Origin of the sequence: Bradyrhizobium sp. LTSP849, assembly GCF_000938255.1 — a bacterium.
In the GTDB taxonomy this organism is placed as follows: domain Bacteria; phylum Pseudomonadota; class Alphaproteobacteria; order Rhizobiales; family Xanthobacteraceae; genus Bradyrhizobium.
The window spans coordinates 1-110,193 of sequence record NZ_JYMR01000052.1; the positions used below are offsets into that span (position 1 = coordinate 1).

115 protein-coding genes and 1 riboswitch (1 of these 116 only partly in view) are annotated in these 110,193 nt (G+C 63.9%); of the genes, 56 read left to right on the top strand and 59 right to left on the bottom strand.

The features are described 5' to 3' along the window. The 3 genes from UB31_RS30755 to asd form a co-directional block, all read right to left on the bottom strand. On the bottom strand, nt 1-560 hold a 560-nt coding region (locus UB31_RS30755), incomplete at its 3' end, for an IS5/IS1182 family transposase (protein WP_045009489.1). Between the two features lie 234 nt (nt 561-794). Continuing rightward, the gene (locus UB31_RS30760) at nt 795-1,364 is read right to left on the bottom strand and encodes an NUDIX hydrolase (RefSeq protein WP_045013904.1); all 570 of its coding nucleotides are present in this window, start codon (nt 1,362-1,364) and stop codon (nt 795-797) included. Between the two features lie 67 nt (nt 1,365-1,431). Further along, nucleotides 1,432-2,295 carry an archaetidylserine decarboxylase gene (gene asd, locus UB31_RS30765; RefSeq protein ID WP_045013536.1) on the bottom strand — a complete coding sequence of 288 codons (864 nt, stop codon included), beginning with the start codon at nt 2,293-2,295 and terminating at the stop codon, nt 1,432-1,434. A 35-nt stretch (nt 2,296-2,330) separates the two neighbouring features. Between asd and UB31_RS30770 the strand changes: the two genes are divergently transcribed. Beyond that, on the top strand, nt 2,331-3,995 hold the full coding sequence (locus tag UB31_RS30770) for an aminotransferase class III-fold pyridoxal phosphate-dependent enzyme (RefSeq protein ID WP_045013537.1): 1,665 nt from the start codon (nt 2,331-2,333) through the stop codon (nt 3,993-3,995). A 332-nt stretch (nt 3,996-4,327) separates the two neighbouring features. On the opposite strand, the gene UB31_RS30775 is transcribed toward UB31_RS30770, so the two are convergent. The 3 genes from UB31_RS30775 to UB31_RS30785 all read right to left on the bottom strand — a co-directional run bounded on the left by UB31_RS30775 (nt 4,328) and on the right by UB31_RS30785 (nt 6,905). Beyond that, nucleotides 4,328-4,987, bottom strand: coding sequence for a hypothetical protein (locus tag UB31_RS30775; protein ID WP_045013538.1), 660 nt, complete (start codon nt 4,985-4,987; stop codon nt 4,328-4,330). A 139-nt stretch (nt 4,988-5,126) separates the two neighbouring features. Then, the gene (locus UB31_RS30780) at nt 5,127-5,816 is read right to left on the bottom strand and encodes a class I SAM-dependent methyltransferase (RefSeq protein ID WP_045002224.1); all 690 of its coding nucleotides are present in this window, start codon (nt 5,814-5,816) and stop codon (nt 5,127-5,129) included. A 36-nt stretch (nt 5,817-5,852) separates the two neighbouring features. Further along, nucleotides 5,853-6,905 (bottom strand): glycosyltransferase family 4 protein, encoded by a 1,053-nt coding sequence (locus UB31_RS30785; RefSeq protein ID WP_045013539.1) that lies wholly within the window; start codon nt 6,903-6,905, stop codon nt 5,853-5,855. Between the two features lie 274 nt (nt 6,906-7,179). On the opposite strand from UB31_RS30785, the gene UB31_RS30790 reads away from it, so the two are divergent. The 3 genes from UB31_RS30790 to UB31_RS30800 all read left to right on the top strand — a co-directional run bounded on the left by UB31_RS30790 (nt 7,180) and on the right by UB31_RS30800 (nt 9,061). Continuing rightward, complete coding sequence (locus UB31_RS30790) at nt 7,180-7,881, top strand: L,D-transpeptidase (protein WP_045013540.1); 702 nt, start codon at nt 7,180-7,182, stop codon at nt 7,879-7,881. A 113-nt stretch (nt 7,882-7,994) separates the two neighbouring features. Continuing rightward, nucleotides 7,995-8,414 (top strand): c-type cytochrome, encoded by a 420-nt coding sequence (locus tag UB31_RS30795; RefSeq protein WP_045013905.1) that lies wholly within the window; start codon nt 7,995-7,997, stop codon nt 8,412-8,414. 110 nt (nt 8,415-8,524) lie between these two features. Then, complete coding sequence (locus UB31_RS30800) at nt 8,525-9,061, top strand: GNAT family N-acetyltransferase (protein WP_045013541.1); 537 nt, start codon at nt 8,525-8,527, stop codon at nt 9,059-9,061. A gap of 36 nt (nt 9,062-9,097) precedes the next feature. Here the strand turns inward: UB31_RS30800 and UB31_RS30805 are convergent, their stop codons facing one another. Continuing rightward, on the bottom strand, nt 9,098-9,388 hold the full coding sequence (locus tag UB31_RS30805; RefSeq protein ID WP_045013542.1) for a hypothetical protein: 291 nt from the start codon (nt 9,386-9,388) through the stop codon (nt 9,098-9,100). Next, a complete protein-coding gene (locus UB31_RS30810) occupies nt 9,385-10,164 on the bottom strand; it encodes a DUF899 domain-containing protein (protein ID WP_045013543.1) in 780 nt (259 codons plus the stop codon). The genes UB31_RS30805 and UB31_RS30810 overlap by 4 nt, the downstream gene beginning before the upstream one ends. 99 nt (nt 10,165-10,263) lie before the next feature. On the opposite strand from UB31_RS30810, the gene UB31_RS30815 reads away from it, so the two are divergent. From UB31_RS30815 to UB31_RS30850, 8 genes are all read left to right on the top strand, one after another. Continuing rightward, on the top strand, nt 10,264-11,484 hold the full coding sequence (locus UB31_RS30815; RefSeq protein WP_045013544.1) for a winged helix-turn-helix domain-containing protein: 1,221 nt from the start codon (nt 10,264-10,266) through the stop codon (nt 11,482-11,484). Between the two features lie 29 nt (nt 11,485-11,513). After that, nucleotides 11,514-12,161, top strand: a complete 648-nt coding sequence (locus UB31_RS30820; protein ID WP_045002216.1) for a Vgb family protein — start codon at nt 11,514-11,516, stop codon at nt 12,159-12,161. A 124-nt stretch (nt 12,162-12,285) separates the two neighbouring features. Beyond that, entirely contained in the window at nt 12,286-13,854 is a 1,569-nt protein-coding gene (locus tag UB31_RS30825) for a DUF4403 family protein (RefSeq protein ID WP_045013545.1), read from the top strand. Nucleotides 13,855-13,991: 137 nt separating this feature from the next. Continuing rightward, nucleotides 13,992-15,116 carry an ABC transporter ATP-binding protein gene (locus UB31_RS30830; RefSeq protein WP_045013546.1) on the top strand — a complete coding sequence of 375 codons (1,125 nt, stop codon included), beginning with the start codon at nt 13,992-13,994 and terminating at the stop codon, nt 15,114-15,116. A 67-nt stretch (nt 15,117-15,183) separates the two neighbouring features. Beyond that, nucleotides 15,184-16,242, top strand: coding sequence for an ABC transporter substrate-binding protein (locus UB31_RS30835; RefSeq protein ID WP_045002213.1), 1,059 nt, complete (start codon nt 15,184-15,186; stop codon nt 16,240-16,242). 22 nt (nt 16,243-16,264) lie between these two features. Beyond that, nucleotides 16,265-17,527 (top strand): ABC transporter permease, encoded by a 1,263-nt coding sequence (locus UB31_RS30840; RefSeq protein ID WP_045002212.1) that lies wholly within the window; start codon nt 16,265-16,267, stop codon nt 17,525-17,527. After that, entirely contained in the window at nt 17,524-18,354 is an 831-nt protein-coding gene (locus UB31_RS30845; RefSeq protein ID WP_045013547.1) for an ABC transporter permease, read from the top strand. The genes UB31_RS30840 and UB31_RS30845 overlap by 4 nt, the downstream gene beginning before the upstream one ends. A 290-nt stretch (nt 18,355-18,644) precedes the next feature. Continuing rightward, nucleotides 18,645-19,859, top strand: a complete 1,215-nt coding sequence (locus tag UB31_RS30850; protein WP_045013548.1) for an ABC transporter substrate-binding protein — start codon at nt 18,645-18,647, stop codon at nt 19,857-19,859. A 170-nt stretch (nt 19,860-20,029) separates the two neighbouring features. On the opposite strand, the gene UB31_RS30855 is transcribed toward UB31_RS30850, so the two are convergent. After that, a complete protein-coding gene (locus tag UB31_RS30855) occupies nt 20,030-20,563 on the bottom strand; it encodes a PRC-barrel domain-containing protein (RefSeq protein ID WP_045013549.1) in 534 nt (177 codons plus the stop codon). Between the two features lie 220 nt (nt 20,564-20,783). Beyond that, nucleotides 20,784-21,374, bottom strand: a complete 591-nt coding sequence (locus UB31_RS30860; protein WP_045013550.1) for a hypothetical protein — start codon at nt 21,372-21,374, stop codon at nt 20,784-20,786. A gap of 179 nt (nt 21,375-21,553) precedes the next feature. On the opposite strand from UB31_RS30860, the gene UB31_RS30865 reads away from it, so the two are divergent. Both UB31_RS30865 and UB31_RS30870 read left to right on the top strand, forming a co-directional pair. After that, complete coding sequence (locus tag UB31_RS30865; RefSeq protein WP_045002207.1) at nt 21,554-22,309, top strand: response regulator; 756 nt, start codon at nt 21,554-21,556, stop codon at nt 22,307-22,309. 13 nt (nt 22,310-22,322) lie between these two features. Next, nucleotides 22,323-23,651, top strand: a complete 1,329-nt coding sequence (locus UB31_RS30870; RefSeq protein ID WP_045013551.1) for an ATP-binding protein — start codon at nt 22,323-22,325, stop codon at nt 23,649-23,651. 8 nt (nt 23,652-23,659) lie between these two features. On the opposite strand, the gene UB31_RS30875 is transcribed toward UB31_RS30870, so the two are convergent. Beyond that, the gene (locus UB31_RS30875; protein ID WP_502691304.1) at nt 23,660-23,860 is read right to left on the bottom strand and encodes a hypothetical protein; all 201 of its coding nucleotides are present in this window, start codon (nt 23,858-23,860) and stop codon (nt 23,660-23,662) included. Nucleotides 23,861-24,103: 243 nt separating this feature from the next. Here UB31_RS30875 and UB31_RS30880 point away from each other — a divergent pair, with 243 nt between their 5' ends. The 8 genes from UB31_RS30880 (at nt 24,104) to UB31_RS30915 (ending at nt 30,895) form a co-directional block, all read left to right on the top strand. Continuing rightward, complete coding sequence (locus UB31_RS30880; RefSeq protein ID WP_045013552.1) at nt 24,104-24,655, top strand: transglycosylase SLT domain-containing protein; 552 nt, start codon at nt 24,104-24,106, stop codon at nt 24,653-24,655. 26 nt (nt 24,656-24,681) lie between these two features. Then, a riboswitch (TPP riboswitch) is annotated at nt 24,682-24,810 on the top strand. Further along, nucleotides 24,798-25,823, top strand: coding sequence for an FAD-dependent oxidoreductase (locus tag UB31_RS30885; protein WP_045013553.1), 1,026 nt, complete (start codon nt 24,798-24,800; stop codon nt 25,821-25,823). (Overlaps the previous riboswitch by 13 nt.) Further along, nucleotides 25,814-26,011 (top strand): sulfur carrier protein ThiS, encoded by a 198-nt coding sequence (gene thiS / locus UB31_RS30890; RefSeq protein WP_045013554.1) that lies wholly within the window; start codon nt 25,814-25,816, stop codon nt 26,009-26,011. The genes UB31_RS30885 and thiS overlap by 10 nt, the downstream gene beginning before the upstream one ends. A gap of 151 nt (nt 26,012-26,162) precedes the next feature. Next, entirely contained in the window at nt 26,163-26,945 is a 783-nt protein-coding gene (locus tag UB31_RS30895) for a thiazole synthase (protein WP_045013555.1), read from the top strand. Next, a complete protein-coding gene (locus tag UB31_RS30900) occupies nt 26,932-27,558 on the top strand; it encodes a thiamine phosphate synthase (RefSeq protein ID WP_045013556.1) in 627 nt (208 codons plus the stop codon). The genes UB31_RS30895 and UB31_RS30900 overlap by 14 nt, the downstream gene beginning before the upstream one ends. 204 nt (nt 27,559-27,762) lie before the next feature. Beyond that, on the top strand, nt 27,763-29,661 hold the full coding sequence (gene thiC / locus UB31_RS30905; protein ID WP_045013557.1) for a phosphomethylpyrimidine synthase ThiC: 1,899 nt from the start codon (nt 27,763-27,765) through the stop codon (nt 29,659-29,661). A gap of 64 nt (nt 29,662-29,725) precedes the next feature. After that, the gene (locus UB31_RS30910) at nt 29,726-30,289 is read left to right on the top strand and encodes a hypothetical protein (protein WP_156175629.1); all 564 of its coding nucleotides are present in this window, start codon (nt 29,726-29,728) and stop codon (nt 30,287-30,289) included. Nucleotides 30,290-30,382: 93 nt separating this feature from the next. After that, nucleotides 30,383-30,895, top strand: coding sequence for a mismatch-specific DNA-glycosylase (locus UB31_RS30915; protein ID WP_045013559.1), 513 nt, complete (start codon nt 30,383-30,385; stop codon nt 30,893-30,895). Nucleotides 30,896-31,249: 354 nt separating this feature from the next. Here UB31_RS30915 and UB31_RS30920 read toward each other — a convergent pair whose 3' ends face one another. Then, nucleotides 31,250-31,687, bottom strand: a complete 438-nt coding sequence (locus UB31_RS30920; RefSeq protein ID WP_045013560.1) for a VOC family protein — start codon at nt 31,685-31,687, stop codon at nt 31,250-31,252. A gap of 124 nt (nt 31,688-31,811) precedes the next feature. After that, the gene (locus UB31_RS40820) at nt 31,812-32,546 is read right to left on the bottom strand and encodes a DUF4262 domain-containing protein (RefSeq protein ID WP_197090875.1); all 735 of its coding nucleotides are present in this window, start codon (nt 32,544-32,546) and stop codon (nt 31,812-31,814) included. Between UB31_RS40820 and UB31_RS30930 the strand changes: the two genes are divergently transcribed. Beyond that, the gene (locus UB31_RS30930; RefSeq protein WP_045013907.1) at nt 32,533-33,186 is read left to right on the top strand and encodes a glutathione S-transferase family protein; all 654 of its coding nucleotides are present in this window, start codon (nt 32,533-32,535) and stop codon (nt 33,184-33,186) included. The genes UB31_RS40820 and UB31_RS30930 overlap by 14 nt on opposite strands. 13 nt (nt 33,187-33,199) lie before the next feature. Here UB31_RS30930 and UB31_RS30935 read toward each other — a convergent pair whose 3' ends face one another. Beyond that, nucleotides 33,200-34,741 carry an outer membrane protein gene (locus UB31_RS30935; RefSeq protein WP_045013561.1) on the bottom strand — a complete coding sequence of 514 codons (1,542 nt, stop codon included), beginning with the start codon at nt 34,739-34,741 and terminating at the stop codon, nt 33,200-33,202. A gap of 214 nt (nt 34,742-34,955) precedes the next feature. Between UB31_RS30935 and UB31_RS30940 the strand changes: the two genes are divergently transcribed. Both UB31_RS30940 and UB31_RS30945 read left to right on the top strand, forming a co-directional pair. Further along, nucleotides 34,956-35,348 (top strand): hypothetical protein, encoded by a 393-nt coding sequence (locus UB31_RS30940; RefSeq protein ID WP_045013562.1) that lies wholly within the window; start codon nt 34,956-34,958, stop codon nt 35,346-35,348. A gap of 114 nt (nt 35,349-35,462) precedes the next feature. After that, nucleotides 35,463-36,158 carry a glutathione S-transferase family protein gene (locus UB31_RS30945; protein ID WP_045013563.1) on the top strand — a complete coding sequence of 232 codons (696 nt, stop codon included), beginning with the start codon at nt 35,463-35,465 and terminating at the stop codon, nt 36,156-36,158. Between the two features lie 101 nt (nt 36,159-36,259). Here UB31_RS30945 and UB31_RS30950 read toward each other — a convergent pair whose 3' ends face one another. After that, nucleotides 36,260-36,694 (bottom strand): hypothetical protein, encoded by a 435-nt coding sequence (locus UB31_RS30950; protein ID WP_045013564.1) that lies wholly within the window; start codon nt 36,692-36,694, stop codon nt 36,260-36,262. A gap of 431 nt (nt 36,695-37,125) precedes the next feature. Here UB31_RS30950 and UB31_RS30955 point away from each other — a divergent pair, with 431 nt between their 5' ends. From UB31_RS30955 to UB31_RS30970, 4 genes are all read left to right on the top strand, one after another. Then, the gene (locus UB31_RS30955; RefSeq protein ID WP_045002190.1) at nt 37,126-37,509 is read left to right on the top strand and encodes a RidA family protein; all 384 of its coding nucleotides are present in this window, start codon (nt 37,126-37,128) and stop codon (nt 37,507-37,509) included. A gap of 154 nt (nt 37,510-37,663) precedes the next feature. Then, a complete protein-coding gene (locus tag UB31_RS42295; protein ID WP_045002189.1) occupies nt 37,664-37,924 on the top strand; it encodes a hypothetical protein in 261 nt (86 codons plus the stop codon). Nucleotides 37,925-38,178: 254 nt separating this feature from the next. Beyond that, nucleotides 38,179-38,430 (top strand): hypothetical protein, encoded by a 252-nt coding sequence (locus UB31_RS30965; RefSeq protein WP_045013565.1) that lies wholly within the window; start codon nt 38,179-38,181, stop codon nt 38,428-38,430. 94 nt (nt 38,431-38,524) lie between these two features. Next, the gene (locus UB31_RS30970) at nt 38,525-39,163 is read left to right on the top strand and encodes a hypothetical protein (RefSeq protein ID WP_045013566.1); all 639 of its coding nucleotides are present in this window, start codon (nt 38,525-38,527) and stop codon (nt 39,161-39,163) included. A 6-nt stretch (nt 39,164-39,169) separates the two neighbouring features. On the opposite strand, the gene UB31_RS30975 is transcribed toward UB31_RS30970, so the two are convergent. Further along, on the bottom strand, nt 39,170-39,655 hold the full coding sequence (locus UB31_RS30975) for a J domain-containing protein (protein WP_045002186.1): 486 nt from the start codon (nt 39,653-39,655) through the stop codon (nt 39,170-39,172). Nucleotides 39,656-39,766: 111 nt separating this feature from the next. Here UB31_RS30975 and UB31_RS30980 point away from each other — a divergent pair, with 111 nt between their 5' ends. The 3 genes from UB31_RS30980 (at nt 39,767) to UB31_RS30990 (ending at nt 41,642) form a co-directional block, all read left to right on the top strand. Next, nucleotides 39,767-40,534, top strand: coding sequence for an SDR family NAD(P)-dependent oxidoreductase (locus UB31_RS30980; protein ID WP_045013567.1), 768 nt, complete (start codon nt 39,767-39,769; stop codon nt 40,532-40,534). A 205-nt stretch (nt 40,535-40,739) separates the two neighbouring features. Further along, nucleotides 40,740-40,988 carry a helix-turn-helix domain-containing protein gene (locus tag UB31_RS30985; RefSeq protein WP_045013908.1) on the top strand — a complete coding sequence of 83 codons (249 nt, stop codon included), beginning with the start codon at nt 40,740-40,742 and terminating at the stop codon, nt 40,986-40,988. A gap of 135 nt (nt 40,989-41,123) precedes the next feature. After that, nucleotides 41,124-41,642 (top strand): collagen-like domain-containing protein, encoded by a 519-nt coding sequence (locus UB31_RS30990; RefSeq protein WP_045013568.1) that lies wholly within the window; start codon nt 41,124-41,126, stop codon nt 41,640-41,642. Nucleotides 41,643-41,645: 3 nt separating this feature from the next. On the opposite strand, the gene UB31_RS30995 is transcribed toward UB31_RS30990, so the two are convergent. Together UB31_RS30995 and UB31_RS31000 are read right to left on the bottom strand one after the other, a co-directional pair. Then, nucleotides 41,646-41,861, bottom strand: a complete 216-nt coding sequence (locus UB31_RS30995) for a hypothetical protein (protein WP_045013569.1) — start codon at nt 41,859-41,861, stop codon at nt 41,646-41,648. Nucleotides 41,862-41,950: 89 nt separating this feature from the next. Next, on the bottom strand, nt 41,951-42,217 hold the full coding sequence (locus UB31_RS31000; protein ID WP_045002182.1) for a DUF2277 domain-containing protein: 267 nt from the start codon (nt 42,215-42,217) through the stop codon (nt 41,951-41,953). 124 nt (nt 42,218-42,341) lie between these two features. Here UB31_RS31000 and UB31_RS31005 point away from each other — a divergent pair, with 124 nt between their 5' ends. Together UB31_RS31005 and UB31_RS31010 are read left to right on the top strand one after the other, a co-directional pair. Beyond that, nucleotides 42,342-43,403 (top strand): alpha/beta fold hydrolase, encoded by a 1,062-nt coding sequence (locus UB31_RS31005; protein ID WP_045013570.1) that lies wholly within the window; start codon nt 42,342-42,344, stop codon nt 43,401-43,403. A 171-nt stretch (nt 43,404-43,574) separates the two neighbouring features. Next, the gene (locus tag UB31_RS31010) at nt 43,575-43,925 is read left to right on the top strand and encodes a hypothetical protein (protein WP_045013909.1); all 351 of its coding nucleotides are present in this window, start codon (nt 43,575-43,577) and stop codon (nt 43,923-43,925) included. Between the two features lie 5 nt (nt 43,926-43,930). Here UB31_RS31010 and UB31_RS31015 read toward each other — a convergent pair whose 3' ends face one another. Together UB31_RS31015 and UB31_RS39975 are read right to left on the bottom strand one after the other, a co-directional pair. Continuing rightward, nucleotides 43,931-44,173, bottom strand: coding sequence for a hypothetical protein (locus UB31_RS31015; RefSeq protein WP_045013571.1), 243 nt, complete (start codon nt 44,171-44,173; stop codon nt 43,931-43,933). 45 nt (nt 44,174-44,218) lie between these two features. Further along, the gene (locus UB31_RS39975; protein WP_082078692.1) at nt 44,219-45,661 is read right to left on the bottom strand and encodes a S8 family peptidase; all 1,443 of its coding nucleotides are present in this window, start codon (nt 45,659-45,661) and stop codon (nt 44,219-44,221) included. Between the two features lie 151 nt (nt 45,662-45,812). Here UB31_RS39975 and UB31_RS31025 point away from each other — a divergent pair, with 151 nt between their 5' ends. Both UB31_RS31025 and UB31_RS31030 read left to right on the top strand, forming a co-directional pair. Continuing rightward, nucleotides 45,813-46,253, top strand: coding sequence for a DoxX family protein (locus tag UB31_RS31025; RefSeq protein WP_045013572.1), 441 nt, complete (start codon nt 45,813-45,815; stop codon nt 46,251-46,253). A gap of 31 nt (nt 46,254-46,284) precedes the next feature. Then, nucleotides 46,285-46,887 (top strand): MSMEG_1061 family FMN-dependent PPOX-type flavoprotein, encoded by a 603-nt coding sequence (locus UB31_RS31030; RefSeq protein ID WP_045013573.1) that lies wholly within the window; start codon nt 46,285-46,287, stop codon nt 46,885-46,887. 160 nt (nt 46,888-47,047) lie between these two features. Here the strand turns inward: UB31_RS31030 and bfr are convergent, their stop codons facing one another. The 3 genes from bfr to UB31_RS31045 form a co-directional block, all read right to left on the bottom strand. Beyond that, complete coding sequence (gene bfr, locus UB31_RS31035; RefSeq protein ID WP_045002178.1) at nt 47,048-47,536, bottom strand: bacterioferritin; 489 nt, start codon at nt 47,534-47,536, stop codon at nt 47,048-47,050. Nucleotides 47,537-47,667: 131 nt separating this feature from the next. Further along, a complete protein-coding gene (locus UB31_RS31040; RefSeq protein WP_045013574.1) occupies nt 47,668-47,940 on the bottom strand; it encodes a (2Fe-2S)-binding protein in 273 nt (90 codons plus the stop codon). A 166-nt stretch (nt 47,941-48,106) separates the two neighbouring features. Next, on the bottom strand, nt 48,107-48,406 hold the full coding sequence (locus UB31_RS31045) for a hypothetical protein (protein ID WP_045013575.1): 300 nt from the start codon (nt 48,404-48,406) through the stop codon (nt 48,107-48,109). Nucleotides 48,407-48,543: 137 nt separating this feature from the next. Here UB31_RS31045 and UB31_RS31050 point away from each other — a divergent pair, with 137 nt between their 5' ends. Together UB31_RS31050 and UB31_RS31055 are read left to right on the top strand one after the other, a co-directional pair. Beyond that, the gene (locus UB31_RS31050; protein WP_045013576.1) at nt 48,544-48,882 is read left to right on the top strand and encodes a hypothetical protein; all 339 of its coding nucleotides are present in this window, start codon (nt 48,544-48,546) and stop codon (nt 48,880-48,882) included. Nucleotides 48,883-49,149: 267 nt separating this feature from the next. Beyond that, nucleotides 49,150-49,434 (top strand): hypothetical protein, encoded by a 285-nt coding sequence (locus UB31_RS31055; RefSeq protein WP_045002174.1) that lies wholly within the window; start codon nt 49,150-49,152, stop codon nt 49,432-49,434. Between the two features lie 81 nt (nt 49,435-49,515). Here UB31_RS31055 and UB31_RS31060 read toward each other — a convergent pair whose 3' ends face one another. Next, nucleotides 49,516-50,742: a lytic murein transglycosylase gene (locus UB31_RS31060; RefSeq protein ID WP_045013577.1), complete on the bottom strand. Its 1,227-nt coding sequence runs from the start codon at nt 50,740-50,742 to the stop codon at nt 49,516-49,518. 7 nt (nt 50,743-50,749) lie between these two features. Continuing rightward, nucleotides 50,750-52,399, bottom strand: coding sequence for an energy-dependent translational throttle protein EttA (gene ettA / locus UB31_RS31065; RefSeq protein WP_045002172.1), 1,650 nt, complete (start codon nt 52,397-52,399; stop codon nt 50,750-50,752). Between the two features lie 232 nt (nt 52,400-52,631). On the opposite strand from ettA, the gene UB31_RS31070 reads away from it, so the two are divergent. Continuing rightward, nucleotides 52,632-52,847: a hypothetical protein gene (locus UB31_RS31070; protein ID WP_045013578.1), complete on the top strand. Its 216-nt coding sequence runs from the start codon at nt 52,632-52,634 to the stop codon at nt 52,845-52,847. 131 nt (nt 52,848-52,978) lie between these two features. Beyond that, nucleotides 52,979-53,941 (top strand): D-2-hydroxyacid dehydrogenase family protein, encoded by a 963-nt coding sequence (locus UB31_RS31075; RefSeq protein ID WP_045013579.1) that lies wholly within the window; start codon nt 52,979-52,981, stop codon nt 53,939-53,941. Nucleotides 53,942-53,998: 57 nt separating this feature from the next. Here UB31_RS31075 and UB31_RS31080 read toward each other — a convergent pair whose 3' ends face one another. Then, a complete protein-coding gene (locus tag UB31_RS31080) occupies nt 53,999-55,186 on the bottom strand; it encodes a L,D-transpeptidase (protein WP_045013911.1) in 1,188 nt (395 codons plus the stop codon). Between the two features lie 368 nt (nt 55,187-55,554). On the opposite strand from UB31_RS31080, the gene UB31_RS31085 reads away from it, so the two are divergent. Then, nucleotides 55,555-56,316, top strand: coding sequence for a hypothetical protein (locus tag UB31_RS31085; protein WP_156175633.1), 762 nt, complete (start codon nt 55,555-55,557; stop codon nt 56,314-56,316). A gap of 9 nt (nt 56,317-56,325) precedes the next feature. On the opposite strand, the gene sseA is transcribed toward UB31_RS31085, so the two are convergent. The 3 genes from sseA to UB31_RS31100 all read right to left on the bottom strand — a co-directional run bounded on the left by sseA (nt 56,326) and on the right by UB31_RS31100 (nt 59,027). Further along, complete coding sequence (sseA, locus tag UB31_RS31090) at nt 56,326-57,174, bottom strand: 3-mercaptopyruvate sulfurtransferase (protein ID WP_045013580.1); 849 nt, start codon at nt 57,172-57,174, stop codon at nt 56,326-56,328. A gap of 206 nt (nt 57,175-57,380) precedes the next feature. Then, a complete protein-coding gene (locus tag UB31_RS31095) occupies nt 57,381-57,794 on the bottom strand; it encodes a rhodanese-like domain-containing protein (protein ID WP_045002167.1) in 414 nt (137 codons plus the stop codon). Between the two features lie 57 nt (nt 57,795-57,851). Then, on the bottom strand, nt 57,852-59,027 hold the full coding sequence (locus tag UB31_RS31100) for a vWA domain-containing protein (protein WP_045002166.1): 1,176 nt from the start codon (nt 59,025-59,027) through the stop codon (nt 57,852-57,854). Between the two features lie 123 nt (nt 59,028-59,150). Between UB31_RS31100 and UB31_RS31105 the strand changes: the two genes are divergently transcribed. Together UB31_RS31105 and UB31_RS31110 are read left to right on the top strand one after the other, a co-directional pair. Next, nucleotides 59,151-59,396 (top strand): GlsB/YeaQ/YmgE family stress response membrane protein, encoded by a 246-nt coding sequence (locus UB31_RS31105; protein ID WP_045002165.1) that lies wholly within the window; start codon nt 59,151-59,153, stop codon nt 59,394-59,396. A gap of 93 nt (nt 59,397-59,489) precedes the next feature. Continuing rightward, entirely contained in the window at nt 59,490-60,332 is an 843-nt protein-coding gene (locus UB31_RS31110) for an AAA family ATPase (RefSeq protein WP_045002260.1), read from the top strand. A 946-nt stretch (nt 60,333-61,278) separates the two neighbouring features. On the opposite strand, the gene UB31_RS31115 is transcribed toward UB31_RS31110, so the two are convergent. From UB31_RS31115 to UB31_RS31145, 7 genes are all read right to left on the bottom strand, one after another. Beyond that, complete coding sequence (locus UB31_RS31115; RefSeq protein ID WP_045013581.1) at nt 61,279-61,575, bottom strand: BrnA antitoxin family protein; 297 nt, start codon at nt 61,573-61,575, stop codon at nt 61,279-61,281. Then, nucleotides 61,562-61,801: a BrnT family toxin gene (locus tag UB31_RS31120; protein ID WP_045013582.1), complete on the bottom strand. Its 240-nt coding sequence runs from the start codon at nt 61,799-61,801 to the stop codon at nt 61,562-61,564. Before UB31_RS31120 ends, UB31_RS31115 begins: the two co-directional genes overlap by 14 nt. Before the next feature lie 191 nt (nt 61,802-61,992). Then, entirely contained in the window at nt 61,993-63,639 is a 1,647-nt protein-coding gene (locus tag UB31_RS31125; protein WP_045013583.1) for a GMC family oxidoreductase, read from the bottom strand. Nucleotides 63,640-63,655: 16 nt separating this feature from the next. Continuing rightward, nucleotides 63,656-64,249: a GNAT family N-acetyltransferase gene (locus UB31_RS31130; RefSeq protein ID WP_045013584.1), complete on the bottom strand. Its 594-nt coding sequence runs from the start codon at nt 64,247-64,249 to the stop codon at nt 63,656-63,658. A gap of 148 nt (nt 64,250-64,397) precedes the next feature. Further along, nucleotides 64,398-65,324, bottom strand: a complete 927-nt coding sequence (locus tag UB31_RS31135; RefSeq protein WP_045013585.1) for an SMP-30/gluconolactonase/LRE family protein — start codon at nt 65,322-65,324, stop codon at nt 64,398-64,400. 137 nt (nt 65,325-65,461) lie between these two features. Further along, entirely contained in the window at nt 65,462-66,295 is an 834-nt protein-coding gene (locus tag UB31_RS31140) for an AraC family transcriptional regulator (RefSeq protein ID WP_045002159.1), read from the bottom strand. 74 nt (nt 66,296-66,369) lie between these two features. Next, a complete protein-coding gene (locus UB31_RS31145; protein ID WP_045013586.1) occupies nt 66,370-66,723 on the bottom strand; it encodes a hypothetical protein in 354 nt (117 codons plus the stop codon). 184 nt (nt 66,724-66,907) lie between these two features. On the opposite strand from UB31_RS31145, the gene UB31_RS31150 reads away from it, so the two are divergent. Further along, complete coding sequence (locus UB31_RS31150; protein ID WP_045002157.1) at nt 66,908-67,132, top strand: hypothetical protein; 225 nt, start codon at nt 66,908-66,910, stop codon at nt 67,130-67,132. Nucleotides 67,133-67,400: 268 nt separating this feature from the next. Here the strand turns inward: UB31_RS31150 and UB31_RS31155 are convergent, their stop codons facing one another. Next, nucleotides 67,401-68,057 carry a glutathione S-transferase family protein gene (locus UB31_RS31155; RefSeq protein WP_045013587.1) on the bottom strand — a complete coding sequence of 219 codons (657 nt, stop codon included), beginning with the start codon at nt 68,055-68,057 and terminating at the stop codon, nt 67,401-67,403. Between the two features lie 182 nt (nt 68,058-68,239). On the opposite strand from UB31_RS31155, the gene UB31_RS31160 reads away from it, so the two are divergent. Further along, nucleotides 68,240-69,463 carry a polyhydroxyalkanoate depolymerase gene (locus UB31_RS31160; RefSeq protein ID WP_082078694.1) on the top strand — a complete coding sequence of 408 codons (1,224 nt, stop codon included), beginning with the start codon at nt 68,240-68,242 and terminating at the stop codon, nt 69,461-69,463. Between the two features lie 9 nt (nt 69,464-69,472). Here the strand turns inward: UB31_RS31160 and UB31_RS31165 are convergent, their stop codons facing one another. The 7 genes from UB31_RS31165 to UB31_RS31195 all read right to left on the bottom strand — a co-directional run bounded on the left by UB31_RS31165 (nt 69,473) and on the right by UB31_RS31195 (nt 75,206). Next, nucleotides 69,473-70,084, bottom strand: coding sequence for a DUF1989 domain-containing protein (locus UB31_RS31165; protein WP_045013588.1), 612 nt, complete (start codon nt 70,082-70,084; stop codon nt 69,473-69,475). An 11-nt stretch (nt 70,085-70,095) separates the two neighbouring features. Next, nucleotides 70,096-71,064, bottom strand: coding sequence for an arginase family protein (locus UB31_RS31170; RefSeq protein WP_045013589.1), 969 nt, complete (start codon nt 71,062-71,064; stop codon nt 70,096-70,098). A 5-nt stretch (nt 71,065-71,069) separates the two neighbouring features. Further along, nucleotides 71,070-71,888, bottom strand: coding sequence for an amino acid ABC transporter ATP-binding protein (locus UB31_RS31175; protein WP_045002153.1), 819 nt, complete (start codon nt 71,886-71,888; stop codon nt 71,070-71,072). Further along, complete coding sequence (locus UB31_RS31180) at nt 71,888-72,607, bottom strand: amino acid ABC transporter permease (RefSeq protein WP_045013590.1); 720 nt, start codon at nt 72,605-72,607, stop codon at nt 71,888-71,890. Before UB31_RS31180 ends, UB31_RS31175 begins: the two co-directional genes overlap by 1 nt. Before the next feature lie 4 nt (nt 72,608-72,611). Then, the gene (locus UB31_RS31185; RefSeq protein WP_045013591.1) at nt 72,612-73,271 is read right to left on the bottom strand and encodes an amino acid ABC transporter permease; all 660 of its coding nucleotides are present in this window, start codon (nt 73,269-73,271) and stop codon (nt 72,612-72,614) included. A gap of 67 nt (nt 73,272-73,338) precedes the next feature. Beyond that, complete coding sequence (locus tag UB31_RS31190; RefSeq protein ID WP_050044890.1) at nt 73,339-74,196, bottom strand: transporter substrate-binding domain-containing protein; 858 nt, start codon at nt 74,194-74,196, stop codon at nt 73,339-73,341. A 44-nt stretch (nt 74,197-74,240) separates the two neighbouring features. Beyond that, nucleotides 74,241-75,206, bottom strand: coding sequence for an agmatinase (locus tag UB31_RS31195; RefSeq protein ID WP_045013592.1), 966 nt, complete (start codon nt 75,204-75,206; stop codon nt 74,241-74,243). 159 nt (nt 75,207-75,365) lie between these two features. On the opposite strand from UB31_RS31195, the gene UB31_RS31200 reads away from it, so the two are divergent. Together UB31_RS31200 and UB31_RS31205 are read left to right on the top strand one after the other, a co-directional pair. Continuing rightward, nucleotides 75,366-76,280: a LysR family transcriptional regulator gene (locus UB31_RS31200; protein ID WP_045013593.1), complete on the top strand. Its 915-nt coding sequence runs from the start codon at nt 75,366-75,368 to the stop codon at nt 76,278-76,280. A 135-nt stretch (nt 76,281-76,415) separates the two neighbouring features. After that, nucleotides 76,416-77,342 (top strand): catalase family peroxidase, encoded by a 927-nt coding sequence (locus UB31_RS31205; protein ID WP_045013594.1) that lies wholly within the window; start codon nt 76,416-76,418, stop codon nt 77,340-77,342. A gap of 7 nt (nt 77,343-77,349) precedes the next feature. Here UB31_RS31205 and UB31_RS31210 read toward each other — a convergent pair whose 3' ends face one another. The 7 genes from UB31_RS31210 to UB31_RS31240 all read right to left on the bottom strand — a co-directional run bounded on the left by UB31_RS31210 (nt 77,350) and on the right by UB31_RS31240 (nt 86,309). Next, nucleotides 77,350-78,273: a helix-turn-helix domain-containing protein gene (locus tag UB31_RS31210; protein ID WP_045013914.1), complete on the bottom strand. Its 924-nt coding sequence runs from the start codon at nt 78,271-78,273 to the stop codon at nt 77,350-77,352. Between the two features lie 293 nt (nt 78,274-78,566). Continuing rightward, entirely contained in the window at nt 78,567-80,435 is a 1,869-nt protein-coding gene (locus UB31_RS31215) for an ABC transporter ATP-binding protein (RefSeq protein ID WP_156175635.1), read from the bottom strand. A gap of 9 nt (nt 80,436-80,444) precedes the next feature. Then, nucleotides 80,445-81,371, bottom strand: coding sequence for a 2-hydroxyacid dehydrogenase (locus UB31_RS31220; protein WP_045013595.1), 927 nt, complete (start codon nt 81,369-81,371; stop codon nt 80,445-80,447). A 17-nt stretch (nt 81,372-81,388) separates the two neighbouring features. Further along, entirely contained in the window at nt 81,389-82,717 is a 1,329-nt protein-coding gene (locus tag UB31_RS31225; protein ID WP_045013596.1) for an NAD(P)/FAD-dependent oxidoreductase, read from the bottom strand. A 43-nt stretch (nt 82,718-82,760) separates the two neighbouring features. After that, entirely contained in the window at nt 82,761-83,636 is an 876-nt protein-coding gene (locus UB31_RS31230; RefSeq protein WP_045013597.1) for an ABC transporter permease, read from the bottom strand. A gap of 3 nt (nt 83,637-83,639) precedes the next feature. Beyond that, nucleotides 83,640-84,590: an ABC transporter permease gene (locus UB31_RS31235; RefSeq protein WP_045002143.1), complete on the bottom strand. Its 951-nt coding sequence runs from the start codon at nt 84,588-84,590 to the stop codon at nt 83,640-83,642. A 27-nt stretch (nt 84,591-84,617) separates the two neighbouring features. Next, complete coding sequence (locus tag UB31_RS31240; protein WP_045002142.1) at nt 84,618-86,309, bottom strand: peptide ABC transporter substrate-binding protein; 1,692 nt, start codon at nt 86,307-86,309, stop codon at nt 84,618-84,620. A gap of 215 nt (nt 86,310-86,524) precedes the next feature. Between UB31_RS31240 and UB31_RS31245 the strand changes: the two genes are divergently transcribed. After that, nucleotides 86,525-87,160: a helix-turn-helix domain-containing protein gene (locus tag UB31_RS31245; RefSeq protein ID WP_045002141.1), complete on the top strand. Its 636-nt coding sequence runs from the start codon at nt 86,525-86,527 to the stop codon at nt 87,158-87,160. A 135-nt stretch (nt 87,161-87,295) separates the two neighbouring features. Next, nucleotides 87,296-89,158: an ATP-binding protein gene (locus UB31_RS31250; protein WP_045013598.1), complete on the top strand. Its 1,863-nt coding sequence runs from the start codon at nt 87,296-87,298 to the stop codon at nt 89,156-89,158. Between the two features lie 16 nt (nt 89,159-89,174). On the opposite strand, the gene UB31_RS31255 is transcribed toward UB31_RS31250, so the two are convergent. Continuing rightward, nucleotides 89,175-90,200 carry an AraC family transcriptional regulator gene (locus UB31_RS31255; RefSeq protein ID WP_045002139.1) on the bottom strand — a complete coding sequence of 342 codons (1,026 nt, stop codon included), beginning with the start codon at nt 90,198-90,200 and terminating at the stop codon, nt 89,175-89,177. A 185-nt stretch (nt 90,201-90,385) separates the two neighbouring features. Here UB31_RS31255 and UB31_RS31260 point away from each other — a divergent pair, with 185 nt between their 5' ends. Next, complete coding sequence (locus UB31_RS31260) at nt 90,386-90,835, top strand: cupin domain-containing protein (RefSeq protein WP_045013599.1); 450 nt, start codon at nt 90,386-90,388, stop codon at nt 90,833-90,835. 99 nt (nt 90,836-90,934) lie between these two features. Further along, complete coding sequence (locus UB31_RS31265; protein WP_045013600.1) at nt 90,935-92,425, top strand: flavin-containing monooxygenase; 1,491 nt, start codon at nt 90,935-90,937, stop codon at nt 92,423-92,425. 7 nt (nt 92,426-92,432) lie between these two features. Here UB31_RS31265 and UB31_RS31270 read toward each other — a convergent pair whose 3' ends face one another. Beyond that, nucleotides 92,433-93,956 carry a TadE/TadG family type IV pilus assembly protein gene (locus tag UB31_RS31270; protein ID WP_045013916.1) on the bottom strand — a complete coding sequence of 508 codons (1,524 nt, stop codon included), beginning with the start codon at nt 93,954-93,956 and terminating at the stop codon, nt 92,433-92,435. Between the two features lie 359 nt (nt 93,957-94,315). On the opposite strand from UB31_RS31270, the gene UB31_RS31275 reads away from it, so the two are divergent. Continuing rightward, nucleotides 94,316-95,386, top strand: coding sequence for a hypothetical protein (locus UB31_RS31275; protein WP_045002135.1), 1,071 nt, complete (start codon nt 94,316-94,318; stop codon nt 95,384-95,386). A 43-nt stretch (nt 95,387-95,429) separates the two neighbouring features. On the opposite strand, the gene UB31_RS31280 is transcribed toward UB31_RS31275, so the two are convergent. Next, nucleotides 95,430-96,773 carry a cytochrome-c peroxidase gene (locus UB31_RS31280; protein WP_045013601.1) on the bottom strand — a complete coding sequence of 448 codons (1,344 nt, stop codon included), beginning with the start codon at nt 96,771-96,773 and terminating at the stop codon, nt 95,430-95,432. A 16-nt stretch (nt 96,774-96,789) separates the two neighbouring features. Next, nucleotides 96,790-98,502, bottom strand: coding sequence for an alkaline phosphatase family protein (locus tag UB31_RS31285; RefSeq protein WP_045013602.1), 1,713 nt, complete (start codon nt 98,500-98,502; stop codon nt 96,790-96,792). Between the two features lie 271 nt (nt 98,503-98,773). Here UB31_RS31285 and UB31_RS31290 point away from each other — a divergent pair, with 271 nt between their 5' ends. Then, nucleotides 98,774-99,949: a YncE family protein gene (locus UB31_RS31290; protein WP_045013603.1), complete on the top strand. Its 1,176-nt coding sequence runs from the start codon at nt 98,774-98,776 to the stop codon at nt 99,947-99,949. Between the two features lie 37 nt (nt 99,950-99,986). On the opposite strand, the gene UB31_RS31295 is transcribed toward UB31_RS31290, so the two are convergent. Next, entirely contained in the window at nt 99,987-100,793 is an 807-nt protein-coding gene (locus UB31_RS31295) for a transporter substrate-binding domain-containing protein (protein ID WP_045013604.1), read from the bottom strand. Between the two features lie 223 nt (nt 100,794-101,016). On the opposite strand from UB31_RS31295, the gene UB31_RS31300 reads away from it, so the two are divergent. Both UB31_RS31300 and UB31_RS31305 read left to right on the top strand, forming a co-directional pair. Continuing rightward, nucleotides 101,017-102,210, top strand: a complete 1,194-nt coding sequence (locus UB31_RS31300; RefSeq protein WP_045013605.1) for an efflux RND transporter periplasmic adaptor subunit — start codon at nt 101,017-101,019, stop codon at nt 102,208-102,210. Nucleotides 102,211-102,235: 25 nt separating this feature from the next. Beyond that, nucleotides 102,236-105,394, top strand: coding sequence for an efflux RND transporter permease subunit (locus UB31_RS31305; RefSeq protein WP_045013606.1), 3,159 nt, complete (start codon nt 102,236-102,238; stop codon nt 105,392-105,394). Here the strand turns inward: UB31_RS31305 and UB31_RS31310 are convergent. Together UB31_RS31310 and UB31_RS31315 are read right to left on the bottom strand one after the other, a co-directional pair. Beyond that, entirely contained in the window at nt 105,391-107,364 is a 1,974-nt protein-coding gene (locus UB31_RS31310) for a potassium transporter Kup (protein ID WP_082078695.1), read from the bottom strand. The two genes, UB31_RS31305 and UB31_RS31310, sit on opposite strands and share 4 nt — an antisense overlap. Before the next feature lie 303 nt (nt 107,365-107,667). Then, complete coding sequence (locus UB31_RS31315; protein ID WP_045013607.1) at nt 107,668-108,840, bottom strand: MFS transporter; 1,173 nt, start codon at nt 108,838-108,840, stop codon at nt 107,668-107,670. A 59-nt stretch (nt 108,841-108,899) separates the two neighbouring features. Between UB31_RS31315 and UB31_RS31320 the strand changes: the two genes are divergently transcribed. Beyond that, the gene (locus UB31_RS31320) at nt 108,900-109,700 is read left to right on the top strand and encodes an AraC family transcriptional regulator (RefSeq protein WP_045013608.1); all 801 of its coding nucleotides are present in this window, start codon (nt 108,900-108,902) and stop codon (nt 109,698-109,700) included. Nucleotides 109,701-109,718: 18 nt separating this feature from the next. On the opposite strand, the gene UB31_RS31325 is transcribed toward UB31_RS31320, so the two are convergent. Further along, a protein-coding gene (locus UB31_RS31325) for a winged helix-turn-helix domain-containing protein (RefSeq protein ID WP_045013918.1) crosses the window boundary here: on the bottom strand, nt 109,719-110,193 show its 3' end. Its footprint extends 1,091 nt past the window's final position; only the last 475 of its 1,566 coding nucleotides appear in the window; its start codon lies beyond the right edge, outside the window — the gene reads right to left on this strand; its stop codon occupies nt 109,719-109,721.

Genomic DNA, 110,193 nt, shown 5'->3' on the forward strand with positions numbered 1-110,193 from the left:
ATTTTATAGCCGAACACGCTCTTTTTGCCTTTCCGGCCCCAGCGAGCATCGCGATCCGCAGATGGTTTGGGTGGCGTATCCTCGCCATCCTTGCGTGCCTTGCGGGGCGGAGTGGCTCGTGCCGCGATTAACGAGGCGTCGACCAGCGTTCCCTGCTTGAGGATCAGCTTCTTGGCCTCCAACTGCCGATTGATCTCAGTGAAGATCTTCTCGATCAGACCGTCCTTGGCGAGTTCCTGCCGAAACCGCCACAATGTCGTGTGATCCGGGGTCTGATCGTGCAGGCTCAGACCAACAAAGCGGCGGAACGACAACCGGTCTGCAATGGCCGCTTCCAGCGCGGGATCAGACAGATTGTGCCAGATCCCGGCGAGCAAGCAGCGAAGCAAGACTTCCGCCGGATAGCTGCTGTTGCCGGCACCATCGCCGCCCCGCTTGCCAAGCAGCGAGCGCAGCGGCGCCCAATCCACAACAGCCTCCACCTCATCCAGGATGCTGCTTCGCGGTGCCCGAACCAGGCCATCCGCCAAGCTCATCTGACCGACATTGCGCTCAACCATGGCTCCCCTCGCTAGAATCAGCCATGATTCAAAAAATCACGTGCAGCCGATTGTGCAAAGCCCTCGCTGTGGGAGAAGGTGGCGCGAAGCGCCGGATGAGGGGTCTCTATCCATGACCACAACTGGCAGAGACGCGCGCGGAGAGAGACCCCTCACCCGGCTTTGCTTCGCAAAGCCACCCTCTCCCACAAGGGGCGAGGGTGCACCGTCAACGCGGGGCGAGGCGAGGAGACCTCACGCCTCGCCGCGCAGCCACGCCCTCACCTTTTGCAACAGGCCGTGGCGCAGTTCGTCGACGGAAGCCGCTTCGGCCGGTGTCAGGGTCTGCAAGGCGGCATCGATGTCGTCGGTTGCCAGCGATGGCGTCGACTCGGACGCAGGAGAAGACACCAGCCCCGCGGCCGCGAGCGCGATCGGGCCGATCTGCACCAGGAAGGCGCGCTCATATTCGCGCGACAGGCGCGCGATCGCGTCCTCCAGTGGCAGCCAGTCGACCGCCTTGATGTCGTTCATCAGCTTGCGGACCTGGCCGCCCTCGGCCTCCATCCGCCAGAAATGCACGACCTTGGATCGCCCGCCCGACTGATAGACCAGCGTGCCCAAAAATTCGTGGATCGCGACCTCGTGGCCGGTCTCCTCCAGCACCTCGCGATGCGCGGCCTGTTTCGGCGTTTCGCCGTCGTCGAGCTTGCCCTTGGGCAAAACCCATTCATTGCGCTTGCGCTGGCGCACGATCGCGATCAGCGGCACAGCTCCTCGCCGCAGCACAATACCACCCGCCGCCATCACCGGCGCCCGCGCCATCACAACATCCGTGTCGATCGATTCGTCCCCGCGGACGATATAGGCGGCCGACACGGCAGATTGAAGGCTAGTTTTTCCTCAGCAGCGCTTGACCGGCGCGGATGCGCGTACCTTCGGCGATGCCGTCGCAGAAGGTAAAATCGCCGGGCGCAAGGATGATGATGGTCGAGCCGTGCTCGAACCAGCCGAGCTCCTCGCCTTTGGTCACGTTGACGTCGCAGGGAAAATTGACCGGTCCCTTGGTCTGCGCGTTCAGCACCATATCGAGGAAATGCAGGCGGATGCTCGCGACCAGGATCGCGGCCACCGGCACCAGCGTTACCGCCTCGCCCGTCGACAGATGCGTGCGGATCACAGCGCGCTCGTTCTTGCAGAACAGCCGCTCGACCCGCTTCAGCGCGATCGGATTGACGTTCCAGACGTCGCCATGGATCAGGGTGACGCGCTCGATGTGCGCATCGTAGGGCGCGTGGAAGCGGTGATACATGCTGGACGTCAGCCGCAGTGTGACGAACGAGCCGTTGCGGTGCTGGTCGACCAGGGCCTGGTCGCCGAGCAGGTCGAGCAGTGAATAGGGCGCGCCCTTGACCTGGAATAGCTCGGTGTCGGCGATCCGCCCGTGAGCGCCAACGATGCCGTCCGAGGGGCTGGCGACGACCGCCGGATCGGGATCAAAGGGCCGCAGGCCCGGCTTGAGCTCCCGGGTGAAGCAGTCGTGCAGACTCCTAAAGTGGGGCTTGCGCGCCTCCGACAGATCGAGGTCGGAGAACAGCTTCCACAGGGCGATGGAGCCGTCCCGCACAAACGGATTCTCGATCTTGGAGAACCAGCCCATGAAGCGGGTTAGGGCCGCGCGGGGGATGCGGTTGGTCAACAGGAAGTTGAGGTCTTCCTGCTGGGTGAAAGAGGCGATGAGGGCTTTGACTGTCATGAATCTGTCAGCTCGCAGTATTAGCGCTTGTTGTCATGGAAACGACACTCCCGATTCTCTCATTTTCCGTGGCCGCCGCAGCGTCCGCTGCCGCCGCCTTCCCGAAGCTCAAGGCGCGCATCGCGCTGTCCCGCGCCAAGCATCGCTCGCTCGCCGGGCACTCCAAGATGTCGCGCCGGGTGGCAAAGCTGCTTCCGTTTTACGAGTTCGAAGGCGACAAGTATTTCGGTTGCGACGGCGCGCCGGCGAACGTGGTCACGCAGCGCAAGGAGGCCTTCTTCCGCCTCGCCGCCCTCTACGCCGAGCGCTACCCCAAGGGCCGCGCGATGACGCAGGAGGCCGCGGAAAAGATCTCCGACCTGAACTTCACCGAGACTTACCGCGTGCCGTTCCAGTTCTCGCGTCTCGTCCGCGAGAATTTGGGCACCTCGACCTTCATGGAGTCCTCGAGCGGCGTCACCGTCACGGATGTCGACGGCAACACCTTCTACGACCTCACCGGCTCCTACGGCGTCAATATTTTCGGCAACGACTTCTACAAGGAGTGCATAGAGGGATCCGAGAAACGCGCGCATGCGCTCGGACCTGTGCTCGGCCCCTACCATCCCGTCATCCTCGAGAACGTGCAGCGGCTCTGCCAGATCTCGGGCCTCGACGAAGTTTCGTTCCACATGTCCGGCACCGAGGCCGTGATGCAGGCGGTGCGGCTCGCGCGCTACCACACCAAGCGCACCCATCTCGTCCGCTTCGCCGGCGCCTATCACGGCTGGTGGGGCGACGTGCAGCCCGGCGTCGGCAATCCGATTCCCGCGCACGAGACCTACACCCTCGCCGAGATGTCGGAGAAGACGCTGCACGTGCTGCGCACGCGCAAGGACATTGCCTGCGTGCTGGTCAATCCGCTCCAGGGGCTGCATCCGAACGGCAACGCCCCCGGCGATTCCTCGCTGGTCGATTCCTCCCGCGGCGGCAATTTCGACCGCGCGGCCTATACCCAATGGCTGAAGAAGCTGCGCGAGGTCTGCACCGGGCGCGGCATCGTGCTGATCTTCGACGAAGTCTTCGTCGGCTTCCGTCTCGCCCCCGGCGGCGCCCAGGAATATTTCGGCGTCAAGGCCGACATGGTGACCTACGGCAAGAGCCTCGCAGGCGGCCTGCCGGTTGGCGTGGTCTGCGGCAAGAAGGAGCTGATGCGCCGCTTCCGCGACGATCGCCCCGCCGACGTCTGCTTCGCCCGCGGCACCTTCAACTCGCACCCCTACGTCATGACGGCGATGGACGAGTTCTTGAGCCGGCTCGCCAGCCCGAACTTCCGCGCCATCTATGACGGGCTGGAGCAGACCTGGAACGGCCGCGCGGAAAAGCTCAACCAGATGATGGAGGGCGCCGAGCTGCCGGTTCGGTTCGCCAACTTCTCGTCGATCTGGACAGTGAAATACACCACGCCGTCCCGCTACAACTGGATGCTGCAATACTATCTGCGCGCCGAGGGCCTGTCGCTGAGCTGGGTCGGCACCGGACGGCTGATCTTCAGCCTGAACTACACCGATGCCGATTTCGCCGAGGTCTCCGAGCGCTTCGTACGCGCCGCCGAGAAGATGAAGGCCGACGGCTTCTGGTGGCACGATGGCGTGCTGACCAACAAGAACATCAAGCGGCAGATCCTGAAAGAGATGCTGGCCAAGCGCTTCGGGCGCTGAGGTCTTTCCTTCCACCACCACTGTCATTCCGGGGCGAGGTCTCTCCTCCCCCTCTCCCCGCCTGCGGGGAGAGGGTTGGGGTGAGGGGGACTCTCCGCGAGGGCGATGAAAGTTGGCGGACGATTCGCTGGCCGCGGCCCCTCGGAGAGCCCCCCTCACCCGAATTCGCACTACGCGCAAATTCGACCTCTCCCGGCAAGCGGGGCGAGGTGAAGAGAGCGCGCGGCTCCACTGAGTCACTTTAAAAGTATCCCCCAAGACGTGGATGCCCGGCACAAGGCCGGGCATGACGCAACCATCAGACATCGGAGTGTTTGGTGAGAACAGCGCGCTCAGGCGTGCTGCTCTTCGAGCGTGGGCTCGGAGATGAGGCCCAGCGTGTGCTCGGGGTTGAGATGCAGGCCGGGATCCATCAGCTCGCCGCGCATCAGCGCCATCGGCGCGTTGCGATAGAGCATCAGATCGTGGAACGGGTCGGTCAGGATCTTGGTCATCCAGACGAGGCCAGTCTCGACGTCGCGGATGAAGAACAGGTGCACGGTGCGGAACAGGAGACCACCGCCGCCGATCACGAGCCAGATCTTGGCGACCTGGCGCATGAAGTCGGCCGCGCCCGCCCACGGCGTGAACAAGCCGAACAGGGTCGGATCGACGAACAGCACCAGCGGCGACAGCGCCCAGATCGCCATCAGCACCACCTTGCGCTGAAGGTTGTAGCCGACCTTGATGTCTTCCTTGTATTCGTGGGTCGCCTGGTTGATGTGGTCGAAATCATGCGGCTCGAAGAAGAAGTGACCGGCCTGGCGCGAGGTCATCGAGACCAGCCAGCCGACCAGCGCCGAGATCATCGGATCGACGAACAGCCAGAGATAGGCAAAGAGGAAGCTCAGCGCGCTGACGAAGTGCAGGCTCTGATTGATGCGGCTGTGGTGATAGTAGCGATGGTCGTCCCAGCGCTGGATCCGCAGCTGCTCGAGATAATTCTTGATCATGCTCTCCCCCAAAATGCTTTCGGGTACGGGATTTACAGAGATTCGATGTACGCCGTGTGACATCATCATTTTGTCATGTGACGACGTGCAGCGACGCGATGACGCACGCGAACGCAAGTGGCGGCTCACGCCGCCTTGCTCAAGCCGCCTTGGCGACGTCGACCTTGCGGAAGCGCACCAGCGAGAAGTGGCCGAGCGGCGGAATCAGGCGGCGCTCGGCGAGCTCGATGCCGTTGGCGCCGGCCAGCCATTTGGCATAGCGCGACCAAGCAAACTCGGCGGTGCGGAAACCGAGCGGGCGCACCACCGGCTGGAGCTTCTGCTCGATGAAGCGACGCACGCCGGCATCGGCGCTGACGCGGGTGAGGATGATCAGCTCGCCGCCCGGACGCAGCACGCGCGCGAATTCATCAAGCGCGACTTCCGGATTCGGCACCGCGGTGACGACATATTGCGCCATCACGACGTCGAAGGAGTTGTCGGGAAATTCGAGCTTCTCGGCGTCCATCACCGCGAGACCCTCGACGTTCTTCAGCTTGCCCTCGGTGACGCGCTGCCGTGCCTTGTCCAGCATCGCCTCCGAAATGTCGGTGCCGAAGATGCGCAGATGAGGCGCGTAGAGCGGCAGCGAGATGCCGGTGCCGACGCCGACCTCGAGCACGCGGCCGCCGATCTTGTTGGTGGCCGCGATCGCCGCCTGCCGGCCCTTGGCGAATACGCCGCCGAACACGAGGTCATAGACCGGCGCCCAGCGATCATAGGCCTGCTCGACCGTACCACGGGTGAGGTCGAGCTGCTGGGTGCCGTCAAGGTTCATGATCTTAGCCATCGATGAGGTTCTCGCTGTGGTTCAAAAAATAAAGGATCAACCGCGCACCGGCCGCCGCGCCATGACCGGCGAGGCGCGCAAGGCACGGCTGGGCTGGAGTGAGGTGAGATTGCCGACGAACTGGCGCGCGCTGTTCTCCCAGGAGCGCTCCAGCGCGAAGTTGCGGCAGGTCTCGCGCGACATGGTGAGCGCGCGCAGACAGGCGGCGCGCAGATCGTTGTCGATCGCGCCGATCGGATGATCGGCGATGACGTCCTTCGGTCCCGTCACCGGAAACGCCGCAACCGGCGCGCCGCAGGCGAGCGCCTCCAGCTGCACCACGCCGAAAGTGTCGGTCAGGCTCGGGAAAACGAACACGTCGGCCGCAGCAAGATGCGAGGTCAGGTCCGCGCCCTTCTTCTCGCCGAGGAAGATGGCGTCCGGATATTTCTTTTCGAGCGCCGCCCTCTGCGGGCCGTCACCGACGACGACCTTGGTGCCGGGCAGATCAAGCGAAAGGAACGACTCGAGATTCTTCTCCACCGCAACACGGCCCATGGTCATGAAGATCGGACCCGGCAGATCGAGCTTGGCCGGAGAATCAGGATGGAACAGCTCGGTGTTGACGCCGCGCCCCCAGAAGCCGAGCCGCTTGAAGCCGCGCCCGGAGAGCTCCTGCCGCAGCGACGGCGTCGCCACCATGGTCATGGCGGCAGCATCATGGAAGTGGCGCAGCACGGCATAGCCGACGGCGGCGGGGATGCCCGTCCGCACCGAGACATATTCCGGAAAGCGCGTGGTGTAGGACGTGGTGAAGGCGAGCCCGTTGCGACGGCAATAGGCCCGCGCGGCCCAGCCGATCGGACCCTCGGTCGCGATGTGCAGCGCTTCCGGCGCCGCCTTCTCGATCCGCCGCGCGATCTCTTTTCCGCTTGGCAGCGCAACGCGCAGGCCCGGATAGGTCGGCAGCGGCCATGACCGAAAACCGTCCGGCGTCAGGAAGTCGACATCGACGTCGAGGGCCTTGGCGGCCGCCGCCAGCGAAGTCAGCGTCCGGACCACACCGTTGACCTGCGGATGCCAGGCGTCAGTCGCGATTAATACCCGCATGGGAAAATCCCGAGAGTTTGATGATTCTCGGCTTAGGACCATCAACCACGGATATTTCAGGCGTGTGACGTCACAGAAGTGTCGGCCGGCCGTTTTGATCGTTAACGGGCTGGCGAGGCCACGAAACTGTCATGAAACAATCCTTGCCGCGACGAAACCGTTTTCGGTTTTCCGCGCAAACGTCCCGAAACTTTTTGTCGTTAGTGATTTAGGCAACGGAGCACCGAAACGGTGCCGGGGTGACCAAGAAACACCGCGCAAACAGGGGCGACCAATGTTCAATCTGGACACGTTCAAGACGTATTCGCGCGCCGTTGCTGTCAGTGCAGTGGCGCTCTCCGCAATCGCGTTTGCCGGCCCGGCCAAGGCCGCGCCCGTGCAGCTCTTCCCCTTCTTCCAGCCGCTGCCGCAGATGACCGCGCCGGTTCAGCCCTATCAGGCGCCGACCTATCAGACCGCGCCGTCCGAGGATCAGGACGCCGTCGAGACGCCGGCCCGCTTCCGCCGCCAGACCGTTGCTTACGCGACGCGCGAAGCTCCGGGCACCATCATCATCGATACGCCCAACACCTATCTCTATTACGTGCTCGGTAACGGCCAGGCCGTCCGCTACGGCATCGGCGTCGGCCGCGACGGCTTCACCTGGTCCGGCACCCAGTCGGTGACGAAGAAGGCCGAGTGGCCGGATTGGACCCCGCCGCCGGAGATGATCCAGCGCCAGCCCTATCTGCCGCGCCACATGGCCGGCGGCCCCGGCAACCCGCTCGGCGCCCGCGCGATGTATCTCGGCGGCACCGTCTACCGCATCCACGGCACCAACGCCCCCGACACCATCGGCAAGCACGTCTCCTCCGGCTGCATCCGGCTGACCAATGACGACGTTTCCGACCTCTACTCCCGCGTCAACGTCGGCACCAAAGTGATCGTGCTGCCGATGACCGAACGCAGAGCCGATCTCGGCGCCGCGACGCGGTAAGCGACAGGACATTGTGACGCAAACGGCCCCGGAACCCAACGGGGCCGTTTTCGTTTGCATGATGCTCTCAGAGCGACCTCGCTTGCGTGGGAGCGATTCTGATGGAGGCGCAGATGCAATCACGCCTGCAAACATCGCGAAGCAGATGGCTCTCCTTGATCGCGTCCAGTGGAGGATTGATTTGGCTTGCATCTGCGCCCGCTTCGCTCGCGCAGCAGCCGGCGAGCAACGACGCGGCGCAGCAGGCGTTCAACAATTCCTGTCGCACCTGCCACTCGGTGAAGGAGGGCGACAATCGCCTAGGTCCCAATCTCAGCAAGATTGTCGGACGGAAGGCAGGCTCGCTGCCGGGCTACAATTACTCTTCCGCAATGAAAGATGCGGACTTTGTCTGGGATCAGGACAAGCTCGCGCGCTTCATCGTCAAGCCGGAGGAAGTCGTATCAGGCAACAAGATGCAGCCCTATGGCGGCGTCTCGTCGGACGACGCGGCCAAGGTTGTCGCGTATCTGCAATCGGCAGGCGGGCGATAGCAGGCGGATCGGCGATCAGCCGCTCCAGGGCGGCAACGGACAATTGCGTCGCTGTGGCCCTCGTGGTCTCCTCCTGAGCCACGCCGCGCCCTGATGGACATCGACCCGATATGACGACTTCTGCCGCCGCCAGCCTTGCAATCACACTGCTCACGCCCGCCGACGCCGTTCGCTACCGTGCGATCAGGCTGGAAGCGCTTGCGAACTATCCCGAAGCTTTTACCAGCACGCTCGAACGCGAGCAGAACAAGCCGCTCGCATGGTTCGAGGAGCGTCTCACGACATCGGACGTGTTCGGCGCGTTCATCGGGGGCGACCTCGTGGGGACCGCAGGCTTCCGCCGGGAGGACGGCGCGAAGACCGAGCACAAGGCGGTTCTGTGGGGCATGTATGTGCGGCCGCAGGCGCGGAAATCCGGCGCGGGGCGGCTGCTCGTCGACGCGGTCGCAGCACATGCTGCAAAGCGGGTCGAGCAGCTCCAACTCGTCGTCGTCAGCGAGAATCAGGCCGCCTTGCGACTCTACGCGGCAGCCGGGTTCGTCGAATACGGTCGCGGGGTGAAGGCGCTGAAACACGACGGCCGATATCTCGATGAGATCCTGATGACCTTGTTCTTCGACAAAAGCGGCGCGACGCAGCCCCGATAATGCCGGGGCCGTTCCCGCTTGTGCTGGCCGTCGTCCTCACTGGCCGACGGTGCCTCGCCACTGCGAAACCAGCCTCAGCCACGCCGCTGCGTGAAACGCACTCATCAGCAGATACATCGGCACCATCCCGCCGAGCATCGACCCATGCCCGGCGGAGCAGAGCATGTCCGCCGAACCGCCGACGGGAATGGCGGTCAGCAGGGCCATGACCGCGAAGGTCGGCGTGGCCGCAAGACCCAGCCATCTGGCGAGGTGAGATGCGGCCACGACCTCTCCGCCATCACGGCCGGCGTCGGTGGCCGCGCTGGCGGAATGGGTCTCGGTCACTGCGCGCTCTTCTCGCGGAGCGCCTTCTCTCCGGCGTCCGACACCTCGACCCATTTCTTGTCGGGCGCAGCACCCTCCGCGTAGCTATCGTTCCAGTTCCACCATTTGTAGGTCGGGGACTGCGGATAGCCTGCCGGGGAATCCTCCCAGGGCTCCTGGCGGCCAAGCGGGGTGATATCGAGATAGTTCCAGGTGCCGCCCATCTGCTCGTCGCCGCGGCTCTTGATCAGATAAGTGCGGAAGATGCGCTCACCGTCGCAGTAGAACACGTTGGTCCCGTGCCATTCGCCGACGCCGAAATCGGCATCGAAACTGTCGGTGATGGTGACCCATGGGATGTTCCAGCCCATCCGCGTCTTCAGCCGCGCGATATCCGCTTGCGGCGCCCGAGAGGCGAAGACGAGCGTGGTGTCACGGGCGTTCAGATGGGCGACATGGGCGACCTGGTCGGCCACCATGGAACAGCCCCGGCAGGCGTGATCGGGCCAGCCGAACACGCCTGGCTCGAAGAAGGCCCGGTACAGGATGAGCTGCTTTCGGCCCTGGAACAGATCGAGCAGACTGGCCTTGCCCGAAGGCGCCTCGAATGCGTAGGTTTTGCCCACTTCCATCCACGGCATGCGCCGGCGTTCGGCGGCAAGTGCGTCGCGGGCGCGGGTATGCGCCTTTTCCTTCACGAGCAGTTGCTGACGGGCTGCCTCCCAGTCTTGCGGCGACACCACCGGCGGTGTTTGCATGGTGGCGTTAGTTCCTGCTTTTTCAACTGATGTCATCATGGCTCTCCAAACCTCTTGCTCACCGCACATTGTCGGCCGTCAACGATTTCTGGCACCAAGCGGTTGCGCAGTGGGAGTAACAAGTGTGGCGGGATTTGCATGGAGTCGCTGATCACGGCCGCCGCGCGTGCACTCGAAGCCGGCGATCCGCTCGGTGCGCTGAACCGTGTTGCATTGCGCAACGATGCACCGTCGCTGGCGCTGCGCGGCATCGCGATGGCGCAGCTCGGCGACCTCGCGAAAGCGAAAACGCTGCTGCGCAGCGCTGCACGCGCCTTCGGTCCGAGAGAAGCGGTCGCGCGCGCAAGATGCGTGGTGGCCGAGGCCGAGATCGCGCTGGTCTCGCGAGACCTGAGCTGGCCGGTGAAAACGCTCGCGACGGCGCGCGCGACGCTCGAAAAGCACGGCGATCTCGCCAATGCTGCGCATGCGGGTCACATCGAGGCGCGCCGTCTTCTCCTTGTCGGGCGTCCCGACGAAGCCGAGCGCACGCTGGCCGAGCTCAGCCCCTCTCCGCTCCCGCCTGCATCGCAAGTCGTCCGCGAGCTCGTCGTCGCGGGCATCGCAATCAGGCGGCTCCGAACGAAAGATGCGCGCGCGGCGCTCGACCGCGCGGCTCACGCAGCTCGGCAGGCGAAAATCCCGGCACTCATGGCCGAGGTCGACGCTGCAAACCTCATCCTCAACACGCCCGCGGCGCGCCTGATCACACGCGGCAGCGAACACCCGTTGTTGCTCGGGGAGGTCGAAAGACTGGCGACCTCGACGGCACTCGTCGTGGATACCTTTCATCATGCCCTGCGCAGGCAAGGCCGCATCGTATCGCTCGGAACACGGCCCGTGCTGTTCGCGCTCGCCCGCCTCCTGGCGCAGGCATGGCCCGCGGACGTCTCGCGCGAGACCCTGATCGCCGGCGCGTTCCGGGCGAAGCACGCCGATGAATCGCATCGCGCGAGGTTGCGCGTCGAGATCGGGCGGCTCCGCGCCGAGCTCAAGCCGCTGGCCGATGTCAGCGCGACGAAGCGGGGTTTTGTGCTGGCGCCGCGGAAGACGCGCGACGTCCTCGTGCTGGCCCGGCCGGTCGAGGAGAAGCATGCCGCCGTGCTCGCCTTTCTCGCCGACGGCGAGCCCTGGTCGAGCTCGGCGCTCGCGCTGGCGCTTGGGATGAGCCCACGCACCGTGCAGCGGGCGCTGGAGCAGCTCGCGGAATCGAACAAGGTGCAGTCGTTCGGACGCGGCCGGGCGCGGCGCTGGATGACCCCGCCTGTCCCCGGTTTCCCGACAGGCTTGTTACTCCCGGGACCGCTCCTCAGGACGTAAGATGAGACCGTCTCACAGGGATCGAGCACATGAAGCGTTCAGCCGCCGAAATCATCCGGGAGTACGGGCCCTTCGCGGGCGTCGAGAACGTGCATGGCGTCACCTATGACGGCACGCATGTCTGGTTCGCATCCGGCGACAAATTGAATGGCCTCGATCCGGCCAACGGTAAGATCGCGCGCTCAATCGATGTCGCCGCGCATGCGGGCACGGCGTTCGACGGCCGCCACCTGTTCCAGATCGCGGAGGATCGCATCCAGAAGATCGACGCTGCGACCGGCAAAGTGCTCACCACGATCCCGGCGCCCGGCGGCGGTGGTGACTCCGGATTGGCCTGGGCCGAAGGTTCGCTCTGGGTCGGACAATACCGCGAGCGCAAGATCCACCAGATCGATCCGGAAACGGGAGCTGTGCTTCGCACCATCGAAAGCAAGCGCTTCGTCACAGGGGTCACCTGGGTCGACGGCGAGCTCTGGCACGGCACCTGGGAAGGCGACGACAGCGACGTGCGGCGGATCGATCCCGACACCGGAAAGGTGCTGGAGCAGCTCGACCTGCCCGCGGGGACAATGGTCTCGGGACTGGAGTCCGACGGCGGCGATCGCTTGTTCTGCGGCGGCGGAAGCGCCGGCAAGGTGAGAGCGGTCCGCCGTCCCAGGCGAGCTGATCCTCAATGAGGAATAGACGGTAACGGCAAGGTGCTAGCCGTTAACCCATTCGCCCCAATTCCACCCCATCGGTGCGCTCTAGCGCCCCCCTCGCCTGCCCTATAAACTCTGGTCCGGGCGGCCTGGGGGATTGATGCGTCTGACGTTGAACTTGAAGACTGTCCTGATTGCCGTTGCGGTGCTCGCAGCGTCGTTTTTCGTCAGCCTGAAGGCAATGGACTGGCTGTCGCCACGCGCGACCAATTCGGCGCCGGCGGTAGTGCAACTGCCGCCGCTGCCGCCCACCTCGCGCAACTCGATCGTGGTGGCGCCGGTGGCGATCGCGCTCTCGGCGATCCGGGACCAGGCCGAGAAAGCCTCACCGCGCAATTTCGCCGGCAAGGCCGACAATCCGATCTCGCAGATCCTGCAGAACGCCGATATCGGCTGGACTGCCGTCCGGGGACCGATGTCGGCTGTCGGCGACAAGGACGTGCTGACGCTGTCGACGCCGCTCACCGGCAAGCTGAACGTGACGGGCTCGTTGTCGGCGAAAGCCACCGGCGCGCTCGGCGATGCGCTGGGCAGCGTGCTCGGCGGTGACGCGGCAAAACGGATCGGCGCGGTCAATATCAAGAACCTGAACGCCAGCGCCGAGATCAAGGGCAATGTGGTCGTCACCTCGCGCCCGAAACTCGCCGCCAATTGGCATCTCGAACCCAATCTCGGCGCGCAGGTCAATCTCGGCAATACCGATCTGTCGGTCGCGGGCGCCAAGGTCAACGTGCCGGCGCAGGTGAAGCCGCTGATCGACAAGACGGTCGGCGAGCAGCTCAACGTCGTCTCCGAGCGCATCCGCAATGACCCGAGCCTGCGCGACAACGCGAAAGCGCAATGGGCCAAGGCGTGCCGCTCGATCCCGCTGCAAGGCACCGGCTCCTCGGCCGCGCTGCCGCCGCTCTGGCTCGAGATGAAGCCGGTGCGGGCGATCGCGGCGCAACCGCGCGTCGATGCGCAGGCCGTGACGCTGCTGCTCGGCCTCGAGGCCGAGACGCGTGTCACCACGACGCCGACCACGCCGGACTGCCCGTTCCCCGACAAGATCTCGATCGTGCCGCCGACCGGCACCGGCGTGAACATCGGCGTGCCGATCGACGTGCCCTTCACCGAGATCAACAAGCTGATCGCAGCCCAAATGGTCGGCCACACCTATCCCGAGGATGGCTCCGGCCCGGTCGACGTCACCGTGAAGAGCGTCAACGTGGTCCCGTCGGGCGAGCGGCTTTTGATCTCGCTGCTGGTGCGCGCCAAGGAGAAGAAGAGCTGGCTCGGCCTCGGCGCCGAGGCGACCGTGCACATCTGGGGCCGCCCGATGCTCGACCAGGCGCAGCAGACGCTGCGGCTCGCCGACATCCAGCTCGCGGTGGAGTCCGAGGCCGCCTTCGGCTTGCTCGGGGCTGCGGCGCGCGCGGTGGTGCCGCAGATGCAGCAGGCGCTGGTGCAGAAGGCGTCGCTCGACCTGAAGCCGATCGCCGCCAACGCCCGCGAGAAGATCGCGGCCGTGATCGCCGACTACCAGAAGAGCGAGGACGGACTGAAGGTCGAAGCCAATATCAGCAGCCTGACACTCGCCGACATCGCCTTCGACTCGAAGACGCTGCGCATCGTCGCGGAAGCCGGCGGCACGCTGAACGTGTATGTGACCAAGCTGTCAGGGATGTGAGAGCGCCTTCACCCCTTCACTCACCGGGCCCCCGCGCGCCCTTGCGCCGCTGGCATTCTCACCGGAGGATGCTAAGCTGTTCCTCGCAACCTCGGACGAGGTGCTGACAGCACTGTAGGGGATCGCGCGAGGACAACATGGAAGCCGGCATGGTTACACCCGCGCCGGCACTGGTACGCTTTTCCGGCATTCAGAAGACCTACGATGGCGAGAACCTCGTGGTGAAGAACCTCGATCTCGAAATCAGGAAGGGCGAGTTCATCACCCTGCTCGGCCCGTCAGGCTCGGGCAAGACGACCACGCTGATGATGCTGGCTGGCTTCGAGGTTCCGACCCAGGGCGAGATCTACCTCGCGGAACGGCCGATCAAGAACGTGCCGCCGCACAAGCGCGACATCGGCATGGTGTTCCAGAACTATGCGTTGTTTCCGCACCTGACGATCGCGGAGAATATCGCCTTCCCGCTATCTGTTCGCAAGACGAACAAGGCGGAAGCGCAGGAGCGCGTAAGTGCGGCGTTGCGCATGATCAAGATGGAAACCCTGGCGCAGCGGCGGCCCGGGCAGCTGTCCGGCGGCCAGCAGCAGCGCGTGGCGCTGGCCCGCGCACTGGTCTTCAATCCGCAACTCGTGCTGATGGACGAGCCGCTGGGCGCCCTGGACAAGCGCCTGCGGGAGCAGATGCAACTGGAAATCAAGCAACTGCACGAGACGATGGGCATCACCGTCGTTTACGTCACCCACGATCAGAGCGAAGCGCTCACCATGTCGGACCGCATCGCCGTGTTCAACGACGGCATCGTGCAGCAGATCGACAGGCCCGATGCGCTGTATGAGCATCCGGTGAACAGCTTCGTCGCCCACTTCATCGGAGAGAACAATGTGCTGGCCGGCACCGTCGAGACGATCGACAAGGACTATTGCCGCGTCGCGCTGGCCGGTGGCGGTGCCGTAACCGCACGGGCGGTCAATGTATCCGGCGCGGGCGCATCGACCTCCCTGTCGGTGCGGCCGGAGCGGATCGCCATTGTCCCGGATGGCACGTCCAGCGACGGACCGAACCGCCTGCCGGCCAAGGTGCAGAACACCATCTATCTCGGCGACCACGCGCTGGCCGTGCTCGATGTCGCCGGCAACGGGGAGTTCATGGTCAAGCTTCCGCCGGGGACGCATGACAATTTGAGGCATGGCAGCTTAGGACCTGGCGAAAGCGTGTTCGTCACCTTCCGCCCGGAGGACTGCCTGGCCCTCGATCCCGTCTGATCCAACGCTGCAGGATTTCGGAACCGATCAACCTCAACGCTACTCACATGAAGAAGGAACAAAGGCCATGCTGAAGCGCAAGATTGGCAAGATTGCTCTGGGTTTCGCCGCGGCGTTCAGCGCCAGCGCTGCGCTGGTCACGGTCGCGCAGGCGCGCGACCTTACCGTGGTGTCGTGGGGCGGCGCCTATCAGGATGCGCAGAAGAAGGTCTATTTCGAGCCGTTCAAGAAGGCAGCTGGTGCTCCGATGAACGACGAGTCCTGGGACGGCGGCGTCGGCGTGCTGCGCGCCAAGGTGCAGGGCGGCGCCGCCACTTGGGACGTCGTCCAGGTCGAGAGCGACGAACTCGCGGTCGGCTGCGAGGAAGGCCTGTTCGAGAAGCTGGATTACTCCAAGATCGGCGGTGAGGCCGCCTATATACCGCCCTCCGTCAACCCCTGCGGCGTCGGCGCCATCCTCTACGATTTCGTTCTCGGCTACGACAAGGACAAGCTGAAGGACGCGCCCGCCGGCTGGGCTGACTTCTTCGACACCAAGAAGATTCCGGGCAAGCGCGCCTTGCGTCAGGGCCCGAAGACCACGCTGGAGATTGCGCTGATGGCCGATGGCGTCGCGCCGAAGGATGTCTACAAGGTGCTGGCGACCGACGAGGGTGTCGATCGCGCCTTCAAGAAGCTGGACACCATCAAGGGCGACATCGTCTGGTGGAAGGCCGGCGCCCAGCCGCCGCAATTGCTCGCCTCCGGTGAGGTGGCGATGACCTCGGTCTACAATGGCCGCATCGACACCGCGAACAAGAACGACAAGAAGAATTTCGGCATGGTGTGGGACGGAGCGCTCTTCACCCTCGACAGCTGGGTCATCCTGAAGGGTAGCCCGAACAAGGACGCAGCCTACAAGTTCCTGGACTTCGCCGGCAAGGCGGAGAACCAGTCGAAGCTGTCGGAGAACATTGCCTATGGCACCTCGAACAAGGATGCAGCCGCTCTGATCCAGCCCGCCGTCCTGAAGAACCTGCCGACAGCGCCTGACAACATCAAGAACGCGGTCGAGATCAACGTTGGCTTCTGGCTCGAGAACATCGACCGCCTGACCGAGCGCTTCAACAAATGGGCCGCGAAATAGCGCGGCCCGCAAGGCTCGTCTCATGACGGATGCGCTTCTGACCGGCGCCGATGCGTCGACCGAGGTGCCGCTCAAGCGCCGATTGAGGCGCGCGGAGCGGACACGCCAGGTCAAGGCATTGGCGCTGGTGCTGCCGCTTCTCGTCTTCCTGCTCTTTACCTTTGCAGGTCCGATCGCCGGCATGCTGTGGCGCGCGGTCGACGACCGGGAGGTGCGTCAGGTTCTGCCGCAAACGATCGCGGCTCTCGCCAGTTGGGACGGCAAGGACCTGCCGGACGAAAAGGCCTATGCAGCGCTTGCCAACGACATCATTGCGGCGCGCGCCGCCGGCACCATCGCCGTCGCGGCCAAGCGGCTCAACTACGCGCTGAACGGTTTTCGCACGATCCTCACAAGCACCGCACGCAATCTGAAGGCGGCGCCGGAGCCCGGCACGGCCAGGGAGACGCTGGGCAAGATCAACCCGGCCTGGCGCGAACGCACCACCTGGACGACGATCAAGGACGCCAGTGGCCCGGTGACCGGCTTCTACCTTCTGTCCGCGCTCGACCTGACGCGGAGCGCGGACGGCGCGATCATCGCGGCCCCGCCGGATCAGGCCATCTACCGCGAAATTTTCGTCCGCACCTTCCTCATCAGCCTCAGCGTCACGGTGCTCTGCCTGATCCTCGGCTTCCCGGTCGCCTACCTCTTGGCGACGCTGCCGCCGGGCCGGTCGAACCTGCTGATGATCTTCGTCCTGCTGCCGTTCTGGACGTCGCTTCTGGTCCGCACCTGCGCCTGGATCGTGCTGTTGCAGAGCAAGGGCGTCGTGAACGACAGCCTGCACTGGCTCGGCATCATCGACGAGCCATTGCGGCTGATCTACAACCGCTTCGGCGTCTGCGTGGCGATGACCCACGTTCTGCTGCCGTTCATGATCCTGCCGCTGTACAGCACCATGAAGGCGATCTCGCCCGCTTACATGCGTGCCGCCGCCTCGCTCGGTGCGCCACCCCTCACCGCCTTCCTGCGGATCTATCTGCCTCAGACGCTGCCCGGTGTCGGCGCGGGCAGCCTGCTCGTGTTCATCCTGGCGCTCGGCTACTACATCACACCGGCGCTCGTCGGGGGCGCCGCCGATCAGATGATCAGCTACTTCATCGCGCTCTACACAACCGAGACGGCCAATTGGGGCCTTGCTTCGGCGTTGGGTGCGGTGCTGCTGCTCGCCACTCTTCTGCTCGCTCTCGTCTACGGCAAGCTGGTGCAGGGACAGCAGGTCACGGGAGGACTGAAGAATTGAGCGACAATTCTTCCCTCCGCACACCGAGCCAGCGCATCGCGTGGACCGCGACCATCGTCATCTCGACACTGGTGTTCATCTTCCTGATCGCGCCAATTCTGGCGATCATGCCGCTGTCCTTCAGCTCGGGCTCCTACCTCACCTATCCGCTGCCGGGCCTCTCCTTGCGCTGGTATGACGACTTCATCAATTCACCGCGCTGGATGAATTCGCTGAAGAACAGCATGATCATCGGAACCGCCTCGACCGCGCTGTCGATGGTTCTGGGCACGCTGGCCGCACTGGGGCTGGCGCAGTGGAAGAGCCGGTTCAAGCCGCTCGTGCTGGCTTTCGTGCTGTCGCCGGTCGTCGTGCCCGGTGTCATCACAGCGGTCGGTCTGTATTTCTTCTTCGCGCCGATCGGACTGACCGGCAGCTATCTCGGCTTGATCCTGGCCCACACCGCGCTGGCGACACCCTTTGTGGTGATCACGGTCGGCGCGACGCTGCAAAGCTTCGACACCAATTTGGCGCGCGCCGCCGCCTCACTCGGCGCCTCGCCGCTTGAGGCGTTCCGTCGCGTGATCCTGCCGCTGATCCTGCCTGGCCTCGCATCGGGCGCACTGTTCGCCTTCGCGACCAGCTTCGATGAGGTGGTGATCGTGCTGTTCATGGCGGGGCCGGAGCAGCGCACCCTGCCGCGCGAGATGTTCAGCGGCATCCGCGAGAACATCAGCCCGACCATCACGGCCGCGGCGGTGATTCTGACCACGGTATCAGTCATCCTCCTCGCCACCCTGGAAGGCTTGCGCCGACGCAACGAACGGCTGAAGGGCGGCAGCGCCTGACCGGCTCTTCTTCCTTCTCCCCTTGTGGGAGAAGGTGGCGCGAAGCGCCGGATGAGGGGTATCCATCCGCCTATTCAATGACAGTGAGGCTCGCGGAGAGAACCCCTCACCCGTCTCGCCGCTGCGCGGCGAGCCACCCTCTTCCCACAAGGGGAGAGGGTAAAAACACCGTCCACCCCTACTTATTCTCAATCCTCTTCATGCGTCCTTGGCTTTGCGGCCGCGACCGTTTGTCGCTAGAACAGTCCTCGCAACAAGACCCAAAACAATAACTCTGAGGGAACAATAACATGCAAAAACTCATTGCTGCCGTCGCGGCCAGCTTCGCCATCGCCGCATCCTGCGGCACGGCGCAGGCGCAGATTTCCGACGATGTCGTCAAGATCGGCGTGCTCACGGACATGTCGAGCCTCTATGCGGATGCGACCGGCAAGGGCTCGCTCGCCGCAGTCGAAATGGCGGTCGCCGATTACGGCGCCAAGGTCGCCGGCAAGCCGGTGCAGGTGGTCGCCGCCGATCACCAGAACAAGCCGGACGTCGGCATCAACATCGCCCGCAACTGGTACGACAACGAGAAGGTCGACGCGATCTTCGACGTGCCCACCTCGTCAGTGGCGCTGCCGATCTCGGCGCTGACGCGCGAGAAGAACAAGATCAACATCAATTCCGGCGGCGGCTCCTCCGACATCACCGGCGTTGCCTGCTCGCCGAACACGGTGCACTGGACCTACGACACCTACGCGCTGTCGAACGTCGCCGGCAAGGCGATGGTGAAGCGCGGCGAGGACACCTGGTTCTTCGTCACCGCCGACTACGCCTTCGGCATGGCGCTTGAGCGCGACGCCGCCAACGTGGTCAAGGAAAGCGGCGGCAAGGTGCTCGGCGACGTCCGGCACCCGCTCAACTCGTCGGACTTCTCCTCCTACTTGCTCCAGGCCCAGGCCTCGAAGGCCAAGGTGGTCGCGTTGGCCAATGCCGGCGGTGACACCACCAACGCCTTGAAGCAGGCAGCCGAATTCGGCTTGGTGCAGGGCGGCCAGAAGATGATCGCGCTGTTGCAGGAGATCACCGACACGCATTCGCTCGGCATCAAGGCGACGCAAGGCCTGATCGTCACCGACGCGTTCTACTGGGACATGAACGACGAGACGCGCGCCTTCTCGAAGCGCTTCAACGAAAAGGTCGGCCACATGCCGACCATGATCCAGGCCGGCCTCTACTCGGCCACCATGCACTATCTGAAGGCGATCGAAGCCATCAAGACCGACGAAGCACCGAAGGTGATGGAAAAGATGCGCGCCACGCCGGTCAACGATTTCTTCGCCAAGAACGGCAAGATCCGCATCGACGGCCGTATGGTCCACGACATGTATCTGTTCGAGGTGAAGAAGCCGGAAGAGTCCAAAGGCGAATGGGATCTCTACAAGCTGATCGCCACCGTTCCCGGCGACGAAGCCTTCCGCCCGCTCGACAAGGGCGGTTGCCCGCTGGTGAAGGGGAATTGAGACTTCCTTCGTCATTGCGAGCGGAGCGAAGCAATCCAGAAATGCATCCGCGGAGATAAACTGGATTGCTTCGTCGCTTCGCTCCTCGCAATGACGAATGACGAATGACGAAAGACACGACAGCGCGCCCGGTGAAAACCGGACGCGCTTCGTTTATCGGCTAAGCCGCATTACTCCGCGTATTTGAACTCGGGCATGTTCTTCAACTCGTCCTTGGTCGCGTTGAACACGGCGTGGTCCGGATACCACTTGGACGACGAAGTGGTCGTGGTCGTTGTGGTCTTCTCGGTGCCGGTCGCGGCGCCCGTCGTGGTGCTCGCCGCGGGCTTGGCACCCGGGTTCGCGCCGGTGCCGGTATAGGCCACGGCCTCGTTGACGAATTTCAGCTTGTCATAGGGCACGGCGACGAGATGCTCGCCCATGCCGAGGAAGCCGCCGACGCCGATCACGGCTATCTTGACGTCACCGTTCTTGTCCATCAGCAGGTCGTTGATCGAGCCGACGTTCTCGTTGGCGTCGTTGTAGATCTTCAGGCCCGCCATCTTCGACGCACGCCACTCGCCCGAGGCGGTCGTGGTTGTCGTCGTCGCGGTCGTGGCCGCAGTCGGCGCCTTGTCGGTGGTGGCGGTCGGGTTTTGTGCAAACGCAACGGTCGCAAACAGCGCGGTGCCGGCGAGGCCGGCGGCGATCGATTTCATCAACATGTTATCCTCTCCTTCAGAAAGCTCGTGCGGAGAGAACAGACACGATCAATTGCAGTTCCTAAGATGCGGCAATTTCGTCGCGCGATGATGGTGCTGCATCGCGACGAAAGTTCCTAAATTCGCGCAGGAACGTTCGAGATGCACAGTTCCCCGCCGACGATCATGCGCCCTGGGTGAAGCACAATCGCGGCGAGGAATGCGCCAACCGGCGTCGCGACGGTCAGCTCTGGTAGTCGATCAGAAGCGCGGAGAAATCCGAGCTGCTCGACGAGCTCGTCGTGCCATTGGCGCCGTAAGACGAGCTCGACGACGATGACTGCGACTGCTGGAGTGCTTCGAGGAACTGCTCGAGGATCTTGGCCGTGCTGGAGTCGGTCGAGCTGCTGCTCGTCGAATCCGTGGACGACGACGAATCCGAAGACGAGCTGTCGTCCGACGGCGGCGGGCCGGGCGGCGGTCCGCCTGCTCCACCGGGACCGCCGGCGCCGCCGGGACCGTTGGCGAAGGCTGACTGAAACACGCCCTTCAGCTCGGTGGCCTGGTCGGAGGTCAGCGTGCCGTTCGAGACCTCATTGGAGATGAGGTCATCGATCTTCGACTTCAGGCCGTCCTTGGACGGCTTGGTGCCGCTCGACTGTTCGCTCGACCGGCTCTGCTGGAGCGCCGAATCGATGTCGGTCAGGGCCGTCGAGAGCGCGGACTGGTCCGAGGAGGAAACCGTCCCGTCGGACACTTCGGATTGCAGCTCCTGCTGCAGCTTTTGCAGCGGGGACTGATAATTACCGGCGGAGGCCGCCGAAATCGAAGTCATGATGGCTCCGTGGATTTGCGGGGTTTCTTGCTTGACCCGCCCACGATATGGTTAACGGTCTTAACGGGACCTTGCCGTTCCACTGCCCGATCGTTGCGGGGCATTGCAGAAACACAATCAGAAACAATCTGAAACAAAAATCTTCGCCTTTTGGCCCGAATCTTGGACAAACAAAGCTCATGGCCAACTCCTCTCCCAACATCCTGGTCGTCGAAGACGACCGCGAAACCCGGACGTTGATTGCGAAGTACCTGCGCAACAACGCCTGCAACGTCACCGCCGTGAGCGATGGCCGCGAAATGTCGCGCGCCATGGCCGATCACCGCGTTGATCTCATCATCCTCGACGTCATGCTGCCGGGCGAGGACGGCCTCAGCCTGTGCCGCAAGGTGCGCTCGGAGGCCCAGACGCCGATCATCATGCTGACCGCGCGTGGCGAGGATGTCGACCGCATCGTCGGCCTCGAGATGGGCGCGGACGACTATCTGCCGAAGCCGTTCAACCCGCGCGAGCTGCTCGCCCGCATCAACGCGGTGCTGCGGCGCCAGGCGTCGGCACAGGCCGCAAGCTCGATCGAGGGCGCCTCGACGCTCGCCTTCGAGGGCTGGCGCATCGACCTGCGCCTGCGCGAGCTGCGCAATCCGGAAGGCGCCCGCGTCGCGGTGACCAGCGCCGAGTTCGACCTGCTGCGGACATTCTGCGAGCGGCCCGGCCGCGTGCTGTCGCGCGACAGCCTGCTCGACCTCACGCAAGGCCGCAACACCGGCTCGTTCGAGCGCTCCATCGATGTGTTGGTCAGCCGCATCCGCCGCAAGATCGAGCCCAATCCGCAGGATCCGACCATCATCAAGACGGTGCGCTCCGGCGGCTATTTGTTCACGCCAAGAACCGAAGCGGTCAGCACGGGAGCGGTCACGGCGCCCCTGAGCAACTGACGGGCCGGCCATCATGACGCCGTTCCGTTTCTTCCACCTCAAGAGCATCGGCGGACAGATCGCCGCGCTGGTGGTGGCCTCGCTCGTCGCGCTGCATCTGATCCTCACCGTAAGTTTCCTGATCACCCGGCCGGACCGCGCTGACCCGCCGCCCGACAGCGCGCATCAGCTTGCGGACGCCGCGCTGCTGCTCAACGGCGCCGACGCGGGCGAGCGGCCCCGCATCCTGGCCGACATAGCCCGCGCGTTTCCCAAGGCCGGCATCGAGCTTCTCGCGCCGGGGACGGCCTCCGTCGCCGACGACAGTGACGGCCAGCCTGCGCACTATGTGCGCCGGCATCTCGGTCATCGGTACAAGGTTCTCGCGCTGGCGCCGCAAGGCGTCGCGCACCGGATCGCGGTCGAATTGCCCGACGGGACCATGGTCGCGGGCCGCGTCGAGCAGCCGCCCTATCCGCCACGGTTCTGGGGCGGCCCCTGGATCATGACGTTGCTGTTCGCGCTGATCAGTGTCGCGATGCTGGGCCTTTGGGCGGCCTACGCGCTGGCCGCGCCGCTGTCATCCTTCGCCAAGGCGGCCGAGAATTTCAGCCTCGACGGCGCGGGCGATCCGCTGCCCGAGCGCGGCCCGGAGGAGATCCGCTCGGTCGCGCGCGCGCTCAACCGCATGCATGAGCGGATCGCGCGGCTGATGTCGGACCGCACCCGGATGCTGGCGGCGATCAGCCACGACCTGCGCACCCCGATCACCCGGCTGCGCCTGCGCGCCGAGTTCATCGAGGACGAGGGCAACCGCAAGCGCATGCTGATCGATCTAGACCAGATGCGCTCGATGCTGGAATCCGTGCTGTCGCTGCTGCGCAACGACCGCAAGATCGAAGCGGTGACGCTGGTCGATATCGCCAGCACGCTCCAGGTCATCGCCGACCAGTTCGGCGACATGGGCCACGTCGTGCACTACGATGGCCCCGCTTCGGCGACCGCAGCCGCGCGCCCCGACGATCTGCATCGCGGCATCACCAACCTGGTCGAGAACGCGGTCCGGTTCGGCGCCGAGGTGACGATCCGGCTCGATGTCGCCGGCACCAAGCTCGTCATCGACGTCGAGGACGACGGCCCGGGCATTTCGGATGCGCGCAAGCAGGAGATGCTGGAGCCGTTCGTGCGCGGTGACGACGCGCGCACCATGGACGATTCCACCGGCTTCGGCCTCGGCCTGTCGATCGCGCGCGCGATCGCGCTTGCCCATGGCGGCGAGCTGTCGCTGCACGACCGCGAGCCGCACGGGCTGATCGTGCGGATGCAATTGCCGGTGTGGCAACAACCTCGGCTGGCGGCGTAGATAATCGCTTAAGCCGCGAGCGGCGGGTGCGCGACGGCCACCTCATCGAAGATCGCCACCGCCTCGAAGCGATAGTCGCAGGCGCGACATGTCCAGAGATAGGAGATGCGCCCCTCGCCCGCCTCGATCCAGTCAGGCTTTGCGATCGGCGTGCCGCATTGGGCACAAGGATTCTGTCTGGGGATGTCGCCGGTGTGTGCTTTTGCCATGTTTGTCATAGCACCTCTCCCGATTTGCGGCCTCTTCATACTCGCTTTCGCGAGCCAGCGCGAATAGACAGGCGTGCTGTCGCGAGCGGGGCTCGTCCACCTGAGGAACCTGTACGCCAGCATTGAGTCGTAACAACGGCTCGGCGCCGCGAAATCGTTAACGGCGGCGTTTGGTCACATCATCGCCGCGTTCGGGAGTCCTAAGGACCTGAGCGCAGGTCACTCAGGGACCCGGGATTTCTCATGAAAATTTTACGCGTTGCCGCGCTGCTCGTGGTTGGACTGACATTGCCGCAGGCCGCCTTCGCGGGCGAAGCCGAATACGCCGAGATGGTCTCGGCTCATGCGCGCGCCAACGGCGTACCGGAAGCGCTGGTGCATCGCGTCATCATGCGCGAGAGCCGCTATCAGCCGCAGCTGATCGGCCATGGCGGCACCATCGGCCTGATGCAGATCAAGCTCGCGACCGCCCGCGGGCTCGGCTACACCGGCGACGCTGCGGGCCTGCGCGATCCCGACACCAATCTCACCTATGCGGTCAAATACCTCGCCGGCGCCTACCACGCCGCCAATGGCGACCACGCCCGAGCCATTCATTATTATGCAGGCGGCTATTACTACGCCGCAAAGCGGCAGCGGCAAGAAACGACACAACAGACGGTGCAGCAGGCGAGCACTGAGGCCTGGCTGGAGCCCAACGGCAATCCGCAGCCGATGTTCGGCGCCCCGCCGCACCGCAAGTTCGCCCAGCACGTCCGCAACGCGCGGGCACAGGTTCCCGGGAACATGCGTTGACACAGGCCGTCACAGGCCTACATTAGAGCCGTTCCGAGGGGTGCTCCGAGGAGGAGCTGAGATACCGCTAAATGGGCAAACCCGCCCAGGACCGCGGTGACCCTTTGAACCTGATCCGGGTCATGCCGGCGAAGGGACAGGGATGTTGCAGACGACCAAGCGACCGGATTCCCCGGTATCCATCATCGGTGCAGGCATTGCCGGAGCCTGGCAGGCGCTGTTGTTCGCGCAGGCCGGCCATTCCGTGACGCTTCACGAGCGCGGCGACGCCGCTCTTGCCCAGGCCACCAGCCACTGGGCCGGCGGCATGCTCGCGCCCTATTGCGAGGCGGAAGTTTCCGAACCCATCATCAGCCGCCTTGGCCTGCGCTCGCTCGACATCTGGCGGCGCGAATTGCCGGACACGCCGTTCAACGGCTCGCTCGTCGTCGCCCATCCGCGCGAGCGCAACGATTTTGAGCGCTTTGCTCGCATGACGGAGGGCCACCGCCGGCTCGATGCCGCAGCCCTCGCGCAGCTCGAGCCGTCGCTTGAGGGCCGCTTCCGCGACGCGCTGTTCTTCCCGACCGAAGGCCATGTCGAGCCGCGCCGCGTGCTGCCAAAACTGCACGAGCGCATCGTTGCTGCCGGCGGGACCATCAAATTCGACAGCGACGTGACGGCTGCCGATCTCGCAAACCTTAATCCTAAAGGCCTGGTGATCGACTGCCGCGGCCTGTCTGCGCGCGACGAGCAAAGCGAGCTTCGCGGCGTCAAGGGCGAGATGATCCTGATCGAGACCGACGAGGTGCAGCTTGCGCGCCCGGTGCGGCTGATCCATCCGCGCTGGCCACTCTACGTGATCCCGCGCGAAGACAATCTGTTCATGCTGGGTGCGACCTCGATCGAGGCCGAGGACACTGGCGTCAGCGTCCGCTCAGCGCTGGAGCTGCTGGGCGCGGCCTATGCCGTGCATCCCGCCTTCGGCGAGGCCCGCATTGTCGAGTTCGGCTCGGGCCTGCGCCCCGCCTACCCTGATAATCTGCCGCGCATCGCGGTGCACGACCGCAACATCGCGGTCAACGGGCTCTACCGCCACGGCTTCCTGATCGCGCCGGCGCTCGCCGAGCTGACGCTCGCTTTTGTCGAGCGCGGACAGATCGACAATGAGGTGATGCAATGCGCGTAGTTGTCAACGGCGAGCAACGCGAGGTGAATTCGGCAAGCGTCGATGCGCTGCTCGCCGAGCTCGACTACGAGGGCACGCATTTCGCGATCGCGCTCAACTACGACGTGGTGCCGAAAAGCCGCTGGGCCGAGACGCATCTCAAGGCCGGCGACGAAATCGAGATCATCACGCCGCGGCAGGGAGGGTGAGGATGATACTCTCACCAAACACTCCGCTGTCATCGCCCGGCTTGACCGGGCGATCCAGTACACTGCGGCTTCTCGGTTCCAGCCGCGCGGCCGCGGCGTACTGGATCCCCGCCTTCGCGGGGATGACAGGGTCAATTGAGGAGACACCAACATGGTGACCTTCTACGGCAAGGAATTCCCCTCCCGCCTCCTCATCGGCAGCGCGCTCTACCCTTCGCCTGCGATCATGCAGTCGGCGATCCGAGCCTCAGGCTCGAACATCGTCACGGTATCGCTCCGCCGCGAATCCGCCGGCGGCAAGACTGGCGATGCGTTCTGGAATCTGATCCGCGAGCTCGACGTCACCGTGCTGCCGAACACCGCCGGCTGCCGCAGCGTGCGCGAAGCCGTGACCACCGCAAAACTCGCGCGCGAATTGTTCGGCACAAGCTGGATCAAGCTCGAAGTCATCGCCGACAACGACACGCTCCAGCCCGATGTCGTTGGCCTGGTCGAAGCCGCCGCCGTCCTGATCAAGGACGGCTTTGAGGTGTTCCCCTATTGCACCGAGGATCTCTCGGTCGCGAACCGCCTGGTTGACGCCGGCTGCAAGGTGGTGATGCCATGGGCCGCCCCCATCGGCAGCGCGAAAGGCATCACCAACCGCGATGCGCTGAAACTCATGCGCGAGCGCCTCCCCGACATCACGCTGGTGGTCGACGCCGGCATCGGCGCGCCCTCCCACGCGGCTGAAGCCCTCGAGCTCGGCTATGACGCCGTGCTGCTCAACACCGCCATCGCCAAAGCCGCCGATCCCGTCGCGATGGCCAATGCCTTCCGCCTCGGCTGTGATGCCGGCCGCACCGCTTACGAAGCCGGGCTGATGAACGCCCGCGACTTCGCCTCCCCTTCAACCCCTGTCGTTGGGACCCCGTTCTGGCATGCCGTATCCTGATCGCAACGCGTATCCTGATCGCTTTTATCCCGTCGTCGACAGCCTCAAATGGGTCGAACGCCTGACGAAACTCGGCGTCGGCACCATCCAGCTGCGCGCAAAAGACCTCAACGATGCCGACGCGCTTCAGATCGTCACCGACGCGCTGGCGATCACCAAAGGCACACAGGCCAAGCTGGTGGTGAACGACTATTGGCGCGCCGCGGTCGTCGCCGGCGCAAAGTATTTGCATCTCGGCCAGGAGGATCTGGCCGATGCAGACCTCAAGTCCATTCGCGAAGCCGGCCTGTCGCTTGGCGTCTCCACCCATGACGACGCAGAGCTTGAGACCGCGCTCGCGGCCGAGCCGGATTACGTCGCGCTGGGCCCGATCTTCTTCACCACGCTGAAGTCGATGCGCTTCGCCCCGCAGGGCATTCCAAAAATCACGGAGTGGAAGAAGCGCATGGGCAATATTCCGCTGGTCGCAATCGGCGGCATCAAGTTCGAGCACGCCGCAGAGATCTTTGCGGCGGGTGCAGATTCCATCGCCGTCGTCAGCGACGTGACCCAGAATGCCGACCCCGATGCGCGGGTGCGGCAATGGCTCGGCTTACCTGCGGAGGCGGCGTGATGCGCCTCGCGCTCTCACCACACTCCGCCGTCATCGCCCGGCCTTATGCGCAATTGCGCATCAGGACCGGGCGATCCAGTACGCCGCGGCCTTTCCGTATCCCACCAAGGCCTCTGGAATACTGGATCCCCGCCTTCGCGGGGATGACAGCTGTAATCGACGTTCGCGCAGCGACACCAACGAATTGAACTAAGGAGGATCCCCATGAACATCCGCTCCAACCCCGACAAGACCGTCCCCGCCGTCACCACCGGCCCGCTGCCGTCCTCGCGAAAGATCTTCGCATCGCCGCACGCAGCACCCGACCTGCGCGTGCCCTTGCGCGAGATCATCCTCTCCGAAGGCGCCGGCGAGCCGAACCTGCCGGTGTACGACACCTCCGGCCCCTACACCGATCCGTCCGTGACCATCGACGTCAACGCCGGCCTCGCGCGCGGCCGCAAATCATGGGTGCTGGAGCGCGGCGGCGTCGAGGAATATGAGGGCCGCCAGATCAAGCCGGAGGACAATGGCAGCGTCTCCACCGACAAGGCCGCGCGCGCCTTCTCGGCCTATCACCAGCCGCTCCGTGGCCTCGACGGCCACAAGATCACGCAGCTCGAATTCGCCCGCGCCGGCATCATCACCAAGGAGATGATCTACGTCGCCGCGCGCGAAAATCTCGGCCGCAAGCAGCAGCTCGACCGCGCGGAAGCAGCGCTTGCCGACGGCGAGAGCTTTGGCGCCGAAGTCCCCGCCTTCATCACCCCGGAGTTCGTTCGCTCCGAGATCGCGCGCGGCCGCGCCATCATCCCCTGCAACATCAATCACAGCGAACTCGAGCCGATGATCATCGGCCGCAACTTCCTGACCAAGATCAATGCCAATATCGGCAACTCGGCGGTGACCTCGTCGGTCGAGGAAGAGGTCGAGAAGATGGTGTGGGCGATCCGCTGGGGCGCCGACACCGTGATGGACCTTTCGACGGGCCGCAACATCCACACCACGCGCGAATGGATTTTGCGCAACGCGCCGGTGCCGATCGGCACCGTCCCCATTTATCAGGCGCTGGAAAAGTGCAACGGCGATCCGGTGCAGCTGACCTGGGAGCTCTACAAGGACACGCTGATCGAACAGTGCGAGCAGGGCGTCGACTATTTCACCATCCACGCCGGCGTGCGCCTGCCCTACATCCACCTCACCGCCAACCGCGTCACCGGCATCGTGTCGCGCGGCGGCTCGATCATGGCGAAGTGGTGCCTGGCGCATCACAAGGAGAGCTTCCTCTATACGCATTTCGACGAGATCTGCGACCTCATGCGCAAGTATGATGTCTCGTTCTCGCTCGGCGACGGCCTGCGCCCGGGCTCGATCGCGGACGCTAACGACCGCGCGCAGTTCGCCGAACTCGAAACGCTCGGCGAGCTGACCAAGGTCGCGTGGGACAAGGGCTGCCAGGTCATGATCGAAGGCCCCGGCCACGTGCCGATGCACAAGATCAAGATCAACATGGACAAGCAGCTCAAGGAATGCGGCGAGGCGCCGTTCTACACCCTCGGGCCCCTGACCACCGACATCGCGCCGGGCTACGACCACATCACCTCAGGGATAGGTGCGGCCATGATCGGCTGGTTCGGCTGCGCCATGCTCTGCTACGTCACGCCGAAGGAGCATCTCGGTCTGCCCGACCGCAACGACGTCAAGGTCGGCGTCATCACCTACAAGATCGCGGCTCATGCGTCCGATCTCGCCAAGGGTCACCCGGCAGCCCAGCTGCGCGACGACGCGCTCTCCCGCGCCCGTTTCGACTTCCGCTGGACCGACCAGTTCAACCTCGGCCTCGACCCCGAGACCGCAAAGAACTTCCACGACGAGACCCTGCCGAAGGAAGCCCACAAGGTCGCGCATTTCTGCTCGATGTGCGGACCAAAGTTCTGCTCGATGAAGATCACGCAGGACGTGCGGGACTACGCCGCGACGCTGAACGACCCGAACTCGATCGGCATGTCTATGAGCGGCACCGCCGAGGACGGCATGAAGCAGATGAGCGCGAAGTTCAAGGAGATGGGCTCAAGCGTGTATCTGGATGCGGAGAAGGTGAAGGAGAGTAATCGGGTGTTGTGAGCTTTGCGTGACGAGAGGCGGACTCCCTGTGGAGCCGCCTCTCGTCCGCCGCGGATGATACGTCATGCGATTTGAAATCCTGCCCGGACTGCCACCTTATGGTCCCATGGCGATCAGCTTCACGCAGTATGGGGAGCGCGAGCATCGCGAGGGGCTGGTCGTTCGTTTCTATCCGAGGATGTCGGAGCCTTGGGTTGGCAATTTTCTTGGTAGCATGACGGCCTGCACTGGCGTTTTTGAGCATCCTAACAAGAGCGATTTCATCGTTGTCGTGCAGGGCGCCGGCTGTATCGTCGATCCAGAGCATCGCGTCGTTCGCGATCACTTCGCCTCGGATATCAAGGAAATCTTCCCTCTGCCTTCGATCGGGTCTATCGCGTTTCGCCGATTGACTAATTTCATCGCCTTGAAGGCGGACAATTCCAAGTGGGACAGTCCACGCATCTCATGGGATGACTTCCGGAACATTGAAGTTCATGATTGCTCGCTCGTGGGAGAGGCATATACGCCGATTGGAGACGCCTGGGTGCCATTCCAGCTTGATCTCCTGACAGGAGATTGCCACAACGGAATATACGCACAGGATATGGCCCGCGCCGTCCCGGTGCAGCGTCGATGGCGAATGTAGCAAGCGTAGCCCGGATGAGCGCCGCAACATCCGGGGTCTTTGTCCTCCTGCATATCGCTCCGCTCATGCGGGTTACAGCCGCGGACAATTGACGTGCCCGAACCCTCCCTCCACCGCCTCCCCGACCAGCTCCGCCCCAACCTCCGCCTCGTCTTCGTCGGCACCGCCGCCAGCACGCGCTCGGCCGAACTTGGGCACTACTACGCCCATCCGGGCAACCGCTTCTGGCGCGCGCTCCATGAGGCCGGCATCACGCCGCGGCGCTATCAGCCGAGTGAGTTTGCGGCGCTGATCGAGCTTGGGATCGGCTTCACTGATCTGTCCAAGTCGGGCGCCGGGATGGATCATCAGATCGAGGCCGCGTCGATCGACGTGCCCGGCTTCAGGGCCAAGATCGAGAAGTATCGGCCGAAGACGATTGCGTTCACGAGCAAGAAGGCTGCGAGTTTGTTTTATGGCAGGCCGTCGAGCGGGATCGCGTTGGGGCGGCAGCAGCGCGACGAGAGCTTGCCGGAGATATTCGTGCTCCCCTCGCCGTCCGGCGCTGCGTCCGGGCATTGGACATTGGAGCCGTGGCACGAGCTGGCGAAGTGGATCGCTGCGTAGGGTGAGTTAGCTGCAGCGGCCCAAACTCAGCCGTCGTCCTGGCGAAAGCCAGGACCCATTACCCCAGGGCAAAGTTTGGCGAAGACTCGTGGTCCGGTACTGCGACCGTCCGCGACCGATAGATTCCGCGGTATGGGTCCTGGCTTTCGCCAGGACGACGCCGTGGGTTTGTCTGACAGCTCACAGCGACAAGCTGTAGCCCGGATGAGCGAAGCGATATCCGGGAATCGAAAGAGTTGCCCCGCATGTCGCTGCGCTCACGCGGGCTACTAGGCCGTCCTTGGCGGCGCGGTGGGTTACGCTTCGCTAACCCACCCTACGGCAGCACGCCATGCAGCACGATTGTCCCGCGCCTTACCCCGCATACGCCTTGTCCAGATCCGCAATCACGATCTTCCTCATCCCCATCATCGCCTGCATGACGCGGTTGGCCTTGGTGCGGTCCGTGTCGCCGAGATAGCGGCCGAGCGCGGTCGGGATCACCTGCCAGGACAGGCCGAACTTGTCCTTGAGCCAGCCGCATTTGGACTCCGCGCCGCCGTCGGCGGTGAGCTTGCTCCAGAAATAGTCGACCTCACCTTGCGTCTCCACACTGATGAAGAACGACACCGCCTCGTTGAAACGGTACATCGGTCCGCCATTGAGCGCGTTGAAGCGCTGCCCTTCGAGCTCGAACACCGCCATGAAGTCGCTGACGGTCTCGACTTTTGCGTTGGGGAACACCGATTTGTAGAAGGCGACGGCTTCGGGAACGTTGTTGTCGAACCAGAGAAACGGCGTGATGGACGTCATGAACAGATATCCTCTTGTAGGCACCAGGGCTCGCAAATGCGCGGGTCGGTCCAAGGACGAACCAGGCGACGGCCATCCGACAGGCGCCAGCGAACTTTTTCCGATCCATCGAGGGATCAGCGCCTCACGAAAGCGGCCTCAACACCGGCTGATACGCCTTGAGGCTCGCATCGTACCCTGTCTCCCACGGAAATCGCCCCTCCTCATCTGGCCACACCATCTGAAGGCAGGGAAACGGCCGCGGCAATTTGGCATAGAACCAGATCGCCGTGCCCAGATAGGCGTCGTAGGCCCTGAGCGGCACCTCGACAAAGCAGACCTTGCGCTCGAGCGGAAGGTCGTCGCAGACGTCGCCCGCGACGTAGCGCTGTCCCGCTGCGGCGCGGTTGCGCACGGCGTTGATAACGGCGCAAGCGTCTTTTGGGTCGAGTCCGAACAAGACGAGCTCGGCGTGCGCATAGTTGAGGTAGAGACCGATCGAGAAAACATAAGCCGGGGCCTGCGCCTCGGCGGCGATGCCCATCAGATGGCAGCCGTGTTCCCGAACGTTGCGGAACAGGACCTCGTCGGGCTTACCATCCGGCTTCGGCCATTCGAAACTATCCAGCATGGGCGAGACTCGGGCCTGAGGGTTCGCGGGATGGGTGAGCAGCGTAACCTCACCCTGCGGGCTGGAAAAGCGGGTACGTTGTCGGAATTGGCGCTGCTCGTTCGTCCTCCGGAGGCAAAGCGCTAAACTGGAGACCTCGCTGAGGAGCCCTTGCGACGAAGCAATCAAGACTGTCTCCGCGGCGGACAATCTGGATTGCTTCGCTGCGCTCGCAATGACGGAATATGGAGCACCGATGATACCCACCATCACCGCCTTCGAAAACTCACCCGACCGCGGCAGGGGACAGGCGCGCGACATGCGGGTGCGCTGGGCGCTCGAGGAGGTGGGCCGGCCCTACAATGTTCGCCTCGTGTCGTTCGAGGCGATGAAGGAGCCGGGGCATCTTGCGCTGCATCCGTTCGGACAAATCCCGACTTTCGAGGACGGCGATCTCGTCCTGTTCGAGACCGGCGCAATCGTGCTCCATATCGCCGAGCATCATGACGCCCTGCTGCCGACCAAAGCGAACGCCAGGGCGCGCGCCATTGCGTGGATGTTTGCCGCGCTCAACACCGTCGAGCCACCGATCGTCGATCTCGGGATGGCGACGCTGCTCGAACGTGACGAGAGCTGGTACGAAGAGCGCCTGCCCATCCTGAGGGATCGCGTCTCGGTCCGACTCGACGAATTGTCCCACCGACTCGGCGAGGCCGACTGGCTCGACGGGGCATTCAGCGCCGGCGATCTCCTGATGGTGACGGTGCTGCGCAGGCTGACTGCATCCCGCATCCTCGACGACTATCCGAACCTCTCGTCCTATGTCGCCCGCGGCGAAGCGCGACCGGCGTTCAGGCGTGCGTTCGATGCTCAACTGGCCGTGTTCAACGCCGCATCGACCGGCCGATGATGCCCCGTCCCCCTCACTCAAACCGGTACGTCACCCCGAACGTCGCCAGATGCGTCCGCATCGCGACGTCCCAGGTGTTGATCGATGGATTGAAGTCGGGATTGGTGCTGGACCGCGCGACGGTGAAGCTCGCCTTGCCATAGTCGGCATAGCGGTATTCGGCGCGCGCCAGCCAGTTGCCCCAGAGCACGGTCTCGAGGCCGCCGCCGACCGTCCAGCCCGCCTTGGTGGTGGACGCGCTGACGATTCCCGGCGACACGCCGAAGAAGCCGTTGCAGGAGACGCTGACACAGGTCGATGTCAGCTCGACATTCTGCCAGGCCACGCCGGCGGTGGCGTAGAGCATGGTCTGCGGGCTGACGAGATAGCCGAGCCGCGCGCGCAAGGATGCGTCCCATTTGCTGCGGATCGAAAGACTCTCGCCGGGCGATTGGGAATCGGCGAGAAAGATGCTGGTGAAGCCGCCGCGCGTCGTGGTGCTGTCGGCGAAGCCAAAGTCACCCTCGATGCCTGCGGTCCATTGCGGCGCGAACTGCCAGAGATAGCCGGCATAGGGGCTGGCGCGAAACGCGGTATTGTCGAACGGACGGGTGTTGGCGCGTTCGGTGAGGTCGAACGGAAAGCCGCCGACAGTCTCCGACGTCGCGACGAGATCGGTGCGCGCGGCGCGTGCCCCGAGGCCGAGGCCGGCATAGGCGCCCGTCCAGGACGACGGCATCGCGGCCTGCGCGGACAGCGGATGCGAACGGCCGCCAAGGCCGGGATCACCGAATTTGTAGGCGAGCCCGACGGTTGCGGTGTGCGTTGCGAGCTTCGTATCGAAATTCTCGATGGTGAGACCGAACGCCGTGGCGCGTGTGATCGAGAACGACGCGGTGCCGAAATCGGCATAGCGATACTCGGCGCGCAGCAGCCAGTTGCCGTCGAGCGCGGTCTCGACGCCGCCGCCGAGCGTCCAGCCCGTCCTGGTGGTGGAATTCGACACCACCGCCGGCGTCGCACCGTCGCAGACGACGCTGACGCAGGTCGAGGTGATGTCGTAATGCTGCCAGGCGAGGCCGCCGGTGGCATATACCAGCGTCGCCGGCGTCAGGAGATAGCCGGCGCGGCCGCGCAGGCTCGCGTCCCAAGTGGTTTTGACCGAGAGGCCGTCGGCGTTGAAGGTCGACGAGCCGAACAACGGCCCGTAGGTGAACCCACGGAGCGTCGTCGCCTGGTCACCAAAGCCGACATCGCCTTCGACGCCAAAGACCCAGCTTGGGGTGACCTGCCAGTTGTAGCCGGCATAGGGATTGGCGCGAAAGCCGGTGCCGTCGACGGCTTGCGTATTGACGGCGCTGTTGGGATCGAAGGAAAAGCCGTTTCGCTCTGCCAATGTGGTGGTGAGATCGGCCTGCGTCGCGCGCAGGCCGAGCCCAAGGCCTGCGTAGAAGCCGGTCCACGACGACGCCACGATTGGCGGCGCCTTGGTGAAGGGGGCGAGGTCCGCGGCTAGCGCCGGGGCGGCGACGGCAAGTCCGGTAAGAAGTGCGGCGCCACATGGCAATCCCCGCATTGTTTGGCGGATCAATGAACGTCGCATATCGGGCCTTACTGCATGGAAGAAAGCCCGAATCCCATACTGCGAAAGAGCGATCCCACGCGTCCTCCGATTGAACGAGATCGCGTACAAAGCTCAGAACTGTTGCAAGCGCGTCACGGCGGCGATACGACTTGAAGTGGAACAACCGGACGCCATCCGGCGCGCATCATTCCAGGAAGCCACCGCAATGAGCGAAGATCTCTCCGGTGTCTGGGACGGCACCTACATTCAACCGGGCACGGGAATGGTCACGTTCACCGCGACGCTGGTCGAGACCGGCGGCGCGCTCCTCGGCGATGTGACCGAGCCCTGCTCGAACCCGCGATGCCCGCTGCGAACCCACAACGCCTCGATCACGGGCCATCGCTCCGGCACCGTGGTCTCATTCGTCAAGCGCTACGATCCGCCCGGTTACGGCTTCGACACGGTCCACTACGACGGCGTGACGAATGCAGAAGCGACCGAGATCGACGGGCGCTGGCGGCTGCCGGGCACGTCCGGATCGTTCCTGATGATCCGCGCCAGCAAATCCGCGCAAGCGATCACGACCGAACAGCGAGCCAAGGCACCGACACGCTAAAGCGCGATGAGATCGGGATGAAACATCATCGCGCTTTAGCTTATTGTTTGAGCATGATCTCTTCGGAAAACCGTCGCACACTTTTCCGGATCATGCTCTAGCGAGGAAGCCGCCATGCTGACCCTCTATTCCTATCCAGAACTGTTCGGCGTCGCCGACAACAACGGCTATGGCCTCAAGGTCTACGCCTTCCTCAAGCTCGCGCGCGTGCCGTTCGTGCACGAACATGTGTTCGACGCCTCCGCCGCGCCGCGCGGGCAGCTGCCTTATGTCGTCGACGACGGCGAGACCATCGGCGACAGCGAGACGATCATCGCGCATGCAATCGCGAAATATCATCTCACCATCGATGCCGCGCTTTCACCGGAGCAGCGCCGCACCAATCATCTCGTCACGCGCATGCTCGACGATCTCTATTGGGTGATGTCGTATTCGCGCTGGAAGGACGATCGCTATTATCCCGCGTTTCGCGACGGCTTCATCGCGCAACATCCGCAGATCGACGCTGATGGCTTCGAGAAAGCCAAGGCCTACAATGCGCAGCGCTATCATTTCCAGGGCATCGGCCGCTACACGCCGGAACAGGCTTACGCGCGCGGGCTCGCGGATCTGAAGGTGCTGGCCGAGATCGTGCCTGCGACGGGCTTCGTGCACGGCGAGCGGCCAACCAGCTGTGATGCCGGCATCTACGGCTTCATCGCCAATATCTATTACTTTCCGGTCCCGACGCCGCTGAAAGCGTTCGTCGACGCGCACAAGAACCTCGTCGCCCATTGCGAGAGGATTCATGCGGCGGTGAGTGGATCGTGACGGGAGCGTAGCCCGGATGAGCGCAGCGACATCCGGGGCCGAGAGTTGACCCGCATGTCGCTATCGCTCATGCGGGCTACGAATTGAGGTTCGAGGCAACCCTACCGCATCGTGATCGCAAGCCCGCTCAGATCCGCGTTCGCCATCAGCCCGACCTGCGTGCCGCTTAGCTCCAGCACGGCGCCCTTCTGGTTGGTCAGCACGATGGCGCGGGCGCCGCGGCCCACCGCAATGCCGGCACCGGCAGCGCCGTAGACGCCGGCGACGTCCGAGGGCCGGTTGATGTTGGAGACGCGACCGCGCAGCACGGTCTTGGAGCCGCCGAAGACCAGGCCGTAATCGAGACCGCCGGTGGAGAGCGAATAGGAGCGGCCGCGGAAGCTGAGCATGCCGCTCCCGCCCGAGCCGCCGATGATCCAGCCCGCCTTGTAGATCGTCAGCACCACGGTGCCGCCATCGGCCTGCGCCGCGGTCGAGAGGCCGGCAAGGGCTGCAATGGCAACGAGCGCGGCACGCAGGGTGGAAGCGAGTTTCATGGGGCGTCTCCGGGGGCTATTTTTCAAGGAGGGAAGCGAATCAGATGCCGCAAATGTATCCGATCGATCGCGGCGGCAACATGATGGGATGGACGTGAGTCGTGAGGTGCAGCTGCGTATTCAACTGTCATCGCCCGGTTCAACCGGGCGATCCAGTATTCCAGAGACGGCGGTGGTTGAAGCGAGAAGCCGCGGCGTACTAGATGCCCCGGTCAAGCCGGGGCATGACGGCGGAGTTTGGCGCCACAGACGCCCAATCGCCATCATGCCATTCTGCCCCTGTTTTGCCCGACGGAGCAAATGATTATTTTTCTTTTCCCGAATTCGAAAAGATCAATGATTTCCGCTTGATGTCTACTGTGCATGGGGTTGTTTTCGCGTTTTTTGTGGGAGAGGGTTGCTAGGCTCATACGACCACCCGAGGTGATCCCATGCCGATCCAGCATTTTGCACCCCCGCCGCACGTCAAGGCGCCGCCGCTGTCCTTTGCCGCGCGCGTCGGCGACCTCCTGTTCGTCTCCGGCATTCCCGGCTTCGACGCCAATGGCGCGCTGCCGGACGGCTTTGATGCGCAGTTCGCCAACGTCGTCATCAACATCAAACGCGTGCTCGATGAGGCCGGCGCCACGATGCGCGACCTCGTCAAGGTCAACGTGCTCTTGACCCGCGCCTCCGATGTCGCCGCGATGAACGCACTCTATGCCGGCGCGTTCGGGCCCGCGCCTTTCCCTGCACGCACCACCTGCGTGGTGCAGGCGCTGCCCGATCCAAAAATGCTGATCGAGATCGAGGCAGTCGCCTCGCTGGCGAAGTGAGCCACGCTTAGCGCGTGTGGCTTGCTGGACACTCGGCCGAACCAAGTGCACGGCTCCATCTGACATATCCGTGAACGGCCGCTCCTCGGCTTGCAATGGATCTGCTTTTACCGCACGAATTTTCTGGTCACCCTTCCCTATCAGGAGATTTTTCATGCGTCGCGTTCTCGCCCTCTGTGCCGTTGCCGGCATCGCCACCTCCGTATTCGCCGCGCCGGCCTCGGCGGCGGTCGGCTATTACGTGATCCGTTGGGACAACACCGGCATCTGCCAGGTCTGGAACGAGGATCTCCGCTACAAGCCGTTCCAGTGGGGCGCCTCGACCTACAAGGTCGTCAGCAAGCCGCTCCCGACCTTCACCGCCGCCTCCGAGCTCCAGATCAAGCTGCGCGGGGAGCGCCGCTGCACGCTCTGAGCAGGCCAACACCAGATCGAATTCGAGGGCGGGTTGCGCGAGCAGCCCGCCCTTCGCTTTTTCACGGGGGGGCGCAACGCCGCCGGCCCGCATTTTTCAGCCAAATTCCGGCATTTCCTCCGGGCGCGATTTGAACCTGTCGCAGCTTGCGGCCTACTCACACCTTGTCCGGGGCGCACACTGAAAGCGTCCCGCACCAACCCTCCCGTCATTGTCGGGAGGCGCATCATATCTTTCATTTAAGGAGCTGATCCATGCGTCGTATGTCCGTGCTGTGCGCTGCTGCCGGTCTTGCAATTGTCGCCTTCGCTGCCGTGAGCCCGGCCGAAGCCGGCTATCATCTGATCCGCTGGCAGGACAGCGGCGTCTGCCAGATCTGGGACGAGAGCGTTCCGACCACGCCGTGGCCGGCCGGCTATCACCGCGCCAGCGCGACCGTTCCGACCTTTCTCGACGCGCTCGAGTTGAAGGACCATGCGTTGAAGGCCGGCCACTGTAGCTGGTAAGAATTCGATCGGCGGACGATAAGGATCGGGCAAGGATGCGATGCTAGCTTCCTTGCCCGGTCGTTTTTTTACTCGCTGAATGTGGAGCAGGTCGATGCGCGCACGGACGACGACAGCAGCAGTTTTGGCCGCGTCGCTCCTGCTCGCCGTAACGGCAAAGGCGCAGGCCCCACAATCCTTCCGCGTGATCTCGCCTATCTTCGGCCAGCTCGTCACCTTCACCATGCCGTCGAATTTCACCGCGGTGTTCGAGAACACCAAGGGCGGTCACTACATCCGCGAAGCCGTGCTGAAAGGCGAGACGCCCGAGCGCTGGACGCAGATGATCACTGTGACCGGCGAGAAGGGCATGACGTTGACGCCAGGCAGCTCGCCGGAGATCTTCGCAGGCTCGATCGCGGGCGGCTTCAAATCGGCCTGCCCCGACAGTTTTGCGGCAAGACCGTTCGGCACCATGAACTTCGGCCGCTTCGAAGGTTTTGTCGCGGTGATCGGCTGCGGCCGCATCGACAGCGGCCCGACGCGGCACAGCGAAACCGCGCTGCTGATCACGCTCAAGGGCACGACCGACTATTACACCATCCAATGGGCCGAGCGCGGCCCCGAGAGCGACGAGCCGCCGGTCAACGACGAACGCTGGCAAGCGCGCCTGCGCGATCTCAGCCCGATCGACCTCTGCCCGATCATACCCGGCGAAGCCGCGCCCTATCCGAGCTGCGTGAACAAGAGCTGATCGCTCTCACGCGTCCTTGTGGGCGCCGGGATGGATCAGGATGTCGCGTGCGGCGGCGAGGTCGATGAAGGCTTGCGCGCTGCCGCCCTGGTCGGGATGCTTGCCCTTGGCGGCGCGGCGATAGGCCTGGTTGATGTCGTCGCAGGTGAGCTGCACGGCGAGCGGCAGGCCGAGAATCTTGCGGGCGCGGTCCTCGCTGGAGAGCTTTTTCGGTGCGCCGTTGCGGCGGCCGAAACGCGGCGCCGTCAGGCCGTGGACGACATCGAGGATCACGCCGATGCGGCGGCGGGCCGCGAGCGCAACGCCGTGATCGTCATTCTCCGCGGCCTGGCGCAGCACGGGCAGCGCCTGATCGGCGGCCTGCCGCAGCGTGGCATCCGTGCTCATCCGCGCGATCTCGGCCACAAGCCGACCCGCCTCGGGCCAGTCGGCGAACTCCGCCGACCTCAGGCGCTCGAGCGCCAGTTTCCAGGATTCAAGCCGTTCCATCATGCGCGCAACGTTTAGCAATCAAGATCAGTATGCCAAGGCCGCCGTTTCCGACCCCTTAATTTCGAGTTAGCCTTTCATGAAATTTCGAAACGAATCCGGGAGGAAAATGCCATGGCGTTGCTCGCAAACCACATTGCTGTCGTCACGGGCGCGGGTTCCGGCATCGGCCGGGCGATCGCGGCCGGCTACGCGCGCGAAGGCGCGCAGATCGTACTGCTCGACGTCAATGCCGATACGGTCGCGGAGGCCGCGCAGGAGATCCGCAAGGCCGGCGGCAAGGCCGAGAGTTTTGCGCTCGACGTGACCAAACGCGACGATTGCTTTGCGCTCGCAAAACAGGTCGCCGACAAGGTCGGGCAGGTCTCGATCCTCGTCAACAATGCCGGCATCACCCGCCGCAACGCCTTCACCGCGGACACGGAGGCGGTGGCAAAGGACTGGAACGATATCATCTCGCTCAATCTCAACGGCGTCTTCAACACGACGCAGGCCTTCCTCGCACCGCTGCGCGCGAGCAAAGGCCGCATCGTCAATATCGGCTCGATCCAGTCCTTCGTGCATCTGCGCACGCCGAGCTCGGCGGCGTACACGACCTCGAAGCACGGCGTGCTCGGCTTCACCAAGGCGCTGGCAGTCGAGCTCGGCAAGGAAGGCGTGCGCGTCAACGCGATCGGGCCGGGCTTCATCGAAACCAACATCAACGCCAACGTGCGCGCCACAAATCTGGCGCTGGTGCAGGCCTTCGTCGATCACACCCCGCTCGCGCGCACCGGCAAGCCCGAGGATATCGTCGGCCCCGCGGTCTTCCTCGCATCGGACCTGTCGTCTTACGTCACCGGAACCATCGTCATGGTAGATGGTGGGTATCGGACCGTGTGAGCGCGGACCAAAATCGGTCCGCATCACCATGCATCCTGTGCCAATCGCGGCAGCGGCGCGGCATTCCTGAGGTCAATTGGTGCGACCAACCCGCAATTAACCTTTCGTTAACCAAACCCTCCCACCGTAGATCTACGGCCTGGGGGTCGTTTGTTCTCGATCCGCTTCCAACGATGGAAGCGGGCGTTGATCGGGGAGTATGTTGATGACCACTGTTCATGTCGCGGCGCCCGAGCAGGGCGCGCAATTCCTTGCCCCAAACCAGATCGTTCCGCTGCTGATCGGTGCGACCGTCGGCGAGGTCGAGCGCGAGCTCGTGCTCCAGACGCTCGCCCGGTGCGACGGCAACCGCACCCGCGCATCGCGTGTGCTCGGCCTGTCGGTGCGCACGCTGCGCAACAAGATCAGGCTCTACGCCGCCTCCGGCATCGACGTGCCCGCCTATCACGATTGACGCGTGAGGCCGCGCAACATGGCGCTGATTCATGGCGCCGATTGATGTTGATCAAGCCCTGCGAGATGCGCCGGCGGAATTGCTGCTGTCGTCAAACGCCGCTAAGTAGCTTGCTTCCGCAGAGGGAGCAGTGGCGTGGCAGACGAACAGGGACGGCAGGGACCTCCGGGTCCGCGCGGGCGGCAGGGCGAGCCGGGACGGCCGGGGCCGCAGGGTCATCCGGGCAAGCGCGGGCCGGACGGGACCCGCGGCAAGCCGGGGCCACAGGGCAAGCCAGGGCCTGCCGGAAAGGCCGGAGCGCAAGGCAAGGCCGGCTTGCCGGGTAAGCCGGGAGAAGCCGGTCCGCGTGGATCAGCCGGACCGCAGGGCCCCGCCGGGATCCAAGGCCCCGCCGGGACCCAAGGCCCGCGCGGCGAAGCCGGTCCGCCCGGCCAATTGCCGTCGATCGAGCAGGTGCTGCCGTGGCTCGAACAACTGTTCGACGCCTGGGACGAACGCCGCCGCCAGCGCGAGCAGGAAGCCTCTGAGCGCGCGGCGCTGGAGGCCGCCGTATATGAGGCCGACGAGGCGATCGTCGATGACGAAGGCGACGAGAGCGAAGGCGACGAGCATAGGAAAAAGAAGAAAAAGAAGAAGCACGGCCACAAGGATTAGCGGCTACTTCGCCTGATCGTCACGCCGCGACAGCATGCCCATGCGCTCGAACTGCCAGCGCATGGCGCGATACCAGAGATAGCCGACGGCGCCGCCGCACATGGCCAGGATGACGACGTTCGCACTCGAGAACGATCCGCTCCACCACATCATCCACGCGGTCCACAACAGCGTGAAGATGATGGCACCTGCTTTCAGCGGAAGAAGGGGGCGGCTCATGGTCGTGCTCCGGGTTATCAAAACCCCGGTGGACATCATCGCGCGCCGAGACTGCTTTTTCCGTGAGCCGGATCACGGATCGGCGTTCTTCAGCCGAAGCGCAGCCGCGAACGCTCCTTCGCTTTTTCCGCCTCGACCTCACGGTCGCGCGCCGGCGCGTGGGTGTGGAGCGACGTCAGCAGCCTTCGCGCAGCCTCCGACACCTCCGCCACCGCGCGATCGAACGCCGCCTCATTGGCCTGCGACGGCCTGCTGAAGCCGGACAGTTTTCGCACGAACTGGAGCGCGCTGGCATGGATCTCATCCTCTGTCGCCGGCGGCTCGAAGTTGAACAACGTCCTGATGTTGCGGCACATGCAATCTCTCCCGATGTTTCCCTCTAAGACGATCGGCTGAGGCGAAATCCTACATCCTTCCGGAACTTCTGCTAAGGTCCCTCATAACGCGGCCGCCGACTACGAGCCGCATGGGGAGAGAAACATGAGAACGTCTTGCGCGGCACTGACGGCCATCCTGCTGTCGATCGCAATACCAGCTATGGCCGCGGATTATCCGGCGCCGAGGCAGGGGGATTGGATCGCCAAGGACTTCAAGTTCCACACCGGCGAGACGATGCCGGAGCTGCGGATGCACTACACCACCGTCGGTGAGCCGAGCGGCCAACCCGTGCTGGTGCTGCATGGATCGGGTGGCTCGGCCGCGAGCATGCTCAATGCAAGCTTCGCAGGCGAGCTGTTCGGCGCCGGACAACCGCTCGATGCGTCCAAATACTACATCATCATTCCCGACAGCATCGGCCACGGCAAATCGTCAAAACCCTCCGACGGAATGAAGACGGGCTTTCCGAAATACGACTATGACGACATGGTCGAGGCGCAATACCGCCTGGTGACCGAAGGCCTCGGCGTCAAGCATCTGCGGCTCGTCATCGGCAATTCGATGGGCGGCATGCACACCTGGCTGTGGGGCGAAAAATATCCGAAGGCGATGGATGCGCTGATCCCGATGGCCTCGCAACCGACTGAGATGGCCTCACGCAACTGGATGCTGCGGCGGATCATGCTCGACACCATCCGCAACGATCCCGATTACAATGGCGGCAACTACGCCAGTCAGCCGCGCATGATGAAATACGCGATCACCGCTTACGGCATCGCAAGCATCGGCGGAACGCTGGCCTATCAGTCACAAGCGCCGACGGCAGCGAAGGCCGACAAGATCGTCGACGAGCGGCTTGCCGCACCGATCACGGCAGATGCCAACGACTTCATCTATCAGTGGGAGTCCTCGCACGATTACAATGCCGCTGGGAAGCTGGAGCAGATCGAGGCATCGCTGCTGCTGATCAATTCCGCCGACGACGAGCGCAATCCGCCAGACACCGGCGTCACGGACGCTGCGATGAAGCGGGTCAAGAGCGGACACCTTTACCTGATCCCCGCCAGCACCGAGACGCGCGGCCACGGCACCACCGGCAACGCGGCATTCTACAGCGAGCAGATCCGGGAATTGCTGCAAACTGCGCCGCAGCGCACGATGTAAAGCCGGCGGGCCGCGCCCTCATATCGCAACGCATCATGTGCGGCGCGTCGTCGCCGCATATAATTTGAGCATGCAATGCGCTGACAGCTCGGGCTTAATCGCATCAACGATACGAATCGGCGCGCGGGGCAATCGCGCGCGAATGGCACGATGCGCGATGAGGAGGATCGCATGCACAGGTTCGCACTGTGCGTTTTGCTGGCGACGACGGCGCTTGCGAGCGCCGCGCTCGCGTTCGACAACGGGCAATATGACAACGTCGCGCCCGACATCCGCGCCTGGTTCAAGAGCGTGATGGCGCCGAACGGCGTGCCCTGCTGCGACATCTCCGACGGCCATCGCACCGAATACGACGTGCGCGGCGGCAGCTATTGGGTGCCGATCGAAGGAGAGTGGATGGCAGTGCCTGAGCGCGCCATCATCCGCGATCGCGGCAATCCGGTCGGCCACGCCGTGGTGTGGTACGTCCACCACCGCGGCGCCATCATCATCAGTTGCTTCGTGCCGGCGGACGCGGTCTAAGCCACTCATGCCTTGAGGTCTCGCTTGGGCGAGGCCTCGACATATTCGATCTCATCGCCGAAATCGTCGAGCGCGGCGCGAACGGATTTGGCGTCGGCCTCGACGACGGTGAAGATCGCGGCGAGGGTTTGCCGCTTCTCTCCCGGAAACAGGCTCTCGGCGGCATAGCCGGCATCGCCGAGCGTCTTGATGATCATGCGCCGCCGACGCTGATCGACACGATCGTGAAATTTGAACTGCACCGACATGCTGAGAAGCTAGCCGTTCGCGGCGCCCGATCAAGGTCGCAGAACCTATTTTCGTCCCTTTCTCGCCGGTTTCGCCTTGGTTGTTTTCTTGGCAGCTTTCTTGGCAGTTTTTCTGCCCGATTTCTTTGCCGCAGTCGCTCGGCCCAGCGCAGCGGCGACATCCAGGAGGCCGGCACCGTATTCCGGCGTAAAATCCCTTCCCCGCATCGCCGGCAATTTGATCGCGGTCGCGATCAGGCGCCTGGCAACCGCAAGGCCGGCGGCCCTGGATTTCGGCTTGTTGATGTAGACGAGTGCAGCGGCACCCGTCACATGCGGCGTTGCCATCGACGTCCCGGGCCAGGAATCGTAGCTCACATGATCGGCGAAGCTTGCCTTCACCCGGGGCACCGTCGACAGGATGTTGACACCCGGCGCGACCAGCTTGATGTGCTTCCCCGTATTGGAGAACGAGGCACGCCGATGAGACTCGTCGACGGCGCCAACTCCGATCGTGTCCGCGTAGCCCGCCGGATACTCCTTCGGATTGCCGTCCTCGAACTCGTTACCCATCGCGGTTGAGATGACGACGCCGGCATCGATCAGTTCGGCGAAGATCGTCGCTTCCGCCTTCGAATGGTCCTCACCGCCAATGCTGAGGTTGATGACCTTGATGTTGGAATCGAGCGCGGCCGCGAGCGCCTTGCTGTAGAACTCGAAATTGAAGTTCTCATCGTCGCCTGCGCGCTTGGGATCGTCGAAGACCTTCCAGCAGTGCAGCCGGCAATTGGCCAGACCTGCGATGCCGACCGAATTATTGACCAGGGCCGCGATCGTACCGCTGACATGTGTGCCATGGCCGAGAAAATCGCGCGTTCCGTTGCCGTCGTGACGATATTCATCGATCGCTCCTGCGAGATCGGGATGTCGGGCATCAACACCGCTGTCGAGCACAGCGACATGAACGCGCCCCGCACCCGGTCGCGGTCGATCGAACCATCTGATGGCGCGAAGGCCCCACTGCCGAATCTTCATGGGATCGGCCGCAGCACTGAGCCATCGGTTGGGAACGGGCTCGACCAGATCCATCGCCTTGGAAGCACTCAGGCGCTTCAGGGCTCCTGCATCTATCTTCCTGTCCTTCACCTGCACGATCTGAAATCCGGCCAGCGCCTCCCGCGGTGCCGCCGTTGCGGAGCGCGCTATCGAGCGATGCACCGCGGCCAAAGCCATCGCCTGCAGCTGCGGCTGCACGGGTTCATTACCGCCATCGACCACGAACAGCGGCTTCATCGACTGAAGCCCGAAATTGTCGCGCAGGAAATCGATCGGACCTCGAACCTCATCGGGCATCGCTGCTATGAGCGCGCGTGACGTTGTCGCCTGAAGCGAGGTCGCCGCGATCTGCCGGACAACGGCCGGCTTCAACCGAACAATGAACTGTCCTGGGACATGCTTGCGACGGCTCGGCCGATCGCCAGCGACCCGCATTGCCTGCGTTGGGGCCATGACAAAATTCCTTCCTTGAAAAACGATAAAGTACACCACCCGTTATAAGCGAGGTTATTTATCTGCGCTACCTGCGCCACCCGGTCGCGCCTGCTCCCGACCTCTGCGCGGGTGCCGTGGCTACTCCATGCCGCACGTGCTATTTGGGCTCATGCGATCCGATCTCGGCAACAGCCGTACACGCGCCGTCATGCGATATGTGCTGGCGGCGTTCTTCATGGCCGCGGGCGTCGCGCACCTCTGGGTTCCGGACAAGCTGCTCGCGATCACGCCGTCCTGGGTTCCGTTTGCGGCGCAAATCATTCTCATCACCGGCGTCTGCGAAATCGCGGGCGCAATCGCGTTGGTGACAAAACCACTGCGCTGGTGGGCCGGCATTGCACTCGCGCTTTATGCGCTCTGCGTGTGGCCGGCGAACATCAAGCACGCCATCGACGGCGTCGACCTTTCGCCCATTCCCAACAGCTGGCTCTATCACGGGCCGCGGCTGGCACTTCAGCCGGTCATCATCTGGTGGGCGCTGTACTGCGCCGGCGTGATCGATTGGCCGTGGCGGCGTGACAAAGGGGATAGCGGTCAGGCCGGAGAATGATATCCTTAAGCATTCAACCAGGGAGACCTTCGTGACCGAGCTTTGCGCCGAAGACCTCGCCACCATCTATCCGAAGCCGACCCTGCGCGTGATCGCGAAGGCGCGTCCCGCGATCGACGTGCACGCGGAGAAATTCATCGAGATGTCGCCGTTCTGCGTGCTCGCGACATCGGGCGCCGACGGCAGCGTCGACGCCTCGCCGCGCGGCGGCAGCATTGGCTTCGTCCATGTCGCAGGTCCCAACCAGTTGCTGATGCCCGACCGTTCCGGCAACAATCGGATCGACAGTTTTCGGAACGTCGTCGAAGGCTCGGGCTTCGTGCATCTGTTGTTCTTCGTGCCCGGGATCGACGAGACGCTGCGCGTCGGCGGGCGCGGTACGCTGTCGGCCGATCCGGAGCTGCTCGCCTCGATGGTGGAATTCGGCAAGCCGCCGCGCGCGGTGCTGAGCGTCGCCGTCAACGAAGTCTATTTCCACTGCGGCAAGGCGTTGATGCGCTCAAAGCTGTGGGCGCCTGAGAAAGTGCAGCGCTCGGTGATGCCGAGCATCAGCACCGTCATCCACGACCAGACCAGCCTGGGCGAGCCGGAGAGCCAGGATGTCGTGGAAGCGCGGTACAAGACGCAGCTGTAATTACTGTGTCGTCCCGGCGAAGGCCGGGACCCATAACCACAAAAGGCGGTTTGTTGAAGACCGGCAACTACCAACTCGCGCCACAACTCCGGCCTGGGAGTATGGGTCCCGGCCTTCGCCGGGACGACAGTGGAGTTTGGGGCGGCGCTAGCGCGCCAAACTAATGCCCCTCGCCCTCGAGCCCACCAACGTGCTTCTGGGTGTAGAGCTCGAGGCCGATGCGGCCGATCAGATCGAGCTGGGTTTCGAGGAAGTCGATGTGGTGCTCCTCGTCGCTCATCAGCTTCTCGAACAGGTCGCGCGTGACGTAGTCCTTGACGCCATGGCAGTAGGTCGCCGCTTCCTGGTAGAGCGCCCGCGCGCTCATCTCGGCGGCGAGATCGCACTCGATGATCTCCTTGACGTTCTGGCCGATGCGCAGGGGATCGAGCACCTGCATGTTCGGAAAGCCGTCGAAGAACAGGATGCGCGCGGTGAGCTTGTCGGCGTGCTCCATCTCCTCGATGGATTCCTTGCGCCAGACCTTGGCCATGTCCAGCAGGCCCCAATTGTCGAGGAAGCGATAGTGCAGCCAGTACTGGTTGATCGCAGTCAGCTCGTGACGCAGTGACTTGTTGAGATAATCGATGACTTTTGCGTCGCCCTGCATGATTCACTCCAGCATTTGCAGTCCCATCCGGCCGGAAACCGAATTTAGAACGCTTCTAAAACAGTTTGGGAACGAGGGCAACCGGCTACGGGGACGCAGCCGGGGATAAGCTCATCCGATGATGTTGGTTTTCAGCAGGCCGCGAGGGCGAACTGGGCAGGCTCGGCCGTCTCGTCGTTGGCGGCCACGGTGTGACTGTGCGGGCAGCCGGAGCAGCAGGACTTGGCACAGGGGCCGAGCGCTTCTTCGATGATGGTCTTGATCGTGCGGGCGCAGCGACCGCATTCGGCGCTACAGCCGAGGCATCCATAGATCTGCTTGGCATGACGCACGGCATCGTCGGAATCGGCGACGGCGGCGCGGACGTCGTCATCGCTCAGCACGTTACAGGAACAGACGATCATGGAAGCGGCGGGCCCTTGGTGATGCGCCAATATCGATATTTAAGGGGCCGGCCGGATGCAAAAGGAAAAACCGGTATTTGAAGCTATTCCAAACTGGCCCGGAACCAGCCTAGAACGGCTCTAAAATGCTGCGTTGCTCTGGATCAAGATGAGGCCGGATCAGGATCTAGTCGCCGCCACCGCCTCCCCCACCATCGCCGCCGCCTCCGCAATCCCCGCCCCCACTGCTATCGCTCGTGGCGCAGCTGCCGCTGTCGGTCGAGCTGCCCGAACTGTCGCTGGAAAACCAGCTTCCCAGCGAGAAGCCGTCATTCGTCGTGTCCGAATAGCTGTCGCCACCACCGCCATCGCCCCCCGCCCTGGCGCGCGAACGCGGGCCGCGGTTCTGCAAATGGGTCATCAGGGCATAGCCAATCATGCCGACGGCCCCGACGGCGATCAGGGCGTTGGTCAGGATGCCGTTCATGATCGTCTCCCCTAGCGAAAAGCTACGATGTCTACCAATTGGTCGCGGCCGGCAAAGACGCCGTTCATTGATCATTCAAACGAAGTATGGAACTTTGGCCGCAAGAGTTCCGTATTCGTGTGTGAAAGGTCGAGCCCATGAAGAAAACGCTCCTGGCAGTCGCTGCCGCCGCCACCCTGGTCCTGACCGCCGGAACGCCGGCCCATGCGCAACGCGGTGTCGCCGCTGGCGTTGCCGCCGGCATCATCGGTGGTGCCATCGTCGGCGGCGCGCTGGCCTCCCCGTATTATTACGGACCCGGTCCCGGCTACGCATATGGTCCGGGTTACGGCCCCGGCTACTATCCGCCCCGCTACTACGCGCCGGGTCCCGGCTACGTCGCCGACGACTATTACGGCGATGGCTGTGTCTGGCAGAAGCAACGCTTCTGGGACGGCTATGCCTGGCGGGTCCGCCGCGTCAGAGTCTGTGGCTGAGGCGCGCTAAGCCGGTTCGCTTGGACTGATTCACTTAGACCGATTCATTTGGATCGGTTCAGCTGAGCCGGTTCACTACGGATGCGCCGTTCATCTCAGGGCCTGAAAAAGACCGCTTTTTCTCGTCACATCTTCGCGTGCGTTTACCGCGGATTGACCATTTGCGCGCTTCCTAGCTGCAAGGCCAATTCCATCAGAGTCTGCGTGAACCTTTGAACCCCGGGTGCTTCCAACAAGGAGCATCCATCTCTCAGGAGAGCCAAGAGTATGAAGAAGACTTTAGTTGCCGCCCTCACGGTTGCGACGATCGCCGGTTCGCTGGTGACCGCCACTCCGTCCGCGCAGGCCCATGACGGCGTCGGTGTCGGCATCGCCGCCGGCCTGCTCGGCGGCGCGATCATCGGCGGCGCCATCGCGTCGAGCCGTCCGGCCTATGGCGGACCGGTGTACGTGGCCGAGCCCGGCCCGCCGCCCCCGCCCTGCTACTGGCAGCGCCAGCGCTACTGGGATGGCTACGGCTGGGCCGTCCGCCCGGTTCGCGTCTGCTACTGATCTGATCGCAACGCGCGCAAGCGCCGCGATCGAAGCCCGGCCGAGCACCTCGGCCGGGCTTTTTTCTTTTGAAAGGCTTGTTCAGCGCGCCGCCTGGATCGAACGCAGCACCTCTTCGCTCGGCCAGCAATCGACTTTCAGGCCTGCCGACTTCTGATAGGCGCCGAGCGCGGCGCGTGTCTGCATGCCGGCCTTACCGTCGACCTTGTCCTTGTAGAGCCCAACGCGCGTGAGCCCGCGCTGCATTGCCTCGACATCCTTCGTGCGTAATTGCTTCGACGCCGACCATGGCGTGGCGAAAGGCAGCGGGCTCGTCATGCGGTCGCTGAGATGACCGACGAACAGCACATAGAGGTCAGAGAAATTGTACTCCTTGATGACGAAGTAGTTCTTCGTGGTCAGGAACGCCGGACCGTAGATGCCCTCTGGCTGGAGCAGCGAAGCCGGCTGCGCCTGCTCGGTGGCGCTGAGCTTTTGTCCACGGACCGGCACAAAGCCGTCGCGCAACCACTGGCCGATCGGCTTCGTCACCTCGGGCACGCCGCTGGTGCAATCGACCTTGGCCGGCGCCTGCACCTCATAGGCCCAGCGCACGCCGCTCTGCCAGCCCTTGTTGACGAGCTGCTGCGCGGCCGAGGCCAGCGCATCCGGCACCGAATGCCAGATGTCGATGCGGCCGTCGCCGTCGAAATCGACGCCGTGTTTGTAGTACTCGGACGGCAGGAATTGCGTGAGCCCGGTGGCGCCGGCCCAGGACGAGCGCATGTCCTTGCGCGTCACCACGCCTTCGCCGAGGATCTTGAGCGAGAGAATGAACTCGTTGCGATAGGTGTCCTTGCGCCGGCCGACATAGGCCTGCGTCGCCAATACGCGCACGAGATCGTAGGGCAGCGTGTAACGGCCGTAATCGGTCTCGCGTCCCCAGATCGCGAGCATAACGGTCGCGGGCACGCCGGAGCTGCTCTCGATTTTCGTCAGCGCGGCATTGTATTTCTGCAGCAGCCGCTGCCCTTCGCCCGCAAGATTCGCAATCGAGGCTTCCCTGACATAGTCGGCCGGCACCTGCACGAACTCGGCCTGCGACGGCGCGCCGGTCGCGGGCCGTCCCGGCAGGATCAAATCAGGCAGCTTGTAGTCAGGCTCGAGCCCGCGCGTCTGCTCGTCGAACGTCGCGCGCGGCACGCCGGCGGCCTGTGCTTCGGGCCAGAGCGAGGCGATGAACTGCGTGAAGGCGGCGTCGGCAGCACGAGCGGGCGACCAGCCGCAGGTGAGAGCAATCACCGCAGCGATGAGCGCCCGCCGCATCATGTCGAGATCACCGCGTCAGCTTCTTGTACTTCACGCGATGGGGGATGATGCTGTCCTGGCCGAGCCGGCGCATCTTGTCCTTTTCGTAGTCCTGGAAGTTGCCTTCGAACCATTCGACGTGGCTGTCGCCTTCGAAGGCAAGGATGTGGGTCGCGATGCGGTCGAGGAACCAGCGATCATGGCTGATGATGACGGCGCAGCCGGCAAAATCCTCCAGCGCCTCTTCGAGCGCGCGCAGCGTGTCGACGTCGAGGTCGTTGGTCGGCTCGTCGAGCAGCAGCACGTTGGAGCCGGACTTCAGCATTTTTGCGAGATGCACGCGGTTGCGTTCACCGCCGGAGAGCGCACCGACCTTCTTCTGCTGATCGGCGCCCTTGAAGTTGAACGCCGAGCAATAGCCGCGCGAGTTCACTTCCTTCTTGCCGAGCAGGATCAGCTCGTTGCCGCCGGAGATTTCCTCCCAGACGTTCTTGCTGCCGTCGAGCGCGTCGCGCGACTGGTCGACATAGCCGAGATGCACGGTCTCCCCGACCGTAATGGTGCCCTTGTCCGGCGCGTCCTGCTTGGTGATCATCCTGAACAGCGTCGTCTTGCCGGCGCCGTTGGCGCCGATCACGCCGACGATGCCGCCGGGCGGCAGATTGAAGGTGAGGTCGTCGATCAAGAGGCGATCGCCAAAGCCTTTGCTGAGGCCTTCGAAGTCGACGACGTTGGCACCGAGCCGCTCGGCGACGGGAATGACGATCTGTGCGCCCTGGCTCTGCTTCTCGCTCGCCTGCTTAAGCAGATCCTCATAGCGCTGATAGCGCGCCTTGGATTTTGCCTGGCGCGCCTTCGGCGACGAGGCGACCCATTCCTGCTCGCGAGCGAGCGTCTTCTGGTGCGCGGCATCCTCGCGGCCTTCCTGCTCCAGCCGCTTCTGCTTCTGCACCAGCCAGGACGAGTAATTGCCCTCGTAGGGAATCCCCTTGCCGCGATCGAGCTCGAGGATCCAGCTCGTGACGTTGTCGAGGAAGTAGCGATCATGGGTGACGATCAGGATCGCGCCGGGATAGTTGCGCAGATGGCCTTCCAGCCACGACACCGACTCGGCATCGAGATGGTTGGTCGGTTCGTCCAGCAGCAACAGCTCGGGCTGGTCGAGCAGCAGCTTGCACAGCGCGACGCGGCGGCGCTCACCGCCGGACAGTTTCGTGACGTCGGCATCGTCGGGCGGGCAGCGCAGCGCGTCCATGGCCTGGTCGACCTTGCTGTCGAGATCCCAGAGGCCCTGGGCCTCGATCTCGTCTTGCAGCTTGGTCATCTCGTCGGCGGTCTCCTCGGAATAATTCATCGCCAGCTCATTGTAGCGATCGAGGATGGCCTTCTGCTTGGCGACGCCCAGCATAACGTTCTCGCGCACGGACAGCGCCGCATCGAGATGCGGTTCCTGCTCGAGATAGCCGACGCGGGCGCCCTGAGCGACCCAGGCCTCGCCGTTGTACTCCTTGTCGAGACCCGCCATGATTTTGAGCAGCGTCGACTTGCCCGAGCCGTTGACGCCGAGCACGCCGATCTTGGCGTCCGGATAGAACGACAGATGGATGTTATCGAGCACCTTGCGGGTCGGGTAGCTCTTGGTCAGGCCCTGCATGAAATAGATGAACTGGCGCGCCATCGGTCCCGAAAACCTTCGATTTGAGGAAATTTGCTTGCCGCCGATGTAGCCATCCCGCCCCCAAAGGGCAATGTTTTCCCTCCGTTCACCACGGATGAATACGGGACGGACACCATCCGGCCACCGATCCGGACAATTGAAACCATCTTTTAATAAATCAGGCCAAAGCTCCGTTTCGCGCGGAAACAGCGCCACCCGCTCAGAATGAACGGGGAGCACAGCGAGGCCCATCATGGCTCTGATCGAGACCAATTCCATTGCCGTTCCGGCCGAAGCCGGCAGCACCTCCGCGCTCGTCACGGAGATCAAGGGTTTCTGGAAGCGCTTCTTCGCCACGGCCTTCAACCCCTACCGGCCCGAGCTGCATTACATGCGCGGCCCCGGTCCCGCCTGGCGCGCCAAGCACGGCATGAATGCGCCGTTCCGGCTGAAGCCCCGCGACCTCTGAGCCCTTCGCTCCTATCGAATTTTTGAAGACGCTAGCCGCTTGCGCGCAGGTGTGATTGTGCGCAACCATGGCCCGGTTCCGACGATGGCGCCCCCGCATGCGCCGTCACCTCTCGCCATGGATGAACGCTGATGACGCGGCTGCGCTGTGCAATTCTCGACGACTATTTCAACATCGCCCTCGACGTCGCCGACTGGCCGAAACTGTCCGACCGTGTCGACGTCACCGTGTTCAGCCATCCCTTCGCCTCGGAGCAGGCCGCGGCCAGCGCCCTTGCCGACTTCGAGATCATCTGCGCGATGCGCGAGCGGACCGCTTTCCCCAAGAGCCTGTTCCAGGCGCTGCCGAAGCTGAAGCTGCTGCTGACGTCGGGCATGCGCAACGCCTCGATCGACATGGAGGCCGCAAAGGCGCAGGGCGTCGTCATCGGCGGCACGCAATATTCCCGCGACCCCACCGCGCCTCTCACCATGGGCCTGATCCTGGAGCTGACCCGCGGCATCGGCCGCGAGAACGCGCGCATGCATGCAGGCGAGCCCTGGCAGACCTTTGCCGGCGTCGAGATCGAGGGAATGACGCTCGGCGTCGTCGGGCTCGGCAAGCTCGGGAGCAAGATGGCCGGCATCGCCAAGGCATTCGGCATGAACGTGATCGCCTGGAGCCCGAACCTGACGCCGGAGAAGTGCAAGGAAGCCGGCGTCGGCTATGCCACCAAAGAGGAGCTGTTCGCGAAGGCCGATATCATCACCATCCATGTGGTGCTGAGCGAGCGCTCGCGGGGATTGGTCGGAGCTGCCGATCTCGCGCGGATGAAGCCAACGGCCTTCCTCGTCAACACTGCGCGCGGGCCGATCGTGGATGAGGCGGCGCTGCTTGAGGTGTTGCAGCAGAAGAGGATTGCGGGCGCCGGCATCGACGTGTTCTCGGTCGAGCCGCTACCGGTCGATCATCCCTTCCGCAAGCTCGACAACCTCGTGCTGACGCCGCATCTCGGCTACGCGACCGAGGACGGCTTGCGCATCCATTACGGCCAGATGGTCGAAGCGATCGACGCCTTCGCCAAGGGCGGCGAGTTGCCGCGGAAGCTCGCCTGAAACGAAAAGGGCGCGCCGCTGGCACGCCCTTTTGCAATCCGAATTTTCGCGACGCGCCTAGCGCACCGTGACCGGCGCGGGCAGCGGCGGCACCACCGTCGGCTGGGTGCCCCCGACCGGACCGGTCTGAGCGGCCATCGGGGCCAGACCAGCGGCGGCACCGGGCATGGGCGCCGCGGATGCGGTCGCCGTTCCCGGCGCCGGGCCACCCGGCATCACCACCACGCGGGTGCCGACCTTGACCCGGTCGAACAGGTCGGAGACGTCATCGTTCAGCATGCCGATGCAGCCCGAGGAGACGAACTTGCCGATCGTCGAGGGCTGATTGGTGCCGTGAATGCGGTATACGGTCGAGCCGAGATACATCGCACGGGCACCGAGCGGATTGCCGGGGCCGCCGGCCATAAAGCGCGGCAGATAGGGCTGGCGTTCGATCATCTCCGTCGGCGGATGCCAATCCGGCCACTCCGCCTTGCGGGTGATCTTCTGCACGCCGGTCCAGGTGAAACCGTCGCGGCCGACGCGAACGCCGTAGCGGATCGCACGGCCATTGCCGAGGACGTAGTAAAGATAGGTGTTCGGGGTATCGACGATGAGCGTTCCGGCCGGCTCCTTGGTCGCCAGCGAAACTTCCTGCCGACGCAGGTTCGGCGCCAATTGCGCCGGCGCAGCATCAGGCTGCTCCTCGGGCGGCAACGAGGCAATCGACATCGGACGGCCATCGGCACCGACCGCAGGCTGCTGCGAAACCGCTCCGGTCGCGGCCGGACCACCACCGACCGCCTCCGGCGGACGCAGGCCATCGCTGCCGGGCGCCTGGCCCGGACGGTCGGCATAGATCACCGCCGGTGCGCCGGCGGGGCGACCATAGCGGGGATCGTCGGGCGACATCACCGGGCCCTGCGGCGGGGCAGCCGAATAGACCGGAGCGCCAGCGGGACGGCCATAACGCGGATCGTCCGGCGACGTCACAGGGCCCTGCGGCGGGACCGCCGAATAGACCGGCGGGCCAGCCGGGCGGCCGTAGCGCGGATCTTGGCCGGGGGGCGGCAGCGACGCCTGCGGCATCGCGTCGTCGTCATCTTCCAGCGCGTCGAAATTCGGGGCGCGGTCGCCCGGGCGATATTCGGCCGGGGCGCCATAGCTCGGCGCCTGCTGCACCGGATAGCTCTGCGCCTGTGCGAGCGAGGCTCCCGCCGCAGCGACTGTTGCGGCAGCGCATATCGTCAGCAAATGTTTGATCATCATCGCTCTTGTATAGTCCCCAGGCCCTATCGGACCGCTAACGGCCAGATGACCGAAGATAGCGGCACATTCAAGACATGACAGGCCGAATTGGGCCGATTTGGCGATTTGTGATGTGAATGCGCACCGTTGCTCCGTTGCATCACGGGGCGGAAATCGCGTGGCGCCGTAGATTGCCGGAGTCTTTGGCCCCGATTTTTTACGGAACGGCGCGGAGGCCTTGCGATATGGTCGAATCAGCCTGATTCGCCATCGCTTTGAAGCTCCGGATCCCGCGCGGCGAACGCGGCAATCAGTACCGTCACCGCGTTCAGATGGCTCATGGGCCCTGGCCACACGCCGCCGGGGCGGAAATTCGTAACCCGTCAATGCTTCCCGGCTTTCGCTTCCTGCTTGCCGCGATCCTGCTGTCAACCTCCATCCTGGTGTTCGGCCTAGGCGCCGCCGCGCTGCTGCGGGCGACCCATGAGCAGTATGTCAGCAACCCGTCCTGGCGGAACGGCCCGCAGGAGCAGGTGTTTGCGCAGGCGTCGGAACCGGCCCAGCCGGTGCTCGCGGCACTCCGCGCCGAGCCGGAGGCAACGGAGCCCACGCTGCGCGACCAGGTTCCAACCGTTTCCCTGCCGGCGAGCGAGCCCGAACAGATCGCCGCGGTGACAACCGAGGCCAGCGTTCCGCCGGAGCCACAGGTCGCCGAGGCTGCGCCACTGGCCGCCGAGCCGGCCAAGGTGGAGACGACGGCCGGGGCCGCAGCTCCGACGCCGACCGATACACTCACGCCGACCGACACAACGGCATCCATGCCCGAGGCCAAGCCGTCACTGACCACGACCGCGAGCGAGCCAACGCCGGCCGACAACAGTGCAGCCCAAGCTTCGTCCGCGCTCGAGTTTGCTAGCGCCAAGGTGGCTGCGCTGAACGACCCGGCGACCACGGCCTGGAAAGATCCGCCGGCGAAGGCCAAGGCCGATAACGTTGCACCCGCGAGCCAGGCGACCAAGCCGCGCGCACATCGGGTGAAGAAGCACCGCCGCATCGTGAGGCGTCCGCCTGCGCCGGTTCAGCAGCTCGATCCGTTCGGGCAGCCGCTGCCCGCGCTCGCCGCGACAACCACGCGCGCGCGCCAATAAGCTTAAAGCTTACGCCGGTCCGGTCGCGATCGGCGGACCTTTTTCCTGGCCCCATTCCGACCATGAGCCGTCATAGAGTGCGGTATCGGCGACGCCCAGGCGATACAGCGCGAGCGTCAGCACGCCGGCCGAGACGCCCGAGCCGCAGCTCGTCACGATCGGCGCATCGAGCTTCACGCCGGCGCTCGCGAACGCGGCGCGGAGATCATCAAGCTGCTTCATCTCGCCGGTCGCAGCATTGAACAGGCCGGCGTAGGGCACGTTGCGAGCGCCTGGGATGTGACCGGAACGGATGCCCGCGCGCGGCTCAGCTGCGCGGCCCTCGAAACGCTCGGCCGGTCGTGCGTCGATCACCTGCTCGGCGCGGCTTTCGACGTTGGCGATCAGCTGCTGCATGCTGCGCACGCGCTTGGCGTCATAGCTCGCCTTGAAGGTCTGCGGCCTCGGCTTCACTTCGCCGCTCTCGGTCGCGCGTTCCTCGGCGCGCCACTTCTTCAGGCCGCCATTGAGGATGCGCACATTGCTGTGGCCGTAGGACAGGAACATCCACCACGCGCGGGGCGCAGCGACCCAGCCGCCGGCATCGTAGAGGACGACGGTGTCGGCATTGGAGATGCCGAGTTGGCCGGCGTCGCGGCCGAACTGCTCGGCGCTCGGAAACATATGCGGCAGCGGGTTGGAATGATCCGACACGGCATCGACGTCGAAGAACACAGCGCCCGGCAGATGCGCGGCGAGATAGTCGTCCTTCGGCAGCGGCAGCACTCCGGGCAGCTTGAAGCTGGCGTCGAGCACCTTGACGTTGGCGTCGTTGATGTGGGCGGCGAGCCATTCTGTGGAGACGAGGGGATCGGTCATACGAGGTCTTTCTTGTCAGTCCGGGGCGTGCGTAGCACGAGGGAGATTGAAGCAGTGCGCATCAAACTCCACTGTCATCTCCCGGCTTGGCCGGGCGATCCAGTATTCCAGAGGCGGTTGTGATCGAGCGGAGAGGCCGCGGCGTACTGGATTCCCCGCCTTCGCGGGGAATGACGCCGGAGATTGGAGCGACAGCGAAACACCCCTCACCCCTTCTTCTTCGGCTCCCACTGCTCCACCGGACCACCGGCGTCGCGCCAGGCGGCGTAGCCGCCGGCGATGTGGGCGACGGGTTTCAGGCCCATGTCCTGCGCGGTCTTGGCGGCGAGCGCGGAGCGCAGGCCTCCGGCGCAGTGGAACACGAACTTCTTGTCCTCCTGGAACACCGGCTTGGCATACGGGCTCTGCGGATCGATCCAGAATTCCAGCATGCCGCGGGTACAGGCGAACGCGCCGGGAATGCGGCCGTCGCGCTCGATCTCGCGGGGATCGCGAATGTCGACGATGACGACGTCGCCGTTCTTGGAGATCTCGATGGCGTCCTTGGCGGTGAGCGTCTCGATCTCGGCATTGGCCTCGTCGATCAGCGCCTTGATACCGCGGGTGATGTTTTGGGGCATGTGCTTCTCCCTCTTGTCGGCGGCTAGCGCGGCCGTCCGGACTGACGGCGCGTGCAGCTAGTGCGTCAATTCCTTCATCGCACCTTCCAGACCTTCGATCGTGATCGGGTACATGCGATTGGCGAAGATGCGTTTGATGATGGTGGTGGATTCCGAATAGTCCCAGTGCTTCTGAGCGACCGGATTGAGCCACACCGAATGCGGATAGGTGCGAATGATGCGGTCGAGCCAGATCGAGCCCGGCTCCTCGTTGACATGCTCGACTGAGCCGCCCGGCACCATGATCTCGTAAGGCGACATCGAGGCATCGCCGACGAACACGACCTTGTAGTCGTGCGGATACTTGTGCAGCACGTCCCAGGTCGGCGTGCGGTCGGTGAAGCGGCGCTTGTTCTGCTTCCACACGCCCTCATAGAGGCAATTGTGGAAGTAGAAATACTCCATGTGCTTGAACTCGCTCTTCGCCGCCGAGAACAGCTCCTCGACCTGCTCGATATGCGAATCCATCGAGCCGCCGATGTCGAAGAACACCAAGAGCTTGACCGCGTTGCGCCGCTCGGGGCGCATCACCACGTCGAGATAGCCGTGGTTGGCGGTCTCCTTGATCGTGTTGTCGAGATCGAGCTCGTCCGGCGCGCCGGTGCGCGCAAACTTGCGCAGGCGGCGCAGCGCCACCTTGATGTTGCGGATGCCGAGCTCGACATTGCCGTCGAGATCCTTGAATTCGCGCTTGTCCCACACCTTCACGGCGCGGTTGTTGCGGTTCTTCTCCTGGCCGATGCGGACGCCCTCGGGATTGTAGCCGTGCGCGCCGAACGGCGAAGTGCCGGCCGTACCGATCCACTTCGAGCCGCCCTGGTGCCGGCCCTTCTGCTCCTCGAGCCGCTTCTTCAGGGTCTCCATGAGCTTGTCCCAGCCCATGGCCTCGATCTGCTTCTTCTCTTCCTCGGTGAGGTATTTTTCGGCGAGCTTTTTCAGCCACTCCTCGGGGATCTCGGCCCCCTCCATGGCGTCGAGCAGGCTTTCCAGCCCCTTGAACACGGTGCCGAAGACGCGGTCGAACTTGTCGAGGTTGCGCTCGTCCTTCACCAGCGAGGTGCGCGACAGATAGTAGAAGTTCTCGACCGTGTAGTCCGCGAGGTCGGCGTCGAGCGCCTCCATCAACGTGAGGTATTCGCGCAGCGTCACGGGGACCTGCGCATCGCGCAGAGACGTAAAGAATTGCAGGAACATAGGTGACAGATTGCCCGTCGGGTGGCCGACGTCAAGGGGCCGAGACCAGCGCCGGGCGCTGGACCGGGCGGCTTTTTGCTCTAGAATTGGTGGCCTCAAGGGGTTGTTTTAGGGACGTTCGCAATGGGAATTCTCGCAGCACTCATCATCGGCGCCATCGCCGGCTGGCTCGCCGGTAAAATTGTCCATGGCGCGGGATTTGGCCTGCTCGGCAACATCGTTGTCGGCATCATCGGCGCGCTGGTCGCGGGCTGGGTGCTGCCGCAGCTCGGCATCGCGCTGGCAACGGGCACGCTGGGTTCGATCCTGGACGCCACGATCGGCGCGGTGATTGTGCTGGTCATCCTTTCGCTGATAAAACGGGTCTGAAAGCCTGACCGAACCAGGAACGGCCGCCATGAGCGGCCGTTCCGTTTGTTGGACCAGGGCGACGCCTCGGCCGACGACCAACAAGGACGCGCGATGAAATTTACCGGCACCAAGGACTATGTTGCGACCGACGATCTCAAGGTCGCCGTCAACGCCTCGATCGTGCTGGAGCGCCCGCTGCTGATCAAGGGCGAGCCCGGCACCGGCAAGACGGTGCTGGCCGAGGAAGTGGCGAAGGCGCTGAACGCGCCGCTTCTGACCTGGCACATCAAGTCCACCACCAAGGCGCAGCAGGGCCTCTATGAATACGACGCGGTGTCGCGCCTGCGCGACAGCCAGCTCGGCGATGCCCGCGTGTCCGACATCAAGAACTACATCAAGCGCGGCAAGCTGTGGGACGCCTTCGCCGCCGAGCAGCGCCCGGTGCTCTTGATCGACGAGATCGACAAGGCCGACATCGAATTCCCGAACGACCTCTTGCTCGAGCTCGACCGCATGGAATTCCATGTCTACGAGACCGGCGAGACGATCAAGGCGAAGCAGCGCCCGATCATGATGATCACCTCCAACAACGAGAAGGAGCTGCCGGACGCTTTTCTCCGCCGCTGCTTCTTCCACTACATCAAGTTCCCCGACGCCGACACCATGGGCCGCATCGTCGACGTCCACTTCCCCGGCATCAAGAAGCGCCTGGTCGAGGAAGCGCTGCGGATCTTCTTCGAGGTGCGCGAGGTGCCCGGGTTGAAGAAGAAGCCGTCGACGTCAGAGCTGCTTGACTGGCTGAAGCTGCTGCTCAACGAAGACATGACCGTCGAACAACTGCGGGAGCGCGACCCGCGCAAGCTCATTCCGCCGCTGCACGGTGCCCTGCTGAAGAACGAGCAGGACGTGCATTTGTTCGAGCGGCTGGCGTTCTTGAGCCGACGGGAAGTGTAAGAAGCCTTGTAGGATGGGTAGAGCGGAGCGAAACCCATCAAACTGTTCCCGCGATGTTGGAGCTGATGGTTTCGCTTCGCTCTACCCATCCTACGCGCTCTCGCTCCAGCCACCGGTGTCATTCCCCGCGAAGGCGGGGAATCCAGTACGCCGCGACTTCTCGGCTGAACCACTACTGTCTCGGAGTACTGGATCGCCCGCCTTCGCGGGCGATGACAGTGAGCGTGCAATCGCAGACACACCTTCGCATCCTCGCGGCGCATTTCGCCCGAGCTTTGCTCATTCCTCGCCCGCCAAAAAAAGAGGGCGCAGGGAAGGCCGGGTGCCGGCTTGGCACCCACGGTCCGCTGTGCGTAGATAGCGCAAAAGGACTGCACAGCGGCATACAGGTGCGGCCGAACACACGGCCTTCCCTGCGCGATGGTCGGACGGCTTATGCCGTGCTCTCCCGGGAGCCGAGTTCCTTCTGGCCTCCCTCACCCCGCGAATTGACAATGCCGTCTGCCCGGTTGGGCTCGCGCACATCTCCGCGAAAGGCTTGACCGTAGCAACGACGGCCAGGACCACACGGTTTTGCCGTACGCGCTCAGCGCCGTCCGTCTACACGCGGCCACGGACTCACAGGGACTACCCGCCCTGCCCGCACCTCTCGTGCCGACGCTGCCGCGTCCACCGCAACCCGGCCCGCGTTTCGAACGACTCGCGAACCGCCCCTCTTCGTGGGTCGGGCTGTTTCGACTTATGCCGCAATTCCGAATTTCGGTAAAGTGGAATATTTTTGTGGGGAGGAATTGACGGCGCGCGAAGTGTTTTGCCCGTCGGGACAATTCAAATGCGACTGCAAATCGTAGCCCGGATGGAGCGCAGCGAAATCCGGGGCATGGCGTGCGGGCCGATGCAGTCGTCCCGGATTGCGCTGCGCTCCATCCGGGCTACGGGACTGTCATCACGCCGACGCCTTACGCTTCACCGCCTTGCGCAAGGTCTCGTCGATCCGCGATTGCCAGCCTGGCCCGGTCGACTTGAAATGCGTGATCACGTCCTGGCTTAGGCGTAAAGAGACCAGCTTCTTTGTCGGCGACTTGTTCGGGCCGCGGCCATTGCGAATGGATGCGCTGAGGTCGGGGAAGACTTCAGAAAACGGGCGCGCCTTAGCGAAATCTGCCTTTGTCAGTTCCGGATTGTCGCTGACATCGTGCAAGTCTTTTTTGGTGTAGCCCGACTTCTTTTTAGCGTTTGGCATAGAGTTTCCTTTCGCTACGGCTTGCGGGGCGCATGCTGATGACGCTGATGCCCTCGCGCCCCAACCGGGCGAACGCAACAACAATGACACCACGGGTACTCGCGCCGGTCGCAACCCAGCGCTGGCTTCTGTTATGCGACGGAAACGTTTCGTCGAGATCGGCAAAATCCAACCCGTGCTTGTCGAGGTTGGCGAGCCGCTTCGGTTCATCCCGGACGATTTTCATCGACTATAATGTCGCTACGATTTATCCGGCCGTCAATATTTTGTAGCTACAGAATAAAAAGACCGTAGGGTGGGTTAGCGTCAGCGTAACCCACCTCTTTCGTTTCCGCGTCGAGAGAAGCGGTGGGTTACGCCGCGCGAACTGCGCTTCGCGCAGTCGCGGGGCTAACCCACCCTGCGCAGTTGCGCCCCTCACGCCACCGCGGCATCCGGCACGCGCGCGGATTCCATCGGCTGCTTGCCGCGGATGAGATCCGACGCACGATCGGCGATCATCATGGTGGAGGCGTTCAGGTTCGCCGAGATCATGCGCGGCATCACCGACGCATCGATCACGCGCAGCCCCTCCAAGCCATGAACGCGAAGCTGGTCGTCCACCACCGCCCAGCTCGAATCCGCCGGGCCCATGCGGCAGGTGCAGCCGGGGTGGAAGGTGGTGGTGCCGCGTTCGGTGGCTGCCGCCAGGAATTCGTCGTCGGTGTTGATGTTCGGGCCCGGGAAATCCTCATAGGCATAATAGCGCGACAGCGGCGCGGACTTCAAAAGCCTGCGCGCGAGCTTCATGCCACCGACGATGACGCGACGGTCGAGCTCGGCGTCGAGATAGTTGGTCTGGATGATGGGCGGCGCAAAGGGATCGTTGGAGCGGATGCGGACATAGCCGCGGCTCTCGGGGCGTTGCTGCCAGGAGGCCACCGTCATGCCGGGCTGGTCCTCGAGCTGGCCCTGCACACCTTCCTTGTAGCTCGCCGGCGTGAACGTAAGCTGCAGGTCGGAGCTGTCGGCGCTTTCGCCGGAGTGCCAGAAGCAATAGACCATGGTCGGCGACAGCGAAAGCAGGCCTTTGCGCGCGGTCGCCCATTTCAGCGCCTCGATCCACAGCGAAAAGCCGCGGCGGAGCTCGTTGATGGTCCTGATGTCTTTTACGCGCGCCACTGTGCGCGGCGCGTAATGGTCTTGCAGGCCTTCGCCGACGGGCAGCGCGTGACGCACGGCGATGCCGTGGGCGCCGAGCAGATCGGGCGAGCCGATTCCGGAGAGCTGGAGCAGCTGCGGCGAATTATAGGTGCCGCCGGAGAGGATCACTTCCTTGTTGGCGCGCACCTCCACCGGCGTGCCGCCGCGGCCGCCCTCCATGTAGCGCACGCCGACGGCGCGCTTGCCCTCGAAGATGATCTCGGTCGCATGCGCATGCGTGTGCACATGCACGTTGGGCCGCTTCATCGCGGGCTTGAGGAACGCCGTCGAGCCGGAGACACGCAAGCCCTTGTCGATGGTGCGCTGGCAGTAGGAGACGCCTTCCTGCTTCGCGCCGTTGTAATCGGGATTGCGGGGAATGCCGAGCGAGACCGCGCCTTCCATGAAGGCTTCGCAGAGCGGGTCGCGCCAGTTCATCGTGGTGACGGTGAGGTTGCCGTCGCGACCGCGATAAATGTCTTCGCCCTCGCCGACCCGTTTCTCCAGCCGCCGGAAGTAGGGCAGCACGTCGGCATAGCCCCAGCCGCGATTGCCCATCTGCGCCCAGGTGTCGAAATCCATCCGCTGGCCGCGGTTGTAGATGTGGCCGTTGATCGAGGACGAGCCGCCGAGCGTCTTGCCGCGCGGCGCGTAGATGCTGCGCCCGCCGGTCCAGGGTCCAACCTCCTGCTGGTAGGCCCAGTTGATGCTCTTCATGTGGAAGGTCTTGATGAAGCCCGCCGGCAGATGGATGTAGGGATGCCAGTCGCTCGGGCCGGCCTCGAGCACGCAGACGCTGGTCGAGGGATCTTCGCTGAGCCGGCTGGTGAGCACGCAACCGGCGGAGCCCGCACCGACGATCACATAATCAAATCTATCCATGGTACCTCGGCCGCCTTTAGCGCGGCTTATCGTTGAGTTGATAGTTCAAATGCGTTCGCACCGTCTGCCATTCAGCCGCGGTGATGCTGTAAACCACGGTGTCGCGCAGCGTGCCGTTCGGCGTCACCTGATGGCTGCGCAGAATGCCGTCCTGCTTGGCGCCGAGACGCTCGATGGCGCGGCGGCTCTGATGGTTGAAGAAATGCGTGCGGAATTCCACCGCGATGCAGTTCAGAGTTTCGAACGCGTGGGTGAGCAGCAGAATCTTGCACTGCGTGTTGAGCGGCCCGCGCTGTGCGCTCTTGCCATACCAGGTCGAGCCGATCTCGACGCGGCGGTTGGCGGCATCGATGTTCATATAGGTTGTCATGCCCACGATGTTGCCGCCGGCATCGAACACGGTGAACGGCAGCATCGAGCCCGCGGTCTGAAGACCGAGCCGGCGGTCGATTTCCTTGGCCATGTTCTCAGGCGTCGGAATCGCGGTGTACCAGATCGTGGAGAGCTCGCCGTCCTTCACGGCCTCCACCAGCCCCTCGCGGTGCTGATGCGACAGCGGCTCGAGACGGGCGTGCTGTCCACGCAGGGTGATGGGATCAGGCCAGGGCATTTGAAGTCTCCTTATGTCATTGCGAGAAGCGAGGCGGCGAAGCAATCCGGACTGTCTCCGCGGAGGAATTCCTGGATTGCTTCGCTTCCGCCGTCGCTCTGCGAGCTATGGCGGACAAGCCGCTCGCAATGACGGTAACTAGCACCGTTCACTTGTTTAGGAAATTGAGAGGCAATCCGCCGCGCGGCCAGTCCATGGCGATCAGCTCGCCCTTGCCGGACAGCGTGATGTAAGCGGTCTTCAGCCCGGGGCCGCCGAACGCGATGTTGGTGGTGACGCGGTCGCCGGTCGGGACCTGCTCAACCAGGGTGCCGTCGGGGGCGATCACCGAAATGCAGCCGGAAACAAGCGTGGCGACGCAGACATTGCCGTTGGCCTCCACCGCGAGCGAGTCGAACATCTGGTAGCCGCCGAGGCCGCAGATCGGCTGGCCCCGCTCGCCGCGGTAGATCACCTCACGCGGCTTGAGCATGCCGGGCGCGGAGAGCTCGTAGGCCCAGAGCCGCCCCGTCGGCGTTTCCGCGATGTAGACAGTGTTCTCGTCCGGCGACAGCCCGATGCCGTTCGCCGGCAGCACGCCATGCACGACCTCGACGATCTCCTTCATGCCGGGCTTGAGATAGTACATGCCGCCGACATCCATCTCGCGCGCGCGGCGTTTGCCGAGATCGGAGAACCAGAGGCCGCCGTGCTTGTCGAACACCAAATCATTTGGCCCGCGCAGATCATGCTCGCCGCATTTGGTCACGACGGTCTCGATCTTGCCCGATTGCAGATCGACGCGCTGGATCGACCCGCCGAGATAATCATCCGGCTGCGGTCCCGGCATGATCATCTTGCCGGCCGGATGCCAGGAGAAGCCGCCATTGTTGCAGATATAGATCTTGCCGTCGGGCCCGAGCGCCGCACCATTCGGGCCGCCCGGGACCTTGGCGACAATCTCCTTGCGGCCGTCGGGATAAACGCGGGTCAGACGCTGGCCGCGGATTTCCACCAGCACGACCGAGCCGTCCGGCATCACAACCGGCCCTTCGGGAAATTCGAGGTCGGTGGCGAGAACGCGAACGTTGGACATGGAGGCCCTCCCGGCTGCTTGTTATGGCTTGCGCGGGATGTCCGGCACGGGCCTCGCACGCAAGATTTGCCTGCGGTTATGACAAAGTCGCTTCCGCTTGCCAAGCAAGCGGGGAGGTATGCCAGCGTTGCGCTGCCCTACTCCTTCACCGGCACCCAAATCTCGAAGCCGCCATTGCCTGTGGCGGGATCGAATTTTTCTGCATAGCGCTCGAAATTCGGCGCGTCCGCGGCTTTCAAGCCAGATGCGGGCAACCATTGATTCCAGATCGTGTTGACGGTGCGACGGATCGAGGCGACGTGGTCGGTGTGGGTGAACACCGCATAGCGCTGCTCGGAGATGCGGACGCGTCCCAGGCCGCGCGGCAGCTCGGAAAAGTCGGAGACCTCAGCACCGGCGATATAATCGAAATTGCCGGCATCATCACCGTTATGACAGACGCCGTAGGCGACATTGCCGATCCGCGCGGGGATGCCTGCGACCTCCTGATGGAAGCGCGCCCACATCCCGGGGATGGCGGCGCCATTGTCGCAGGAGATGCGCTCAGCGAGGCCGGCGACGAGGAAGGCCTTTGCGGTTTCGAAACGCGGGGCTGCCAGATGGTCGAGCATGGTGGAGTCCATGAGGATCGGTTCCTGAAGCTTGAGTTTGTCGAGGCGCGTTGCCGCCCTTACCGCTTCGGGTGTCGCGCCAAATTGGTCGCGGAACGCGCGGGTGAATGCTTCGTGCGAGCCGTAATCCGCCTCCAGCGCCAGCGACAGAATGTCCGGCGCGCCCTTGGCGAGGCTGCGCGCCGCCTCCGTCAGCCGTCGCATGCGCACGTAGCGCATCACCGGATGGCCGGTGGCTGCGGCAAACGCGCGCACCATGTGGAAGCGCGACACGCCGCCGATCGCAGCGATCTCGTCGAGCGTCATCGGCTCGGCCAGATGGCTCTCGATGTACCAGAGCGCGCGCTGGGCTGGGTTCATATGGCCCTCGTTCGAAGCAAGGCCGGTTTAGGCGAACGCGAGAGGCCTCGCTTGATCGGCGTTGCGGTCAGCCCCTACTTCGCATCCTTCGCCGGCGGCGCGTCCTGCTTCTTCTTCACATCCTCCGCCGTCTTCGCCTGCGCGGCCTGGAGATCGCCGAGCGTCTTCTGCAAGCCGGCAAGCGTCACCTTCAACGCGTCGATCTGGCGGTTGGCCGCATCCAGCTTCTGCTGGTGATCGAGGTTGAGCTTCGTGACCGTCTTCTGGAGGAAATCGACGTTGCTCTGGAGGCAGCTCGTACGCCGCTCCATGGTCTTTTCAACCGTGCAAATCTCGATGCCGGGCACGTCCTGCGCGCGCACTGGCGCTAGCGCCAGCGCGACGAGCGGTAACATCGCGAAACAAACGGCAGCGGTCCGGCGTGGCATTCAGGTTCCTCGTCAAATTAATCACGGCAATTTGCGCGGAACGCGCAGAGCTTGCCAACGCTACCACACTCGTACCGCATTCTCGCGTTGAGCTTGGCGTGTTCCCCTGGGACGGGGAGCGGTGAACCGCACGCGGAAGAAGTGGGCGCTCTTTCCGCGGCTTTGTTTAGGGGAGATTTTTGGAATGGCAACGCGCGACAGACGTCTGGCGGAATTCGATGGCGCCGGAGAACCACCGCCCGGTCAACGGGTCGAGGTGCTGTGCGAGGACCATAGCGGAACGTATCAGCTGCCGTTCGCATGCCGTTATGTCGAGGGACGCTGGCAGAACGACGCGGCCGGCGTGGCGGTGGAAGCAACCGTGATCGGCTGGCGCCTGCCGCGCATGAAGCACACCGGGGTGGCCTGAAGGCTCGCTTCTGTCTCAAAATGCAACGGCGCCGCGCGCCGTCTTAACCTTCGGAACGCGGTTCGAACGAATCGCGTCCGAATCAGCCGTTTAGCTCTGTCCACGCCTGTTCACGGCTAGATGTCGGCACTGCCCTGCTCGCGCGTACCATATCTGCGAGACGCGCGGGCGGGCTCGGGCTTGTCGACAGCACCAAACGTTAATTCCTGAAACGGGTGTGCATGCCCTCAATTCCGCCGCCGAAACGGGCAGGACGGCGCGCGCCTGCCTAATATTCGACCTCGAGCTCCTCGATCTCGGCCGGCTCGTCCTTGGCCGCCGCGATCCATTCCTTCATCTCGGGCATGGCCATGATGGTATCGGCATAGGCCTTCAGCCGCGGCTCGAGCTTCACGTCATAGGTCACGAAGCGCGTCACCACGGGGGCGTACATCGCGTCCGCCATGGTGCGCTTTTCACCGAACAGGAACGGACCGCCGGACTTCTCCAGGCAGTCACTCCAGATCGCCCAGACCCGGTCGATGTCGGCCTGGGCGCGCGACCAGATCTTGAAGCCGGGGAAATGCCCCTTCAGATTGACCGGCAGCGAGGCGCGCAACGTGGTGAAGCCGGAATGGATTTCGCCGCAAATCGAGCGGCAATGGGCGCGCTGGACGCGATCCGCGGGCAATAGCCCGGCATCCGGCATCGCCTCGTTGAGATATTCGCCGATGGCCAGCGTATCCCAGACCGTGGCGCCGTCGTGCCGCAGGCACGGCACCAGGATCGAGGACGACAGCAGCAGGATCTCGGCGCGTGCCGACGCGTCGTCCGGTGCGGTGACGATCTCCTCGAAATCGAGCCCGGAAAACTTCGTCAGCAGCCAGCCACGCAGCGACCAGGACGAATAGTTCTTGCTGCTGATGGTGAGTGTCGCTTTCGCCATATGGCCCATTCCCTCACGCCTGTGACCTGCACCCCGCCCGGCCTGCGGATGTGCCCATTACCTGTGCTTCCCCGTGGACTCACACCGCTTCAGGAGCAAGCGATGTGCCAATTTTGAGGGCGATTTGACTCCGCTTTGGCTTCGATATTGCATGGCACCATGGGACAGGTGGGCAGTTCAGTATGATGTCGATGTTTTATCAGGCCTTTCAGAACCAGATGGATCTGACGGCGCCGTGGCGGGCGGGAGCCTCGTCCGCGCTCAAATTCCTCCATCTGGTGCCCCAGGGCATGTCGGATCAGGTCGTTGGGCGGCTCTCGGCAGCGCTTGAGCTGATCTCGCGCTCCACCCTCACCTATCACCGTCCGGCCTATGGCATCGACAGCGTCATGGTCGGAAACCGCGAGGTCGCGGTCACCGAGGAGGTCGCCTACGCGACGCCGTTCGGCTCGCTGCTGCGTTTCAAGAAGGAGGGCGTGGGCGAGCAGCCGCGCATGTTGCTGGTGGCGCCGATGTCGGGCCATTTCGCAACGCTTCTGCGTGGCACCGTGAAGACGCTGCTCCAGGACCACGACGTCTACATCACCGACTGGCACAATCCGCGCGACATTCCCCGCAGCGAAGGCCGCTTCGGGCTCGACGATTACACCGAGCACCTGATCGACTTCCTCGGCCAGCTCGGCCCGCGCCCGCATATGGTTGCGATCTGCCAGCCGTCGGTCTCGGCGCTCGCGGCCGCCGCGATCATGTGCGAGGGTAATCATCCGTCGCGTCCGGCGACGCTGACGCTGATGGCAGGGCCGATCGATACGCGCATCCAGCCGACCAGGGTCAACGAGTTCGCCAAGAGCAGGCCGATCGACTGGTTCGAACAGAACCTGATCAACTACGTGCCGATGCAGTGCCGTGGCGCGTTGCGGAAAGTCTATCCGGGCTTTGTGCAGCTCACCGCCTTCGTCTCGATGAATCTCGAGCGCCACATCAAACAGCACATGGATCTCGCCAACCACATCGCAAAGGGCGAGAAGGAGAAGGCCGCCAGCATCAAGACCTTCTACGACGAATATTTTGCGGTGATGGACCTCCCGGCCGAGTTCTACATCGAGACCGTGCGCGACGTGTTCCAGGAGCATCTGCTGCCGCAGGGCAAGCTGATGCATCGGGGCCGTCCCGTGGACACCAAGGCCGTCAGCCGCATGGGCCTGATGACGGTCGAAGGCGAGAAGGACGACATCTGCTCGATCGGCCAGACGCTCGCCGCCCAGGACCTCTGCACCAGCGTGCGCGCCTATCGCAGGGTGCACCATATGCAGGCCGGCGTCGGCCATTACGGCGTGTTCTCGGGCAAGCGCTGGAATAACGAGATCTATCCGCTGCTGCGGGATTTCGTGCACGTCAATTCCTGAGGCGCGGGGTCACGCTTCGACGGCCATCAGTCGGATATGTGCGGCTGTCGGCTTGCGTCCGGCGCCGTTGATCGGCGTGATGTCCTGCGGGCAGGCCGAGAAGACCACGTAGCAATCCCGAACAGCTCGCAGCACCACATAGTCGCCAGGCCTGCTGACGGGCTCGCCCTGCGTCAGGCTGAGATCGCCGTTGACCGGAATGTTCATGAAGAGATTGAGCGGCTGCGGCACATGGCCCGCCTTCACGCCGATCTCGTCCAGAGCCTCGACCATGTTGTCGGCGCAGTTGCGGTGATAGTCCGTGCAGCCGAGATGCTCATAGCGCCAACGGTCGCACGCCGCCATCAGGGTGTCATGAATGCCGGGCGATGTGTCTTGCTCCAGCACCAGGATCGGCTCCCGCTTGTTGGTGAAGAGCGTCTGGCCGGCGGCCGGCATCAACCGGCCGTTCTCGACCCTTGTATGCTCCATCGACATGTAGTGTCCGAGATCCTCGATGCAGAACGCCCAGGTATCTACGACCTGCGAGCCATGGGTGTTGATGATTTGGACGGCCTGCCCCTTGCCCAGCCGAACCGCCTTGCCGTGCGTGGCCGGAATGACGTCGAGCGTTCCATTCATGATGTCCTCCTTCAAGCAGCGCGACGGGCGCTGCGGCGGGCTGCCCAGCGCGGCTGAGCACAGATGTGCCCCAGAAATTCGATGACGGTCAGCGCGCCGAGATAGGCCGTGACGCCGGTGCCGACGTCGAGTGGCGGATTGACCTCGACGAAGTCGAAGCCCGCGATGTCGTGCCTCTCGGCAATCGCCTTCAGGCTGTCGCGCAGTTCGGGATACGTCAGTCCATTGGGCTCGGCCGAAACGCAGCCTGGAACCAGCGACATGTCCATCGCGTCGACGTCGATGCTGACATACACCCGTGAGCCCGCAGGCAAGAGATCGGCGACCCCTTGCGGGCCGATCCGACGGAACTCGCCCATCGGAATGACGCGGTTGCCTGCGGCAATGACATCCTCCACCTGCGCCGGCGAGTGGCGCAGGCTGCGGATGCCGACCTGGGTCAGGCTCAGCGCATTCTCCATCCCCGCGATGTGGCGAAACGCATGACTGTTGGTGATGGTCAGATCATTTTCGAACGGCGCGTAGTCGGTGTGGGCGTCGAAGTGGATGACATGCAGCTTCTGGTCGAAGGCACGGAAGATCGGATAGGTGATCGAATGATCGCCGCCGAGCACCACCGGCAGCGCGCCGCGCTCAAGGATCCCGCGTACCATGGCCGTGATGTTCTCGAAGGTGCGAGGCGCATTGGCCGGATGAATGTCGACATCGCCCACGTCGGCAATCAGGCGCTGCGACATTTCCTCGACGAGATATTCGCGCCGCGTCTCGGGGTCGTAATAGCCTTTGCCGCTGCCATAGAAGCGCAGGGAATGCTCACGTAGCGCGCGCGGCGCGAAGCGGCTGCCGGGCATGAAGGGCGAGCCTTCGTCGAACGGCACCCCGAGCACGGCAATGGCGGCGTCGAGCTGCGACAGGTCCTCGCAGATGCGCGACCGCAGGAACGAGGGAATGCCGACATAGGGCCGGTTGACGCGGGACATGGCTCTTACTCCGTTGTGTCGATTGTCGTACCGGGATTGTCGTGGCGGCGGTTTGCCATCACCAGATCGATAAAATTTCGCAGGCGCGGTTCTTTCGGCGCGGCGATGATGTCCCGCGCCGGCCCCTCCTCGAGGATCCGGCCCTGATCCATGAAGGCGATGCGATCGGCGACGTTGGCGGCAAAGCCGATTTCATGCGTGACGACCAGCATCGTCATCCCGATCTCTGCCAGTGAACGCAGCACGGCGAGCACTTCGCCCACCAATTCCGGATCGAGTGCCGAGGTCGGCTCGTCGAACAGCATCAGGGCCGGATCCATCGCCAGCGCGCGGGCGATGGCCACCCGTTGCTTCTGCCCTCCGGAGAGCGCGTGCGGATGGCGGTCCATCCGGTCTGCAAGACCAAGCCGCGTCAGCAGTTCTTCGCCGCGCCGGATCGCCTCGGCCCGCGGCCGACCCAGCACCACCGTCTGCGGGCGCACTACGTTCTCCAGCGCCGTCATATGCGGCCAGAGATTAAATTGCTGAAAGACGATGCCGACCTGCGGACGCAGGGCGTCGATCTGGCGGCGGCTCTGGTGGCGCACGACGCCGCCCGGCGTCAGTTCGCGCCCCAACGGCTTGCCCGCCACCTCGATGAAGCCGTCGTCCGGCTGTTCGAGCCAGGTCAGGCAGCGCAACAATGTGCTCTTGCCGCATCCACTCGGGCCGATCAGCGCGACGATCTCGCCCGCATGCACATCGAGATACACCTGATCGAGCGCGATGACGCCGTGAAAGCGCTTGGTCAGCGCCGAGACGCGGAGGACGGGCGTCGCGCTCATCACGTCCTCCTGGCAACCAGAGAGAGGTAGCGGTCGGCGATCCGGTTACGGCTGACGGCTTCGGCCTGCACGGCTCCAACCCTGCGTTCCAGCCGCCTGGATATTTCCGCGATGACGACTGCCATAAGCCAGTAGATCGACGCGACCGCCGCGAACACCTCGAAGGGGGCGAAGGTGTTTCCCTGCACCACGAGGCTCTGGTAGGTGAGCTCCGGCACCGTGATGGAGGAAAGGACGGCCGACTCCTTCATCATGGTCAGCGTCATGTTGGTAGACGGCGGCACCAGGGCGCGCAGGATCTGCGGCGCCACCACGTGCCACATCGCACTCATTGGCGACATGCCGATGGCGCGCGCGCTTTCGAACTGGCCACGCGGCAATGCGAGAATCGCAGCACGCACGATCTCGGCATAATAGGCGCTGGCGAACAGCGCGAGTGCCGCGGTCCCGACCAGGGTCGCCGGCAGTCGGATGCCCCAAAACGGCAATCCGTAATAGACGACGAAGAGAATGATGATGAAGGGAATGTTGCGCAGGGTTTCGACATAGAAACCCGTAACGAGTCCCGGCAGCCAACCCGGCATCAGTGCGATCAAGGCAACCGCGATCCCCGCGGCATAGCCCATCACGAGCGCCGCAACCGAGACCTGGAGCGTCAGCCACGCACCCTGCAAGAGCAGCGGCCAGTAGTCGACCAGAACGGCGGGATCGAAATGCATCGCTTCAGGCCCGCGCCGTAGCGAAGCGGCTTTCCGCCACTCTGCCGGACAGGCTGATGACGAGATTGATCACGAGGAAGACGAGTGCCGAACCGATCATGGTCTCGAACGGCCGATAGCTGGCGCTGGCGATCTGCTGCGCTGTGCGCAGCACGTCGACGACGGTGATGACCGACAGAAGCGCGGTGCCTTTCACGACGATCGTCGCCTCGTTGATCAGCACCGGCACGATACGCCGGAACAGCTGGGGCAGCACGACCCTGAGCCAGATGGCATGGGGCGGGAGTCCGAGCGCCGTCGAAGCCTCGATCTGACCGACATCGATGGTGGCGAGGCCGCCGCGCATGCTCTCGCTGACGAAGACCATGCTGTTGAAGGCGATGGCCGAGACACCCGCCACTTCCGGCGAGAGGTCGAGACCGACCGCCGGCAGCACGTAATAGGCGATGAATATCTGGATCAGGAGCGGCGTGCCACGCACAAAGCTGATGACGACGGCGATGCACGCGTTGACGGCGGCGACCTTCAGCGAGCGGACGATGGTCAACGCGGTACCGAGCGCAAGGGCGAGCAGCATGATGATGACAGCCAGCCGGATGTTCACGGCCGCAGCACCGATCAGACGAGGCAGGATCGACAGCAGAAAGTCGAGCTTGAAGCCCATGGCACGGGCCTTTCATATCGGAAGATGCCTGGTCTCGCCGTTACCCCTTTGTCACCACGTCGATCGGCTACATTGCCCCGGGCGGCAGATAGTCTTGATCCGGGATCTTCATTTCGAAGCCGAACCATTTCTTCTGAAGGGCCGCGAGGCGGCCGTCGTCGCGCATCTTGCGGATCACCGTGGAAATGGCATCGCGCAGGTCCTTGTCGTCAGGCCGCGTCACCCAGGCGAGATAGGAGAAGCCGCCGTCCTGGGGCGTTGGTGCCAGCAGCTCGAAGACGTCAGGCTTTTCCTTGACCAGCGCGGCGAGGCTCGGCAGCGACTGGATCACGGCGTCGGCTTCGCCGCTGGCGAGAGCCACGTAACTTTCGGGGAAAGCGGTGAAGAGCTTCAGTTCCTTGAAGCCCGTCCCGCCTGCGGCCTTCAGCTTGGCATCGAGCGCACGCGCGACCGGTTCGGTCGACGACGCAAGCTGGGTTGCGACCACCTTGCCGTTGAGATCTTCCACCTTGGTGAGCTTGTCGCCCTTGCGCTTCATGGCGTAGGGCACGCCGTCGGCGATCGGCATCGTATAGGCGTAACGCTTGGCACGTTCCGCGTTGATGCCGACCGTGGTGGCGACAAAATCAAACTTGCCGGCCAGCACGCCCGGCAGGATCCCCTGCCAGGGCAGGTCGAGCTGGTTCAGCTTCTTGACGCCGAACTCCTTGACCACTTCGGCGAGAATATCGGAACCATAGCCAACGATCTTGCCATCCTTGACGAATTCGAAAGGAGGAAAGGCCGCTTCGGTGCCGACCGTCAGCTCGCCGGTTCGCTTGATCTTGTCCAGCGTCGTCTCGGCGAAGGCAGGCTGGCTCGCAACCAGCGCGAGGCAGGCGCCGCCCGCCAGAACGCCGAATATCGTACGATTGGTCTTCCGCATGGCTGATCCCTTCGTTGTCGATGTCCGCAAAATCTGCCGCCGCCTCAGGCAGGCGGCGCGTCGAAATAATTCGCCCTCACCGCCGCGCCGATCAGATTCACGATCAGGCGGCCGGCCGTGATGCAGGTGATCATGTTGACGTCGATGGACGGCGTGATCTCTACAATGTCCATGCCAACCACCCGCCCCTTGCGCACCAGGCCGTGAATGAGCTTGCGGACCTGATGAAACGTGAGGCCGCCCGGAGCCGGGCCCTCGACGGCAGGCATCACGGTCGGATCGAGGCCATCGGCGTCGATGGTGATGTAATACTGGCCACCCTCCGGAATCCGCTCGAGTACTGAATCGATGCCCTTGTCGTGCACCTCGAAGGCCGGAATGATGTTGGAGCCGTAGGCAGCCGCTGCCTCGACCTCTTCGGTCCGTGCGCTGCCCGAGGAGCGAATGCCGATCTGAAAGATCTCGCCAATGTGGGACATCTCGGACGCCCGCCGGATCGGGCTCGAGAGACCATCGCGAACGCCGTTCACTTCATCGCGCCAGTCGATATGGGCGTCGACCTGGATCAGCGTGATCGGACCATGGCCCTTGAAGGCGCGCAAAATCGGGATCGGGATGCCGTGATCGCCGCCGATGGTGATGGGCATGGCGCCTGCGGCAAGGATCTTGCTTACTGCTTCTTCAGCACGGATGGAATGGCTGCGGAGATCGGTCATATCGGCGGGCACGTTGCCGACATCGACCACTTTCAAGGCACGTCCGCCGTAGATCGGGCCGCCGACGTCAAAATCGTAGCGCTCCAGGCCGCGACAGATGCGATCGGTGACCGAGCGGACAGCATCGGGTGCGTTCGACTGATCGTTGGTGATCGCGGCGGCATGGTAGGCGCTGCCAAACGGAATGCCGAGGATGGCAATGTGCGCGTCGAGAGTGTCGAGATCGGTGCAAATGGGCGACCAGAGCAGGCTCTGGTGCTTGAGCGAAGGCGGCACCGTCAGGGGCAGAGCCATACGTCCTCCAGGTCACAGCAGGTTGGTGTTGCCGAACAAATCGGCATCTGACTGCCAAGCGAGCGGTCTGCGCATCGCCTGGGTGTTCAGCAACCGTAACGTGGACCGGACAACGCCCGGAATGACGTTTCCCGAAACCATGCTTGTAGGATCCGCAACATGAAGCACGTCGCGCCAGCACCCGTTCCGCATCTCACGGAGACTGATCTCAGGCTGTTGCGCATCTTTCGCGCCGTCGCCGAAGCGGGTGGCCTGACCGCAGCAGAAACCCAGCTCGGGATGGAGCGATCAACCATCAGCCGGCATCTGCTGGCGCTGGAAACGCGGCTCGGCAGCCGGCTCTGCTTTCGCGGTCCGACCGGGTTCGAGTTGACCGATTTCGGTCGCAAGGCGCTACAGGCCAGCATCGCAGCGTGCGACGCACTTGAGATGGTGCATCACGAGCTCAATCTGGCTCGCAACATTCTGTCGGGCGAGCTGAAGATCGGCATCGCCGACAACTGCCTGTCCAATCCGCATTGCCGGTTGGCGGACACGCTGGCCCAGTTTCGCGCTGCCGCCCCCAATGTCACCCTGAACGTTGCGATCGGCCTGCCAAGTTCGCTCGTCGAGGACGTGCTGGAGCGACGGCTGCATCTCGCCATCAGCGGGCAGCCTGCTGTCAACGGCAAGCTCGAATACGTCTCGCTGTTCACCGAGGAGTTCCGGCTTTACACGGCAGCATCCGGGCCGCTTGCGCTCGACGCCTTGCGCGACGGCGGTGTGGTCCTGGTGACGCGAACAAACGATCGACGCACACAAAACCTCGCTCGGCGGCTCCATATCAAGCAACACGCTGTCGCCTTCGGACTGGAAGCGGTCGCGACAATGCTGGTCGGCGGCGGGTTTGTCGGCTTCTTGCCGAGGCATTATGTCGAGATGCTGAGACCGATCCATCAATTGGAGGAAGTCTCGGGCGCCGAGGCGTTTCGCTATACGACCCAGTTCTCGCTGATCTCGGCGATCAACCGACCGCTTCCACCGAGTGGCCGGCTGTTGGCCAAACTGCTGACTGATCCAGAGAGCGCAACCTGAGCGAAGTCTCGGACTTGGCGTGCATCGCGGCAATCTCTTCAGCAATATCAGACAAAGCACCGTGACTTTGGGAAAGACGCTCGCGCTGCGCGACGACTAGAACGTGGACATGCCGTTCGAGCCGGAGGCCGTGCCATATCCGAATTACCAACCGCTGCTGCAACACCTGCGTTGATCGTCGACGCGCTGAAGGCGGTCGCCGGCAATCCGCCAAAGGTGCGCGCGAGCTTTGCCAAGGGCCGCTGCGTGCGCGGCACCTATACCCCGTCCGACCGCGCCGCAGAGATCACGCGATCGCTGAGCTTCACCAAGCCGTCGCGCGTGCTGGCGCGTTTCTCCGTCGGCGGCGGCAATCCCAAGGTAGCGGATACCAACAACCTCGTGCTGCGCGGCTTCAGCTTCAAGCTCGGCGACGATCATCATCGCTCCGACATCGTGATGGAAAGCGCTCCGGTGCATTTTGCAAGGACGCTCGACCAGATGCTGGCCTTCCTCAAGGCGCGCATTCCGGGACCGGACGGCAAGCCGGACATGGCGACCATCAAGGCCTTCTCCGCCGCCAATCCCGAAACGCTGCATCAGGCGAATTACATCGCCGCGCGGCGGCTGCCCGGAAGCTTTGCCGGCACGACCTATTGGGGCGTGCACGCCTTTCCCGCGACCAATGCGAAGGGCGAAACGCGGTTCATCAAGTTCAAGGTCGCACCTGTCGGCGGTGACGTCACGCTGAGCGAGGACGAAGCCAAAGCGAAATCCGCCGACTTCCTGCACGATGATCTTGCGCGGCGGATCGCAGCAGGCGACGTCCGCTTCAACGTGATCGCCCTGCTCGACCGTCCCGGCGACCCCACCATGGACGTGACCATGCGCTGGCCGGATGAGGACAATCGCGAGGAGGTGCGGCTGGGGACGATCGTCGTCACCAGCTTTGAGGCCGACGACACTTGCGATGCGTCAATCTTCAATCCGGCCAATCTCGCCGACGGCATCGGCCATCCGCCCGACGAAATCTTTGCGGCGCGCCGCGCGGCCTATGCGATTTCGCTGGCGAAGCGCCGTTAGTCTAGGTCTACTCGTCCGGGCCGCCCTGCGCTTCGCGGCGCCACGCGCCCGGGCTGACGCCGACCATGGACGAGAACACCCGCGTGAAATGGCTCTGATTGGCAAATCCGGCCGACATCGCGATCTCGGACAACGGCAGATCGCGAACCGTCATCAGTTGCTTGGCCGCCTTGACGCGCTGGCGGAGCAGCCATTGATGCGGCGGCAGGCCGGTGGAAATCCGGAACGCGCGTGAGAAGTGGCTGACCGACAGGCCGAGCTCGGCTGCGACCTGCTGCAACGCGACCTTTCCGGTCAGATCGGACTCGAGCCGATCGCATGCGCGCTTCACCTGCCACGGCGCGAGGCCGCCGCGGTTCGGCTCCGCGCCCGGCTTCAGTCCGCCATAGGTCTGGGCGACGTGGGCGGTGAGCGCCAGCATCATGTGATCGACGAAAAGCTGATTGGTCTCGTCCGGCCGGCGCAGCCCTTCCTGCAACGAGGCGCCGATATGACGGATGACCCCGTCGTCATGACCGACGCCGGGCTCGTAGCTGAGCTCGCCGATTCGCGGCACACCGGGCTGCCTGGCGATGTCGCTCAGCGCCGAACGCGGCAAATAGAAAAACAGCGAGTGAAACGGCTTGTCGATCACGTAGCGCGGATCGCGCTTGAGGTCGTAGAGATAGGTTGCGCCCGCACGGACATCGGTCTTGGCGACGCAGCGGCCCCGCTCCCAGCATTCGCAATCCGGATAGTCGCGAAATTTTAGGCTGACGAGATAGGCATCTTCCGCGGGCAGGGAGCCGGAGAGATCCGCCGTCGGATCGTCATTCCGAGCTTCGGTGACCGCGAGTTCGGCGCTGCGGAGTGAGCGCGTGATCAGCGATGGTGCATCCCTCGAATGCAAAGGACGCCCGAGCCTCTGTCCGTACACACCCGCTTGTGTCATGTCGCTCAATCCATCCGTGAAAGGCATTTCGCCGCCGCCAGCCCTCCGATGCCGATGCATTATCGGAAATCGCCGCGCGCCGGTCCAGCTTCGCCGCATCAACATGAAGGTGTTGTGGCAGGCCGCCTCACCTATCACGGCAAGACGATTTTCAGAGTAATTTCAGCGTGATTTCACAGGCGTGGCATCGCGAAGGACAGCCACCTAAGCCGGTGCGGCAAATCGCTGGGCGATTTCATCGTGCGTTCTTGAAACCATTCGCAGCACAAGGCGCGCTCGCGGCCCGCGCAGCCTCAGGCCGACCATTCCTCGCCCCAGACCTGCACGACATGGCCGGGCGACACTTCGCGATATTGCCGGACCGGCGGCTGGTAATCCGGCGCGCGCACCGGGCTTCTGATCTCGTCGTTGGCGACCTCGCGCTTGGTGCCGCGGCGCGCGGGGTCAGGCACGGGTACGGCGGCCATCAGCTTCTTCGTGTAGGGATGTTGCGGGTTGCCGAACACAGCTGCGCGCGGGCCGATCTCGACGATCTCGCCGAGATACATCACCGCAACGCGGTGGCTCATCCGCTCGACCACCGCGATGTCGTGGGAAATGAAGAGATAGGCCAGCCCCATGCTGGCCTGAAGATCGAGCATGAGATTGACAACCTGCGCCTTGACCGAGACGTCGAGCGCGGAGACCGCCTCATCCGCGACGATCAGCTTCGGCCCGAGCGCGAGCGCACGTGCGATGCAGATGCGCTGGCGTTGGCCGCCGGAGAATTCGTGAGGAAAGCGCGCCGCCATGTCAGCGGTCAGGCCGACGCGCGTGAGGAGATCGGCGACCTTCTCTCGCGCCTGCGCGGCGGTAGCGAGCCCGTTGGCCAGCAGCGGTGCGGCGATCGCCGTTCCCACCGACATGCGCGGATTGAGGCTTGCGAACGGATCCTGGAACACGATCTGCATGTGCTTGCGGAAATCGCGCAAGGTGCGGCCATTCATGGCCAGCACATCCTGACCGTCTATCAGCACCGTGCCGGTGTCCGGCTCGATCAACTTGAGGATGGAGCGGCCCGTGGTGGACTTTCCGCAACCGGATTCGCCGACCAGCGCCAGCGTCTCGCCGGCACGCAGAGTGAAGGAGACGTTCTCGACCGCATGGACGCGGCCTGAGACTTTTCCGAACAATCCCGAGCGGATCGGAAAGCGCGTGGTGAGGTTGGACACTTCGAGCAGCGGCCGCTCGGCGGTCGACACCGTATCCGGTGTCTCCGTCGGCTCGTCCGAGGTGCCCGTCACCTTGTCGACGATCGGAAAACGCATCGGCCGCGGGCGGCCGCCCATCGAGCCGAGGCGCGGCACCGCCGCGAGCAGCGCGCGGGTGTAGGCGTGTGACGGCGAGGCGAAGATGCGCGCGGTGGCGTCGGTCTCAACCGCCTGCCCGCCATACATCACCACGGTGCGGTCCGCGATCTCGGCCACCACACCCATGTCATGGGTGATGAAGAGGATCGACATCCCCTCCTCCTGCTGGAGCTCCTTCAGCAGCTCCAGGATCTGGGCCTGAATGGTGACGTCGAGCGCAGTGGTCGGCTCGTCCGCGATCAGGAGTTTCGGCTTGCAGGCGAGCGCCATTGCGATCATCACGCGCTGGCGCATGCCGCCGGAAAAGCGATGCGGATGCTCGTGGAAACGCGATTTCGCCGCGGGGATGCGGACACGATCGAGCAGGCGCACGGTCTCGGCCTCCGCCGCCGCGCGCGACAGGCCGCGATGCTGGATCAGCGCCTCTGCAATCTGGAAACCGATGGTGAGCACCGGATTGAGGCTCGTCATCGGCTCCTGGAAGATCATGGCAATTTCGTTGCCACGGATATCCTTCATGCTTGCTTCGGGCAGCATCATGAGATCGCGGCCCGCAAGCATGACGCGGCCCTCGATGCGGCCGCTCTCCTTCGGAATGAGCCGCATAATGGAGAGCGCACTGACGCTCTTGCCCGAGCCGGACTCGCCGACGATCGCGACCGTCTCTTTGGCGGCGATGTCGAACGAGACGTTGCGGACGACGGGGATCCATTGCCGCTCGCGCAGGAACGACGTAGTCAGGCCGGCGACCGACAGCACCGGCGCTTGAGCCTCGGCAACGACTTGATCAGCTCCGCTTGCGCCCATGCTCATGCGAGTGCCCTAATAGCCGCGATCACGGTCGACGCGCCCCGGCAGATCCTCGCCGCGGCGGTGACGCGCGATGGTGTCGAGCACGTAGTCGACGGCCGTCTCCGGCTTCGTCGTGCTGGCGATATGCGGCGTCAGAAGAATGCGCGGATGGCCCCAGAACGGATGGCCCGCAGGCAGCGGCTCGGGTTCGGCGACATCGAGAACGGCCGCCGACAGCACGCCGCTGTCGAGCGCCGCGATCAGGTCGGCCTCGACCAGATGTCCGCCCCGCCCGACATTGAGCAGCCGCGCGCCATGCGGCAAACGCGCGAACAGGCCGGCGTTGAGGATGCCGCGCGTCTCTGGTGTGAGCGGCAGCAGGCAGACCAGAATGTCGGTCTGCGCGAGGAAATCCGGCAGCGCGTCCGCGCCCGCATAGCAGGTGACGCCTTCGATGCTGCGCGGCGAGCGATTCCAGCCGAGCAGCGGAAAGCCGAACGATTTGAGTCGCTCGAGCACGGCCTGTCCGAGCAGACCGAGCCCCATCACCCCGACGCGCCGCTCCCCGGTGTGCGTGACCGCGAGTTCGCGCCAGACCTGCTCCCGCTGCTGGGCGATGAACTGGACGAGATCGCGATGCAGCGCCAGCACGGACATGCAGGCATATTCGACCATGCGCTCGGTGATGCCCGGCTCCAACATGCGGACGAGCGGAACATGAGGCGGAAGCTTGGTGATATCGAACTGGTCGACGCCCGCACCGACCGAAAAGACCAGCTCGAGATTGGGGAACGTCACCGCGATGTCGTCCGGCGGCTGCCAGGCCACCAGATAGCGCACCGCCAAGGGATCACCGAGATCGGGCCAGAGCCGGAACGGCAGGTCGGGCGCACGCTCCGCGAAGAGCCGCGCCCATTCAGCGCCGCGAACCAGATTGGCCTTGTAGAGGACTGTCATCTCGCGAACCGCCGCTTCTAGAACGGGCTGACCGGCGCGAGCCGGCGGCCGTCGATCATGCGCTTGTGGCTATAGGCCGCCGGGTCGACCAGCGGCGTCGAGCCGGTCACGATGTCGGCGGCGAGCTTGCCCGCCGCAGGGCCAATGCCAAAGCCGTGGCCGGAGAAGCCGGTCGCGAGGAAGAAGCCGGGCAAGGCGTCGACCGGCGAGATCACCGGAATGGTATCCGGCGTGCAGTCGATCGTACCGCCCCAGGCCTCGGCGATCTCGATGTCCTTCAATTCAGGATTCGACTTGATCAGCGAAGCGAGTGCCGGATTGACCAGCGACATGTCCGGCGCGGGATCGCGTACGCGCTCGGTCTCGAATGGCGACGGCTTGTCAAAGCCCCAGCTCGTGCCGCGCATGAGCTGGTCGAAGAACGACTTGCCGAACGACATCTTCAGACCATTGCGACGATGCAGATAGGTCGGCCAGAAGGTCCAGGCGTAACGGAACAGATCGGGCGACAGCTCTACCGTACCGCGGTTGCGTAGCGCCAGCGTAAAACCACCGTCGAGGCGGCGGCGGATACAGTAGAAATCGGTGCCGAGTGCGCCGGATGTGATCTCGGGTCCCGGCGTGGTCCGGCATGCGGTGGCGTTGACGAGACCGATCGGCAGCTCGATGCCGTGGCGGCGGCAGAACAGCGACGACCACGCCCCGCCCGACAGCAGCACGGATTGCGTTTGAATGGTCCCCTTCTCGGTGACGACCGCACTGACGCGCCCGCCTTGCGTCTCGAGCCCACGCGCAGCGCAGCCCTGGTGAATAGTGACGCCGTGTTTTCGCGCGGCGGTCGCAAGCGCCGGCACGGCCATCGACGGCTCGGCGCGCCCATCGCTCGGCGTGTGCAGGCCGCCGACCCATGTCTCGGCATTGCCGGGCAGGCGCTCGGCGATCTCGGCCGGCGTCAGGACCGTGGAGTGAACCTGCTGCTCGCGCGCCATCGCCGCCCAGCGCTCCCAGCCGGCGAGTTCGTCCTTGCTCTTGGTCAGGAACAATACGCCGGTGCGGCGGAAGCCGGCATCGACGCCGGCGTCGTTCTGCATGTCGTCCCACAGCCGCAGCGCCTCGCGGGCAAGCGGGAGCTCCTCTCGCGCACGGCCCTGCTGGCGGCACCAGCCCCAGTTGCGGCTCGACTGCTCGCCGCCGACATGCCCCTTCTCGACCAGCGCGACGGAGAGACCCTTTTTCGCCAGATGATAGGCCGCGGAGACGCCGATGACACCGCCGCCGATGACGACGACGTCCGCCTGCGCCGGCAGGCGTTCGTCGCTGTTTATACGGTTGAGCGGCGGGGACATCGGACACTCCTGGTATTCAGTTCAATCGAAGCAAGTTTGTCGATCATGGGATGTTCATCCGCGGATCGAGCGCGTCGCGCAGGCCGTCGCCGAGGAAGTTGAAGCTCGTCACGGCAAGCGTGATCGCGAGGCCCGGCGCAATCGCAAGCCAGGGCGCGCTGGTGAGATAGATCTGCGCGTTGTTGAGCATGTTGCCCCAGCTCGCGGCCGGCGGCTGGATGCCGTAGCCGAGATAGCTGACATAGGATTCGAGCAGGATTGCCTGGGCAACGTTCAGCGTTGCCGCCACCACGATCGGCGCAATCGCGTTGGGCACCAGCTCGCGGAACATGATCCGCAGGTTCGACGAACCGAACGCGAGAGCTGCGACCGCGAATTCGCGCTCGCGCAGTGAACGGACCTGGGCCTCGACGATGCGGGCGACGCTCATCCATGCGGTCGCCGCAATCAGCACGGTGGTGGTGACGGGGCCGGGCTCGGTGAGCGCGGCGAGTGCAAGCAGGAGAAAGATCGTCGGAAAACACAGCACGGCATCAACGAGCCGCATCAGCACCGCGCCGACCACGCCGCCATAGAACCCGGCGAAGGCGCCGACCACGATGCCTACCGCCATCGCCATCACCATCGCGACGATACCGACCGAGAGCGACACGCGTCCGCCCATCATCAAGCGCGCCAGCACGTCGCGGCCGAGTTCGTCCGTGCCGAGGATATGCGCGCCCGCAAACGGCGGCGCGAACCGCTTCATGATGTCGATATAGGTGTCGTCGAACGGCAGCAGATACGGGCCGAACGCCGAACCGAGGACAAGGACCAGGATGATCACGGCACCCGCGAGTGCGAGCCGGTGCCGCCGGAATCGACGCCACGCCGCCTGGCCGGGCGCGGGCTGGTCCGTGGAGAGGGCCGCAATCGTCATCGGCTAGCCCACCCGGATGCGCGGATCGACGACGGCATAGAAGATGTCGGCCAGCAGCGAGCCGATCAACACCATGATCGCCGAGAACATTAGAATGCCCATCACCACGGGATAGTCGCGATAGCCGATCGAATCGAGGAACAGCCGGCCCATGCCCGGCCAGGTGAACACGGTCTCGGCCACCAGCGCGCCGCCAAGCAGCGTCGGAAACTGGAGGCCCGCCACCGTGATCATCGGCAGCAGCGCGTTGCGCAGAGCGTGCACGGTGAGGATGCGCCATTCCGGCATGCCCTTGGCCCGCGCGGTGCGGATGTAGTCCTGGTTGATCACCTCGAGCATCGAGGAGCGCATGAAACGGCCCCACATCGCGGTCTCGACCAGCGCCAGCACCAGCGCCGGCGCAATCAGATGATGCAGCAGGTCGAGCAGCGAGCCGTCGCCGACGGTTTCGCGGTTACCGGCCGGCAGCCAGCCGAGCTTCACCGAGAACACGTAGATGGTGACGAGGCCGAACCAGAAGGTCGGGATCGACAGCGCGACCATGGCGCCGACGGTTGCCAGCGTATCGAACAACGAATAGCGGCGTAGCGCGCCGAGTATGCCGATCCAGCAGCCGAGCAGGACTGCGATGATGGTCGCCGTCGCCATCAGCTCCAGCGTGGCGCCGAGATGCGACGAGATCACGGTCAGCACCGGCTCGCCATCGCGGTAGGAGCGGCCCCAATCGCCCTTGAGCATGCGGCCGAACCAGTCGAGATACTGGATCGGCAGCGGGCGATCGAGCCCGAGCTGTTTGGTGACGCGGTCGAGATCCTCCTGCGTCATCTGCGCGGAGGCCGCGAATTGCGAGAGCGGACCGCCTGGCGCCAGATGCAGGATGGCAAAGCCGATCGCGGAGACGATCACCAGCAGCATGATCGCCTGCGCCAGGCGATTGGCGACGTAACGGGCCATCTCAGGCGATCCCGCGGACCGGATGCATCAGGCCCAATACCACTCGCGGATGTTCCAGCAATTGATCGACATGTTGATGTTGGGGCGGAAACCCTGGAGCCCCTCCTTCACGCCTTCGGCGATGAAGCCCTGGAACAGCGGCAGGATGGCGAGGTCGTTGCGGACGAGCTTTTGCAGATCGCCATAGGTGGTCTTGCGCTGCGCGAGATCGAACTGCTTGGCGCCTTCGGCAAGCAGCCGGTCGGCTTCCGCGCTCTGATATTGATAGGTGTTGTAGCCGCGGCCGCCCTTGGCGGGAATGGCGCCGGAGCCGAAGCGCGGCGTCACATCGGGGTCGCTGCCAAGCATGAAATTCACCCCCACGATCACCGAGTTGAACTTCGACTGCTGCCAGAAGTCGCCCCAGATCACCGCCGCCGGCATGTTGTTGACGCGCATCGTCGCACCGATCGCGCGCCAGTCCTGGATCAGGAGTTGCTGGGTCTGCTCGCGCACGGCGTTGCCTGATGTCGTCGAATTGGTGAATTCGAGCTTGACGCCGCCCTTCTCGCGCACGCCGCCTGCGCCGCGAACCCATCCCGCGGCATCGAGCAGCGCATTGGCTTTTGCGGGATCAAATTTATGTTGCGGCAGGCCCTGCTGGAACGACCAGGCCTGCTGTGGCACAAAACTCTCGGTCTGCGTCGGCAGGCCATAATTCAGCGCATCGATGATCGCCTGCTTGTTGATCGCGAGATACAGCGCCTCGCGTACAGTGCGGTCGGTGAAGGGACCGAAGTCCAGGTTGGGTGCGATGTGCTCCACCGAAGACGTCGAGGAGACCACGATCTTGCGGCCCTTCAGCGTCTTCGCCTCCTGCACGAAGTTCGGCAGGATGCCTGCGAGGCCTGTGTAATCGACCTGACCAGTGCGGAACTGGGTGTAGAGAACGGTGAGGTCCGGGATGTATTTGAAGACCACCCGTTCGACGTAAGGCCCCTTGCCGTGGTAGCCGACATGGGCATTCAACAGGATGTGGTCGCCGGGCACGCGCTCGCCCCAGCGGAACGGTCCTGTCCCTACGGGCGCGTTGTGGAATGGCGACGAATTCGGATCCGACGCCTTCTCCAGGATATGTTTGGGCACGATGAAGGTCAGCGATCCCAGAATCGACATGTAAGGCGAATAGGCAGCCTCCATCCGCCAATGGATCTCGTCGGGCGCGACGACCTTGATGTCCTTCACCAGGTTATGGCCGACACGACTACGCGCACGGAAGTCCGGATTGTTGTTCAACTCGAGGGTGAACTTCACGTCGTCGGCCGTGAACGGCGTACCGTCGTGCCATTTCACGTCGCTGCGCAGCTTGATCTTCCATGTCAGGCCGTCGGCCGACAGGCCGCCATTCTCGATGGTCGGGACTTCGCGCGCGAGGTCGGGAATGAACTTGCCGTCGGGATCGATGAACCAGAGCGGCGAGAACACCTGCCACCAGACGCCCTGATCGACCTCGATGCCGGGCATCAGCGGATGGAAGACCGTCGGCTCCTGCGACAGCGCCGCAATCACCTGCCCGCGCGGCTTGTCCGGCGGATTGGAGGGGCGTTCAGTCTGGGCGAAGGCGTTGCCTGCAAGGCTCCATCCCGCCGCGGCGCCCGCCCCGAGCTGGACAAACTGACGGCGATTCGGAATGCCGAGTTGCAGTGCCCCAACGCCGAGCTTGCCGGTGTCGTCTGCCATGACCACTCTCCGTTGTCGCACGCGGCACCGTCTCCCGCGCCCCCAAAACCCCGGCAAGGGGACAGGAGTGGGCTTTAGTGCTTCTAAATTTTTCTACCAAAAGTTCATCACGACTAAATACAGCTGTCAATCGGATTGCTAGGATGCGCGACGTTTTCACTCTGACTGAGCGCCGCCGGCCATTCCGGCGGCGAGGCAATGCATGGGAGAGCGACATGGATGGTCGCGGCGACACGAGCGGTCCGAAGGACGCTCCGACGATCGACAGCGACGAGGCGAGCGACCAGCGCCTCGGCGAGACCGTGCGGCTGCTGCGTCAGCGTGCCGGTCTCTCGATCCAGGACGTCGCCAACAAGACCGGCCTCTCCAACGGCATGATCAGCCAGCTCGAACGCGCGCGCGCCATGCCGTCGATCCGCACGCTACGCCTGCTCAGCATCGCGCTCGAAGTGCCCATCTCCTATTTCTTCGAGACCAGCGATCCAGCCGCCGACGTGCAGCGCTACATCGTGCGCAAGAACAACCGGCGCCTGCTGCGGCTCACAGCCAGCGGCGTCGTCAAGGAAGCGCTGACGCCGGAAGGCACGGGCCAGCTCGAGCTCTATGACCTCACGCTCAATCCCGGCGCCTCGTCCGGCACCGATTTCTTGCAGCACACCGGCGAGAAGGCCGGCTACATCCTGTCCGGAAGCCTGCGGCTGTGGCTCGACAACCAGGCCCATCTGTTAGAGGCCGGCGACAGTTTCCGCTTTCCGAGCATCGTACCGCACATGTTCGACAACCCGACCCAGCAGGCGGCGCGCGTGATCTGGGTCACAACACTGCAACAGACTGATTCGCCCGCAGGTTGAAGCGCCCCGCCGCCGTCCGGCAGCGCCCGAAATTGTCCCTCGACGGAGCGGCACGGAATCGGTAGCTCACATGAAGCCGGACTCCTCGGCAGGGCGGCCGGGGCAATCCGCGGCTGACGTGTTTGGTATGAGACCATGAAACCCAGGGGGCTTCTGACACTCGCGATGGCCGCGCAAGTCGTCGTGACCGCTGTGGCTCTCGTCGCCTCCTATGCTGTCGCCAGCGGGTTTGGCATCGCCCAGCTCGTTGCCCTGCTGGCGAGCGCCGCTGTTGCGGTGCTGCTCGCACGGCTCTGCGCACGCTCGATCGAGCTATCGCAGGACAAGGGCATCGCCATGCAGCTGGCCGAGCAGGCGCAGACGCGCGCGGACAGCGCACAGATGACGCAAGCCGTCATCAAGACCGCGCTCGATGCCTTCGTTCAGACCGACGAAACCGGAATTGTGCTGGAGTGGAGCCTTCAGGCCGAAGCCCTGACCGGATGGTCGCGGCAGGAGGCCATCGGCGCCGATGTCGTCGACCTCCTGATCGCCGAGCCGCTCCGCGCGGGCTTTCGGCAACGCATGATGCGGCTCTTGCCGGAATTGTCGGACACCCCGATCGGCATCCGCTTCGAAGCAAGCCTGCGGCACCGGAACGGCGACGAGATCCTGATCGAGGCGTCGAGCGCGGTGCTCCGCCTCGGCAGCCGCACCATGATCAACAACTTCGTCAAGGACGTGACGCAAAAGCGCGCCGCCGAGGAGCAGTTGATCCAGTCCCAGAAGATGGACGCGATCGGCCAGCTCACCGGCGGCATCGCGCATGAATTCAACAACATGCTCACGGTGATCACGGGCACGATCGAGATCCTTGCCGACGCCGTGAAGGACGACCCGCCGCTCGCAACCATCACCAAGCTGATCAGCGAGGCGGCCGACCGCGGCGCCGCGCTGACATCGAGCCTGCTCTCCTTTGCGCGAAAGCAGGCGCTGCTGCCGGCCGAGATCGACGTCAACGAACTGCTCGAAGAGCTCGCAAAGCTGCTGCTGGCGACCTTCGACAAGAAGATCGAGATCGTGACGAAGCTCGACGGCAAGATCTGGCTCGCCTTCGCCGACCGCGGACAGCTCAGCTCGGCGCTACTCAACCTCGCCATCAACGCCCGCGATGCGATGTCCGATGGTGGCAAGCTCACGCTGACGACACGCAACGTCGTGTTCGGCGTCCGCGAAGCCGTCGCGGTCGGCGCCGGCTATGCCGGCGACTATGTCGAGATCGAGATCGCTGATAATGGCACGGGCATGCCGCAAGCCATTGTCGAGCGGATCTTCGATCCGTTCTTCTCGACCAAGGAGGTCGGCAAGGGCACGGGGCTCGGGCTCAGCATGGTGTTCGGCTTCGTCAAGCAGTCCGGCGGCGGCATCAAGGTCAGCTCCGCGGAAGGCCGCGGCACGACATTCATGATCTACCTGCCCAAGGCCGAGAGCAGCACGCTTCGCCCGACCGGTTATGACCAACGCAAGGTCGTGGGCGGGACGGAAACCATCCTTTGCGTCGAGGACGACCGCGACGTCCGTCAATATGTCACCGTCCAGCTCAAGAGCCTCGGCTACAAGGTCCTCCCCGCCGCCAACGCGACCGAAGCGCTCGCCATCGCGGCCGAAGGGACACCGTTCGACCTGCTCTTCACTGACATCGTGATGGCCGGCGGCATCAACGGGCGCGAGCTCGCCGAGCAAATGGTGGCAGCGCGCCCCTCCCTGCGTGTCCTCTTCACATCGGGCTATGCCTATGACTCGCCGCACGCGCAGAGCCGCGCCACAGCGGGCGCGCCGCTTCTGACCAAGCCCTACCGCAAGGCTGAGCTTGCGCGCATGCTGCGCCGCTCTCTCGACACCGCCGTCGATTCCGTCGGCGATCCGATCCCGACGCCCTATTCGGTGCAGGCCGAGGCCGAGGGCTTCCTGCGCAAGCAGTCGTCGGACGACAGCGCTGCGACACGATCGCGAAAATAAGCGGCTCCCTGCGCCTCTAGCTCACCCGCCGCCTCAGCGTCGCCGACGGCGTCTCGCCGAATTTTTCGCGATAGGCGCCGGCCATGCGGCCGAGATGGGTGAAGCCGAGATCGAAGGCAATGTCGGTGATGGAGGCGCCGGGCGCGGCGTGCAAGAGCCGTGCGTGAAGATGCGCCAGGCGAATGTCGAGCAGCATTTCCGAGATCGACAGGCCAAAGTGACGGCGGAAACCGAGTTGCAGCGCGCGGATGCCGATGCCGGAGGCACAGGCGAGTTGATCGAGATCGAGCGGCTCGATGGCGTTGGCTTCGAGACAATCCCGCGCGGCGCGCAGTGCGCGCGGCAGCCGTTCCGCTCTGCCGGAAAAGGTCGTGATTGCATCTGACAGGTCGTGCCGCTGGCCGTTGAGGAGATGATCGAGCAGCGTCTCGCGCCAATCGGCGACGGCTACTGCCGGGAGCCTGCCCGCGGGGCCAAGACGTTCGGCAAGCGTCATCAACTCATCGAGTCCTGCGCACAGGCTGCGCGCGGCCGGCGCGTTGAGATCGATGGCCGAATCGAATTCGACCGCACCTGCGGACTTGCCGGAGAGCGCCGCGGCGCGCTGCTCCACCATGCGGCGGTCGAGCAGCAGGATGAGCTGGGCGCAGTCGTGCCAGACCATCCGGGTCGGCACTGTCGGCGAGAGCAGTGACGCCACCGCTCCGGGCGACGTTGCGAAATCCTGGCTGCCGGCACGAATTTTCGTCGATCCCCTCAGTGGAATCTGCACCAGGAAAAAGCTCTCCAGGCAGCCTGGATCGATCGTGACCGAGCCGCCATAGGCGACGTAGTTGATGGAAAAGCCGTCAAAGGTGGCGCAATTGTGCCTCGCGTAAAAGCCGGCGGCCCTGGCCCGAAGCGGCTGCAAATCATGTGGGCAGAAGATGCGGCCGATCTGCTCCGCCGCCTCGTCGACGTCGCCTGTCGAGACGCGGGCGAAGTCCGCAAGCCTGATGGCCTGGGAACGGTTCGCGCTCATCTCCAGCTCGGCTGCAGACATCGTCGACCACGCTTCGCGTTGCGGAATTATTTTAAACCTATAATAGTTTCCGGTCCCCCGAAAGAGCCCAGTCGCAAAAACGTCGTGCCGCACCGCACCGGACGTGTCCGGATTCGTTTGGCGGATAGACAGCGCCCGGCCGCTATCCGATGCTCCCTCAGCCGGGATCCATATGGAGGCGAGCCATGACTGCACTCGAAAAGGGCATTACCGCGAACGGTACGGGCTATGACGGCAAGAGCTGGAATATTCTGGGCCAGGTCTATTTCCCAAAAGCCGTCACCGACTCCACCTTCGCGTTCGAGACCAACAGCGAGCCCGGCCAGTTCGTGCCGGTGCACATTCATCCGACCCAGGACGAATTCATCCTGGTGCAGGAAGGCACGCTCGACCTCAAGCTCGACGGCAAATGGGTCAAGGCCCATGCCGGCGACCTCGTGCGCCTGCCGCGCGGCATCCCGCACGGCTATTTCAACAAATCCGACAAACCGGCACGCGCGCTGTTCTGGGTCTCGCCGATGCAGAAGCTGGAAGCGTTGTTCAACCAGCTCCACAATCTGGCCGACCCCGCCGAAGTCGTGCGCATCTCGGCCCTGCACGAGGTCGACTTCCTGCCGCCCGAAGCCAACGATTAGACGGCCGGCCTCCTCGTCCATTTCAGCTGCTTGCGGTCGCGCGTTGCGGCCGAATGCGGCCGCTTGCGCCCAAAGACAACCTCGATTGCGAGCAGTCCCATGGTCAGCCCAAAGCATGTCTGCGTGATTGGCGCTGGCGTCTCCGGCCTTGCCGCCGCAAAGGCATTCGCCACCCGCGGTCACCTCGTCACCATCGTCGAACGCAGTACCGATCTCGGCGGCGTCTGGGAGCCGGCACGCTCCTATCCGGAGGTGCAGACCCAGAGCCCCAAGGATCTCTACCGCTACACCGACCGCGCCATGCCGGAGGCCTATCCGGAATGGCCGACCGGGCCGCAAGTCCATGCCTATCTCACCGACTACGCGAGGGACTTTGGCCTTGACCGCATGCTGCGTCTCGGCACCAGCGTCGCGGGCATGGAGCGCCGCACCGACGGCAAGCCGGGCTGGTTGCTCACGCTTTCCGACAACAGCGGCGCGACCTCGAAGGAGGATTTCGACTTCGTCGCGGTCTGCACGGGCCAGTTTAATGAGCCGCGGGGACTGGATTGTGCCGGCCAAGACGATTTCCTGGCGCAGGGCGGACAGATCCTGCATTCGTCGAAATACAACGACCCTGCGCTGGCGAAGGGCCGCCGCGTCGTCGTGCTCGGCGGATCGAAATCGGCAACCGACATCGCGGTGAATGCGGTGAAATCGGGCGCACGCGAGGTGACAATCGTGATGCGCGAGCGGATCTGGCGCATCCCGTATTTCATCGGCGGGCTCGTGAACTTCAAGCGCATCCTCTACATCCGCGCCCAGGAGGACATGTTTCCGGGCTGGGGTGCGAGCGCGATTGCACGGCTGGCCCATCGCATCGCCGCGCCCCTCGTCTGGGCCAACTGGCGCGGGCTCGAAAGCCTTTTGAAGGTGCAGCTCAAGCTGAAGCGATGCAACATGGTGCCCAAGGAGCGGATCGAGGACGGCGTCAACTGCTCGGTGCCGATCGCAACGCCCGGCTTCTATCCGATGGTGGCCGACGGCCGCATCAAGGCGGTGTTCGGCAGCTTCGATCACTATGAAGGCAACAGCATCGTCATGAGCGGCGGCGAGCGCATAGCGGCCGACGTCGCCGTGCTCGCGATCGGCTATAAACTCGGCGTGCCCTTCCTGCCGGGGGCGTATCAGGCAAAGCTGGTCGATGCGGACGGGCAGTACCGGCTCTATCGCCTGATCGCTAATCCCGATCTGCCGGAGCTGGGCTTCGTCGGCTTCAACTCGTCGTTCTGCACCGTGCTCTGCGCCGATCTCGCCGCCAACTGGCTGGTCCGCTACGCCGATGGCCAGCTCGCTCGCCAGCCAACGACACAACAGATGCGCGACAGCATCGAGATGATGCTGCACTTCAAGCGCGTCGAACGGCCGGCCGCGAGTGTCTATGGCGGCCTGTGCATCGCGCCGTATCACTACCGCCATTTCGACGAGCTGATGGCTGACATCGGCGCCAAGGAACAGAAGCGCGGCGGGCTCGCTGGGCGCTTCCTGCCGCCGGATGCGGATGCCTATGCGAAGTTCCTGGCTTCGGCGCCGGAGTACCGGGCGGCGTGAAGCCACCCTAGTTGGTGATGCGGGCTTCGTTGACCGCGTGATTGAACATCGCGTTTAATGCGGCCGTGATGTCGGCTGGCGTGTTCGCGGTGTAGAAGAAGCCCGGCGAGGCGCAGTTTTGCAGGCTCGTCGGAATATTCGGGATGTTCCAGTTGGCGTAATCGTCCTCATCGCCAGCGAAGGACGTGTTGACGGGGTCGATCTTCTGGTAGGGAATGTAAAGTACCGAAATGATGATGCCGCGCTTCTTCAGCGGCGTGCACGACGTGGTCGGATCGATCGTCGTAGCGTGGTTGCTGCCGGACCAGGAGCCGTTGGGAACGCCTTTGACCTGCGGATCCTGTGCGCCGTCGGTCACGAGGAAGACGTAGGGTAATGTGTTGGTCGACGCGCTGCCGTCGCCGACGCTCTTGATCAGGTCGTTCACGTTCGACAGCGCCGTATCGATATGCGTGCCGCCCGAGCCGAGATCCGTGCTCATATTGGTATCGAGCAGGGTCGCCAGATTCGCAGCCGCATAGTTGATGGTCGAAGGATTGGTCGTCGAACCGTTGATGCTGCTGGTCAGGCCATAATACGCATAGGCATACCGGATGAAGGGATAGAGACCGATCCGGAACTGGTTCGCCACCTTCTCGGTATTGTTCGCCGTGACGAACAGCTGGTTGACCGCAGAGCCGACGGCATCCAGACGCAACTGAATGCAGGAATCGGTCCCGTCAGTCGGACAGTTCGCCACCGTCGTGAGATTCGAGTAGAGCGAATTCGGCAGGCCTGAGACGATCGAAGACGGCAACTCCACCTTCATGGGATTGCTGTTCTTCTTGGTGAGGAGCCCCTTGTATCCACTCTGACTGACGCGCGAGATGGCATAGCCGAGACAGTAATTGTTGGTGGGATAACCCTGCGTTCCGGAGTCTGTGCAGGCGCTGTTCTGGGGCGAGAAATGGCACGCGAGCGTGCAACCCGTCGGATATTGCTGATAGTTGTCGGGGTTGATCGACTGCATGCGCTGCGCTTCCTTGGTGGTCGACGGCAGACCCATCGAGCCAGAGACGTCCAGCGTCAGATAGAAATCGAGATACAGCGGCAAGGTCGTGGTCGATGACGAGCTACCGGTCACGTTCAGGCTCTTGTAACCGAGCAGCTGCATGAAGGTGACCGGCACATTCGCACTGAACTGCACATTCGACGTCAGCTTGTTTCCGGTCTTGGTGACGGTGCTCGTCACACCCAGATTGGTGTAGCTGTTGGCGAATGTCGCAGCATTTCCGCTGAAGATGTTGTTCGCCTCCGTCACACCGGCGGAAACCGAACCGTTCGACGTCATAGCCATCGCGGCGATGTAGCCGGCCGAGTTGATCGAGATCGAGGCGACGCTGGCCGAATCCGACGAGCTTTGCAGCTTGGCTTTGATGCGCGTCGCCATGCTGTAGTCGATGGCACATCCAATCGTCGCGATGATCGGCACGAGCGCGATCGCGAAAGTGACGGCGATATTGGCATCGGTGTCGCGCTTCAATCGCGACATGAGCCGTCCAAGACGGCCGATCGTTTCGAGAATTGCCACTGCCAAGCCCCGCCCGACTGTTCGTATTGAAATGACTGAGATGAATTGCAAAAAGGTGAGACGAAGCTGATGCCAGAACCAACGCGCGGTAGCACTGATGATAAATTTCGCGCCGGAAGACTCGAATCGTCCTTGATGCGATGGTGCATTGTGCTGATGCGAAGCTACTGAAACGTAAAGGCGTTTTGTCAGCCTCCGGTCAGCCTCAGCCGAAAAACCCGTTGTTCTACGGAGATATGAAGCTCTCCTTCCTCGACCGACACCGCGCGGATGCTTACGATCTGCGCAGCTGCCGAATCGATAGGCCCTGGGAGCCCGCGATGCGACCAAGACGTCACGCCGCCGCTGTGATGGCGGCGCTTGCCCTGCTCCTCACAACGCCCGCTTTGGGACAGAGCGCGCTCACGGCGAAGCAATCCGACGCGGTTGCCGCCTACGATCGCGCGCTCGGCGATTTCAAATCGATCCTTGCCGAGCGGCGCAGCCAGATCGAGGCGAAGCAGCCGCTGCCGAACCTGCCGGGCCAGGCGCTCTATCTTGCGCGCGTCGCGGTGATCAGTGCTTACAAGGATCTCACCGACGCCATGCCGTCGCGGATCGGAAAGCCCAACAAGTTCGAAATTCCCCCGGCCTATTTCGATGCCGAGATCGAGCCGCTGGTCGACGAATATGCGAGGCTGTTCGAGATCATGGAGGCGCCGCCCGCAGACGCGCAAGCCTCCGCGACGCCGTTCAAGGACGTCGTCGATCTTGCCGCAGCGATTGCGCGTGCCAAGGGGCTCGCGCCGGTGCACGCCGACGCGGCGGGCCGGATCAGCCTGGGGCTGTTCTACGCGGAGACCAACGGCAAGCAGAACGTCCGCAACGGGCGCTCGAACACCTATATGGGCAGCTTCCAGACCGGCCCGTCCGAAGACCGCAACGGCCACAGGAAGTGGGAGGCCATCAAGCCGACGATTGCAGCCACCGATCCCGGGCTGAATGCGCGCGACGACAAGGAAGAGGCGCGGGCCCGCGGCACCGATCACCGCTTCAATCACTGGACCAACGTGCGCGACGGCCTGATGAACGCGCATGCGGAGCTGTTTGCCGAGATCCCCGCGATCGTGAAGACACTGCCGGATCCGATCGACCAGATGAAGCTGTTCGAGCTAATCCAGATCATCCCCACCCCGACGCGGTCCGCGCTCAAATCGGGCGACCTGCTCGGCTACAGGGTGTCCAATCCCACCATCATGAAACATCTGCGCAACAACAGCATCTTCGCCTTCGGACAGGCCGACAGGGCGCGAACATCAGCCAGCTTCCGCGAAATTCTCGGCGCGATGTGGCTGTTCAAGCGGAAATTCGAGAAGGCGATGGCGAAATACGCGGAGATCAAGCCGCGCTGAGAGAGAACCGCGTGCTGGCCGCGTGGCACGCGGGCAGGACGAGCTAGTTCTCCAGCTTGTAGCCATCCGTCAGCGTCTTCAGGAAGGCAATGATGTCGGCCTCGTCCCGCTCCGTCATCGCCGGCTTGTCGCCGAGGTGACGATCGAACGGCGGATCGGTGACATCGACATTGGCATGATATTTTTGCGGCAGGTCGTCGTATTTCTGCACCGCGCCGTCGGCGGCATGCGGAAAGACCTTGTCCGGGTTGATGTCGCGGAAATTGTAGAAGTCCATCACCTGCTCGAGGGTGCTGAAGGCGCCGTTGTGGAAGAAGGCGTGACGCGTCGCGGTATTGCGCAGCGTCGGCGTCAGGAACATGCCGCAATATTGCGTCTGCTCGGCGACGTCGGTGCGATGCGGGCCGCAGACGCCGAGATCGAAATAGTTCGGATCGCGATTGTTCGTGAGCGCGGCGTTGCGCGGCGCGCCGAGCGCCTCGTACTGATGGTCGGTGAACAGCGGCGGCAGGCCGTCGCGGGTCGGCGCCGAAGTGTGGCAGCCGGCGCAGTTCGCCTTGTCAGGATCGTTGAACAATTGCAGGCCGCGCAATTCGCTCTCGGAGAGCCGCGCCTTGCCCTCAAGCCAGTAATCGTACTTGCTGCTGTAGGGATGGAAGCTCGCCTCTTCGACCTGATAGCGCGCCACGGCAAACATCGCTTCCGCGATCAATAGCCGCTGATTTTTCAGGACGCCGGCGCCGAACAGCTCCACGAAGCGCTGGGCGTAGGGCGCATGATGTAGCTTGTCCACGACGATCTCGGCGCTGCCGCCGTCCATCTCGTTGGGATCGAGCAGCGGGAACAGCGCCTGGTCCTGAAGTGTGTCGGCGCGACCGTCCCAGAACAGGCCGCCCTGCGGCACGATGTTCGCCGACGCGCCCGTGCCGCCCGCGGTCTTGGTCGTACGTGCGGCCTGCTGGCCGAGCGCGGCCATCTGCGCGAGGTCGATGATATTGTCGTCGTCGCCCTTGTCGGGGCCGATGCTGAAATTCGGTTGGCGCTCCAGATAGGTCAGCGACGGAACGGCACGCGCGCCCTGCCGCGACAGGGTGGCGCCGCCGAGCATGACCGGCCCGTCATTGGGCGGGCCGTAGGCATGGTCCGGGCTGTGACAGGACGCGCAGGACAGCGCGCCGGACGAGGACAGCGACGCATCGAAAAAGATCGCCTTGCCGAGCTGCGCCATCGCCGAGAGCGGCGCGACCGGCGGGCGATAGAGATGAACCGGGTTCGGATTGAGGCCAGACGGGGTCGCCTCGGCCAGTCCTCGCGTCTCGACCGCAAAGACAGCGCCGGCCAGCGAGAGCAGGCCGGCGCCGAGGAGCCACAAAGTGCGGCTGTGCATATGACGTCCTGTAGAACTAGTGGTGGTGGTGCTCGTCCGGCGGGCTGACGATGACCGTGCCGACGGTCGGATCGAGGAACAGCGCGTCAGTGCGGAAGTCGTGGCGATGGTCCTGATCGAAGTCGAACAGATCCATGATCGATCCGGTCGAGGCATCGAACGAACCGCCGCCCAGGCGCTGGCCGCGCAGCCAATTGTCCTCGATGAAGCGAATCACCGAAGCCTGGGTCGAGTAGGTGTGGCTGACGTAGTTCGTCCTGGCATAGGGCGAGATCACGATCAGAGGAACGCGCGTGCCCGGACCGCAGCGGCCATTCACCGGCTTGCCGCTGAGGCCCTTCGGCGCCGGCTGCTTCTGCGGACCGAGGCCGCAGACGCCGGGGCCGTTGACCTGATCGGCGGTCGGATCGTAGGAGGCGCTCTTCGGCGCAAGGTACTGGTGGTCGTACCATCCGTCGGAGTCGTCATAGGTGATGATGACGGCGGTCTCGCGCCACTCCGGCTGCTTCTGGAGGAAGTTGATCAGCTCGACATTGCCGGCCTGCTCGTCGAGCGGATCGGAGTTGCCGGGATGACCGTCCTGGAAGGCCGGCATCTTGACGTAGGAGACGGCCGGGAAATTGCCGGCCTTAATCGCGGCATAGAGGTCTTCGAGATCGTAGGCGTGGTTGGCAGGATCGACCTTGCCATTGAAGTCATGAGTGTGGCCGATCGCATTGACCGAGCTCGGCCGCGCGTGGGTCGGGTTGGCGGTCGACTTGTAGTACTGGAACCAGGCGTGGTGCGGAATATAGTCCGCGATGGTGCCGTTGACGTTGCCTGAGAAGGTGCTGCGACCGCAACCGGTGGTGCCGTTCGCGTTCTTGAGCGTGGTGTCGAAGCCGCCCATGAAGCTGCCCCAGCTGATGTGCTCGTCGTTGAGCAGATCGCCGATGTTCTTGCTGGTCATCAGCACGGTGCTGGTCGTGCTCGAGCAGGAATCATAGGCCGGGTCGGTGTCGCCGATCAGCGTCAGGCCGCCCTGGCCGTCGGCGATCGACGATGAGGTGCCGACGATGTTCTGCGCACCGTTGGTCTGGCCGGAAACCACCGAGAGCGCGCCCTGAGTCGACGGACCGAAGGTGTCGGTCCAGTTGTTGTCGCTCATGGCGAAGTGCTGGGCGTAGTTCCAGAACGCCGTGACGGTGTTGCCGTCGAAATAGCCCAACACCTGACCGTTGGTGCCGAACGCACCGGCGCCGCCGGCGGTACCGCGGCCGGTGAATTTCGGGAACAGGTCTTCTTTGCCGTTGTCGACGGCCTGCTGCTCGGGTGTGTAGGCGTGGTTCTGCGACTTTGTGTTGGCCTGTGTGCGGTCGAGCCGGAACGGATCGGCCGCGCCGGTGCCGTTGGCCGGGTTGTTGTTCGGGTTGTTCACCAGCAGATTGGCGTTGGCGAGGTTGTTGACCTTCGGCGTATGCGGCTTCGGCACGAATGGGATCGCGCCCGACGGATTGCCTGCATTGGGATAGGTCGCGAAGTAATGATCGAACGAGCGGTTCTCGTTGAAGATGACCACGAGATGCTTGATCGGCGTCTCGGTGTGGACCTCATGCGGATGGTGATCATGATCGCGATCGTGGTCATGATCCCGGTCCCGGCCGAAATCGTCTGCGAGAACCGGCATGGCGCACGCAAGTGCAGTCGCGGCCGCGAAAATCGCAGCCGTCGTCAAAAATTTGGATTTCATCTCTGTTTTGCCCCGAAGGAGTGACGCCGCGACCCTAGCGATCACATTTGACAGAGCTGTGTCAGTTTGACGCAAGAGACACTTTGCGCGGCTGTTCGGACAGAAATTTTTACGAACGGGCTTTGCCGGGGGCTGTTGCGCATCATCCCCGCCAGGGCCGCGTCATGCGCATTTATTCCGTGTGCCAATGCAAAAATGATCGCCGGGGAGTTATTGCGAAATCTGTTCGGTTGCATTTAGCTTCGCCAAACAAAAACTTACGGGGGAAAACATGAAAACCGTTCTTCGCACCCGCACATGCCGTGCCGCATCAGCCTTGCTGGCAACCTCCTTGGCCGGCCTGGCCAATTTCGCCGCACATGCCGAGATCGTCGTCACCGCCAATGACGGCAAGATGGCGCTGGAGAACGGCAATGCCGTGGTGCGCAAGCAGCCGCTGCCGGACACGGTCAGCGTCATCGATTTCACCGACGGCACGCTGAAGGTGCTCGCCGAGATACCGGCCCCCGCCAGCGTCGTCGGCCCGCCGCCAAGCGTCGCGGTCGCCCCCGATGGCGCGTTTGCGCTGGTCACGGGCGCCATGAAGGTCGATCCGGCGGATGCGACCAAGACGATGCCCGACGACAAGCTCTCCGTCATCGACCTGAAATCGTCTCCGCCCAAGGTACTCGCGACCTTGCAGGCCGGGGCGGGTGCGGCTGGCGTCTCGATCAACCGTTCAGCGACGCTGGCGCTGGTTGCCAACCGGAGTGAAGGCACGGTCTCGGTCTTCACGATCAGTGGCAACAATTTGACGCCGGCGGGCAAGATCCAGCTCGGCGATGCCAAATCCGGCCCCAGTCACGCCGTGTTCTCGCGCGATGGAGCGACCGCGCTGGTCACCCGCGACGGAGACAGCCGGATCTCGCTGCTGACGGTGGATGGGAGCAAGGTCGAGTACGCCAAGCGCGACCTCTATTCGGGCGTGCGCCCCTACGACATCGATCTCACCGCGAACGCCACCGCCATCGTCGGCAATGTCGGCGCCAGCGGCGGTGACACCGACACGATCAGCCTGATCGACATGACAGCGAAGCCGATCCGCGTCGTCAACACAGTGAGCGTCGGGCAGACGCCTGAGGGCGTGAAGATGTCCCCGGACGGCAACTACGTTGCCGTCACCGTCATGAACGGCTCGAACAAACCGTCGGCCTCGCCGTTCTTCAACGATTTCGGCCTGCTGAAGATCTACAAGATCTCGGGGACCGAGCTCGCGCCGGTGGCGGAAGCAAAGATCGGCCATTGGTGCCAGGGCATGGCGTGGTCGAAGGACTCCAGATATCTCCTGACCCAATGCATGGTCGAGAGCGAGCTCATCGCGTTCTCGTTCGACGGAAAGACGCTGAACAAGACGGCCACGCTCAAGATGCAGGTGAGCCCGGCAGGCATCGGAACCGCGGAGCCATAGGGCCCGGACGCGGCGCAGCCACCCTGCGCCGCGCGCCCTACTCTGTACGGATCGGCGAGTCCTTCAGCCCATTATTGTCATAGGCCTTGCGCAACGTTCCGTTCGTCACCGCCTCGTTCATGAATTTTGCGACGAAGGCAAGTGACTCCTGATGGCCAAGCGGCACGGCGACCGCTGTGACAGTCTTCTTGAACGTTTCGTCCAGCACCCGCGTGCCCGGAAGCTTCTGCGCCAGCTTGTTGAGCTGGTCGCGCGACAGCGCGAAGGCGTCGACCTCGCCGTTCTTCAGCAGGCCGAAGATCTCATCATAGGTCTGGTAGCCCGTGACATGCGCGTTCTTCAGATGCGCGACGGCACCGCGCATGGTGGTGGTGGCGTTGACGGCCGCGACCTTGATGCCGGGTTGGTCGAGCGTGGCAAAATTGGTGACGTTCGAACCGGCCTTGACGATGTAGGTGGCGTCCGCGACCTCGTAGATCGGGCCAAACATCATCTTGGTCTCGCGCTCGGGATCCTTGGGCAGCCAGGTGACGTCCCAAGCACCTTTTTCAAGAGTGCCTTTCGATGCGGCGTCGGTGATCTGTCCGGAATTCTGGTGCACGACATATTCGACGGGAACGCCGAGCTGGGCAGCCATCTCCCTGCCGAGATCGACCGGCACGCCGGCATAACCGGCTTCGGTCTTGGTCGACCAGAACGCACCGCCCGCCTGGCTGATCGCGATCGCGACCCGCAGCTTGCCGGTCGGCGCGATTTCGTCCTTCAAACCATCGGCTAAAGCGGGCATGGCGAGCACTGCTGCGAGAACGAGGCCGGCGCAGGCCGACCGGAGTGGCGTTGGCATGTCATGTTCTCCTCACGTTTCTTCTTGTTGCCTTCGTCATTCCGCCGGCCTCGTGCCCGTCGCACGGGCCTTTGACGCAATTCTGGTCGATCATGCGCGCGATGAAAAGCGATTTGTCACGACAAATCTGTCAAGGCTGGTGACTGCCATGGCTATGGTGTTCCACGGCCGGTTATTTGTTGCTAGCCTGTTGCACCGACAGACAGCAATCGGAGGCCATCGAATGACCTGCGCCAATCTCGCCCGTCCCGCACATCATAATGGAGCGTGGAGACAGATCGGGCGGGCGCTGGCCGCCGTGGCGACCGTCGCCGTCCTCGCCGGCTGCGAGGACAAGAACACTTTCGTGGCGCCGCCGCCGTCCAAGGTCGATGTCGCCACGCCGATCCAACGCCCGGTGACGCGTTATGTCGAGGCCACCGGCAACACCGCGCCGATCAAGAGCGTCGATCTCGTAGCGCGCGTGCAAGGCTTCCTGCAATCGATCGACTACACGGACGGCACCTTCGTCAAGCAGGGCACCCAGCTGTTCACGATCGAGCCCGAGACCTACAAGCTCAAGCTCGACCAGGCGCAGGCGGCCGAAGCCGGCGCGCAGGCTTCGCTCAAACAGGCTGAAGCCGATTTCAAGCGGCAGGTCGATCTTGTTCAGCGGCAGGCCGTGTCGCAGGCGACCCTGGACACCTCGACGTCGACCCGCGACAACGCCCAGGCCAATCTCCAGCAGGCGCAGGCCAACACAAGGATTGCCGAGCTCAACTACAGTTACACCAAGGTGAGCGCGCCGTTCGACGGCATCGTCAGCGCGCACTTGGTTTCGATCGGCGAGCTCGTCGGCGTTTCCTCCCCGACCCAGCTCGCGACCATCGTCGCGATGGACCCGATCTGGGTGAACTTCACCGTCAACGAACAGGACGTGCTGCGGATCCGGGCAGAAGCGCAACGTCGCGGACTGACGTCGGCGGACCTCAAGCAGTTCCCGATTCAAGTCGGCCTCCAGACCGAGACCGGCTATCCGCATGAAGGCCACCTCGATTACGTTGCACCGACCCTCAACCAATCGACCGGGACGCTCGCGGTGCGCGGCCTTGTCGCCAATGACAAGCGGGTGCTGCTGCCCGGCTATTTCGTCCGGGTCCGCGTGCCGTTCGACCAGGACAAGAACGCCCTGCTCGTTCCCGACACCGCGCTCGGCAGCGACCAGGGCGGCCGCTATCTGCTGGTGGCCAACAAGGACAATGTGGTCGAGCAGCGCAAGGTGCAGATCGGCGCCGCGGACAACGGCCTGCGCATGATCGAAGGCGGCCTGAAGCCGGACGACCGCGTCGTGATCGCGGGCCTGCTGCGCGTAATCCCGGGCCAGAAGATCGACCCGCAACTGACGAAGATCGAGCAGCCTCAGGCGTCTGCCAAGTGAACTGCGAAGTGAGGGGGCGCCGGCCATGATCTCAAAATTCTTTATCGAGCGGCCGGTCCTCTCGAACGTCATCGCGCTGCTGATGATCCTGATCGGCGGCGTGGCGCTGTTCAATCTCGCGATCGCGCAATATCCGGACGTGGTGCCGCCGACGGTGCAGGTCACCACGCGCTATCCCGGCGCCAGCGCCAAGACCGTCATCGACACGGTTGCCTTGCCGATAGAGCAGCAGGTCAACGGCGTCGAGGACATGCTCTACATGCAGTCCTACAGCGCCTCCGACGGCACCTATACGCTGACGGTGACCTTCAAGATCGGCACCGACCTCAACTTCGCGCAGGTGCTGGTGCAGAACCGCGTCTCCAGCGCGCTGTCGCAGCTGCCGACCTCGGTGCAGAACCAGGGCGTCACCGTCCAGAAGAAATCGACGTCGATCCTGCTGTTCGTGACGCTAACCTCGCCCGACTCGACGTTCGACAGCCTGTATCTCAGCAATTACGCCACCATCAACCTCCGCGACGAGCTGTCCCGCCTGCCCGGCGTCGGCAACGTCACCGTGTTCGGCGCCGGCCAGTATTCGATGCGGGTCTGGCTCGATCCGAACAAGCTCCAGGCCCGCGGATTGATGCCGCAAGACGTCATCCAGGCCATCCAGCAGCAGAGCCAGCAGGTCTCGGCGGGCCAGGTCGGCGCGCCGCCGACGCCGCCGGGACAGGCGTTCCAGTACACGCTCAACGTCAACGGCCGGCTCGACGACACCGGCCAGTTCGAGAACATCATCGTCAAGACCGGCACCAGCGGCGACGTCACGCGCGTGCGCGATGTCGGCTGGGTCGAGCTGGGGGCGCAGACCTACAGCCAGATCTTCTCGCTGAACAAGCAGCCCGCCGTCGGCATTGGCGTGTTCCAGTCACCCGGCGCCAACGCGCTCCAGGTCGAGCAGGCCGTCGAGAAGAAGATGGCGGAGCTTGCGAAGGCCTTTCCGCAAGGCATGAAATACGACACGCCGTTCGACACCACAAAATTCGTGCAGGCCTCGGTGCACGAGGTCTACATGACGCTGATCGAGGCAGGCTTGCTCGTGCTGGTCGTGATCCTGGTATTCCTCCAGGACTGGCGCGCCATGCTTGTGCCGGCGACCACGGTGCCGGTGACCATCATCGGCGCCTTCGCCGCGATGGCGGCGCTCGGCTTCACCATTAACATGTCGACGCTGTTCGCGATCGTGCTCGCGATCGGCATCGTCGTCGACGACGCCATCGTCGTGGTCGAAGGCGCCGCCCACAACATCGAGCAGGGCATGAACGGCCACGACGCCGCGATCAAGGCAATGGACCAGCTGTTCGCGCCGATCGTCGGCATCACCCTGGTGTTGATCTCGGTGTTCCTGCCGGCATCGTTCCTCGCCGGTCTCACCGGGCGCATCTACTCGCAATTTGCGCTAGTGATTGCCGCGACCGCGCTTTTGTCGGCCATCAACGCCGCGACGTTGAAGCCGACGCAGTGCGCGCTGTGGCTGCGTCCGACGGTACCGCCGGAGCAACGCAATTTCTTCTATCGCGGCTTCAACGCCGTCTATAACCGCGTCGAGCGCGGCTACGTCCGGCTCATCGGCGTGCTGTGCAGGAACAGCACGATCTCGGTCGCGGCTGCACTGGTCCTGATTGGGATCGGCGGCTACGGCCTGTCGCGGGTGCCGACCGGCTTCCTGCCGATCGAGGACCAGGGCTATCTGATCGCCGCCGTGCAACTGCCCGATGGCGCTTCGCTCGAGCGAACGCAGAAGGTGCTCGACAGGGCCAGCGCGCTCATCAAGGACACACCGGGCGTCGCCCAGGTCATTACCATCGCCGGCATCTCCGCGCTCGACAGCAGCGCCAGCCTTGCCAATGCCGGCGTCGCCTACATCATCCTGAAGGACTGGGAGGGGCGCAAAGGCCCCGGCGAGGATCTGCGCTCGCTGGTGTACGGGCTGAACGACAAGGTCGCGACCATCATGGAGGCGCGCACGCTGGTGCTGCCGCCGCCGCCGATCCAGGGCATCGGCAACGCGGCCGGCTTCTCGATGCAGGTCGAGCTGCGCGACGGCAACAGCGATTTCGCAAAGCTACAGGCGATCACGGGGGCAATGGTCAGTAACGCCCAGAGCCAGAGCGCGCTTCAGCGCGTGTCGTCGTCGTTCCGCTCGTCGGTGCCGCAGTTCAATATCGAGATCGACCGCGTCAAGACCCAGACCCTGCACGTGACGACGGACCAGGTGTTCTCGGCGCTGTCGACCTATCTCGGTTCGTCCTACGTCAACCAGTTCAACAAGTTCGGCCGCGTGTTCCAGGTCTATACCCAGGCCGACCCGGCGTTCCGCGTCACCGAGCGCGACATCGCCAACATGCAGGTGCGCAACCAGGACGGCAACATGGTCCCGATCGGCACCGTCGCCACGATCACGCCGGTCACCGGCCCGTCGCTGATCAGCCTCTACAACCTCTATCCATCTTCGACCATCGTTGGCCTGCCCGCGCAGGGCTATTCGTCGGGCCAGTCGCTGCAACTGATGGAAGAGATCGCGGCCAAGACGCTGCCGCCGGGCACCGGCTTCGAATGGACCGCGATGTCCTATCAGGAGAAGGCGGTCTCCAACCAGATCTACTGGGTGTTCGGGCTCGCCATGCTGCTGGTCTATCTCGTGCTCGCCGGCCAGTACGAGAGCTGGTACGCGCCGATCTCGGTGATCCTTGCGGTGCCGCTGTCGCTGATCGGGCCGATGCTCGTCCTCAACGGCCTGAAGATCGACAACAACCTCTACTGCCAGATCGGCCTGATCCTGCTGATCGCGCTGTCGGCCAAGAATGCGATCCTGATCGTCGAAGTCGGACTCGAGCTGCACGGCCGCGACGGCAAGCCCGTGCTGGAATCCGCGATCGAGGCGGCGCGCGCCCGCTTCCGTCCGATCCTGATGACGTCGTTCGCCTTCATCCTCGGCGTGGTGCCGCTGGTGATCGCGACCGGCGCCGGCGCCAGCGCCCGCAAATCGATCGGCATCACGGTGTTTTCCGGCATGCTGGCCTCGACCTGTCTTGCGGTGCTGTTCGTGCCGGCCTTCTTCGTGGTGGTGCAGCGGTTCGAGAACTGGCTTGAATCGCGCAAGAAGCCGGCGGCTAAGCCAGCAACCCAGACGGAAGCCTAGACGTCGACGCGGAAGCCGACCTCGATCACCGCGTCGTGCGGGATTTTGAAGAAGTCCGGCGCACGGCTGGCGATCCGGTTCAGGAACGAGAAGATGCCGAAGGAAACCGGATCGATCGCCGATCCGCTCTCGCGGCGGACGATGGTCTCGTGGGCGAGATAATAGTTCTTGTGCTCGAGATCGGCGTCGAAGCCGAGCTTGTTGCAATTGTCGAGCGTCAGCGGGATGTCCGGCGTCTGCATGAAGCCGAGCCGGACCTGGATGCGATAGAAGCCGCGGCCGAGGCGATGCACCGAATGCCGCTCGCCGAACGGCACGCGTGGCCGGCGATCCGACACATAAGTGAGCAGCACCACGGTTTCGTGCAGCACGCGGTTGTGCTCGATATGGCGCAGCAGCATCGGCGAGACGCCATGCTCGACTTTAGTCAGCCACACGCCCATGCCGGGCGCACGACCGATCACGGCGGTGTCGGCATAGCCGAGGAACTCCTTCAGCGGCATCGACATGTCGTCGAGGCGACGGCGCACGGTGGATGAGCCCCTGCGCCAGGACAGCATCAGCGCGGCGATGATCGTGCCAACGACCAGCGGAAACCAGCCGCCCTCGACGATCTTCAGCGAGTTCGACACCAGGAATGTCGCATCGATCGCGCCGAATACGAGAATCACTGGCAGCGCCAGCCTGCGCGACCATTTCCAGCGCGATCGCGCGACGTGATAGAGCAGGATGGTGGTTATCAGCATGGTGCCGGACACCGCGATGCCATAGGCAGCGGCGAGGTTTTCCGACGAACGGAACATGATCACCGTAAGCAACGTGCCGATCATCAAGAGCCAGTTGGCAGCGGGGACATAGATCTGGCCGGCTTCGTCATAGGAGGTCGGCGTGATCTGCGCCCGCGGCGCCAGCCCCATCTGCATCGCCTGCCGCGTCAGCGAGAACACGCCCGATACCAGCGCTTGCGAGGCGATGATGGTCGCGAACGTCGCCAGGATCACCATCGGGATCAGCGCCCAGCTCGGCGCGAGCTTGTAGAAGGGATTGTCGGCCGCGGTCGGATCGGCCAGCACCAGCGCGCCCTGCCCAAAATAGTTCAGCACCAGTGCCGGCAGCACCAGCGCGAACCAGGCCCGCCGGATCGCAGTCGCGCCGACATGGCCCATGTCGGCATAGAGCGCTTCGCCGCCGGTGAGCGCGAGGAAGACGGCGCCGATCACCACGAAGGAGATCTTTGGATCGGCAAGCAGGAAATGCCCGGCTTCCAGCGGATTGATCGCCAGCAGGATCGCCGGCGCCTTCCACACGTTGACCGCGCCGAGCACGGCGAGCACTGCGAACCAGACGACCATGATGGGTCCGAACAGTTTGCCGATGCTGCCAGCGCCATAGCGCTGGATCGCGAACAGGCCGATCAGCACGGCGAGCGTCGCCGGCAGAATGAAATGCTCGAAGTCGGGCGCGACCAGCTTCAGGCCTTCCATAGCGGATAGCACGGAGATCGCCGGCGTGATGACGCCGTCGCCATAGAGCAGCGAGGCGCCGATGACGCCGAGCAGGACGAGGATGGGAAGCCGCGCGCCATCAGCCACCTTGTCGGCGGCGACGAGCGACAGCAGGGCCAGAATGCCGCCCTCGCCGTCATTATCCGCCCGCAGGATGAACACGACGTATTTCAGGGCGACCATGGCAATCAGCGCCCAAAGAATGAGCGAGACGATCCCGGTCACCTCGGCCGCGACAGGCAGCGGATGGCCGAGACCGGAGAGCGCGACCTGGAAGGCGTAGAGCGGGCTGGTGCCGATGTCGCCAAAGACGACGCCGAGCGCGGTCAGCGCCAGAAACCAGGGACTGCCGAGATGATGCACGAACTTTGGATGCTCGGTCGCCGCGCTAAGGGGATCGTAGACCACGCCGGTCGCGGCGCGATCGATCAGGCTCCGGACCGGGAGATCGGACGGCAGATCCATGCGGGTCTCGGTGAGAGGACAGTCATGGAATAAATGCAAGCGGCGTGCCGGGGGGCCTCCGGATTAAAAAGTCGAAAACAACCCCATGCACAGTAGAACGGCGTTGATAAGGCTGTGCTTTCAGCTGCGTGGCGGGCGTTTGACCCGTCGGGCAAAACACTGGCAAGATGGGATCATCGGAAAGCGTGTGCGACGCGCCTCCTCATCCCCCGTCATTGCGAGCGCAGCTCTCCCGTCATTCCGGGTCGTCGCGTAGCGACGAGCCCGGAATGACGAGCGGAGCAAAGCAATAACGATGTGGCATCACACTGCCGCAGGCGTCCTGATCTCGCGCGGCAGGATGATCGCCGCCGCAATAGCCAGCAGACATAGCGCGGCGAAAGCGTGCAGCATGGTGACGAAGCCGCCCTGCTCGTAGAGCCAGGCGACCAGGCCAACCGACGCACCCGCCGCGGTGAAGCCGACGAAGTAACGCACCGCGTAGGCGCGCGAGCGCCATTCTTCGCTGGTGTATTTCCCGACCATGGCGTCGTTCACCGTGACCTGCCCGAACGCGCCCATGACGATGCCGATCGAGACCAGTATCAGCGGCAAATTGGACAGGCTCGCGGCCAGATACAAAAACGGCGCCAGCATGAAGGACAGCGGCAGCGCCACCGTCTTCAGCGAATAGCGGTCGAGCAACCGGCCGATCGTGTACTGCGTCATCGCGCCGAACACGTAGACGCAAGCCGCGATGACGCCGAGCAGCGCCGGGCTTTTCGTAAGATCCGCAAGCCGCTCCGCGAACAGCTTTGGCAGCGCCACGGTGACCGCATTGAACGTGGTGGAGATCGCGATGACCACGATCAGCAACGACAGGATCACGCGCCACATGTCCTGCTTGGCGACGCGCGCTTGCGCCGCCGCCTGCTTCGAGCCCTTGCGGTCTTCGTGCACGACCATCATCGCAAAGGCGATACCGATCAGGATGGTGACGACGCCCGGGACGATGAAGGCAAAGCGCCATCCGAAATATTGCCCGACCACGCCGGTGACGAGCGCCGAGGAAGCGACGCCGAGATTGCCCCAGACGCCGTTCAGCCCCATCTCGCGGCCGAGCCTGTCGGCATAGGACACGATCATGGCAGTGCCGACGGGATGATAGATCGAGGCGAAGATACCAATCGCAAACAATGCCGCACCGAGCTGCGGCGGCGTCTGCACGAAGCCGACCGAGATCATGGACAAGCCGATGCCGATGAAGAAGATCAGCATCATGTGGCGGCGGCTCCAGCGGTCGCCGAGCCAGCCGGTCAGCAGCGAGCCGGCGCCGAAGGCGATGAAACCCGGCGTCGCGTAGGGCAAAAGTTCCGAATAGGCCATGCCGAGCGCCGGCCCCATGATGATCACGGCGGCGGCGAAGATCAGCATCGCATAATGGTCGATGAAATGACCTGCGTTGACGAAACTGATGACCCGGCTGGGGCTGTTCATTCGAATCCTCTCCTGCTCCGAAATGGGTTATATGTCGGGCGCATGACGGGATGCTGCCAATGACTGTCGTCGAAACGCCAATCCTCCGGGAGGTCCGGGGCAACCACCGCTCCACCGCGGGCGTGCATCTGGTCGCGCGCGACTATCCCAGGGGGCTGCGGCTCGACCCGCACATGCACCGCGAGGCCCAGCTGGTCTATGCCGCGAAGGGCACCATGCAGGTGACGACGCCGAAGGGGCGCTGGCTGGTGCCGCCGGACCGCGCGGTTTGGGTCCCGGCCCATCTCGAGCACGCCATCGACGTGCTCGCCGACATCGAGATGCGCACGCTGTATTTCGACCCGCCCTGGCTGAAGCGCGAGCAGCGTTACAAGGGCCTGACCAGCGAGTTCGTGGTGCGGGTGTCGCCGCTGCTGCACCAGGCGATCCTCGCTTTGTTCGACGCCCGCAACACCGAAGAGCGCACCGAGCTGCTGGTGCGCCTGGTGATGCTGGAATTGCACCAGGCCGAGGATCCCGCGACCTTCGTGCCGCTGCCGCACGAGCCGCGCTGCCGGCGCGCGGCGATGATCGTGCTCGACGACCCCACCGGCCTGCACGATATCGACACGCTGGCGCGCGAGGTCGGAACCTCGGCGCGGACGCTGTCGCGGCTATTCTCAACGGAGACACAATTGAGCTTCAAGAGCTGGTGCCAGCGCGCAAGGGTTGCTGCCGCCATCCAGCGGCTATCCACGGATGCAGGTGTGTCGGTGAAGCAGCTCGCGACCCAGCTCGGTTATGCCAGCGTGCCAGCTTTTTCGGCTGCGTTCCGCCAGGTGACGGGTCGGACGCCGACGGAGTTTGCTGGGAAGGGGTGAGGCGCAGATGCGAGCGGCCTACCTGCTCAACCCTGACTCTTCAGGAAGTCCTGCCTTGCGCAAGCCCTCGGCGATGCGAGCTCGCTGCGCAAGACAGGTCGGATGATCCGACGGCGAACTGGCATGGAATTGGACGATGCTGAAGTTCGGAGCGAGCGTGAGCCCCGCCTGCACATAGGCCCATGCTTCCTCGATCTGACCAAGATGCGCCTGCCCGGCGGCGAGATAGAAATACATGAACGGCGCAATATTCCGGTTGGTCTCGATCGATCGCTTGAACCAGTGAACGGCAGCCTCATCGGCGCCGAGATATGATTGCGCGACGCCTGCCGTATTCATCCAGGAAGAGGCCTTGTTGTCGCGGGGAGAAAGCCGGAAGGCCTCCATGACATGGGCTTCGGTCTCTTCGGCCCGACCGAGATTGTTTTTACCGAGCCCAATCCACGCATGGGCCGTGGCCAGATTCCGGTCCAGCACCAACGCCCGCTCACAT

What these genes read in the sequence shown, in the direction of transcription:
- UB31_RS40820 (WP_197090875.1), bottom strand. Translation starts at nt 32,546, where the DNA reads ATGGTGGGTATCATCGGTGCTCCATATTCCGTCATTGCGAGCGCAGCG.
- UB31_RS30855 (WP_045013549.1), bottom strand. Translation starts at nt 20,563, where the DNA reads ATGTTGATGAAATCGATCGCCGCCGGCCTCGCCGGCACCGCGCTGTTT.
- UB31_RS30995 (WP_045013569.1), bottom strand. Translation starts at nt 41,861, where the DNA reads ATGAGCCGCCCCCTTCTTCCGCTGAAAGCAGGTGCCATCATCTTCACG.
- UB31_RS31050 (WP_045013576.1), top strand. Translation starts at nt 48,544, where the DNA reads ATGAAGAAAACGCTCCTGGCAGTCGCTGCCGCCGCCACCCTGGTCCTG.
- UB31_RS30870 (WP_045013551.1), top strand. Translation starts at nt 22,323, where the DNA reads ATGACGCCGTTCCGTTTCTTCCACCTCAAGAGCATCGGCGGACAGATC.
- UB31_RS30760 (WP_045013904.1), bottom strand. Translation starts at nt 1,364, where the DNA reads ATGGCGCGGGCGCCGGTGATGGCGGCGGGTGGTATTGTGCTGCGGCGA.
- UB31_RS31210 (WP_045013914.1), bottom strand. Translation starts at nt 78,273, where the DNA reads ATGACACAAGCGGGTGTGTACGGACAGAGGCTCGGGCGTCCTTTGCAT.
- UB31_RS30850 (WP_045013548.1), top strand. Translation starts at nt 18,645, where the DNA reads ATGCAAAAACTCATTGCTGCCGTCGCGGCCAGCTTCGCCATCGCCGCA.
- UB31_RS30865 (WP_045002207.1), top strand. Translation starts at nt 21,554, where the DNA reads ATGGCCAACTCCTCTCCCAACATCCTGGTCGTCGAAGACGACCGCGAA.
- UB31_RS31025 (WP_045013572.1), top strand. Translation starts at nt 45,813, where the DNA reads ATGCGATCCGATCTCGGCAACAGCCGTACACGCGCCGTCATGCGATAT.
- UB31_RS31305 (WP_045013606.1), top strand. Translation starts at nt 102,236, where the DNA reads ATGATCTCAAAATTCTTTATCGAGCGGCCGGTCCTCTCGAACGTCATC.
- UB31_RS30930 (WP_045013907.1), top strand. Translation starts at nt 32,533, where the DNA reads ATGATACCCACCATCACCGCCTTCGAAAACTCACCCGACCGCGGCAGG.
- UB31_RS39975 (WP_082078692.1), bottom strand. Translation starts at nt 45,661, where the DNA reads ATGGCCCCAACGCAGGCAATGCGGGTCGCTGGCGATCGGCCGAGCCGT.
- UB31_RS31105 (WP_045002165.1), top strand. Translation starts at nt 59,151, where the DNA reads ATGGGAATTCTCGCAGCACTCATCATCGGCGCCATCGCCGGCTGGCTC.
- UB31_RS31045 (WP_045013575.1), bottom strand. Translation starts at nt 48,406, where the DNA reads ATGAACGGCATCCTGACCAACGCCCTGATCGCCGTCGGGGCCGTCGGC.
- UB31_RS31130 (WP_045013584.1), bottom strand. Translation starts at nt 64,249, where the DNA reads ATGCCCTGGCCTGATCCCATCACCCTGCGTGGACAGCACGCCCGTCTC.
- UB31_RS30880 (WP_045013552.1), top strand. Translation starts at nt 24,104, where the DNA reads ATGAAAATTTTACGCGTTGCCGCGCTGCTCGTGGTTGGACTGACATTG.
- UB31_RS31160 (WP_082078694.1), top strand. Translation starts at nt 68,240, where the DNA reads ATGATGTCGATGTTTTATCAGGCCTTTCAGAACCAGATGGATCTGACG.
- UB31_RS30860 (WP_045013550.1), bottom strand. Translation starts at nt 21,374, where the DNA reads ATGACTTCGATTTCGGCGGCCTCCGCCGGTAATTATCAGTCCCCGCTG.
- UB31_RS31225 (WP_045013596.1), bottom strand. Translation starts at nt 82,717, where the DNA reads ATGTCCCCGCCGCTCAACCGTATAAACAGCGACGAACGCCTGCCGGCG.
- UB31_RS31320 (WP_045013608.1), top strand. Translation starts at nt 108,900, where the DNA reads ATGACTGTCGTCGAAACGCCAATCCTCCGGGAGGTCCGGGGCAACCAC.
- UB31_RS31310 (WP_082078695.1), bottom strand. Translation starts at nt 107,364, where the DNA reads ATGGATCTGCCGTCCGATCTCCCGGTCCGGAGCCTGATCGATCGCGCC.
- UB31_RS31110 (WP_045002260.1), top strand. Translation starts at nt 59,490, where the DNA reads ATGAAATTTACCGGCACCAAGGACTATGTTGCGACCGACGATCTCAAG.
- UB31_RS31135 (WP_045013585.1), bottom strand. Translation starts at nt 65,324, where the DNA reads ATGTCCAACGTTCGCGTTCTCGCCACCGACCTCGAATTTCCCGAAGGG.
- thiC (WP_045013557.1), top strand. Translation starts at nt 27,763, where the DNA reads ATGAACATCCGCTCCAACCCCGACAAGACCGTCCCCGCCGTCACCACC.
- UB31_RS30770 (WP_045013537.1), top strand. Translation starts at nt 2,331, where the DNA reads ATGGAAACGACACTCCCGATTCTCTCATTTTCCGTGGCCGCCGCAGCG.
- UB31_RS30810 (WP_045013543.1), bottom strand. Translation starts at nt 10,164, where the DNA reads ATGATGACATCAGTTGAAAAAGCAGGAACTAACGCCACCATGCAAACA.
- UB31_RS30970 (WP_045013566.1), top strand. Translation starts at nt 38,525, where the DNA reads ATGCGCGCACGGACGACGACAGCAGCAGTTTTGGCCGCGTCGCTCCTG.
- UB31_RS31095 (WP_045002167.1), bottom strand. Translation starts at nt 57,794, where the DNA reads ATGCCCCAAAACATCACCCGCGGTATCAAGGCGCTGATCGACGAGGCC.
- UB31_RS30985 (WP_045013908.1), top strand. Translation starts at nt 40,740, where the DNA reads ATGACCACTGTTCATGTCGCGGCGCCCGAGCAGGGCGCGCAATTCCTT.
- UB31_RS31220 (WP_045013595.1), bottom strand. Translation starts at nt 81,371, where the DNA reads ATGACAGTCCTCTACAAGGCCAATCTGGTTCGCGGCGCTGAATGGGCG.
- UB31_RS31165 (WP_045013588.1), bottom strand. Translation starts at nt 70,084, where the DNA reads ATGAATGGAACGCTCGACGTCATTCCGGCCACGCACGGCAAGGCGGTT.
- UB31_RS31005 (WP_045013570.1), top strand. Translation starts at nt 42,342, where the DNA reads ATGAGAACGTCTTGCGCGGCACTGACGGCCATCCTGCTGTCGATCGCA.
- UB31_RS30800 (WP_045013541.1), top strand. Translation starts at nt 8,525, where the DNA reads ATGACGACTTCTGCCGCCGCCAGCCTTGCAATCACACTGCTCACGCCC.
- UB31_RS31240 (WP_045002142.1), bottom strand. Translation starts at nt 86,309, where the DNA reads ATGGCAGACGACACCGGCAAGCTCGGCGTTGGGGCACTGCAACTCGGC.
- UB31_RS30780 (WP_045002224.1), bottom strand. Translation starts at nt 5,816, where the DNA reads ATGGCTAAGATCATGAACCTTGACGGCACCCAGCAGCTCGACCTCACC.
- UB31_RS30920 (WP_045013560.1), bottom strand. Translation starts at nt 31,687, where the DNA reads ATGACGTCCATCACGCCGTTTCTCTGGTTCGACAACAACGTTCCCGAA.
- UB31_RS30910 (WP_156175629.1), top strand. Translation starts at nt 29,726, where the DNA reads ATGCGATTTGAAATCCTGCCCGGACTGCCACCTTATGGTCCCATGGCG.
- UB31_RS31290 (WP_045013603.1), top strand. Translation starts at nt 98,774, where the DNA reads ATGAAAACCGTTCTTCGCACCCGCACATGCCGTGCCGCATCAGCCTTG.
- UB31_RS31185 (WP_045013591.1), bottom strand. Translation starts at nt 73,271, where the DNA reads ATGGGCTTCAAGCTCGACTTTCTGCTGTCGATCCTGCCTCGTCTGATC.
- UB31_RS31295 (WP_045013604.1), bottom strand. Translation starts at nt 100,793, where the DNA reads ATGCCAACGCCACTCCGGTCGGCCTGCGCCGGCCTCGTTCTCGCAGCA.
- UB31_RS31070 (WP_045013578.1), top strand. Translation starts at nt 52,632, where the DNA reads ATGGCTCTGATCGAGACCAATTCCATTGCCGTTCCGGCCGAAGCCGGC.
- thiS (WP_045013554.1), top strand. Translation starts at nt 25,814, where the DNA reads ATGCGCGTAGTTGTCAACGGCGAGCAACGCGAGGTGAATTCGGCAAGC.
- UB31_RS30885 (WP_045013553.1), top strand. Translation starts at nt 24,798, where the DNA reads ATGTTGCAGACGACCAAGCGACCGGATTCCCCGGTATCCATCATCGGT.
- UB31_RS31230 (WP_045013597.1), bottom strand. Translation starts at nt 83,636, where the DNA reads ATGACGATTGCGGCCCTCTCCACGGACCAGCCCGCGCCCGGCCAGGCG.
- UB31_RS31180 (WP_045013590.1), bottom strand. Translation starts at nt 72,607, where the DNA reads ATGCATTTCGATCCCGCCGTTCTGGTCGACTACTGGCCGCTGCTCTTG.
- UB31_RS31315 (WP_045013607.1), bottom strand. Translation starts at nt 108,840, where the DNA reads ATGAACAGCCCCAGCCGGGTCATCAGTTTCGTCAACGCAGGTCATTTC.
- UB31_RS31235 (WP_045002143.1), bottom strand. Translation starts at nt 84,590, where the DNA reads ATGGCCCGTTACGTCGCCAATCGCCTGGCGCAGGCGATCATGCTGCTG.
- UB31_RS31145 (WP_045013586.1), bottom strand. Translation starts at nt 66,723, where the DNA reads ATGCCACGCCGGACCGCTGCCGTTTGTTTCGCGATGTTACCGCTCGTC.
- UB31_RS30900 (WP_045013556.1), top strand. Translation starts at nt 26,932, where the DNA reads ATGCCGTATCCTGATCGCAACGCGTATCCTGATCGCTTTTATCCCGTC.
- UB31_RS30975 (WP_045002186.1), bottom strand. Translation starts at nt 39,655, where the DNA reads ATGATGGAACGGCTTGAATCCTGGAAACTGGCGCTCGAGCGCCTGAGG.
- UB31_RS30785 (WP_045013539.1), bottom strand. Translation starts at nt 6,905, where the DNA reads ATGCGGGTATTAATCGCGACTGACGCCTGGCATCCGCAGGTCAACGGT.
- UB31_RS30965 (WP_045013565.1), top strand. Translation starts at nt 38,179, where the DNA reads ATGCGTCGTATGTCCGTGCTGTGCGCTGCTGCCGGTCTTGCAATTGTC.
- UB31_RS31085 (WP_156175633.1), top strand. Translation starts at nt 55,555, where the DNA reads ATGCTTCCCGGCTTTCGCTTCCTGCTTGCCGCGATCCTGCTGTCAACC.
- UB31_RS31120 (WP_045013582.1), bottom strand. Translation starts at nt 61,801, where the DNA reads ATGAAAATCGTCCGGGATGAACCGAAGCGGCTCGCCAACCTCGACAAG.
- UB31_RS31155 (WP_045013587.1), bottom strand. Translation starts at nt 68,057, where the DNA reads ATGGCGAAAGCGACACTCACCATCAGCAGCAAGAACTATTCGTCCTGG.
- bfr (WP_045002178.1), bottom strand. Translation starts at nt 47,536, where the DNA reads ATGCAGGGCGACGCAAAAGTCATCGATTATCTCAACAAGTCACTGCGT.
- UB31_RS31265 (WP_045013600.1), top strand. Translation starts at nt 90,935, where the DNA reads ATGGTCAGCCCAAAGCATGTCTGCGTGATTGGCGCTGGCGTCTCCGGC.
- ettA (WP_045002172.1), bottom strand. Translation starts at nt 52,399, where the DNA reads ATGGCGCGCCAGTTCATCTATTTCATGCAGGGCCTGACCAAGAGCTAC.
- sseA (WP_045013580.1), bottom strand. Translation starts at nt 57,174, where the DNA reads ATGACCGATCCCCTCGTCTCCACAGAATGGCTCGCCGCCCACATCAAC.
- UB31_RS30895 (WP_045013555.1), top strand. Translation starts at nt 26,163, where the DNA reads ATGGTGACCTTCTACGGCAAGGAATTCCCCTCCCGCCTCCTCATCGGC.
- UB31_RS31285 (WP_045013602.1), bottom strand. Translation starts at nt 98,502, where the DNA reads ATGAAATCCAAATTTTTGACGACGGCTGCGATTTTCGCGGCCGCGACT.
- UB31_RS31245 (WP_045002141.1), top strand. Translation starts at nt 86,525, where the DNA reads ATGGATGGTCGCGGCGACACGAGCGGTCCGAAGGACGCTCCGACGATC.
- UB31_RS30835 (WP_045002213.1), top strand. Translation starts at nt 15,184, where the DNA reads ATGCTGAAGCGCAAGATTGGCAAGATTGCTCTGGGTTTCGCCGCGGCG.
- UB31_RS30815 (WP_045013544.1), top strand. Translation starts at nt 10,264, where the DNA reads ATGGAGTCGCTGATCACGGCCGCCGCGCGTGCACTCGAAGCCGGCGAT.
- UB31_RS31300 (WP_045013605.1), top strand. Translation starts at nt 101,017, where the DNA reads ATGACCTGCGCCAATCTCGCCCGTCCCGCACATCATAATGGAGCGTGG.
- UB31_RS31270 (WP_045013916.1), bottom strand. Translation starts at nt 93,956, where the DNA reads ATGTCGCGATTGAAGCGCGACACCGATGCCAATATCGCCGTCACTTTC.
- UB31_RS30940 (WP_045013562.1), top strand. Translation starts at nt 34,956, where the DNA reads ATGAGCGAAGATCTCTCCGGTGTCTGGGACGGCACCTACATTCAACCG.
- UB31_RS30820 (WP_045002216.1), top strand. Translation starts at nt 11,514, where the DNA reads ATGAAGCGTTCAGCCGCCGAAATCATCCGGGAGTACGGGCCCTTCGCG.
- UB31_RS30840 (WP_045002212.1), top strand. Translation starts at nt 16,265, where the DNA reads ATGACGGATGCGCTTCTGACCGGCGCCGATGCGTCGACCGAGGTGCCG.
- UB31_RS31060 (WP_045013577.1), bottom strand. Translation starts at nt 50,742, where the DNA reads ATGATGCGGCGGGCGCTCATCGCTGCGGTGATTGCTCTCACCTGCGGC.
- UB31_RS31195 (WP_045013592.1), bottom strand. Translation starts at nt 75,206, where the DNA reads ATGGCTCTGCCCCTGACGGTGCCGCCTTCGCTCAAGCACCAGAGCCTG.
- UB31_RS31215 (WP_156175635.1), bottom strand. Translation starts at nt 80,435, where the DNA reads ATGAGCATGGGCGCAAGCGGAGCTGATCAAGTCGTTGCCGAGGCTCAA.
- UB31_RS30875 (WP_502691304.1), bottom strand. Translation starts at nt 23,860, where the DNA reads ATGGCAAAAGCACACACCGGCGACATCCCCAGACAGAATCCTTGTGCC.
- UB31_RS30830 (WP_045013546.1), top strand. Translation starts at nt 13,992, where the DNA reads ATGGAAGCCGGCATGGTTACACCCGCGCCGGCACTGGTACGCTTTTCC.
- UB31_RS30980 (WP_045013567.1), top strand. Translation starts at nt 39,767, where the DNA reads ATGGCGTTGCTCGCAAACCACATTGCTGTCGTCACGGGCGCGGGTTCC.
- UB31_RS31255 (WP_045002139.1), bottom strand. Translation starts at nt 90,200, where the DNA reads ATGTCTGCAGCCGAGCTGGAGATGAGCGCGAACCGTTCCCAGGCCATC.
- UB31_RS31170 (WP_045013589.1), bottom strand. Translation starts at nt 71,064, where the DNA reads ATGTCCCGCGTCAACCGGCCCTATGTCGGCATTCCCTCGTTCCTGCGG.
- UB31_RS31250 (WP_045013598.1), top strand. Translation starts at nt 87,296, where the DNA reads ATGAAACCCAGGGGGCTTCTGACACTCGCGATGGCCGCGCAAGTCGTC.
- UB31_RS31260 (WP_045013599.1), top strand. Translation starts at nt 90,386, where the DNA reads ATGACTGCACTCGAAAAGGGCATTACCGCGAACGGTACGGGCTATGAC.
- UB31_RS31100 (WP_045002166.1), bottom strand. Translation starts at nt 59,027, where the DNA reads ATGTTCCTGCAATTCTTTACGTCTCTGCGCGATGCGCAGGTCCCCGTG.
- UB31_RS31055 (WP_045002174.1), top strand. Translation starts at nt 49,150, where the DNA reads ATGAAGAAGACTTTAGTTGCCGCCCTCACGGTTGCGACGATCGCCGGT.
- UB31_RS31115 (WP_045013581.1), bottom strand. Translation starts at nt 61,575, where the DNA reads ATGCCAAACGCTAAAAAGAAGTCGGGCTACACCAAAAAAGACTTGCAC.
- UB31_RS31175 (WP_045002153.1), bottom strand. Translation starts at nt 71,888, where the DNA reads ATGAGCGCGACGCCCGTCCTCCGCGTCTCGGCGCTGACCAAGCGCTTT.
- UB31_RS30790 (WP_045013540.1), top strand. Translation starts at nt 7,180, where the DNA reads ATGTTCAATCTGGACACGTTCAAGACGTATTCGCGCGCCGTTGCTGTC.
- UB31_RS31150 (WP_045002157.1), top strand. Translation starts at nt 66,908, where the DNA reads ATGGCAACGCGCGACAGACGTCTGGCGGAATTCGATGGCGCCGGAGAA.
- asd (WP_045013536.1), bottom strand. Translation starts at nt 2,295, where the DNA reads ATGACAGTCAAAGCCCTCATCGCCTCTTTCACCCAGCAGGAAGACCTC.
- UB31_RS31000 (WP_045002182.1), bottom strand. Translation starts at nt 42,217, where the DNA reads ATGTGCCGCAACATCAGGACGTTGTTCAACTTCGAGCCGCCGGCGACA.
- UB31_RS31140 (WP_045002159.1), bottom strand. Translation starts at nt 66,295, where the DNA reads ATGAACCCAGCCCAGCGCGCGCTCTGGTACATCGAGAGCCATCTGGCC.
- UB31_RS31080 (WP_045013911.1), bottom strand. Translation starts at nt 55,186, where the DNA reads ATGATCAAACATTTGCTGACGATATGCGCTGCCGCAACAGTCGCTGCG.
- UB31_RS31010 (WP_045013909.1), top strand. Translation starts at nt 43,575, where the DNA reads ATGCACAGGTTCGCACTGTGCGTTTTGCTGGCGACGACGGCGCTTGCG.
- UB31_RS31200 (WP_045013593.1), top strand. Translation starts at nt 75,366, where the DNA reads ATGAAGCACGTCGCGCCAGCACCCGTTCCGCATCTCACGGAGACTGAT.
- UB31_RS42295 (WP_045002189.1), top strand. Translation starts at nt 37,664, where the DNA reads ATGCGTCGCGTTCTCGCCCTCTGTGCCGTTGCCGGCATCGCCACCTCC.
- UB31_RS30775 (WP_045013538.1), bottom strand. Translation starts at nt 4,987, where the DNA reads ATGATCAAGAATTATCTCGAGCAGCTGCGGATCCAGCGCTGGGACGAC.
- UB31_RS30945 (WP_045013563.1), top strand. Translation starts at nt 35,463, where the DNA reads ATGCTGACCCTCTATTCCTATCCAGAACTGTTCGGCGTCGCCGACAAC.
- UB31_RS30935 (WP_045013561.1), bottom strand. Translation starts at nt 34,741, where the DNA reads ATGCGGGGATTGCCATGTGGCGCCGCACTTCTTACCGGACTTGCCGTC.
- UB31_RS31125 (WP_045013583.1), bottom strand. Translation starts at nt 63,639, where the DNA reads ATGGATAGATTTGATTATGTGATCGTCGGTGCGGGCTCCGCCGGTTGC.
- UB31_RS30950 (WP_045013564.1), bottom strand. Translation starts at nt 36,694, where the DNA reads ATGAAACTCGCTTCCACCCTGCGTGCCGCGCTCGTTGCCATTGCAGCC.
- UB31_RS31015 (WP_045013571.1), bottom strand. Translation starts at nt 44,173, where the DNA reads ATGTCGGTGCAGTTCAAATTTCACGATCGTGTCGATCAGCGTCGGCGG.
- UB31_RS30825 (WP_045013545.1), top strand. Translation starts at nt 12,286, where the DNA reads ATGCGTCTGACGTTGAACTTGAAGACTGTCCTGATTGCCGTTGCGGTG.
- UB31_RS30955 (WP_045002190.1), top strand. Translation starts at nt 37,126, where the DNA reads ATGCCGATCCAGCATTTTGCACCCCCGCCGCACGTCAAGGCGCCGCCG.
- UB31_RS31275 (WP_045002135.1), top strand. Translation starts at nt 94,316, where the DNA reads ATGCGACCAAGACGTCACGCCGCCGCTGTGATGGCGGCGCTTGCCCTG.
- UB31_RS31280 (WP_045013601.1), bottom strand. Translation starts at nt 96,773, where the DNA reads ATGCACAGCCGCACTTTGTGGCTCCTCGGCGCCGGCCTGCTCTCGCTG.
- UB31_RS31190 (WP_050044890.1), bottom strand. Translation starts at nt 74,196, where the DNA reads ATGCGGAAGACCAATCGTACGATATTCGGCGTTCTGGCGGGCGGCGCC.
- UB31_RS30795 (WP_045013905.1), top strand. Translation starts at nt 7,995, where the DNA reads ATGCAATCACGCCTGCAAACATCGCGAAGCAGATGGCTCTCCTTGATC.
- UB31_RS31075 (WP_045013579.1), top strand. Translation starts at nt 52,979, where the DNA reads ATGACGCGGCTGCGCTGTGCAATTCTCGACGACTATTTCAACATCGCC.
- UB31_RS31040 (WP_045013574.1), bottom strand. Translation starts at nt 47,940, where the DNA reads ATGATCGTCTGTTCCTGTAACGTGCTGAGCGATGACGACGTCCGCGCC.